Source organism: Mesorhizobium sp. M0207, assembly GCF_040321995.1.
Taxonomy (GTDB): Bacteria; Pseudomonadota; Alphaproteobacteria; order Rhizobiales; family Rhizobiaceae; genus Mesorhizobium.
This window is the reverse complement of record NZ_JAMYSQ010000018.1, coordinates 56,471-139,636: the sequence shown is the minus strand read 5'-3', so window position 1 is coordinate 139,636 and position 83,166 is coordinate 56,471. Positions and strand designations below refer to the sequence as shown.

Here is an 83,166-nt window from a genome sequence, read left to right as displayed (position 1 = left end):
GCGAATCGCCACGCCCCCGATGGCCTAAGGAATTCGCGCGCTGGTCGATACGCGGCGGGCCGAACCGGCCAAGGCCATGCAGGAACGCCAGCGCCGCAGCGATCAGGATCGTCAGTGTCAGCGCCAGGAACGGCGGCTCGACCAGAAGCTTGGCGAGGTCATATTTCCGCGCCCCGCCGTGCAGTGTCAGATCGAACATGACCAGACCCTTGCCAGGCCGCAGCCATTGGATCAGGTCGCGCGCCGCGGCCGCCTTGTCGGCATCTCCAATCGCGGAATTGTTGATTAGGTCGGGGTCGGTCAGGATGAAAAAGGGTTTGTCTTGGAATTCGACGAGGACGGCCTTGCCGCTGCCTGCCGCAATGATCGGGTGATCGTCGGCAACCCATTGCATGTCTTGCGGCGCGGCGACGAGATGGCCCCGGATCTCGAGTTGCTCGACCGTGCTCCTGCCGACACCGAGCTTGGCCTTGGCGATCCGGCCGAGCCAATTGTTGACTACGGTGTCGGGCAAACGCTCGATTTTCATCTTCCATCCCTCATGCTGCTGGAGGGGCAAGGTCTGCCATTTGGGCAGCACGAAGAGAGTCTCGCGGTCATCGCGAAGCTCAAGAATGCGGTCAAGCGCCTCCGGATCGCTGTCGGGCGAGATGGTGACGATCAGCAGTATATCTCTGGCAAGATCGTCTTCGGTCCGCGCCATCAAGGGCGCTTCGCCGGTGAGCCGCAGCCATTCCGCCAGGCCGGCGTAGCCGACGCCGCTTTTCGACAGCGGCGTGGCGCCGCCATTGCCGGGTTGCCGGAAATCGGGAGCATAGGTGGACAGCAGGAAGAAACCGGCTGCCGCAAGGAGGCTGGCGAAAATCCCCCAAAACAGTGTCTTTCGATTGAACGGCTCCTGTGCCTCGACCGCCGGTGCGCTCACGTCCAGGCATCCCGGAAGGCGAAACGTTCATAGGCGCCGCGCGCCTGCCGCCAGCCTTCCGCGCCGACCGGCCGGCGCGCGAACAGCGCCGCCTCGACAATGCGGGCGATCTCGGTAAACGCATGGCGCGCCCTTCCCGGCAGGGAAGGGGCATTGGCGATGTCGCGCGCGGTGAGCGACGGGCGCAGGAAGTCCGGCAGCCGGCCGGCAATATCGGCGACGCTGCGCCGAAGCAAAAGGTGAACCGCCTCGTCATAGTCGCCGCGTGCGGCCAGCGCATCCGCTTGCGACAGCAGGATCTGCGCGGCGCCGGCGTCGGGGCGCCAGGCTTCTTCGTCTTCGACTTCGGGTCGGGCGCGCTGCCACGGCAGCCGCCAGGCGATGCCTTTCACCTCAAGGAAGACCAGAAGCAGGATGATTGCGACGCCCGATATCACCGCCCCCCAGAACAGATAGATCATGTAGGGACCGAGCCACGACAAAAAATCCTGTAGCGGTTTCAGCCATTCGGCCGGCTTCGGCGGCACATAGGCCGGCAGGTCGAACTGGATCGACTCATCGGCGATCAGCTGCTTGTGCAGATTGGTCAGCCGTTCGGCTTCCGCTGTGCCTGGCTGTGCCACCGCCACCCTCTCCCCTGCAACCTGTGGTTCCCCAGCCGACACTGGCAATGCGGCAAGACAATTGCAAGTGGACTAGACGTCGACCTCCAATGTTGGCACATTTAATGCGGGGATCACCAGCCGATATGCGGTGATTAAGCGGGGGACGCATCATGGTTTCAACGACATTGGAACGGTCGGACAAGTTTCGCATCGGCAGGGTTTTCAGCAACAGTTTTGCGGTTATCGGCCGCAATCCGGGTCTGTTGGTCGGACTAGCGGCTCTTTTTTCCGCCCTTCCGGCACTGGTGCTTAACCTTTGGAATTACAGCAATTTTGCCAACATCAATATTGCTAGTCCCGAAACTCTGGCTGTTGCCGATCCCTCGGCGATTCTACGCAACTCGTTAATATCGGTGGCTTTTGGCTTGATATATCTTGTGCTGGCTTTGTTGTTTCAATCATCACTGGTGAGGGCGACGATAGAAGACTTGAACAGCAAGCGCCCGGCAATCGGTGACTGCATCCAAATAGCTTTACGCTGCATATTCCCGACGCTTGGGATCGGGCTGGTGGTCTTTTTCGTCATGGTCCTCGGGGTTGTTGCGATTGCCGTCGCAGGGCTGATTATCCCGATCTTCGGGACGATCATCGCGTTCGTGATGCTGCTTGTTCCCGGCATCATGTGGTTGCTTGGTATATCGGTTTCCGTACCCGTGCTGATCCAGGAGCGCCTTAGCGTGTTTGGCTCGATGTCGCGGAGCCGCGCCCTGACGAAGGGCAGCCGCTGGTCACTATTCGGCCTTTTGCTGATTCTGTTCTTGGTGGCGATTGCCTTCCAAATGGCATTCGCTTTGGTGTTTGGATTGGCTTTCGCCCTTACCGGCAGCCTCTCGACCGTTGGCCTGATTGTGGGCGCGATTGGAAGCGCCGTTGTGTCAACGGTCGTGTCGACGGTAATATCGGTTGCCATCGCCGTTAGCTATGTCGAGCTGAGACAAATCAAGGAAGGCACCAGCGTCGAAGACTTGGCGGAAATCTTCTCGTAGCGGCAAGGGATTTGCTGCCTTCATCGCGTCAGGATCGGTCTGGACTGGATAGGTAATATCGTGGCGTCAATAACGCTGGAACAGCCCGACAAATTTCGCATCGGCAGGGTTTTCAACGACAGCTTTGCCGTCATCGGACGCAATCCCGTTCTTTGCCTAGGGCTTGCCTTGATTTTCTCCGCCCTGCCGAGATTCGTATTTGCGCTCTGGTTCAGGAATACCGTTACGAATGTCGAGCATGGCGGCCCGGAATTCTCGGTTCAACGGGTCGCGCTCACGGTGGTTGGCGCGATCGGCTATATTGTCCTCATGTCCTTGCTGGAGGTGGCTTTGACGCGCGCTGCCATCGAGGATTTGAGCGGCAAGCGGCCGTCGATGCGTGATTGCATCGGGACGGCCGTGGCACTCCTGCTGCCGGCAATCGGCATTTCGCTGATTGTCAACATTGGCTTCACAGTCGGCCTCGTGCTGCTCGTCGTTCCGGGATTTTTGTTGTTGGTTCTCTGGGTTGTAGCGATACCGGTTCTGATTCAGGAAAAACTGGGGGTATTCGCGAGTTTGGGCCGCAGCCGCGATCTTTCCAAGGGCAGCCGTTGGTCTCTGCTCAGTCTCTGGTTCCCCCTGTTCGTAGCTTTGGTCGCAACAAATTTCACGTTGGGCCGCGTCCTATCCCACTTAGGCATTCCGCTCGTGTTCTTCCTGGACGCTCTGGCGCGCGCGGTCGAGCAAGTCGTGTTTTCCGTTGCCATCGCCGTCAGCTATGTCGAGCTGCGTCAAGTCAAGGAAGGCACCAGCGTCGAAGACTTGGCGGAAATCTTCTCCTGAGGACGGGTGGAGGCTTTTCATCGACGGCTCGGCTCTCGCGTTGCGCTCGAGCAGCCGAGCTTGTTCACAAACCCTGTGTCTGCGCCGGTAACGCTGCGGCCAGCCGCTTCGCCCATTCTTCGATGCCGGAGCGGCCCGCCAGCAGGTCCTGCCTGATCTCGATGAGGACGGCCTGAATGCCGCGATCGTCGCCATGGACCGGTATGGCGTAGTCGCCGTCGCGGCTGATCGCATAAGGCTCGTTTGCCGCGGCGTTGAGCGCACCGTCGGCGCGCAGGCCGGCAAGCACTGCCTGGCCGAAATCGACTGCCCGGTCGTAAAGCACGCCGGCGTGCCAGGGCCGCGCAATGCCGAGGAAGACCGGCGTGAAGGAGTGGACCGTCGCGATCCGCGTCGGTCTGCCCTGCTTCGCCCGGTCGTCGAGATGGGCGGCCACGCGGTCATGAAACGGCGCGAACATGATTTCGGCACGCCGGCTTCGCTCCTCCGGATCGAGGCCGACATTGCCGGGGATGCCGGTGTCCTCCGATAGCGCCGGAATGCTGCCGCTGGAACCAAGCGGCCGGTTGAGATCGATCAACAGCCGCGAATAGGAGCTGAGGAAAGCCGGAGCATCGAGCAGTTTCGACAGAGCGCGGGTCACTTCGGCGGCGCCGATATCCCAGGCGATATGGCGCTGCAAATGGCGGCTGTCGAGACCGAGCCGCGCATACTCGGCCGGAATATGATTGGACGCGTGCTCGCATATCAGAACGATATCGGAACGCCCCGTTTCGTTGATTGCGTCGACCGCGGGTGGCCAACCTTCCGGTAGGATGGCGTTGGCAACCGGCTCAGCCATCAATACAGCGTCCGGTAGAGATCGCAGACCGCCACTGGGTCGAGACCGGCGAGGCGCTCGGTCTCATGCCGCTTGAGGCCGACAAAGGTCTCGACGAACACCGGCGCGAACCATCCGGTGACGGTCTTGTCGGTGACGAGCGCGTCGAGTGCCGCCGGCAGCGTTTCCGGCAGCCGCACGAGGCCAAGCTTCTTGCGCTCGGAACCGCTCATCTGCGTCGGGTCGCCTGAGACAAGCGGCGGCGCCGGCAGCTTGGCCTTCAGCCCCTCCAGCCCGGCGCGCACGATCGCCGCCAGCGACAGATAGGGATTGCCGGTGGCGTCGGCTGCCCGGTATTCGATGTTGTACTGCCGCGCCGGATCGCGCCCGCCGATCGTCACCGTCGGGCAGATGCGCAGGCTCGCCTCGCGGTCGCGATCGGCAAGCCAGGTGTAGGACGAACTCCAGCTATGCGGCTTCAGCCGGTAGTAGGACGACACACTCGCCGCCGTCATGGCGGTGATCGCGGGCAGGTGGCGCAGCACACCGGCACAGAACGAAGCGGCCTGGCTGGAAAGGCCGCCCGGCTGGGCCGGGTCGTAGGTCGCCGGTTTGCCGGCGTCGTCGACGAAACTGAAATGGATGTGGACGCCGTTGCCGACGGCATCGGGAGCGGTTTTGGGCGCGAAGCTCGCCCGCCAGCCGGCACATCGCGCGACTTCGCGCGTGATCTCGCGGATGGCGACGGCGCGATCGGCCGCGGCAAGCGCATCGGCCGGCTCGCACGTCACCTCGAACTGGTCGGTGCCGAATTCGGCGATCACCACTTCGGGCGCGACGCCGGCTTCAGCCAGCGCCGCCATCAGATTGGCGGCGAACGGGTCGGCGCGGCGCAGTGCGGCCAACGACATCGAATGAGCCGGTGCGAAGTCTGCCTCGATATGGAATTCATGCTCGAAGGCGGCGATGACGGAAAGCCCGGCCGCTGTCTTCAACTCCGCCAGCGCATCCTTGAGCATGGTCCGCGTACAGCCGACCCACGGGCTGCCGTCGAGTTCGACGATGTTGCCGGCGACCATGTCGAAAGCCGTCGCCGATCCGGTCAGCGCCGTGCGGAACCGCGCGTTGAGATCGGGAATGAGCCGCACATCGCCGGACGAACCCCACGGATTGGGGTCGACGATGGAGTTGAACGGCGTCAGCGACAGATTGGCCTGCAGCCAGCCGAGCCCGGTCGCCGCGATCTTCGGCAGCTTGCTTTCGACGATCGAGCGGCCGCGCGTGATCGCCGACAGATCGGTGGTGACGACGGCAACCAGCGGTTCGACGGTCATGCAGCTTTTCCCAAGGCTTCGAAACGGCCTGTAACGGTGGCGGTATCAGTGACCCAGCAATAGCCACCGAAGGCTTTTAGCGCACCGTCATGACGCTCCTGCGAGGCGGCGGCGCAAGCGTCCGATACGCAGGTGACGAGATAGCCGCGATCGGCGGCATCGCGCACCGCCATGTCGACGCACTGGTCGGTCATGATGCCGGCGACGATCAGATAACGCACGCCGAGGTTCCTCAGGACATAGTCGATATTGGTTGAATTGAAGACACCCGACGAGGTCTTCGGCAGCATGATCTCGTCTCCGACTGGCGCCAGCGACGGCACCGGCAGGCCCTCCGGCCGGCTCGGCGCGATGTGGATCGGCGTCAGCTTGTGGTCGAGCGAGCGGTCGCGGCCGTCCTCGGTCAGGCTCTGGATGATGGTATGGATCACCTCGACGCCGTTGGCCCGCGCCGCCGCCAGCAGGCGCTCCTGGTTGGGGATCGTTTGCGACGCCGTCTGCCGGTAGAAATAGTGGTCGGGACCGCGCTCCGGATGCGCCGGATCAGCACCCGGCTCCAGCCAGACACGTTGCATGTCGACCAGCAGCAGCGCGGTTTCGCCGGCCCGGAACGGCTCGTTTCGTTTTGGCAATGCTGGCGTCATGCTTGGGGTCCCCGCTTCGCTGATCAAAGTCTGGCTGATTTAGCTGATTTTGGTCCAGGCGTCCTGCGTGGCGGGCGCACTCAGCGTCGCTGGTCGATGGAGGATAAGGCGCGGATCGTCGCAAAAACGCTGAAACCGACGCAATAATTTTCGAAGTCGTCCCGCGTTGAGGTCTCAGACCGCAGTGCGAGCCGTTATGGGATGTCCGCAAGGGGCACTCCGCTGCGCTCCGCGCAAAGGCTCCGTGTGCGTTGCCACGCTGGGCGTGCCAACGCCCTTGCGTAATATGCGCTCAGCCGCGGGTATGGATCGAGGAGATCGGTATGGCCGACTTGGCGCAGCACGGTGGTTAGCAGGATGTCGGCGACGGTGAATATCTCGCAGGCAATCCACTCGCGGCCTTCGAGCCGGCGCTCCAGTCCCGCAAACCAGCGGTGGGCATCCTCCACCAGTCCCGTCCGCCGCTCGGCGGCCCCCGCGCCGCCCATGCCGGCGTCGATCCCGTCGATCTGGGAAAGCGGCCGTTCGACGGTGGCCAGCGCGGCGAAGCACCATTGCACGACTTGCGTGCGTCCGATGAAATCGGCGGGAATAAGCTTACCCGCTTTTCAGCGAGGTAGAGCACCACCGCGCCGGACTCGGCAACGATGACGCCGTCGTCGTCGATCACTGGAACCTGATGGAAGGTGCTGACCCGGCCGTAGGCCGAACTATCGAGCTCGCCGGCAGTGAAGTCGAGGGCATGGAAGCGATAGGGCAACCCGGTCTCCTCGAGCGCCCATTGCGCACGCAGGTCGCGACCGTGGCCAAGCATCTCAGGATGAACGCGTCCGAAACCATAAAGCGTGAGCATGGATCCTCCCGCGCGCGTCGACGTTGCTTGAAAATGCGTCGAGCTGCACGATGTGTGGTACGGCTCAATATGGCCGCCACTTAACATGAAGCTTTCCATCTCCGTCAAACATCTAGCTGCCGCGTACCGATAGGTTAGACTCCTTCGAAATGCAGCCTTCGCATACCGAGGATATTGTCGAACACATAGTCTTCGGACGTGAAAACACTTTGGCTCGCCCGTACGACGCCGCGATGCGGCAGACCGGGAACGCGGGCAAGGTGCACCATGCGGCGGGAGCCACATGGTAAACAGTGCACTCACCGTAATTCTGATCTATACTCCGGACATCGGCCCGAACGCCTGTGGCAAGGCGAAGGGCGGATGAAGCGCTTGATAGAGTTCTCTTTGTAGTCATGTGGCGATGTTAAGATGTTAGCCTCCGACCTGACGAAATTTATCGAGCAGGATCATCTGGCTCTGGATGCCTTCGTAAAGGGCGATCCTGAGCCCTTGAAAAACCTCTACTCGCGACAGGACGACGTCATTATTGCCAATCCCTTTGGCCCGCCGGCGAAGGGATGGAGAAAGGCCGCTGAGATCATGGAACGGGCCGCCACCAATTACCGGCACGGCAAGGCCATCGGTTTTGAGCGCATCTCGGAGTATGCGACAGCCGATTTGGGATACATCATCGAGGTCGAGCGGTTCCAATCCAAGGTCGGTGGTGGCAACAAACTGGTGCCGATTGCGCTTCGGGCCACCACCATATTCCGGCGCGAGGAAGGCGCGTGGAGGATCGTCCTTCGTCATGCCGATCCGATAACCTCGGCACGCCCGCCGACGTCCATTGTCGGGGAGTAGAAGGGTTGCCGGAGAGGTTTTAGGAATTACGGTGACACCCATTAGCCGGCCTCCCGTCAAGGGCGCGCGGAATTTTTTGGCGGCGTCAGCCGCCAATTGCATTCTTTCTTTTCCTTGCTTTTAGCGGCAGGTTTTGAACCGTACCCGTTTCTTCACGCTTGGCTGCGAACGTATGAACGATCGCGCCAGACATCCATAGGGATCAAGCATTGGTCAGGCCTTGCGGCTTTCCCTTGTCCCGGCGGCTCAGCCGCCCCAGAAGAACGTTGGTTCGGCGCCGTGTCCAAAGGGGTCTTTCAGTTTCCATGGCTGTCGGGTTCTCGACGCCGATCTCCGCCTGGCTGCACCATTTTCTTTTCGCTGGCGACTGTGGCCTCGGAGACGCTGCAACTATTGCGGGTGCCTTAACTGCGACTGCCCAAAGTTGTAAACATAGTCATTTTTCAGTGTATGCTGAAGGCGATCAAGGCCGAGCGTTGCCTGATCACGGGGGCGAGTGCAATGCAGACAGTGATGAGCCAAAAATTGGCGAGCTACGGCCAATGGACCTACCGGGGCGCGTGGGCACTTGAGATCGCAGCCGCAACGATTGGCCTTACGACAGGCGTAGCTTTAGGCGTCCAAGCGTTTTCTGCGAGTGAATCGGTAACTGCAATGGATTTGACGCTCGCAAGTGCGCCCTTTCTCATGGTCGCAATTGCTGAGCTAACGAAAATACCGATAGCCACCCTGCTTTTTAGCGCATCGTGGTTATGGAAGCCCATAATCTTGGCGTTTCTACTCGTATTGGCAGGCATAACTTTCGAAACTGTATTCATGGGAATGGAGCGAGCGGGTGCGCTGCGCCAACTGCGCTATGAAGAATTGGTAAACAAAATCGACGCATTGGACCAGGAGGCCAAAAAGCTGGCTTCGGCTGACGAGCTTGGCCGAAAATCCGATCAGGTCGAGCAGGCGCGTTCCGAAATTGAGCAGCTTACACATCTTGCGGAAAAATCTCGCGCGACGTTTCAGTCGCAGATAGCCGAGGTCAACGCTGAGTTACAGGGAACGACAGCCATCACCCCCGAGGCCTCCCGCGTTCGGGATCAGGTGGACGAAAAAAGCGCGGTTCGACAGGCCCTGTTTCAGCAGCGAGATAGCGAAATAAGGGACGCAGTCGATCAGTTTGAGCGCCAGCGCGACAGCTTTGTCGAACGCATCAAGATGGCGCGCGATTCAGCCGACAGTGACTCGGCTCGAAAGCTAGAGTCGGAAGTGGCCAAACTGGCTAATCCACGCGCAAAAATCGTTGCCAAGTTCGACGTACAGATAGAACCGCTAGATGAGGAGATCGCGGCCCTACGGGGAGCTTTCGATCGTTTGCGGGCAAGCAGCCCTCCTATGACTGCCGATCAGAGACAGAAACTCACCGATAGACGTTCATCTTTGGAGCAGACACGCGACAGCGATGCGGGGGCTTGGCAGCGCAGATTGGATGAAGCCGGCAAACGGCTCGCGGAAGCCCAATCCGCCGAGGCCAACAAGGCAAATACGTCGGCGGAAAATCAGGTAAGACAAGACCAGATTGCCAAAGAGCTTAGTGATTTGGAGAAAGAGCGGATTCCCATGGCGCGGACCGATCAGGTCCGGCGTATCGCTTCACGATGGTATGGGAGTAAACCGGAACTGGTAACCGAACGCCAAGCCGGAACAATCTCGGTAATCTGGTTTAGCTCACTTGCGATCATTGCCGCGCTCGCGGGACCAATCACAGCAATGGTGGCACTTGCTCTGCAGCGGATTGCCGCCCGAGAAGAGGATATGTCTGAGAGCAAGTTTTCCAGGCTGCTTCGTAGAATGCTTTTGAGTTGGCGTTGGCGCCGAGTTCGAACAATGGAGGTACCGGTCGAGATTGCGGTCGAGAAGGAGGTCGAGAAACGGGTCGAGGTGCCGATCGAGAAGGTCATCAAAGAAATCCTTTACGTTCCTCTCTTCACCGACGATCCCGAAGTTCTTCGAAAAGCCCTGGATCAGGACTTGCCGGCTGAGGTGGCGGATCTCGTGACCGTATCCATGAAAGGTCGCAAAAGTGCTCGTCCGGCATAATACCTCGCTGCTTGAGCAAGCCGTCGATCTCGTCATACAGAGATCGGCAATTCCGACCTTGCAAGCTCAGGCGGCAGCTCAAGAGAAAACAGCGCGAGCGACTGCCTTTCGCCGGATGGCGACGGGCGGAGCCATTGCAGTAGCGGCTGTCGGGGTTGGGCTGGGTATAAAACTCGGTCTCTGGGATAAGAGCTTGCCAGAGCCAATGGTTTTATCGACGATAGAGCAATCGAGCGCGCGCACTGTCCCGAATGTTGATCACCCGCCTATTCCCATCCCGACACCAAAGCCTGCGCCGGAAGAAACGCCACGGGTTGACGTGCCTGCCAAGCCTGACGTGGTGACGGTCGATTTCAATAAATTCGCCACCAAAAGTGTGGAATTCCAAGGCATCAAGTGGGAGCTCATATCGGGTCATCACTTCAAGGATGAAAAGGACGAAACGTGGGACCGGGCATGGTGCTATTCTCGCCGAAGTGTCAACGGCGTTGACGTTAACGTAGCATTAGCGTCCCGATCTGCCCCGAACGCGCCTCCAGTCGGACCAGGCGCTGCCGTTCAGACCCTCCAACTGGTCGGTCTCAATGATTCATCCGCTGTTGATCTGGTAACAAAATGTGCGTGGCTGGACGGTCGCACATTTGCCTCATCGGACGTCATTCCAGACCAGTCTCGAGAGCAGGCAAACGCTGTACCAACACAAACTGCTGTGCCCGAAGTCGATCCGGACAGCGGATTTGTGGTCGTATCCGGGTGGGACGCGATCGGAAACGACCTGCCCGATATGCCGATTAGAAGCGTGAGCTCCGAACAGTGCCAAAGTGCCTGCGACAGAGACTTCAAATGTTTGGCGGTTACCTACAACACAAAATTCCAGGCTTGCTTTATGAAAGGTGATGCCTCGCTCTTGGTCAAAAGCGCTGAGTCCATCATGGCTGCCAAGAAGGTGGTGGAGGGAAACCTGCGCTATTCGAATTTGGTGTTCGCCACAAAAACAGAAATCTCCGGCAATGCATATTGGAACTCTCCGCTCCGATATCCAGACTGCATACTGCAGTGCGCGAACGACAACTCCTGCTTAGGTTTTAATTTCCGCAAAAAAGAAAGTGCGTGCGTTCTGTTCAACAGAATAACTCAATCCGCGGACAACGCAGCAGTTGTGTCTGGCATCAAGAGCGTGGCCAACTAAAGTTGCTTTAGAAGGTTCCCATTCGGACTTCCTCTACCCCTCGTGCCGATTTGGCGAATGACGTCTTGAAGAGAACATAATGGCTCAATCCTCGACCGCCTCTGCGCGGCATCGAGCGTGCCGCGCGCGGCCAGCATGCTGATCGCCGATTCGCGGACGTTGACGGCGGTCGGAATGGTGCGCGGATTGCTCACGTCCTTACAATGGGACTGAAAAAGGGTTCGGAATAGTGGCGAGGTGGAGCTTTGATGTCGCGATGACAGGGCGCGGATGATGCCGTAAAAAGCCGTCGATCGCCCGAGCTTCCTATTCTGACCTTCTTCCGCGATATTTCTATTTTGGGAAATGCCGAAAAAAGCCAAAGAAATCAACTGGCTGGGGAACCTGGATTCGAACCAGGACTAACGGAGTCAGAGTCCGTGGGTCTACCGTTAACCTATTCCCCAGCAGGCGCTTGTCGCGCAGGGTGGGCCGCCAGGCAGCCGCGCGGCCCTTGTAGCCGCCGCCGGAAAATAGTCAACCCTGTGTCTGGCTTCAATTGTAGGCTTCTGGCGCTTCAACTCTCGCTGCGGCTGTATTGCGAGTGCTCGAAGAACAGCACCACGCCGAGCGCGATCAGCAGCGGGATGATCAGGTAGAACAGCCGGAACACCAGCAGCGCCGCCAGCACGCCGACCTGGTCCATATGTGACAAGCCCGCGAGAAACACCACCTCGAACACGCCCAGCCCGCCCGGCGCATGCGAGATCTGCGCGATCGAGAACGACACCAGGAAAACGCCGAGCACGATGAAATAGCCGGGATTGCCGGTGGCGGGCAGGGCGAAGAAGATGATCGCCGCCGCCGCCAGCAGTTCGATCGGGCCGACCAGCAATTGCCGCGCCACGATCGGCAGCGCCGGATAATGCAGCTGAAAGCTGCCGATCCTGAGTGGTCTCAGATGCAGCCAACTGCCGAATATGTAGGCCGCCACCACGAGCAGCATGGCGAGCCCTGCTGCTTGCGACAGCCGGTGATGCGGCGTGCCGGAAAACCGGTCGATCACGTCGGGCTCGAGCAGCAGGACGATGCTTGAGACGAACAGCGTCGACAGCACGAAGGTGATCCAGCAGATCGCCACCAGAATGCCGACGTCCTGCCCGGTCAGGCCCCTGGTGCCGTAGGCGCGGTAGCGGATCACCGCACCGGAAAACACCGAGCCGCCGATATTGTGCGACAGCGCGTAGGTGGTGAACGAGCAGAAGGTGACGAACAGCCACGATACTTTCTTGCCGATGTGCAGCAACGCGATGTGGTCGTAGCCGGCGAGCGAGGCATAGGCGATGACCGAGCTCAGCGCCGCCAGCACCCAGCCGCGCGCCGGGATGGCGATTATGCCGGCCCAGACATCGTCAAGCGAGATGCCGCGCAATTCGTGCAGCAGCAGCCACAGCGAGAACACCACCGCGGCGATGCCGATGACGGGCCAGAAATAGCGCCTCCAGTTCATGGCATGACGATCATGCGTTGCAGCCCGTACCGTTTTCCGGTTCGCAGCAGGCAAACCGCCCGCGTTGCCGAATGATTTACCCTCCATTTCAGAAATGCCTCATTGAAGCCGGCTATTCAACCGGGAAGGCGCGTTGTGGCGCTCGCGCCTTCCCTTCTCCCAAGGGGACAAGGGCTCACCGACGTCGCCGCCTTCACGCCGCCGGCAAAATTCGCCGCGAGCGCTCTTGGTGATCCGGCCGTGCGCTGATAGTCTGGCGGCAACTTGAACATGTAAAAGCGCCTGCTGCGTCCGGTCTCCGGTTCGCGCGGCGCCGGAAGGAACGACAGTGGAAGACCACGACGCCGGCGCTGGCGCGCCGGAAGTGGGCGTGTCCAGGGGTTCGCCGACGCCGTCCGGCCAGGCAAGCCCATCCACCGGACGCTACGGCCGTCAGGTGCAACCCTGGTCCGGCAATGGACAGGCTGGCGACACGTCCCACGATCACAAGGGTCAGAACGGCCCGCATCAGAACGGCAAACCCAAGAAACGGCGCAAGCGTCGGCGCGGGCGCAAGGTTTTCGCACGCGACGAGACTCGTCCGCTGGCGGCCGGCGCTTCGGTGCCCGCCGCCAACGAGGCCCCGGCCGCGCGCCCGCCCCAGCCAGCGGCTTACGCGCCTCCGCCCTCAGCTCCGCCAAGGCCGGGGCAAGGTGCCCGCACACCGCCGCCGCTGCAGGAATTGCCGGTGTTTGCCGCGCTCGATCTCGGCACCAACAATTGCCGGCTGCTGGTCGCGGTGCCGACGCGCCATGGCCAGTTCCGCGTCATCGATGCCTTCTCGCGCATCGTCAGGCTGGGCGAGGGCCTTACCGCCAATGGCCGGCTCGGCGACGCCGCAATGGACCGCGCGGTCGAGGCGCTGAAGATCTGCGGTGACAAATTGCGCAACCGCAAGGTCAGGAAAGCCAGGCTGATCGCCACCGAGGCCTGCCGAACCGCCGCCAATGGCGTCGAGTTCCTCGAGCGCGTCGAGCGCGAGGCCGGCCTGAAGCTCGAGATCATCGACCGCCAGACCGAGGCGCGGCTGGCGGTGTCGGGCTGCGGTTCGCTGGTCGAGCGCGACACGCAAGGCGTCGTGCTGTTCGACATCGGCGGCGGCTCGTCCGAAATCGCGCTGATCGACCTCACCGGTCAGCGCTCGCCAAGGCTTGCCAACCATATCGTCTCGTGGACGTCGCTGCCGGTCGGCGTCGTCTCGCTGGCCGAGCGTTTTGGCGGCCGCACGGTGACACGCGAGATCTTTGGCGCCATGGTCGAGGATGTCGCAATGCGGCTGCGCGCCTTCGACGGGCGTGATCGGCTGAGCCACCTCCTGGCCAGCCCGAAATTCCATTTGCTCGGCACATCGGGCACGGTGACGACGCTGGCCGGCGTCCATCTCGATCTCGAACGCTATGACCGCCGCCGCGTCGACGGGCTGTGGATGGATCGCGACAGCGTCGACCGCATGGTCGAAAAACTGGTCGGCTGGGATTTCCAGCAACGCGTCGCCAACCCTTGCATCGGCGCCGACCGCGCCGACCTGGTTCTGGCCGGCTGCGCCATATTGGAGGCGATCCGCGCCGTCTGGCCGTCGGAGCGGCTGCGTGTCGCCGACCGCGGCCTGCGCGAGGGCATATTGAGCGAATTGATGGCCGATGACGGCGTCTGGCGGCGAGGCAGAGCATGATCCCGAAAAGTGGCTGCCGGTTTTCGGACAAGATCATGCTCAAACAAGCAATCAAGCAATGACCAAGAAACCGGAAAGACCGAGCTCCGCCGGCATTCGCGTGCTGAAGACAAAGATCAAGAAGAAAAGCGGCTTGAAGGAATCGTCGCGCCGCTGGTTGCAGCGCCACATCAACGATCCCTATGTCCAGCGCTCGAAGGCCGACGGCTATCGCTCGCGCGCCGCCTACAAGCTGATCGAGATCGACGACAAGCACCATTTGCTCAAGCCTGGCATGAAGGTGATAGACCTTGGCGCGGCACCCGGCGGCTGGTGCCAGGTCGCCGCCGCGCGTACCAAGTCGACCGCGGAACACCCGAACGTCGTCGGCATCGATTACCTCGAGATGGACGCCGTACCGGGCGCCCCGGTGCTGCTGATGGATTTCCTCGATCCGCAGGCACCCGAAAAGCTGGCCGAGACGCTGGGCGGCCAGCCCGACATCGTGCTCTCCGACATGGCCGCACCGACCACCGGCCACAAACGGACCGACCACATCCGCACCATGCATCTTTGCGAGGTGGCGGCCGATTTCGCGCTGTCGGTATTGAAGCCGGGCGGACATTTCCTCGCCAAGACGTTTCAGGGCGGCGCCGAGAACGAATTGCTGGCGAGACTCAAGCGGAATTTCCGCTCGGTCCACCACGTCAAGCCACCGGCCTCACGCGACGAATCGGTGGAGCTGTATTTGCTGGCGAAGGATTTCAAGGGGTAGCGCCCTTTCCTTCTCCCCTTGTGGGAGAAGGTGGCCTCGCGAAGCGAGGTCGGATGAGGGGTGTTCCAGCTTGGCAACACGCTTGCAGTTATCATCGCCTCATTTCTTCCAACACCCCTCAACCGTCTCGGCGCTGCGCGCCGATCCACCTTCTCCCACAAGGGGAGAAGGGAAGGGGTTCTCAACTTCCCGGCGGGCTCACCGGCTCCAGTGTCTTCGGCGGCGTCAACCGGCCATGTCCAGACACGGCATTGCCGGCGTCCGGCGCCAGCCGCATGAACGACAGCGAGGCTGCCGCCGACACCGCCGCTACGATGAAGAAGGCGGTGTGGAAGTCGCTCAGCGTCAGCGGGCCGCCATGGATCTTGGTCGACACTTCGAGGATGCCGCCGGCCAGCGCCACGCCGAGCGCGATCGCCAACTGCTGGAACACGGCCGTGATCGGCGTCGCCTTGCTGGTGTCGGCGGCCGAAATCTCGGCGTAGGCAAGCGCATTGATGCCGGTGAAGAACATCGAGCGGATGAAGCCCCCGGCGAGCAGCATGGCGAGGATCAGCCCGTAGGGCGTGTCGGGTGTGAACAGGCCGTTAATGGCGATGGACGCGGCAGCGATGAGCGAGCCTGAAATCAGCACACGGCGGAAGCCGGCGACCCTGAAGATCAGCGCGGTGACGAATTTCATGCCTATGGCGCCGATTGCCGAGACGAAGGTGATCATGCCGGACTGGAACGGCGTCAGCCCGAAACCAATCTGGAACATCAGCGGCAACAGGAAAGGTACGGCACCAATGCCGATGCGGAACAGTCCGCCGCCGAGCACCGAGGAGCGGAACACCCGATTGCGAAACAGCTCGAGCGCCAGCAGCGGGTTCTTGGCGCGGCGCGCGTGCAGCAGGTAAAGCACCGCCGATGCCAGTCCGACGGCAACGGTGATAAAGCCGGCAACTGGCGGCAGAGCCGGCAGGCTGACCACCGAAAGGCCGAACACAATGCCCGATGCCGCCAGCCCGCTCAGCACGAAACCGATGAGATCGAGCGGCGGCGTCTGCGCGGCGTCGGTCTTCGGCAGGAAACGCGTGGCCAGCCAGATGCCGATCAGCCCGATCGGCACATTGATCAGAAAAATCCAGTGCCAGGAAAAATAGGTCGTGATGAAGCCGCCGACCGGCGGGCCGACCAGGGGGCCGACCAGAGCCGGGACAGTCAGCCACGACATGGCGGCGACGAGTTCGCTTTTCGGCGTCGCGCGTACCAGTACCAGGCGTCCGACCGGTGTCATCATGGCGCCGCCAATGCCTTGCAGGAAGCGTGACACCACGAAAGCCGGCAACGAATTGGAAATGGCGCACGCGACCGAACCGACGATGAACACGGCGATCGCGGCACGGAAGACATTCTTGGCGCCGAAGCGGTCGGCCATCCAGCCGCTGATCGGAATGAAGATCGCCAGCGATACCAGATAGGCGGTCAGCGCCAGCTTGAGCGCGATCGGGCTGGTGTGGATGTCGATGGCGATCGCCGGCAACGATGTCGCAATGACGGTCGAATCCATGTTTTCCATGAATAGAGCGACCGCCAGGATAAGCGGAATGGTGCGGTTCACGATGGATCCGGCCTTGAAATGTGCGTCGCGATTGCTTGCCGGCCCTGGGGCCAAACCGACAGGTAGGGCGGTTATCATGGCTTGGCCCGGATGTCGCATTAATTTGCTGTCACGTTTGTGCGACCGCAAGTCCCGCAGCCCCTGGGGCAAAATGCAGCTTCGCCACTACACAACCATCGGCTTTTCAACGGCCACGGGACGTGTTACGAGCCAGCGCCAATCCTGAAAGGGAAGAAGACGAGTCGGCGCTGTCCATCCAGGGCGAGCGCCTTTCCTGCATTCCGAGGGCTGGCCATGGCAAAAATCATCGAGACGTCCACCGGCGCATTGGCGCTGACCTTTGACGACGTGCTGCTGCAGCCGGGTCATTCCGAGGTCATGCCCGGCGAGACCGACATCCGCACCCGCATCGCCGGCGACATCGACCTCAACGTGCCGATCCTGTCGGCCGCCATGGACACGGTTACCGAGGCGCGGCTCGCCATCGCCATGGCCCAGGCCGGCGGCATCGGCGTCATCCACCGCAATTTCGCGCCGGCCGAACAGGCCGAGCAGGTGCGGCAGGTGAAGAAATTCGAATCCGGCATGGTGGTCAACCCTGTCACCATCGGTCCCGAGGCGACGCTTGCCGATGCGCTGGGTCTGATGCGCACCTACAGCATTTCGGGCATTCCGGTGGTCGAGAACGGCGGCACCGGCGGCCACACGGTCGGCCGGCTCGTCGGCATCCTGACCAACCGCGACGTCCGCTTCGCCTCCGATCCGGCGCAAAAGGTCTATGAGCTGATGACCCGCGAGAACCTGATCACGGTCAAGGAGAACGTCGATCAGGACGAGGCCAAGCGGCTGCTCCATCAGCACCGCATCGAGAAGCTTGTTGTGGTCGATCGGGACGGCAATTGCGTCGGGCTGATCACGGTCAAGGACATCGAGAAGTCGCAGCTCAACCCGCACGCCACCAAGGATGCGCAGGGGCGCTTGCGCGCCGCCGCCGCCACCAGCGTCGGCGATGACGGTTTCGAACGCGCCGAGCGCCTCATCGACGCCGGCGTCGACCTTCTCGTGATCGACACCGCGCACGGTCATTCGCAGCGCGTTCTGGATGCGGTGACGCGGGCCAAGAAGCTGTCCAACTCGGTTCGTATCCTGGCCGGCAACGTCGCCACCGCGGAAGGCACCTTGGCGCTGATCGATGCCGGCGCCGACGCGGTCAAGGTCGGCATCGGACCAGGCTCCATCTGCACCACCCGCATCGTCGCCGGCGTCGGCGTGCCGCAGCTCTCGGCGATCATGTCGGCGGTCGAGACGGCGCAGAAATCCGGCGTCTCGGTCATTGCCGATGGCGGCATCAAATATTCGGGCGATCTCGCCAAGGCACTGGCCGCCGGCGCAAGTGCTGCGATGATCGGCTCGCTGCTGGCCGGCACGGACGAAAGCCCGGGCGAGGTCTATCTGCACCAGGGCCGCTCCTTCAAAGCCTATCGCGGCATGGGCTCGGTCGGCGCGATGGCGCGCGGCTCCGCCGATCGGTATTTCCAGGCCGAGGTGCGCGACACGCTGAAACTGGTCCCGGAAGGCATCGAAGGGCAGGTGCCGTACAAAGGACCTGTGTCTGGCGTGCTGCACCAGCTTGCAGGCGGCCTGAAAGCCGCTATGGGTTATGTCGGTGGCCGCGACCTTGCCGATTTCCGCGAGCGCGCCACTTTTGTGCGGATATCCAATGCCGGACTTCGTGAAAGCCACGCCCATGACGTCACGATTACCCGCGAAAGCCCGAATTATCCTGGCGGAGCCTGACCGTCATGCGTCTTGGCGCAATCTGGCGGCAATGATCCTGCGGCTGTCGCGCCACGCGGCCGCACTCTGTGTCGCCACCGTGGCGGTTTTCATCATCATGACGGCAATGGAGTTCCTCTATTTTCGCCAATTGAGCGGCGGTCTGCCGTCGCTCGACATGCGCTATGCCGGTTTCACCCCGGATGAGGGCATGGCCTGGCTGACGGCACTCGGCCGGCGCGGCAGCGAAATTATTCTCGTCTGGCATTACCTGACCTTCGACCTGCTTTTTCCGGCGCTGCTGTCGCTGACGATGGTCAGCCTGATCCTGGCCACGGGCCGGCGGCTGAAGAATTTCCGTGCACTGCCTGCGCAAACCCAGTCGATATTCGCGGTTGTGCTGGTGCTGCCCTACCTGCTTACCGACTATGCCCAGAATATCGCCGTGGCTCGTCTTTTGTCCGATTTTCTGTCGGCCAATCCGGATTCGCTATCCTTCGCCTCGGCGCTGATCGTCACCAAATTCGCCCTACTGGCGATACCAGTGACCGTCACTGCGGCTTTCACTCTGATGGCTCAGAAACGGTCTTGAAGGCTGGGTGACAAAGACAGGGGGCATCTTGAACCAGACCGCGATCTTCTGGCCGATGCTGGCGCAGGTGCTGCTGGTCTATATCGTCTACGTCGTTATGGGCCGGCGCCGCCATGGTGCGGTCAGATCGGGCGAAGCCAAGGCCGGCCAGTTCAAGACGCGCTCGACGGAGCCTGGTTCCAGTGTCACCGTCGCCGACAATCTGAGCAACCAGTTCGAACTGCCGGTGCTTTTCTACGTCTTATGCTTGACGCTGCACGTGACCAATGGCGTCAATTATCTGACCTTGGCACTGATGTGGATCTTTGTCGTCTCCCGCTATCTTCACGCATCGGTCCACTTGACCAGCAATCAGCTGATCCTGCGCAGCAGGGCATTCTACCTGGGCGCGGTGGTTCTTGCACTTGGATGGATATGGCTAGCGCTGCATCTGCTCGGCTTGGTCTGAGCAAGCTCAAGGCTACAAATCGAACACAGCGATCTTGCGCTTGTCGAACCTGATGGCGAGTTCACCGCGCACCAGCTTGAGCGCGGCCTCGCCGAAGACGGCACGCCGCCAGCCTTGCAATGCCGGCACGTCGGCTTCCTCGCCCTCGGCAGCGATGCGGTCGATGTCGTCACTGGAGGCGAGTACCTTGGATGCGACGCCTTCCTTTTCGGCAACGATCCGCAGCAGCACCTTCAGCAACTCCGCCGCGGCGCTTGACCCCTCCGGCGGCTGGAAGCTCTTCGGCAGCTTCGGCATCTCTTCCCTGGGCAGGGCAAGGGCAGCGTTTACCGCGCCAAGCAGTGCCGTCGCCGTCGACGAGCGCTCCCAGCCCTTCGGCGTGGTACGCAGCTTGCTCAGCGCCGCAGCGTCGCGCGGCGCCTGCTGCGCCACTTCGTAGATCGCATCGTCCTTGAGCACCCGGCCGCGCGGCACGTCGCGCTCGCGCGCTTCGCGTTCGCGCCAGGCGGCCACCGCCTGCACGATCGCCAGTTCCTGCGGCTTGCGCAGCCGCATCTTGAGCCTCTTCCAGGCATCCTCGGGATGCGGATCGTAGGTCTCGCGCGAGGTCAGCACGTCCATCTCCTCGTTCAGCCAGTGGGCGCGGTTTTCCCGCACCAGCTCGGCGCTGAGATGCTTGTAGACCTCGATCAGGTGGGTGACGTCGGCGAGCGCGTAGTCGAGCTGCTTTTCGGACAGCGGACGGTGGCGCCAGTCGGTGAAGCGCGAGGACTTGTCGAGCCGCGCTCCGGTGATGCGCTGCACCAGCTGGTCGTAGGAGACGCTGTCGCCGAAGCCGCAGACCATTGCCGCGACCTGGGTGTCGAACACCGGATGCGGCACCAGATCGCCGAGATGCACGATGATTTCGATGTCCTGCCGCGCCGCATGGAAGACTTTGACGATCGCCTCGTTGGCCATCAGCCTGAAGAACGGTTTCAGGTCGATGTCGGGCGACAGCGGATCGATCAGCGCGGTCACCCCGGGCGCTGCCATCTGGATCAGGCACAGGATCGGCCAGAAGGTCGTTTCGCGAATGAATTCGGTATCGACGGTGACGAATTCCGCCTTTTCGAAGGCGGCAATAGCGGTCTCGAGTTCTTTCTGGGTGGTGATGACGTGCATCAAATCGCTTTTGGCAAGGGATAGGGTCTCTTTCAATTTCAGCCGCGCGCGCTTTCGTCAAGCGCAAGCACCTCTATCCAGGCTTTGCGGGTTCATCGGGATCGGCATTCCGCTTCGCCAGCCGGGCAAAAACCGTCGAAGTGCGCAAAAGCGCCGTAAAACGGCTGCGATGGGTGGCCGGCACGGCGGAGCGCGCCTGCATCCGGTAAAGGATGACGGCCACGAAGATCGCATAGACGGTGGCGCTGAACACGAACAGCGCGCTCGGCCCGAAAAATTGCATCACCGTCGAGGCTGCGAACGGCCCGCCGATGGCGCCGAAGGAATAAAACAGCATCAAGGCAGCGTTGATCAGCACGAACTCGCCCTTGTCGGCGCGGTCGTTGGAATGCGCCGCTGACAACGAATAGAGCGGCATGGCGAAGCAGCCGAAGATGAAGACGAGCAGGAAGTTGAGAAACGGGCTGCCGCCTGCCACGAATGCCAGCGCCAGTGCCGCCACCATCGCACAGCACGTCGTCATCAGCAGCACCGAGCGCCGGTCCCAGCGGTCGGAGAGATAGCCAAGCGGGTATTGGATGATGGCGCCGCCGAAAATGCCGACGCTGACGAAGGTGACGACGTCGGCGACCGACATGCCGATCTGCTCGGCATAGACCGGCGACAGGGTGCGGAAGGCGCTGTTTGTGACGCCGACGGCGATACAGCCGAAGCAGCCGAGCGGCGAGATCCGCCAGACGCGCGCCAAATCGAGCTTGACGTCTTCCGGCGGCGTCGGATTGGAGCGGTCGCCGAGCGAAACCGGCACCAGCGAAACGGTGATCATCATCGACATGATGGCGAAGATGGCAAAGCCGCCGGCGCCGAAGATCGGGATCAGGAACTGGGCGCCCGTCACCGAGCCGATGTCGACCATCCGGTAGATGGCAAGCACCCGCGCCCGGTCGGTGTTGGTGACGCCGGAATTCAGCCAGGCTTCCATGATGGTGAACAGGCCGGCAAAGCAGAACCCGCCGGCAAAGCGCACGGCGCACCACATCACCGGATCGATGACCAGCACCAGAAGCAGCGTTCCCGCCGAGGCGATCGCCGCGAGTGCCGAAAAGGCGCGCACATGGCCGACGGACTTCATGATGCGGGTCACGGCAAGGCAGCCGAGCAGGAAGCCGGCGAAATAGAACGTGCCCATCAGGCCGATCGAGGAAGCGGGAAAACCTTCCTGCGCACCACGCAGCGCAATCAACGTGCTCTGCAGGCCGTTGCCGCCGAGCAGGATGCCGGCGGCGATCAGGAGGGGAATCAGCGGGCGGATGGAGGACATGAAGGAAAGCCTGTCGTTGATCCTTCTTGAACCATCGGCTTCGCCAATGCCAGCGGCAATTCCCGGTGGCGTTGGGGCCAGCCGGGGGCCTTAATGCATGTCGCGCAAAAGTGCAGCGGTTTTGCGATAACGACATGTATAAAAACAAGGACCTAAAGCGCGTCGCATGAGGCCGATCGAACGCGACACGTTTTAGGTGCATTACCGCGGGAGAACTTGCGCTACCGCGTGGCGCCGGACCCTCCGTGTTGGGAACCAAGGCGTATCTTTGTAGTTCAGTGCTGGTGGGCGAATACGCGTCTTGTGAGCCGCCGGTGTGCGGAGACGGTGTCAGCATCGACGTCGTTTCTGCTGCCCGGCCTGAAGCTCCAAAGGGAGGTCCGCCATCATGAAATTTCATTCCGCATTTGCGGCATTTGCCGTGGCCGCAGTTCTGGCGGCCGGGCCGGCGCGGGCTGTCGACCTCGCCATGGTGTCAGGAGATACCGGCAACGGCCAGAGAATCCTTCGCGAGATCCTCGATCAATACGAGAAGAAGACCGGCAACAAGGTTAGCGTCGTTCCGCTGCCCCCCTCGGCGACGGACCAGTTTGGCCAATACCGGCTCTGGCTTGCCGCCGGAAGCAGCGACGTCGACGTCTATCAAACGGACATCATCTGGGCCCCCCAGCTTGCAAGGCAGTTCATCGACCTGACCGAAGCGACCAAGGATGTCGTTGGCGCCCATTTCCCATCGATCATCAAATCGCAGACCGTGGACGGCAAGCTCGTCGCCTTGCCGATATTCACCGACGCTCCGGCGCTCTACTACCGCAAGGATCTCCTCGACAAATACGGCGCCAGGGTCCCGGCCAGCTGGGCTGAACTTGCCGATACCGCCAAGCTTGTCATGGATAAGGAGCGCGCGGCCGGCAACAAGGACATGTGGGGTTTCGCTTTCCAGGGCAACGCCTATGAGGGGCTGACCTGCGATGCACTCGAATGGGTGAAGTCGAACGGCGGCGGCCAGATTATCGAGCCGGACGGCACCATCTCCATCAACAATCCGCAAGCAGCTGCGGCGCTGGAAATGGCGAGGAGCTGGGTGGGAACCATCTCACCGCCCGGCGTTCTGGCCTACCAGGAAGAAGAGTCGCGCGGAGTCTGGCAGACCGGCAACGCCGTCTTCATGCGCAACTGGCCCTACGCCTACGCGCTTGGCAACAGCGAAAGCTCCCCCATCAAAGGCAAGTTCGAGGTGACGACGCTGCCGCCGGGGTCTGGTGAGGGCGCGCACCCGGCAGCAACGCTTGGCGGCTGGAATCTCGCGGTTTCCAAATATTCGAAGAACCCGGATGCAGCGATCGAGCTGGTCAAATGGATCGCCTCGCCTCAGATGCAGAAGTACCGCGCCTTGAAGGGGGCATATCTGCCGACCATCCAGGCACTCTATGACGATGCCGACATCGCCAGCGCCCAGCCGGTGATTCCGCGCTGGAAGGAAGTCGTCCTCAACGCGGTGCCGCGTCCCTCGGCCCAAGCCAAGAGCCGGTACAATGAGGCATCGAGCGAGTTCTGGACCGCCGTCCACAACACCATTTCCGGCGAGGGCACAGCCGCCGACAACCTTGCCGATCTGGAGTTCTCCTTGACCAGGCTCAAGGGCACCGCCTGGTGACCTCGCCGCGCTCAGGCTCGCTGCTGGCGCGTCAGCGTGTGCGCTCGGCATGGCTGCTGCTTGCTCCGATGCTCATCGTGCTCGCCGCCGTTGCCGGTTGGCCGTTGATGCGCACGATCTATTTCGGCTTCACCGACGCCTCGCTCGCCGACCTCGAAGCCCGCCGCTGGGTTGGCTTCGCCAACTATTTCTCCGTCGTGCAAATGCCGAGCGGCCGCGTCGTCTATGACGGGCTGCTCGCCGATCCGGTCTGGTGGCGCGCCGTCTGGAACACGGTGCGCTTCGCGGTGATTTCGGTGACCTGCGAGACGGTGCTCGGCATGATCGTCGCGCTGGTGCTCAACGCCAGGTTTCGCGGCCGCGGTATCGTGCGCGCCGCGATCCTCATCCCTTGGGCGATCCCGACGATCGTCTCGGCGAAAATGTGGCAGTGGATGCTCAACGACCAGTTCGGCATCATCAACGACGTCCTGCTCAAGCTCGGCCTGATCAGCACCAAGATCGCCTGGACGGCCAGCGCCGACACGGCGATGGTCGCCGTCCTTGTTGTCGACATCTGGAAGGCAACCCCCTTCATGGCGCTTCTCATTCTCGCCGGCCTCCAGATGCTTCCACAAGAAATCTACGAGGTCGCCAAGCTCGACGGCGTCGGCGCGTGGAGAATTTTCTGGAAGATCACTTTGCCGCTCATCCGACCGGCGTTGATGGTGGCCATGATCTTTCGCGGTCTCGATGCCCTGCGCATCTTCGATCTGATCTACGTGCTTACGCCAAACAACATACACACCAAGTCGATGTCGGTGTTTGCCCGCGAGAGCCTGTTTGAGTTCGACAAGTTCGCTTCCGGTTCCGCCGCCTCGATGCTTCTCTTCCTTATCCTCGCTCTGCTGACCATGCTCGTTCTTTGGCTCGGCCGGATACGACTGGACAAGGACTATTGACCATGGGGACTACTGACCATGGGGGACTATTGATCATGGGGGACTACTGACCATGTGGATCGTCAAGCGCACGGCTTTCTACCTCCTCGTCGCCGTTATCGTCGTCGTCGCGGTGTTCCCGTTCTACTACGCCATCATCACCAGCCTGAAATCGGGGACGGCGCTCTTCCAGATCGACTATTGGCCGAAGACGATTACCTTCAGCAACTACAGGACCGTGTTCACCGAGGGGACCTTCCTGCGCAACCTCGTGAACTCGCTTTTCATCTCGAGCGCCGTTGTCGTCATTTCGCTGTTCCTCGGCGTCACCGCCGCCTATGCGCTGGCGCGCATCCGCTTCCGCGGCCGCTCGGCTCTGCTCCTCATTATCCTGTCCGTTTCGATGTTCCCGCAATTGGCGGTGCTTGCCGGGCTTTTCGAGCTGATCCGCATCTTCGGCCTCTACAATTCGCCGTTCGCGCTGATCTTGTCCTACATGATCTTCACCTTGCCGTTCACCGTCTGGGTGCTCACCGCCTTCGTTCGCGACCTGCCGATCGAGCTGGAGGAAGCGGCGATCCTCGATGGCGCCACGCCCTGGATCATCATCAGCCGCGTCTTCCTGCCGCTCATGTGGCCGGCGCTGGCGACCACCGGGCTTCTCGCCTTCATCGGTGCTTGGAACGAGTTCCTGTTCGCCCTGACGTTTACCTCCAGCAACGAGCAGCGAACCGTGCCGGTGGCGATCGCGCTGCTCTCCGGCAGCTCGCAGTTCGAGATCCCGTGGGGCAACATCATGGCCGCATCGGTGATCGTCACCGTGCCGCTCGTCGTCCTCGTTCTCATCTTCCAGCGCAAGATCATTTCCGGTCTCACGGCGGGCGGGGTGAAGGGGTGAGTGCATAGTTGAACTGCGGGCACAGAGCAGCGAACTCAGATTGACGCCTCGAGCATAAATTGATGCCGGTGGGAAAGGGGCGGGAAGAACGCGAACTCGACCCGGCTGCCGCTTGCCTTGACAAATGCACCCTCTCATGTGCTTTTCGCGCAAATTTTCAGGCTGGGCCATCATGCCTTGGCCGCAACCCAACATCCGGACTTTAAGAATGACAATGCATCGTTACCGCAGCCATACCTGTGCCCAATTGAGGAAGCTCGACGTCGGCTCGACCGTTCGCTTGTCGGGCTGGGTGCATCGCGTGCGCGACCATGGCGGCCTGCTGTTCATCGATTTGCGCGACCATTACGGCCTGACCCAGATCGTCGCCGATCCGGATTCGCCCGCCTTCAAGATTGCCGAGACCCTGCGCGGCGAATGGGTCGTCCGCGTCGACGGCGAGGTCAAGGCGCGCCTCGCCGACACCGTGAACCCTAATTTGCCAACCGGCGAGATCGAAGTCTTCGCGCGCGAGATCGAGGTACTGTCGGCCGCCAGGGAATTGCCCCTGCCGGTCTTCGGCGAGCCGGATTACCCAGAGGACATCCGCCTCAAATACCGCTTCCTCGACCTGCGCCGCGATACCCTGCACAAGAACATCGTCGCGCGCACCAAAATCATCGCCGAGATGCGCAAGCTGATGGGCGAGGTCGGCTTCACCGAATTCTCGACGCCGATCCTGACCGCCTCGTCGCCGGAAGGGGCGCGCGACTTTCTGGTGCCGTCGCGCATCCACCCCGGCACTTTCTATGCGCTGCCGCAGGCACCGCAGATATATAAGCAGCTGATCATGGTGTCCGGCTTCGACCGCTACTTCCAGATTGCGCCCTGCTTCCGCGACGAGGACCCGCGCGCCGACCGTCTGCCGGGTGAATTCTACCAGCTCGACGTTGAGATGAGCTTCGTCGAGCAGGAGGATGTGTTCACCACCATGGAGCCGGTGATGCGGGGGGTGTTCGAGACCTTTGCCGCCGGCAAGCCGGTGACGGAGAAGTTTCCGCGCATCGCCTATGATGTCGCCATGCGCAAATACGGCACCGACAAGCCGGACCTGCGCAACCCGATCGAGATGCAGGCCGTCTCGGATCATTTTCGCGACTCTGGCTTCAAGGTATTTGCCAACATCCTTGCCAACGATCCGAAGGCCGAGGTCTGGGCCATTCCGGCCAAGACCGGCGGGTCTCGCGCCTTCTGCGACCGCATGAACTCATGGGCGCAAGGCGAGGGTCAGCCCGGCCTCGGCTACATCTTCTGGCGCAAGGAGGGCGAGAAGCTCGAAGGCGCCGGGCCGCTGGCCAAGAACATCGGCGAGGAGCGCACGGAGGCGATCCGACAACAACTCGGCCTCGCCGATGGCGATGCCGCCTTCTTCGTCGCCGGTGATCCGAAGAAGTTCGTCTCCTTCGCAGGAGCGGCGCGCACCCGCGCCGGCGAGGAGCTCAATCTTGTCGACCGCGACCGCTTCGAATTGTGCTGGATCGTCGACTTCCCGTTCTTCGAATGGAACGAGGAGGAGAAGAAGATCGACTTCGCGCACAATCCTTTCTCGATGCCACAAGGCGGCATCGATGTGCTTAACGGCGAGGATCTGCTCGGCATCAAGGCGTTCCAGTACGACATGGTCTGTAACGGTTTCGAGATCGCCTCCGGCGGCATCCGCAACCATCTGCCCGAAACCATGGTCAAGGCGTTCGAAACCGTCGGGCTGGACCGCGCGACGGTCGAAGAGCGCTTCGGCGGCCTTTATCGCGCCTTCCAGTATGGCGCGCCGCCGCATGGCGGCATGGCGGCCGGCATCGACCGCGTCGTCATGCTTCTGGTCGGCGCCAGGAACCTGCGCGAAGTGACTATGTTCCCGATGAACCAGCAGGCCTACGACCTGTTGATGAGCGCGCCGTCGGAAGCCAGCCCGCAGCAGCTTCGCGAATTGTCACTGCGCGTGGTGGCGACGAAGAAAGAGGTTTAGGAAACGCTCCGAACCGGTGCTGTTGATTCATAAAAAAGCCCGGCATCGCTGCCGGGCTTTTTGCTTGAAGCCTGTCTCGGTCAGTCTTCGTTTGCCGTAACCGTCACGCCGAGCGTTTTCGGCAGGTCGAGCGGGTTGGACATGGCGCCCGCCATGATCAGCGCGAACGGCACCGCTGCCGGCGGCTCGGCCGAGACCTCGATGCTTTGCGGATCGTCGAGGAACTTGTTGACCGCGGCCGAAACCTGCGCGGTCAGTTCCGGATTGTTGAGCTGCGCCATGCCGAAGGGCACGATCGCCTTGGCCTGGTTGGCGATGTCCTTGCCGGACATGCCTTGCTGCTTGCCGGCGTAATCGAGCACCTTTTTGGTCAGCGAATCGTCGTCGAAGCGGATCGAGGCGCTGTTGAACGAAAGCTGCTGCAGCAGCCCGAGCATGGCCATGCCTTGCGCCGAATTGTCCGCGCCTTCGGGCTGCGCTGCCATCTTCTTCTGCATGTCCTGCAGTGATTTGATGACGTCCAGCGTGTAGCCGCCGAGATCGAAGGTCATGCCGAGCGTGCCGGCATTGTCGACCGATATTTCGTATTTCGACAAGTCCATCCTGCCGTCGGTAGGCTGCCAGGTGCCTTCCATCTCAAGATTGCCTGTTATGTTCTGGTAGCCGAGCGCGTTGATGACTTCCTTGGACTTCGGATCTTCGACCAGGGTCAGGTCGGCAGCGAATTTTTCCGTAGTGCCGGAAAACGCCATGGCCTTGCCGTCGGCCGGCGGCGTGATTGCGATGGCAAGCCCGTCCATCGAGAAAGCAGTTTTGTCAGCCACTTTGACTGTCATGTTGTCGAGCTCGGCCGATTTGTACATCATCAGCGAGCCCAGCGGACCGGTTGCGCCTTCGGCCGGAACCGTCATGTCATGGATGACGAAGGGGCTGAGATTGAGCGTGACGCCATCTTCGCTGTGTTCGAACGGCGACGTCGATACGGTCGCGATTTGATAGCCGCCACTGGCTTCGGTCACACCTTCGAGCTTGACGTCGCCGATCTTGAGCGCCTCCTTTTCGGCCGCCGGTTTGACCGCTACGCCTTGCAGAACCATGCTGGAGGTGTCGCCGGTTACTCCGGTCCAGGAGAGGTCGACACCCTGCGCGGCGAGGGCAGCCTTCAGCCGGTCGGCGACCGCGGTATCCTGCGCGAACGCCGCATTCAGCGGCAGCGTCAGCAAAAAGGTCGAAAAAGCCAGTCTCTTAATAAGTGTCGAGTGTCTGATCGTCATCGAGAGCTCCCCTGAGAGTGTCCTGAAATTCTTTTCAAATCGTCGCGTCGTCACCATTCGGTGACGAACTGGACCGGAAAAAGGCGGGCCTCGGCACAATGGTCGAAAATCGCGGCCAAAGGCAAACCCGATCCATTAGCCTTGCGATAGAAGCAGGATGTAACGGATTGATGTTGGCCGGCGTCGCGACGCTTCCAATCCTGTTGCATAATGGATGTCGCGCAACGGTTTTGCGGTAACGACATGCATCAAAACAAGGGCCTAAAGCGTCGCATGGGCCGGTCGAACGCGATGCGCTTTAGGAGCACGCATACCGGTGTGCCTCTTGCCGCGAATCACCCGCTCGGCTAGTGCCAGCCCATGGGAAAAAGGCTTTTGCCGCCCGAGAGTGGCGGCGGCGACAATATCGAGCCGGTCGATCTGAAGAAGGCGCTGGAAGAGCGCTATCTCGCCTACGCGCTGTCGACCATCATGCACCGGGCGCTGCCGGACGTGCGCGACGGATTGAAGCCGGTGCATCGTCGCATCATGCATGCCATGCGCCTGTTGCGGCTCAACCCCGACCAGGGTTTTGCCAAATGCGCCCGCATCGTCGGCGAGGTGATGGGCAAATTCCATCCGCATGGCGACCAGTCGATCTACGACGCGTTGGTGCGGTTGGCGCAGGATTTTTCGATGCGCTACCCGCTGGTCGACGGGCAGGGCAATTTCGGCAATATCGACGGCGATAACGCCGCCGCCATGCGCTACACCGAAGCGCGCATGACCGAAGTGTCGACGCTGCTGCTGGAAGGCATCACCGAGGACGCGGTCGATTTCCGCCCGACCTACAACGAGGAAGACGAGGAGCCGGCCGTGCTGCCCGGCGCCTTCCCGAATCTGCTCGCCAACGGCTCGTCCGGCATCGCCGTCGGCATGGCGACCTCGATCCCGCCGCACAATGCGGCCGAGCTCTGCGACGCCGCGCTTCACCTGATCGATCATCCGGATGCGCCCGTCACCAAGCTGATGGATTTCGTGCAAGGTCCGGATTTCCCGACCGGCGGCATCATCGTCGACAGCCGAGCCTCGATCCTCGAAGCCTACGAAACGGGTCGCGGCGGCTTTCGCGTCAGGGCGAAGTGGAGCCAGGAGGACCAGGGCAGGGGCACCTGGAACATAGTCGTCACCGAAATCCCTTACGGCGTCCAGAAGGCCAGGCTGATCGAAAAGATCGCCGAGCTCTTGATGGCGCGCAAGCTTCCGTTGCTCGAGGATATCCGCGACGAGAGCGCCGAGGACATCCGCGTCGTGCTGGTGCCGAAGAGCCGCTCGGTCGATCCCGGCATCATGATGGAATCGCTGTTCAAGCTGACCGAGCTCGAAAGCCGCTTTCCGCTCAACATGAACGTGTTGTCGCGCGGCAAGGTGCCGAACGTGCTGTCGCTGAAAGGTGTGCTCAAGGAATGGCTGGAGCACCGCCGCGACGTCCTGATCCGCCGCTCCAAGCACCGCCTCGGCGAGATCGAGAGGCGGCTGGAGATCCTCGCCGGCTATTTGATCGCCTACCTCAACATCGACGAGGTGATCAGGATCATCCGCGAGGAGGACGAGCCCAAGCAGGTGATGATGGTGCGCTGGTCGCTGACCGACACCCAGGCTGAAGCCATCCTCAACATGCGGCTGAGAGCGCTGCGCAAGCTCGAGGAATTCGAAATCCGCGAGGAATTCAATGGCCTGACCGGCGAGAAGAAGCAGATCGAGGCACTGCTTGCGTCCGACGCCAAGCAGTGGGCGACGATCAAGTGGGAAGTCGCCAATGTTCGCCAGAAATACGGGCCCGACACCGAGATCGGCAAGCGCCGCACCGAGTTCGCCGACGCACCCGAGCATGACCTGACCGATATCGCCCACGCCATGATCGAGCGCGAGCCGGTCACCGTGGTCGTTTCGGAAAAGGGCTGGCTGAGGGCCATGAAAGGTCATCTGACCGACCATTCGGCCCTGACCTTCAAGGAAGGCGACAGCCTCAAGCTCGCCTTCCACGCCCAGACGACCGACAAGGTGCTGGTCTTCACCACCGGCGGCAAGTTCTACACGATCGGCGCCGACCGGCTGCCGGGTGGGCGTGGCCACGGCGAGCCGATCCGCATCATCGTCGACATGGACAACGACCAGGATATCGTCACCGCTTTCGTCCATGATCCCAAGCGCAAGCTGCTGCTGGTGTCGCATGACGGCAACGGTTTCATCGTGCCGGAAGAAGAAGTCGTCGCCAACACCCGCAAGGGCAAGCAGGTGATGAACGTCAAGGCGCCCGACGAAGCCCAGCGCTGTGTGAGCGTCGCCGGCGACCATCTCGCCATTGTCGGCGAGAACCGCAAGATGCTGGTGTTCCCGCTGGCCGAGATCCCCGAGATGGGACGCGGCAAGGGCGTGCGCCTGCAGAAATACAAGGATGGCGGTGTCCTCGACCTCAAGACCTTCACGCTGGCAAGCGGCCTGTCCTGGCAGGATTCGGCAGACCGCACCTTCACCAAATCGCGTGACGAGCTTGCCGAATGGATCGGCGCCCGCGCCTCGGCCGGCCGCATGGTGCCGAAGGGTTTCCCGAGGACTGGCAAGTTCGGGTGAAGCGGTAATCTCCCCCCTCGAGGGGGAGATGGCCGGCAGGCCAGAGGGGATCCCCGCGCATGAAGCGCCAGCCTGCTTTGTTCGTGGTAAGGTCGCGTCAGGACGTCCCGACCCCCTCTGTCGCCTTCGGCGACATCTCCCCCTCAAGGGGGGAGATTAGCAGCGCCACCCGAACATTTGGAATGTCGTCACGATTGCTGCACTATATCAGTGCATAAGCGATGCGATGGGCTAGGGAGAATTGGGCGCTTGAAGGAAATCAGGATCCAGAAGCCGGAGCGGCAACAGCGTCTGTTTGGCCTGTCGACGCCGCTCAGGGCCGCTGTCATTCCACCGCTGTCGGCGGCGCGCTGGCTCCTGGTGCTGATCGTCGCCGCCGGCGTATATTTTTTCCACGGCTTCCTGTTCCCGGTCCTTGCCGCCCTGGTTATCGCTTTCGCCAGTTGGCCGCTCTATCGGCGGCTGCTCGCAGGCGTCGGCGGCAACCGCACGATTGCCGCTACGCTTGCGATCCTGTTCATCCTGACCTTCCTGGTGGTGCCGATCGCGCTTGCCGGCACCTACGCCATCAACGAGGTGCGCGAATGGGTCGGCTGGGCTATCGAGACCAACCGCTACGGCGCGCCGACGCCGCACTGGATCGCCACGCTGCCTGTAGTAGGCGAATGGCTCAATGAACAGTGGACGGTCAACGTTGGCCATCCAGGCGGTATCGGCGAACTGATCCAGCTGATCAGCGGCGCCAATATCGGCAGCATCTATCGCGGCGCGCTTGCCGCCGGCGGCAGCGCCTTCGGACTTTTGCTGACGCTGCTGTTCATGATGATCGCATTGTTCTTTGCCTATCGCGACGGCGAGCATTTCGCCGGGCAGGTCGATCGCCTCGGCGAACGCATCCTGCCGGCCCGATGGGAACGGATCTCACGCGTGGTGCCGGCGACGATCTCGTCGACGGTTACCGGTATGACCGTTATCGCCATCGGCGAAGGACTGGTGCTGGGCATCGCTTACTGGTTGGCCGGCGTACCGTCGCCGGTGACGCTCGGCGCGCTGACCGGCATCATGGCGCTTATCCCCGGCGGCGCGCCGCTGTCGTTCACGCTGGTCTCGATCTATCTCGCCGCCAGCGGCTCGCCGATGGCGGGGCTGGCGCTGTTCGTCTGGGGCGCGGTCGAACTCTTCATCGTCGACAAGACATTGCGCCCGAAGCTGGTCGGCGGGCCGATAAAGCTGCCCTTCCTGCCAACCTTTTTCGGCCTGATCGGCGGCGTCAAGACAATGGGTTTTCTCGGCCTGTTCATCGGCCCGGTGCTGATGGCCCTGCTGGTCGCAATCTGGCGCGAATGGCTGCGCGAGGTGGAACTGACCGATGAACTCGCTGCCGCCGAACCGGCGGAGCAGGAAGATGCACCGCCGCAGATTGAAATTGTTGCCGAACGCGCCGCCGCGAAAAAGAATCAGGCCGGGTGACTGACGGCGAACGTGGCGCGGCGCTTGCGCCCGTCGTGCAACTGCCAGAGCGAATGGCCGATCAAGGTCATGATGAGGATCGCGCCGCCGATCAGGCTGTTGCGCGTCGGTGTTTCGGCGAAGATCATCCACACCCAGACCGGCGCCAGCACGGTTTCAAGCAGGTAGAACATCGCCACCTCCGGCCCGGAGATGTATTTCGGGCCGTTGGCGAGGCAGAAGAACGAGATCGGCATGATGACGGCACCGTTGAAGACGATCCACCATGGCGCGTTGACGTGAAAACCCACCTTGGAAACCATCAGGGTGGCGACGGCCAGCGGCAGGACCACTCCGATCAGCGCCGTGAAACCCATATCCTTGCCGCTGGCGCGCGAGATGGTGATGGCCGCGGCGATCATGAAAGCCGAGCATAGCGCCATCAGGTCGCCGAAGAGATGTCCGGTTCCAACGGAATCGCCGACAATGATCGTCACGCCGACGATCATAAGTGCCAGCGCTGCAAGCGTCAGGGGCCGTGGCCTCTCCTTCAGGAACAGCCATGACAAAAGGGCCGCGAACATGGTTGTGAACGCCAGGATGAAAACGAGGTTGGCTGTCGAGGTATTGTAGACACCGGTGATGAAGGCGATCGAGCCGAGCCCGTAGAGGCCGGCAACGATGAGCCCTGACCAGCCCGGTACAAGCTGCGGTGCCTTTGCGCTCAGCGATCGCCAGGCGGCCCAGATGATAAGCGTGGCGACGAAGGTCGTGCCGGTGCGCAACAGCAGGATCGTCCACGCCTCGCCGTCGGCGAGCCGGATCAGCGGAATGTCGACGGTCAGCGTCAGCCCGCCGATGGCGGTGATCAGAAGGCCTCTCTGGTGGTCGTTGTGGGAAGACATGCGGCAATTCTCGCGTAGGCTTGGAGGCGCAAAATTGACCCGCCCGGTTTCCCAGCCGATCGGCCGGAAGCCCAGCGGCATCCTCCTCGAAACAATTTAAGAGTGAATACCGAAAGCGAAGATCAGCGCGAAACCGCTTCGTGATTGTAGCGTTCCCAGCCTTTCGGGCCGAGATGCTCCTGCGGCTGGAAGCGCATCTTATAATTCATCTTGCGCGAGCCGTTGACCCAGTAACCCAGGTAGACATGGGGCAGACCCATCGCCCTGGCGCGGGCGATGTGATCGAGGATCATGAAGGTGCCGAGCGAACGGTCCTCGAAGTCCGGGTTGAAGTAGGAATAGACCATCGACAGGCCATCGGCCATCTTGTCGGTAAGCGCCACGGCGATCAGTTCGCCCTGGCCCTTGCCGGTAATGAAGCTGTCAGGTCCGCGGCGACGGTATTCGATGACCTTGGTGTCGACATGGGTATCCTCGACCATCATGGCGTAGTCGAGCACGGTCATGTCAGACATGCCGCCACGGCGGTGGCGGACGTCGAGATAGCTGCGGAACAGCGAATACTGTTCGGTGGAGGGTTCGGCGTCGTGCATGGCGCCGACCAGATCCGAATTATGCTGTATGACCCGTTTCATGTTGCGGCTGGCGGTGAATTCCTGCGCCAGGATGCGCACGGACACACAGGCGCGGCAGGTCTCGCAGGCCGGCCTGTAGGCGATGTTCTGCGAGCGCCTGAAACCGCCCTGCGTCAACAGATCGTTCATCTCGGGGGCCTTGTCGCCGACCAAGTGTGTGAACACCTTGCGCTCGAACTGGCCCTCGAGATAGGGACATGGCGAGGGCGCGGTCAGAAAGAACTGCGGCGACTGGGTCGGGTGCTGCGTCATCGAGCCTTGGAAATACTCCTGCGAATCGCTCTACCTTTGGCGCGGACGCCGAAAAATTCAACAGGATTGTGAAAGCCTGGTTGATTGGACGTCTTCACATTTGTGCGCAAAGGCTGCGGCCGCGCTTCAAAAGTCTGCTCAGCGGCCACTGCGGCTGACAACGGTGCCGAGCAGCAGGTCGTGCAGCGTGCGCTTGCGGTCGGAAAACAGGCTCACCAGCAGGACCAGCGGCGAAAGGATGACATTACCGGCCCAAAACAGCACCGAATGCACGACGGCGGTCAGCCCGTCGATGCGGCTGCCGTCGAGTCGGTCGAGCCGGATGCCCATCATCTTCATGCCGGTGGTGGCCTGGTCTTTACTGCCGAGCGTGTTCCAGATGTAGAGGATGGCGACGGTCGGCACGAGAATGGAAAACAGCATCCAGCCGAGGCCGAGCGTCAACAGCCCGAACAGGAACACCAGGATCGCGAATGGAATGGTGAGCAGCGCGACGATGAAATAGTCGATGACGAAAGCGAGAATGCGCCGCGTGCGCACGCCCTCATAAGAGCGGACATCTTCGAGCCTGCTGGTGATGATTTCGCCGTCGAGAACGCGAGCGTTCATGCCATTTCCTCGTAATCGAACCCGGGTTAATGCACGGGCCGCGTATTGATGAAATGGTGAAGGTTCGCGGCGGAATCAAGATCGAGCCTTTCGCCGCCGTGTAGATGGCGACAGAGCGCCTGGGGCCGTCTGACTTGTTGAATTCACGGCGCGGATAGCGTTAGTTTGCTGCGGCGCACAAAGCGCGCCGAGCCGAGGGGACGGGGCGACATGGACTACGACATGCTGGTCATCGGCAGCGGCCCATCCGGGCGCCGCGCCGCGGTGCAGTCGGCCAAGCTCGGCAAGTCGGTGCTGGTGGTCGACAGGGGCCGGCGTCTCGGCGGCGTTTCGGTGCATACCGGCACTATACCGTCGAAGACGTTGCGCGAGACGGTGCTCAACCTCTCCGGCTGGCGCGAGCGCGGCTTTTATGGACGCGGCTACCGCGTCAAGCAGGACATTTCGGTCGGCGATCTGGTCGAGCGCCTGCACAAGACGCTCGACCATGAGGTCGAGGTGCTGCAGCACCAGTTCATGCGCAACACGGTCAAGAGTGCGCGCGCCGCGGTAAAATTCCTGGGCCCCAACAAGGTCAGCCTGACCACCGACACCGGCGACTACAGCGAGGTTGGCTTCGCCCATGCGCTGATCGCGGTCGGCACCCGGCCGCACCGGCCGCGCGACGTGCCGTTCGACAAGACACGGATCTTCGACAGCGACGAGATGCTGGAGCTCGATCGGCTACCGCGCACGCTGACGGTGATCGGCGCCGGCGTCATCGGCGTCGAATATGCGACAATCTTTTCGGCACTCGACGTTCCGGTGACACTGGTCGAGCCGCGCAACACGATGTTGGATTTCGTCGACCGCGAGATCGTCGACGACTTCATCCATCAGATGCGCGACCGCGGCATGACCATCCGATTGGGCAGTGCCGTCAAGGAGATCGCCTCGAAACCCGACTATGCTGAGGTGACGCTGGCCGACGGCCGCACCATACGTTCCGAGATCGTGCTTTATGCCGCGGGACGCACCGGCAATGTCGGCAATTTAGGGCTCGACGCCGTCGGCATCGAGGCTGATTCGCGAGGCCGCATCAAGGTCGATCCGCAGACCTTCCAGACGAGCGCGCCCAACATCTATGCCGCCGGCGATGTCATCGGCTTTCCGAGCCTGGCATCGACCTCGATGGAGCAGGGCAGGGTGGCCGCCTGCCATGCCTTCGGCGTGCCCTTGCCGCCCCCGCCCGAAACCTTTCCCTACGGCATCTACGCCGTGCCGGAAATCTCCACCGTCGGGCAATCCGAGGAGCAGGTGCGCGAGAGTGGTGCCGCCTACGAGGTCGGCGTGGCGCGGTTCCGCGAGACATCGCGCGGCCACATAATGGGCGTCAACACCGGTTTCCTGAAGCTTCTGTTCTCGATCGAAACACGCCGTCTGCTCGGCGCCCATATTGTCGGCGAGGGCGCGACCGAACTCATCCACATCGGCCAGGCGGTCATCAATCTCGGCGGCACCGTCGACTTCTTCGTCAACAACACCTTCAACTATCCGACGCTGGCCGAAGCCTACAAGATCGCCGGGCTGGACGCCTGGAACCGCATGGGGCGAGGGTAGCTTCGGGGCTCATCGATCCGACGCTGCAACGGCGACCGCAGGATCCGCCAGCCATTGCCTGACGATGTCGGCGTCCGGATCGCCAATTTCATGGCCGGAGGCAATGGTGTGGGTTTCGACCTTGGCGCCATGCGAGCTCAGCAGAGCGGCCAACACCGGCGCGAATGGCGCGTAGGTCAGGTCGGCGGCGCCGGCGACGATCAGAGCCCGCGCCTTCGACAGGTCGGCCGGCGGCACCTCGTCGAGCACCGGCATCGGACGCAGCAATGCAGCGCGCTCGATCACGCCCGGATGCAGCAGCATGACGCTTGAAACCAAATTGGCGCCGTTCGAATAGCCGAGAAAGGTCGCGCGGCGGAGATCGAGGCTGTGGCGCTTCGCGACGCCGGCGACGAAGCCTGCAAACGCATCTGCCTCCGCGCGGACACTTGCCTGCTCGAATCGCGTGGGGTTGATTCGCGTGAACCAGCGGAAACCGTCCTCCTGAGGGATGCGGCCACGGACCGTAACCAGCGCCGCATGCGGCGCGATTTGCCGACCAAGCGGCAGCAAGGTCGTCTCGTCGACACCCGATCCATGCAACAGGAACAGCCAGTCACCGGGTAAATTGGCGGATCGATGGAGCCGGTAGAAAAAGCCTGAATTCTCCTGCAAAATACCGTCTTCGAGGCTTTGCTCGGCCATAGGCACATCCTTTTGATTCCGCGTTACTTTCGTTAATTTGCCGGCTTCAAAACGGAATATTTTCAAGCTCCGCGAAAGTTGATGAACCGGGCGCATTTCAGTCCGTTTCTTTGCCGATATAATCCCCGCGGGGGGATCGAAGCAGTGTGCGCCGGGTGGTCGCCCGAGGGATCGCATGCCGGGCATGAACAACCAGCTTTAAGGCCTTTTATCGATGACCATGCCAGTTTCGCCGGAACGCGATACGCGTATTGATGTGTTCCGGGCTCTCGCCCTCCTGACCATATTCGTCGATCACGTGCCGGGCACCGTGTTCGAAACCCTGACCTACAAGAATTTCGGGTTTTCCGATGCGGCCGAGGCCTTCGTGCTGATCTCCGGCATGTCCGTCGCTCTCGCCTACGGCACTAAGTTCCAGCCGGGAAACCGGCTGATTGCAACGCTGAAAATGTGGCGCCGCGCCGGCGTGCTCTACGTCACCCACATCGTCACGACGATGGTGGTCATGGCCATCTTCTGCGCGGCGGCGGTGTTTGCGAAACGGCCGGACCTTCTGACGCTGATCAACATCGAGCCGCTCGTCAGGAACCCGCCACAAGTCCTGGTCGGCATCGTCACGCTCGGCCATCAGCTCGGTTACAACAACATACTGCCGGTCTATGCGGCGCTGCTGTTGATGGCGCCGGTCTTCCTGCTGTTCATCAGCTACCGGCCACTGGCGGCGCTTGCTGTGTCCGCAGCCCTTTGGCTGATTGCCGGAATCTACCAGATCGCGCCGCCGAACTACCCGGAGCCCGGCTTCTGGTTCCTCAATCCGCTGTCATGGCAATTGCTGTTCAATATCGGCATGGCCAGCGTGTTGCATGTGCGGCGCGGCGGCACCATCCCGGTCAATCGCTGGCTGGTCGGCGCGGCCGCCGCCTATGTGCTGACGGCGCTCGTCTGGGTGCACAGCCCGCTGTGGGGGCATGTGTCGTGGCTCGACCTGCCGGTGGTGCTGACCGGTTTCGACAAGACGTTCCTGTCGTTGCCGCGACTGCTGCACATCCTGGCGATGAGCTACCTGGTTGTCGCCTTGCCTTTCGTCTCGAACCTGTTCCGCACCGGCCGCGACAATCCGCTCGCCATATTGGGCAAACGCTCGCTGCCGGTTTTCATTGCCGGCACGGTGATTGCCATGGCGGCGCAGGTGATGAAGCTGGTCAACCCGGGCGGCTTTGCCTATGACAGTCTGCTGCTCGCCGCCGGCATCGCCATGCAGTTCGCGCTCGCCTTCTATCTGGAATGGCTGTCCGCTATCGGCTGGTCCGGCAAGGGCAAGCCGGTCCGCAATGAGGCGCCGCCTGTCCGTCCATCCTTTGGCATCGGTCCCATGGCGGCCAACAGGTAAGATTTGGAGCCGATCTGCCCCAGTCAGCCTGTACTTGGCGGCGGTCCGGAAGATGCCCTGACGACAAGTTCGACGTCGAGCGTTTCTCGCCGCACGGTGCCGTCGAAGTCGAGGATTCTTCGCGCTGCCCGGCGGCCGATCTCGGCGATCGGCTGGGCGATGGTGGTGAGCGGAGGCTCGCAAGTTGCGGCTTCAGGCACGCCGTCGAAGCCGACGACGGAAATATCGCGGGGAACCGCGATGCCCCGTGCGTTGAGCCATTCCAATGCCACCATCGCGATCCGGTCCGACATCGCCAGGATGGCGGTCGGCGGTTCCGCCGAGGCGAAGATGGTTTCGAGACCGGCCCTTGTGCTCGCCTTATCGTTTTCCGTCTCGTAGACCGGCACCTTGGCGGTGTCGACACCAAACCGGGAAAGCTCTTCGAAATAGCCGAGGAGGCGGTCACGGGTTCCGGTATAGACTGCGGTCCGGACCTGCTCGGGCGAGACAAGACCGGTGCTGTCGTCGGCGAAGGCCAGCGACAGCACGGCGAAGCGGCGATGTCCAAGTTCCGCCAGATGGCGCGCCGCGAGCCGGCCGCCGGCAACATTGTCGATACTGATCGCCGAGACCGTCTCGTCCTGCGAGCCGAGCTCGAGCGCGACGAAGGGGAGCTTTCGTTCGCGCGTCAGCTCAACGAGACGCGGACCGCCCTCGATGCAGAAAAGGATGAAGCCGTCCACGAGGGCGCTCTGGATATTCCAGGCAAGTTTTTCCTCGTTGCCAGCCGACACGAGGGCTATCCCCGCGCCGGTGGCGTCGCAGGCTTCCGAGATGCCGGCCATCATCACGCGGGCAAACGGGTCGTCGAAGAAATAGGACAGCGGCTCGGTTGTGGCGACGCCGATTGCATTGACCTTGCCGGCGCGCAGCAGCCGGCCCTTGGGATCCGGGCCGGCGTAGCCCAGCGCCTCGGCCGCCGCCTTGACCCGCTCGCGGACTTCCTCGCGCACGATTTCGGGACGGCTGAAGGCATTGGAGGCAGTGCCGTGCGATACGCCCGCGGCTTTGGCGATGTCCGCCAGCCGGATGGGCCTCCTGCTGCCCTCGGTGGGTGATGTCATTTGTTCGTCTCCAGGACTCCTGTCCGACAGTAGTGCCGATTACTAACATCTTCCTTGGATCGATTCAAATTTTGCTTGACATTTGTGCTGTGACGCATATTCTTGAATCGATCCAAGAGCGGTTTTGCCCGCAGACTGGATCGATACAAGAGGAGAGTGCCATGCACCCCGTCGATTATCTGTTCGAGGACATTTACCGGAACGACTGGAGCATCCGCTCGAGCGCGGAGGCCCGCAAGGGGCGCGACAGGACCGGTCCGTGGATTCGCGACCTGCGTTTCCTCGTAGGACGCAAGCGGAGCTGATCGGCGGCCTATTTTTTGTGCCCGCTGATTGGATCGATTCAAAAAGGAGATTAAGCCATGCACCCGATCAAGCATCTGTTCGAAGACATCTATCGCAATTATTGGGGCATATCGCCGGCCACCGAACGGCCGGAGCGGCGGCGTGTGGTCAAAACGGCCAAACGCGGCGGCCAAGTCCGCCCCGAACGCCGCCAAGACTGACAGAACCGGCGAACCTGGCTGCCGCGTCAAGGGCGCGGCCGCACCAGCGCCGAGGCGGCCATCATCAGCCAGCCGCCGATGAGCAACGTGCCGCCGATCGGCGCCGACATCGGGAACAGCCGCGAGCCAAGGAAGTCGCGGGCCAAAAGATCTCCCGAGAACAGCAGAAGCCCGACGAGAAGGATGAGGCTTCCGGTTCGCAGGATGCTATTGCCACCGAGCAGCCCGACGGCAAGGAAGACCGGCGCATGCAAGAGCAGGAAGGATGCGGCCGTACCGACGAAAGCGCCGCCGAGATGCGCCGCCGCCGCCGAAAGCGCCACGCCAGCCGCGCCGCATAGGCCGCCGGCAAAAACCAGAATGCGGCCGCCTGCCGCGTGTTCATCCGTGCTCATGTCCGCGCCTCCGTGATTCCTGGCGACCGCCTGAGATAGTGCTGCGAACCGTGTCAGGATTTGCCGGCTTCCGCCAGCATGTCGCGCTCGCGGCGCGACTGGACCAGCCAGTTATAGGCCGCTCCGCCCGCCATCAGAATGGATGTGCCGAGAAACACCGAGCGCATACCGAAATGGCCGCCGGCAAAGCCGCCGAGCAACGGTCCGGCGACCTGCCCGACATATTGCGCCGAGATCGACAAGCCCAGCACATTGCCGCCGACCCCGTCGGGCACATTGTGGCGGATGACGCTGGTGATGCAGGGCAAAAGACCGCCAAGCGCCAGGCCCATCAGGAAACGCAGGACGACGAGTTGCCAGCCCTGGGTAACGAAGGCCTGCGGGATCAGCAGCAGCGCCGAGACGGCGAGTGCGGCAACGATGACGTTCCAGTGGCCGATACGGTCGGCGAGCTTGCCGAGCCGCGACGCCGACAGGATGGCGCCGAGCGCTGCCGCGGACATGACGATGCCGGAGACCAGCGTGACCTGGCTCTGGTCTTCGATGAGCTGCTGGACATAGACGGTGATGATCGGCTCGATCGACATGGTGGCGAAACTCAACAGCATGCCGGTCGCGAGCATGGCGACGACGGGGCGCTTGTCGGGAATCTGCGACCAGCTGTCTTTCACTTTTTCTTCTGACGCGGCCTTGGCGGCAACCGGGCGAGGCGCCTCCTTGATCAGCAAGGTGGTTGCCAGAAAAGCCAGGAAAATGACGCCGCCGGCGAGCAGGAATGTGGCGCGGATGCCAATCAGCGGCGGCAGCGCGCCGCCAAGCAGCGGACCGACCAGGGCACCGGCGGTGATACCGGCCGACAGCACGCCCAGCGCCCAGCCGGAGCGATCCTTCGGCGTCTGCATGGCAACCAGGATGGTCGAGCCCGAAGAATAGCCGCCGGCAAAGCCGATCAGCAGGCGCAAGAGCACCAATTGCCAGACAGTCTGCACCATGCCGGTCAGCGACATGCACAGCGCCATGCCGAAACTGGCGCGCACCAGCATCAGTTTGCGGCCGTAGCGGTCGCCTAGCCGCCCCCACAGGGGCGCGACCAGCGCGGCGGCAAGGAAGGTGGCGCCGTAGGCGACGCCCGACCACTGCACGATCGCCGCATGGCCCTCTCCGCCCAGCTGCTCGACGTAAAGCGGCAGGAAGGGCAACAGCAGCGTCATCGCTACAAGCGTGGTGAACGAGCCGGCAAAACACACGGCGAGATTGCGGCGCCAGTGGACGTTGTGCGTGGCGCGGTTGGCGTCTTGCGGCATGTCTGTCCTGTCCGGCCAGCTTGCATGAAACTTGCTGTGGATACCAATTTGGGATACCAAGCTGGTATCTGTCATGAACGCAAGCCCCGTCGCTGTCAATGCGGGCCTCTCAAACATGATCGACAAAGGCCGGCGTGATCGGCCAACGCCGGCCAGTGACCCGATTGCCGGAACGAATGACCTGAACGGAACGCCAATGTCGCAGATGCAGAACGTCGAAAAGCAGCTTCGCGAGATGATCCTCGGGCTCGAGATTGGTCCCGGCGAGCGGCTGACGGAGCGCTGGGTCGAAAGCCGCTTCGGCGCCTCGCGCACGCCGGTCAGGGCTGCGTTGCTGCGGCTCGAGACCGAAGGCCTGATCTGCCGCGACGGCCGCGGCTGGACGGTCTCGCCAATCAATCTTGCCGAGCTGGAGCAGATCGCCGTCTATCGCGAGGCGGTCGAGGTCGCGGCAGTCAGGCTGACTTGCACCTTGCAGGACAGAAGTGCCGTCGAAATCATCGAGGCGATGCTCGATTCCTGCGACGACAAGACGCCGCGCGAGGAATGGCATCGCGTCGGCAGGGATTTTCATATCGAGCTGGCACGCCTGTCAGGCAACGAGTTCCTGTTCAGAGCGGTTCGCGATGCGATGACGCGCCTGTCGCGCGCCCGCTGGCTCGAGGTTCGCGACGAGGCAGCGCTCGGCCGTGCCTGGGCCGAACACCATGCCATTCTGTCGGCGGTGCGGGCCGGCGATGCCGATACCGCCGCCCGCCTGCTTTCGGCCCATATCACCGGCAGCCGCGACCGGCTGGTGACCTCGCTGCGCAACGACCGGCGCGGCCTGCGCGCCCGGGGATTTGCCGTCGTCGCTTGAGTGAGGATCGGCTGCCATTGATCACGAAAAGAGCAGATGAGCGAAGAATGCTACTTTCGGTCTCGCTTCGCAAATGCCGATGGCGTAAGAGCGGCGATGGAAAACAACCGATTTGACACACCCGTGACCGTCAAGGGCGCGGCGGGAAGCAATCAGCTCTTGCGTACGGCCCGCGAGGCTTCCGACTACCTCCTCAACAATTGGCCCGGCAAGCGCAGCCCCAAGCACCGCGAAGCGTTGCAAGCCTGTCATGATGCGCTGGCCGGCGACAAGCCGGCCATGAACGCAAGACGGGCCTTCATTGCCGCCGCTCGTGAAGTGAACGTCTTCGTCAGCGACAAGGCGCCTGCCTGAGGCATAGCGGGATTTGACCGAGGCCCGGCCCGCCTGGCAGCCCGGATATCATCACTCTGCCGTTTCGGTTTTGGTTTGGGACTCGCTCTCGCCCTCGGGCTTCGATCGCTCCTTGGCTGCGACCTTGGCAGCCTGCTTTTCCGCCTTCTTGGCAGCCTTCTGCCGGTCGCGTTCCTTGCGTTCCTGACCGTAGTTCGGTGCTCGTGCCATATCGTTTCCTTTCGTTGTGCTTGGCCTTTGCCTAGGAGCATTGGACCGCAAACACAACACCGCAAGGCACGATCGGGCTCCATATCTCGGCGCAGTCCGGAGAGCCCGGCTTTTCAGGCGCCGTCGCGGTCGAGAACGAGATCGGCCGGCCCGAACCGGTCCTTTGCCGTGAATTGCTGGTGCCAGTAGGGATAGAGCACGGGCGGCCTGCTGACCACATCGAGCCGTGTGCGCTCCTCATCGGCAAGCACAAGGCTTGCAGCGGCGATATTGTCTTTGAAATGGGCTTCGGTTCGTCCGCCGATCACCAGCGAACTGACAGCGGGCCGGCCGAGCAGCCAGGCGAGCGCCACCTGCGCCGCCGACACGCCGTGATTATTGCCGATATCGATCAGCGTGTCGACGATCCGCCACAGCCGGTCCTCGTCGCGGATCGGCGGTTCCGACCAGCCGCTGAGCTGGCGGGCGGTCGGCTGGTCACGGTGGTATTTGCCGGACAGCAACCCGCCGGCAAGCGGGCTCCAGACCAGCACGCCGAGCCCCTGGTCGACCGAGATCGGTAACAATTCATACTCGGCCTCGCGCGCTTCCAACGTGTAATGGATCTGCTGGGTGACGAAGCGTGGCTGGTGATGACGGTCGCTGATCCCCAGCCCCTTCATCACTTGCCAGCCGGAATAATTGGAGCAGCCGACATAACGGACCTTGCCCTGCGCGACCAGCGTGTCGAGCGCGGCGATGGTTTCCTCAAGCGGTGTCAGGCCATCCCACTCGTGCAGGAAATAGATGTCGATGACATCCGTCCTGAGCCGCTTCAGGCTCCTCTCGCATTCGCGGATCAGATGGTAGCGCGACAGGCCTTCATCATTGGGGCCTTTGCCGATCCGCATGCGCGCCTTGGAGGCGATCAGCACGTCGCCCTTGCGCTTGCCGCCAAGCGCCTCGCCGATGATCTCTTCCGACACGCCGTTCGAATAGACATTGGCGGTGTCGATGACATTGACGCCGGCATCGATGCAAAGGTCGATCATCCGGCGCGCCTCGTCGAGGTCGGTCTTGCCGACCGCCGAAAACGCGCCGCCGCCGCCGAACGTCATGGTGCCCATGGTCAGCGTCGAAACCTTCAGCCCGGAACGGCCGAGAGTGCGGTATTCCATGTCGTGTCCTCACAATTTATCGGGAAAGGGCGTTGCAGACGACAGCCCTCAATGAACCGGCTATTTGTAGGATAATTCGTTCCGCTTGTCGCCCGTTCCGCAGGGCAAGCTCGATCACATCTTGCGGATTGAAACGCACAGCCAGCGCAGTAGTGGCTGCAATAAAACCGTCATTGCCGGCCTATACTAACATCGGTCCAGCGCTTCGATTTCCGGCCGCCGGGCCGGGCGGCAGAGCGCCTGACAGCGGCCGGCAAGGCCTGTAAGCGGAGCAGCGTAAATGACCGAGATAAAACAGAATTCCCCGGCCAGGGACTGGCTGGAAGCGGAACTCGCCGACACGCTGGATGAAGACTATGAGCTGGAAATCTCGGAGCCGGCGCTGTCGATGGAGATCGCCAAGATCTACAAGAATGCACATCCGCCATCGATCGACCGCCTGCAGTATTTTCGCGATCTCATCACGCTGCAATCCGAGTTGATCAAGCTGCAGTCCTGGGTCGCCTATCACAAGAAGAAGCTCGTCGTGGTTTTCGAGGGCCGCGACTCGGCGGGCAAGGGTGGTGTTATCAAGCGCATCACCCAGAGGCTTAATCCGCGCATCTGCCGCGTCGCAGCACTTCCGGCGCCGACCGAGCGCGAGAAGTCGCAATGGTATTTCCAGCGCTACGTTCCGCATCTGCCGGCCGGCGGCGAGATCGTGCTGTTCGACCGCTCCTGGTACAACCGCTCCGGCGTCGAGCGGGTAATGGGCTTTGCCCAGCCGGATCAGGTCGAGGAGTTCTTCCGCGACGTTCCGGATTTCGAACGCATGCTGGTCCGCTCAGGCATTACGCTTGTCAAATACTGGTTTTCGATCACCGACGAGGAGCAGCAGATGCGCTTTTTGATGCGCATCCATGACCCGATGAAGCAATGGAGACTGTCGCCGATGGACCTCCAGTCGCGCGTGCGCTGGGAGCAGTACACCAAGGCCAAGGAAGAAACGTTCGCCCGCACTAATATCCCGGAAGCCCCGTGGTTCATCGTCGAGGGCAACGACAAGAAACGGGCACGGCTGAACTGCATCGACCATCTCCTCAAGCAGATGCCCTATGAGGAGGTGCCGCACGAGGAGATCACACTGCCGGAGCGCGTCTTCAATCCCGAATACGAGCGCCAGGTACTGCCGCGCGAACTGTATGTGCCGGAGAAGTACTGACTAAAGCGGCGAGGAGGGCGCCGCTCCATGGCGGCACCCTGCAACAAGCTAGGTGCGCTCGATGATGACATGCGTGGCCTTCGGCGTCGCGACCTGCTCGCTGCAGCGATAGCCGAGCTTGGGCATGTCGATGCCGGCAAAAAGGCTCTCGCCGGCGCCTAGCAGGACCGGTGAGATCGCCAGATGCATTTCGTCGATGAGCTTTTCCTTGAGATATTGCCGGATCGTAGAAACGCCGCCGCCCAGCCGTACATCCTTACCGTCAGCCACTGCCTTCGCCTTCTCCAGCGCTGAGTGGATGCCGTCGGTCACGAAATAGAAGGTCGTGCCGCCCTCCATGACAATAGGATCACGCGCATGGTGCGTGAGCACGAAGACCGGCACGTGGTAGGGTGGGTTGTCACCCCACCAGCCTTTCCAGCTGTCATCCGGCCATTCGCCGCGGATCGGCCCAAACATGTTGCGGCCGAGGATCCATGCGCCGACATTTTCGAAGCTGCGTGCCGCGAACGCCTCGTCGGTGTCCGTGGTCCCGCCATCCTTGCCGAGGACCATCTTGCGGAAGGTGCGGGTGCCGAACATCCATTCGTGCAGGGCTTCTCCGCCAACACCCAGCGGGTTCTTCAGGTCTTGGTCGGGACCGGCGCCGAAGCCGTCGATCGACAGGGTGAAAGCGCTGACGCGAAGCTTGGACATGGGAGCCTCCTCGATAACCAATTGTGACATGCAAGCAGTTATCGGGCTAGCTTAACTGATTGCATTTTGCAAGCGGTATTTTTGCTGGCGGGGCAATCGCTTCCAAATCATGTTGGAATAACCAATCTCAATGTCGGCGCCGCCCGTCATCCGCCTGCCGGCAGCTTCTCCCTGTATAGTGACGGGGAGAAGGGGCCGGCCGCAACGTCGATGTTTTTGCAACGCTGGAGATTGGTAAAATCTTTTACGAACGCGTCTTTCTCCCTGCCACTTTACGGGGAGAAATACCGGGCAGGGCAACGAGGGGCAGCGTAAACTTGAAGCGATGTCCTGCGGCGTTCCATGTCGCGCTTTGGACGAACGAACACTACTCGATGTAGACGCTACAAAGGCGCATCACCCCTTGAGCATCGCCGCCACTTCCGGCGCGAAGTAGGTCAGGATGCCGTCGCAGCCGGCGCGCTTGAAGGCGAGCAGCGATTCCAGCATCGCCTTTTCGCCGTCGATCCAGCCATTGGCGGCGGCGGCCTTGATCATCGAATATTCGCCCGAGACCTGATAGGCAAAGGTCGGCATCTGCAACTCGACTTTCAGCCGGCGGATGATGTCGAGATAGGGCAGGCCGGGCTTGACCACCAGCATGTCGGCGCCCTCGGCCAGATCCTGCTCGGCCTCGCGCACCGCTTCGTCGGAATTGGCGTGATCGATATAATAGGTCTTCTTGTCGCCCTTGAGCAGGCCGGCGGTGCCGACCGCCTCACGGTAGGGGCCGTAAAAAGCGGATGCGAACTTGGTCGCATAGGACATGATCGCCACATCCTGAAATCCATTGGCGTCGAGCGCATCGCGGATGGCACCGATCCGGCCGTCCATCATGTCCGAGGGGGCAATGATGTCGGCCCCCGCCGCCGCCTGGATGACGGCCGCCGCCGTCACTTGCTCCACCGTTTCATCATTGACGATAATGCCCTCGCGCAAGATGCCGTCATGGCCATGCGAGGTGAACGGGTCAAGCGCCGCGTCGGTGATGATGCCGATCTCCGGCACCGCCCGCTTGATGGCGCGGGTGGCGCGGTTGATGATATTTTCCGGATCGAGGATGTGCGAACCGGTCTGATCGCGCAGGCCGAGCTCCACATTGGGGAAAGTGGCGATCGCCGGAATGCCAAGCTTGGCCGCGCGCTCAGCCTCCTTGACGGCGAGGTCGAGCGACAGGCGGAACACGCCGGGCATGGCGGCGATCGGTTCGCGCACTTGTCTGCCGTCGACGACGAAGATCGGCCATATCAGATCGTCGACCGACAGCCGGTTCTCCTGGACAAGGCGGCGCGACCAGTCGGCCTTGCGCATGCGCCGCAGCCGCCGGCTGCCGGTGATCTCGTCGACGCTGCGCGCGCCGGCAGGCTTTGCAGGGGTGAATCTGTTCATCGCAAAAACTCCGGATCGGGCGGCTTTTACCACGAGCCTCCGCTGCTGACCAATGCGACACGATTGTGCCAGCGGTCTTGTCGGGCGCTATTCTGGTTGGCCATTGCCCGACAGGATCTGCGCAGCACCCCGCATGGCGACGCGGAATGCCTCGTCGAAGCTGACGCCGCGCACTTGCCAATTGTAGCTCTTGCCATTCAAGGCAAGCCGCCAGTCGGCTATCCAGCCCAGTTCCTTGTCGCTCCAGACGATACTGCCGGCGAGCGCCTGGTCGGCTCCGGCCTTCCTGGCAAGCTGGTCCAGCGTCGTGATATCGGCATGGCGCAGGGCCTGGTCGTCAAGCTTCGAGGCCGACAGCAGTGACGCTTCGGGAAACACAATCGGCATGACCAGCGGACCGGTGGCATTGACGAAGGATTCGCGCATCGCCGCCCCCTCATCGTCGGCGGCCAGCACGAACTGCCTTGTGCCTTGCTCCGCCGCCAGGAAAATTGCCAGGCGTGGCCGCTCGCCAAGCCATGGTTTGCTGCCAAGCGCGGCAAGCACCGGATCGATAACGTCAGGCCTGTACAGACAAGTGAGATCATGCGGCCGGTCATGGGTGCCTTGTTCGTCATGGATTGGAATGCCTTCGAGACGGTCGCGATAGCGGAATTCGGCAACGAAGCTGCCGGCCTTGTCGCGCAGCGCCGCCATCTCAGTTCTCTTCGGCAGCCGCTGATCGCCGGACACACGAACCAGCACCGCATCGAGGCAGGCCTTGAAGCCGATCTGCCTGTTGACCTCGCCCTGGCCGGTGACGATGGTCTGCGATTGATAGAGCTCGTCGACGGTTTCGGCCGATACGGGAGGAGTGTTCGCAGCGATCAGGCCGACCACCATAACAGCAAGGCGCGGCAACCAAGGCATGGTTCAACCTTCCGGTTCAAAGCGCCAGCATTAGCACTGGGTGACGCCGACGACCATGCAGCGGATTGGCCGCCGCCATTGACGCGGCCATGCGCCACGCTTTAGCACTTCACTCCCGGCGGGCGCGGGGAGGGATTCTCTGGCGATGGATTTTGGCGGAGGCGACGAGATTCGCTTCGAAAGATTGGGCAGGGCTGGCGTCGTCACGCTGACGCGGCCGCAGGCGCTCAATGCCGTAACCCACCGCATGGTCAAGGCGCTGGACAAGGCGCTGCGCAGTTGGGAGCGCGACGACGGCGTCGACGTTGTCGTCGTCAAGGCCGAGGGCAGGGCATTTTCGGCGGGCGGCGACATCCTCCACATCTACGAAGCCGGCCGCGCAGGAAGGCCTCCGGTCGATTTCTTCGCCGATGAATACCGGCTGAACGCCCGCATCGCCCGCTTCAAGAAACCCTATGTCGCGGTGATCGACGGCATCGTCATGGGCGGCGGCGTAGGTATCTCCTTCCATGGTTCGCAGCGAGTGCTGACCGAGAACGCCCAGTTTGCCATGCCCGAGGTCGGCATCGGCTTTTTCCCGGATGTCGGCGCCAGCCATCTGTTGCCGGATCTCGGCGGCAGCTTCGGCATGTATCTGGCGCTGACCGGCAACCGCATCCGCTATGGCGATGCTTTGTGCTCAGGCCTCGCCACCCATACGATCAAGGCGGAGGACCAGGCCGGCTTCCTCGACCGTCTGGCGGAAAGCGGCGACCCGGAATCGGTGCTGCGCGGCTGCTTCATCCCGGCCAGGCGCGAGACCGACAGGCCGACGCTGGAAGCCATCGCCCGGCATTTCGCGCAGCCGTCGCTGGCCGATATCGTCGCCAGTCTGGAGCGGGCAGCCGCTGCCGACGAGTTCGCGGCAAAGACGCTGGCCACCATCCGCACACGTTCACCGACCAGCCTGCATGTTGCATGGCGCCAGATCAGCGCCGGGCAGACGTTGTCGATGGACGAGTGCATGAAAATGGAGTTCCGTATCCTCAACCGCATGCTTGCCGGGCACGACTTCTATGAAGGTATCCGCGCCGCCATCATCGATAAAGGCTCGACGCCGCAATGGCGGCCGGCAGGTATCGATGACGTCAGCGCCGCCAACGTCGACGCCTATTTCGCACCGCTCGGCGAACGGGAACTGAAGCTGTGAGCGAGGTCGCCTCGAGACGCGTGGTGCTGCAACCCTCGACGATCGAGGTCATCTTCGCCTGGTTCCAGCGCGTCATCGCCGGCTACTGTCTGCTGTTCGGCATCTTGTACTGGATCCGGCTGATCGGCTTTTACCCCGGCCCGTTGTGGCGCTTCGACCTGATGCCGGTACACTGGCAGGTGGCGGCGGTGGTGCTGGCGGTGTTTTTTCCGTTCGCTGCCGCCGGCCTGTGGATGCTGGCGTCCTGGGGGCCGGTGATCTGGTTCATCTGCGCGGTGACCGAGTGCGTCATGTATGCTGGCTTCCCCGAGTTGTTCGGCCACCGGCCGCTGATCGTCGCCTCGCATCTTGCGGTGGCGCTGCTCTACATAGTGTTCCGCGTGGTGATCTGGATCCAGAAGCGGCAACCCCGGCGATAGCCTTCCGGCCAGGATCGTTGGCTAAATCTTTAGGTTAATTATCCTTGCTCGGGTGACCGTCCGTTAAGCCTCTTTCGAAACCCCTTACCGGTAAGCTCTTGTTAGCCTTGGCGTTTAAGTCGAATTTTATGAGTATTCGATAGTGTCGCGATCAAGGTGAAGAACAAAAAATCACCGGGCGACAAACGAGAGGCAAAGACAATGATCAATTCGCGTCCGGCGGCGAAGACCGCCAACATATCCGATGACCGCCGCGAGGCGATCCGTTCGCTGTACATGGAATCGCTGCAGCTGGTCGAGCGGCTGCATCGCCGTCTGCTTGATGTGATCAAGGACGAATTCGACCGCAACGGTCGCTCCGACATCAACGCCATCCAGGCGCTGCTCCTGTTCAACATCGGCAATTCGGAGCTGACCGCCGGCGAACTGCGCTCGCGTGGCTACTATCTCGGCTCGAACGTCTCCTACAATCTGAAGAAGCTGGTCGATCTCGGCTTCATCAACCACCAGCGCTCGCGCATCGACCGCCGTTCGGTGCGGGTTTCGCTGACGCCGAAGGGCAATGAGGTGGCGGAAGTCGTCGCCGGCCTCTACGAACGCCATGTCGGTTCGATCGAGCAGGTTGGCGGCATCAACACGGAAGAGTTCAAGCAGATGAACCGCGCCCTGCAGCGCCTGGATCGGTTCTGGAACGATACCATCGCCTACCGGATGTAATCGCATCCGCCGCATCTAGATTTGAAGCTGGACTACGGAAGTGCTGCCGCGGAGTGGAGCAAAGGCCGGTGCCGAAAAGCACCGGTCTTGCCGTTTCGTCAGGCCGGCCGATCCAAATTCGAGCAACAGCCACGTTGCCGCCATATTCCAATGGAACCGAAGATGCGGGTGATGCTGGGGCCAAAGCCGTGCATTTGTCCTGTGCTCAAGTCACTTCCCATGTGGTTTTACACCGAAGTGATGCGGGCCATGGTTGGCTAATTGTTAAGAAGCCAACTCTAGAGTGCGGGCGAGACCGCCCGGTGGGTTGAATTGTAGCAAGAATGTCTGGAACGTCCATGAGAACCAGCCGCCGTTTCTTCCTTTCAGGAGCCTCCGCGCTCGCAGCTGCAATGGTCGCCGGCCGCGCCAGTGCGCAGGATGTGATCGGGGATATCCTGAAATCCTCGGCGCGCGGCAATTGGGACGACCAATTCGATGCGCGTGCCAGCGAAGGCGGCAAGGTTGCCTCGACGCTGCCGATCTTCAGCCTGCAGACGGTGTCCTTCACCGAGCAGGCGATCATGCAGTATCAGAATATCGTCGCGCAAGGCGGCTGGGAACAGGTTCCAGACACCAAGAAGCTGCAGCTTGGCGTCGAGGATCCCGATGTGGTGCCGCTGCGCAGGCGCTTGATGATATCGGGCGATCTGGCGCAGAGCGCCGGGCTCTCGGAAGCGTTCGATTCTTACGTCGACTCGGCGCTCAAGCGCTTCCAGTTGCGTCACGGCTTGCCGGCCGACGGAACCACGGGCAAATATACTTTCGCGGCAATGAACGTGTCGGCGCCGGTTCGGCTCGGTCAACTCCAGACCAATCTGCAACGGCTGCGTGAGCGGGCCGGCACGCTTGGCAACCGCTATGTTCTGGTCGACATCCCGGCGGCGCAGATCGAGGCTGTCGAGAACGACCGCGTTGTGCTGCGCCACACCGCAATCGTCGGCAAGATCGATCGCCAGACGCCGATCGTCAATTCCAAGATCAACGAAATCATCGTCAATCCGTACTGGAACGCGCCGGTCTCGATCGTGCGCAAGGACATCATTCCGCTGATGCGGAAGGACCCCAACTATCTCAAGGACAGCCATATCCGCCTGTTTGCGCCGGACGGCAGCGAGGTCGACCCAATGACGGTCGACTGGTCGACCGATGATGCCGCCAAATACCGCTTCCGCCAGGATCCCGGTTCCGGCAACGCGATGGCCTCAGTCAAGATCAATTTTCCCAGCCCGGACGGCGTCTACATGCACGACACGCCGCAGCAGAGCCTGTTCGGCAAGCTGATGCGCTTCGATTCCTCTGGCTGCGTGCGGGTTCAGAACGTGCGCGACCTCGTCACCTGGATTCTGCGCGACACACCGGGCTGGGATCGCCAGCATTTCGAGGCGGCGATCAAGACCGGGGAGAACACGCCGGTGCAGGTCACCAATCCGGTGCCGGTTTATTTTCTCTACGTCTCGGCCTGGTCGACAGGGCCGGGCGTGGTCCAGTTCCGTGACGACATTTACGGCCTCGACGGAGCCAACGAGCTGCAGATCACATCCGCGCTCTAAGCAGCTGAGTTCATTTGCAAAAGGCCGCCGGAAGGCGGCCTTTTTCGTTGCCGAGTCTTTCGCGGAAAGCTTTGCTGGGCCGATTGCCGGAAAAAGGACGCGGCGCTGTAGTCGGAAATCGCATCATGCATGTCGCAATGTTCATTCTGGTCGTGCTCATCTTCGTCGCCGTTTCGGGCGCGCTGGTCCGGCTGGTGCGGGTGCCGCTGCCGGTACTGCAGATCGCCATCGGTGCAGCGCTCGCCTGGCCGGTGCGCGGCATGCATGTCGAGATCGATCCCGAGCTGTTCCTGCTAGTGTTCATCCCACCGCTGCTGTTCAGCGACGCCTATGGTGCGCCCAAGCGCGAACTGATCGCGCTGCGCGGGCCGATCCTCGACCTCGCCATCGGGCTGGTCTTCTTCACCATTGTCGGCTTCGGCTACGCTTTGCACTGGCTTGTCCCGAGCATCCCGCTCGTCGTCGCTTTCGCACTTGCTGCGGTGCTGTCGCCCACCGATGCGGTGGCCGTCTCCTCGATCGTCGACAAGAGCCTGGTCCCGGCCCGGCTGATGCACATCCTGGAGGGCGAGGCGCTGCTCAACGATGCGTCGGGCCTCGTGATGTTCCGCTTTGCGGTGGCAGCTGCCTTGACCGGCAGCTTCTCCTTCGTCGCGGCATCCGTGACTTTCCTCTATGCCGTCGCTGCCGGCATCCTGGCCGGCGTGGCTGCCTTGTTCGTCGCCGCCAAGGTGCTGCAATTGCTGAACCGTATCGGCGGCGTGCCGTCCGAGGCGCAGGTGCTGGTCATGGTCCTGCTGCCGTTCATCGCCTATCTCGGCGCCGAGAATGTCGGCGCCTCGGGCATTCTGGGGGCGGTCACGGCCGGAGTGCTCACCGGCGGCTCCGGGATTTTCCGCTTTCTCGGCGTCTCGGCGCGCATACAGACCGTATCGCTGTGGACGACGCTATCCTTCGTCTTCAACGGCGCGCTGTTCATCCTGCTCGGGTTGCAGCTTCCCGAAATCATCGGCAACGTGCCGCCTGAGCTCGGCAGCCGCTATCCGGTCATCCAGCCAATCGCCACGGTGGTCGCGCTGACACTATGCCTGATCGGGCTGCGCTTCCTGTGGATCTGGGTCGGCGACATCGCGACGCGCGTCTCGGCGCGATTACGCGAGCAGAAGGCCGAGCCGTTCGGGCTGCGCGTCCGGATCGCCGGCTCTGTTGCCGGCGTGCGCGGCGCCATCACGCTGGCCGGCATCCTGTCGCTGCCGCTCACCATGCCGAATGGTTCGCCCTTTCCGGCGCGCGACGTGGTGATCTTCCTCGCCGCAGGCGTCATCATCTGCTCATTGCTCATAGCCAGCCTTGCCTTGCCCAAGGTGGCGCGGGGGCTGGTCGAGCCGGGCGAGGATCCTGGCGCTGCCGAGGAGCGTCTTGCGCGCGTGGGCGCGGCCAACGCCGCCATCGCCCGCATCGAGAGCATGGCCGGCGCGACCGACGGCGATGAAGGGGAAGTACCCGGCGCCCGGCTTGCCGCCGCCGATAGCATCGTCGCCGGCTACCGTCGCCGCATCGCTGCCTCCGACGAGGCCGACGAGGCGCGCGCCGAGGCCCGTGAGGCCGGACGGCTGGAGCTCGAATTGAGGCTGGCGGGCATTGAGGCCGAACGCGCAGCGGTTCGCGCAATGTTTCGCAGCGGCCAGATTAACGACCATACGATGCAGGCGCTGTTCACCGAGATCACGCTCACCGAGGCCCTGCTGAAGGGCCGGCAGGCAAGGAAATAGAGGCTGCCAGTCTCTCTGGCGCAATCCGGCCAGCAAATTTCGCGCTGCAAACGTGGCGGGCCGAAAGCAACTGTGTTAATGGCGCGACAGACCCCGAACCTTGAGGATTTCAGCCCATGGCAACAGCAGCGGCAGTGTCGAACAAATTCGAATCCTTTTTCGAAACCACGCTTGCCGATGCCGACCCCGAGATTTTCGGCGCAATCCGCAACGAACTCGGCCGCCAGCGCCACGAGATCGAGCTGATTGCCTCGGAAAATATCGTCTCGCGTGCCGTGCTCGAGGCACAGGGGTCGATCATGACCAACAAATATGCCGAGGGCTATCCGGGCAAGCGCTACTATGGCGGCTGCCAATTCGTCGATGTCGCCGAGGAACTGGCCATCGAACGCGCGAAAAAGCTGTTCGGCTGCAACTTCGCCAACGTCCAGCCGAATTCCGGTAGCCAAATGAACCAGGCGGTGTTCCTGGCGTTGCTGCAGCCCGGCGACACCTTCATGGGCCTCGACCTCAATTCCGGCGGACACCTGACACATGGCTCGCCGGTCAATATGAGCGGCAAATGGTTCAAGGTCGTCTCCTATGGCGTACGCCGGGACGATCATCTGCTCGACATGGATGCGATCGAGAAGACCGCCCATGAGACCAGGCCGAAATTGATCCTGGCCGGCGGCACAGCCTATTCACGTGTCTGGGACTGGAAGCGTTTTCGCGAGATCGCCGATTCGATCGGTGCCTATCTGATGGTCGACATGGCCCACATCGCCGGCCTGGTCGCCGGCGGCATGCATCCGTCGCCGCTGCCGCATGCCCATGTGGTCACCACCACGACGCACAAATCGCTGCGCGGGCCGCGCGGCGGCATGATCCTTTGCAACGACGAGGATATTGCCAAGAAGATGAATTCGGCCGTCTTCCCCGGCCTGCAGGGTGGACCGCTGATGCATGTGATCGCCGCCAAGGCGGTGGCTCTGGGCGAGGCGCTGAAGCCGAGCTTCAAGATCTATGCGGAGAGCGTCGTCGCCAATGCCAAGGCGCTGGCCTCCAGTCTGCAGGAAACCGGTCTCGACATCGTCTCCGGCGGCACCGACAACCATCTGATGTTGGTCGACCTGCGTCCCAAGAACGCAACCGGCAAGCGCGCCGAGGCTGCCCTTGGCCGCGCCAACATCACCTGCAACAAGAACGGCATCCCCTTCGATCCGGAAAAGCCTTTCGTGACATCGGGCGTTCGGCTCGGCACGCCGGCCGGCACCACGCGCGGCTTCGGTCAGGCCGAGTTCCGCGAGATCGGCAAGCTGATCGCCGAAGTGCTGGATGGACTGAAGGTCGCCAATTCCGACGAAGGCAACGCGGCCGTCGAGGCAACCGTGAAGGCCAAGGTGGCGGCATTGACGGATCGTTTTCCGCTTTACCCGTATCTTGGTTGACGCAGGGCGTCAGCCCCCAACTGTGACGGCGCCGATCAACTGGCCACGGCTGCATCTCGGAGACGTTTGATGATGATGCGAATTTTCCGTTTCACCAGTGTTGGCGCTGCCTTGCTCACCTTAGCGACCTCTCAGCTACTCGGCGCGGCCTTGGCGCAGACCGAGCCGACGCCGGCAGCACCCAAGACAGAGACTTTTGGCAGGTGGTCCACCACGGTGGACGAGGTCAACACCGGTGAGGACGTGCGCAAGACCTGCGCCGCCTCGACGGTCTTTTTCGACGCTAACGGCACCAGTGGCACCCTCACGCTGGCCATCTCGAATGGCGACGTACTGCCACCCGAGGGCTATCCGAGCCTCATCATCGCCGTGAGAAACAGTGACTTGCCCAAGGGGGACAACATCCCGGCGGTGTTCCGCGACGTCAACGACAAGATCAAGGCTGGCTTTCATATTATCGCCGACGGACAGTGGATGATGGACAACAAACCCGAGACCACGGTTGCCATACTGCGTGCCATGCGCCGTACCAGCGCCCTCGATGTCAGCTTCGCCGACAAGCCGGTCGCGACGATATCGATGGACGGCTTCACCAAGGCCTATCGCTATCTCGGCACGTCCTGCGGCTTCCCGACCGGCGACGTCGCTCCCTGATTGGCGTATTGCCGTCCAACTAATTGCCGCTCTCGCAATTTTCCTCGTGCCTCGCTATCTCTGAGACGCGATCGGTCATCGGCCATACTTTGCCATCGTGGCAAAAACCTCTAAGCCGTTCGCACTACGAGAATCGCGAACCGAAGGCTCTCCATGCGCTGTCCCTACTGTCAGTCCGAAGATACGCAGGTGAAGGATTCGCGCCCTGCCGAAGACGGTGCAGCGATCCGCAGGCGGCGCGTCTGCCCGGATTGCGGCGGCCGCTTCACCACTTTCGAGCGCGTCCAATTGCGCGATCTCGTCGTGGTGAAGAAGTCTGGACGCAAGGTGCCGTTCGACCGCGACAAGTTGCTGCGCTCTGTCGAGATCGCGGTACGCAAGCGCAATGTCGACCCGGAACGTATCGATCGGGCGGTGACCGGCATCGTGCGCCAGCTCGAAAGCTCGGGCGAGACCGAGGTGGCCTCGGGGGAAGTCGGCCGGCTGGTCATGGAGGCGCTTAAGTCGCTCGATGATGTCGCCTATGTGCGCTTTGCCTCCGTCTACCGCAATTTCCGCGAGGCCAAGGATTTCCACGACGTGTTGGGCGAACTCAAAGGCGACGAGCTCAAAGCCGACGAGCTCAGGGGCGAAGAGCTGAAGAGCGAAGAGGACGCCAGCTGAGCATGGCAGGGTCCGGACGCCGCACGGCTGAACAAGAGGTCCTCGATCGCCGCTATATGGCGGCAGCCCTCAGGCTGTCGCGCAAGAATGCCGGGCGGACCTCGACCAACCCTTCCGTCGGCACGCTGATCGTGCGCGATGACGGCGACGGGCCGATGATCGTCGGCAGCGGCGTCACCGCCGTCGGCGGCCGGCCGCATGCCGAGACCGAGGCTTTGGCAGAGGCCGGCGAACTGGCGCGCGGCGCCACCGCCTATGTAACGCTGGAGCCCTGCGCCCATCACGGCCGCACGCCGCCTTGCGCCAATGCGCTGGTCAGTGCCGGCGTGGCGCGTGTGGTCGGCGCTGCCAGCGATCCTGACCCGCGTGTTTCCGGCAAGGGCTATGCAATCTTGCGTGCCGCCGGCGTCGAAGTGGTGGAAAAAGTGTTGGCGGCCGAGGCTGCGGAGCAGATGGCCGGCTATTTAATTCGATCTCTGAAAAAACGCCCGGAAGTGATCCTGAAACTTGCGCTTTCGAGCGACAACAAGATCGGCGTGAAAGGCGAGGGACAGCTCTCCATCACCGGCGATATCGCCCGACGCGAAGTCTATCTGATGCGCGCCGAAGCCGATGGCATATTGATCGGCATCGGCACGGCACTGGAGGACGATCCGGCGCTGACGGTTCGGCTTCCGGGACTGGAGAGCCGTTCGCCGGCGCGCATCGTACTCGACCGTCAGATCAGGCTACCCGAGACTTCGAAACTGGTCGCCGGCGTCGACCGTGTGCCGCTCTATGTCGCTGCCTGCGCCGAGGCCGATCCGCACCGGCGCGCCGCGCTCGAACGTGCCGGCGTTCGCTTCATCGGTACTGAGACCTATGAAGGCGATATCGCGCTGCCGGAACTGTTCGAGGATCTGGCGGCGCTCGGCATGGCAAGCGTCCTGGTCGAGGGCGGCGCGAGGGTGGCCAAGGCGTTCCTCGACGAACAACTGGTCGATCGTATCGTGCTGTTTCAGGGGCCGGACGCGATCGGCGAGGGCGGCATTGTATCGCCGATCGATGCCAACAATATCCCGCCGGGATTTCGCAAATTGCGCAACATGCGTTTCGGCGAAGATACATATGCGGAATGGATAAGAGACATCTAGGACCGACCTGATGTTCACGGGGCCAAACTAATGTTCACTGGAATCGTCACCGATGTCGGCACCGTCGCTGCCGTGAAGCCGCTCAGGGAAGGCGTCGGTTTGCGTATCGACACCGCTTACGATCCGCAGACCATTGCCATCGGTGCCTCGATTTCCTGTGGCGGCGTCTGCCTGACGGTGACGGGATTGCCGGAAGACGGCGCCAACGCACGCTGGTTCGAGGTCGAGGCCTGGGAAGAAGCACTCAGGCTGACGACCGCGATGGGCTGGAAATCCGGCACGCGCATCAACCTGGAGCGGGCGCTGAAGATCGGCGACGAGCTTGGCGGCCATATCGTTTCAGGCCATGTAGACGGCATGGCCGAGATCGTAGGGCGCAAGGAGGAAGGCGACGCCGTTCGCTTCACCCTGGATGCACCGCGAGAGCTGGCCAAATTCATCGCGCCCAAGGGCTCCGTCGCACTCGACGGCACTTCGCTGACCGTCAACAAGGTCGAAGGCAGCCGCTTCGACGTGCTGTTGATCCACCACTCACTGACGGTCACCACCTGGGGCGAACGCCAGGTCGGCGATCGCGTCAATCTCGAGATCGACACCATGGCCCGCTATGCGGCGCGACTGGTGGAGGCGGCTAAAGAGGGGCTTTGAGGCGCTCGTCCATAAAGCCCATTCCCTGGTGCGACCGCCGCCGAGTTGGCCTTGAAAGTTCCTTCGGCAATCTTCCGCTTGCGATCAAACCGGCTTCGGCCTAAGTCACCGGCGATCCCCGGAGACATCTATGGCAGGCACATCCCAACACGGCAAAGCGTTCATCCGTCCGAAGAAGAAGGCCCACCTTCTTGTCATCGAGGCACGCTTTCACGACGACCTTGCCGACGCGTTGCTCGAAGGCGCGACAAAGGCCCTCGAGGAAGCGGGCGCGACATACGATGTCGTCACCGTTCCGGGCTCGCTCGAAATCCCGGCGGTGATTTCCTTCGCGCTCGACGGTGCCTCCGAAGGCGGGACGAACTATGACGGCTTCGTCGCCCTCGGCACGGTGGTCCGCGGCGACACCTATCATTTCGATATCGTCGCCAATGAATCCAGCCGTGCCCTGATGGACCTGTCCGTGCAGGATGCGGTCTGCATCGGCAACGGCATCCTGACCACCGAAAACGACGAACAGGCCTGGACACGCGCCAGGCGTTCGGAAGGCGACAAGGGCGGCTTTGCGGCGCGTGCGGCGCTGACCATGATCGCTCTAAAGGAACAGCTGGGAGCGCCCTCGTGAGCGAACCCGCTTCGCCCGGCCAGCCCACGGTGCGCCACGCCAACAAGCGCGGTGCTGCCCGTCTGGCCGCCGTGCAGGCGCTCTACCAGATGGATGTCGCCGGCAGCGGCGTCTTCGAGATCACCGCCGAGTACGAGGCGTTCAGGCTCGGCAAGGAAGTCGACGGCGCGCTCTATCGCGAGGCCGACGCGCAATGGTTTCGCGCCATTCTTGCCGGCGTTGTCGAGCACCAGAAGACCATCGATCCAGTCATCCGACAGGCGCTGACCGAGGACTGGCCTCTGTCGAGGCTCGATTCCACATTGCGCGCCATATTGCGCGCCGGCGTCTACGAGCTGATGCAGCGCGAGGACGTGCCGGTGGCGGTTATCGTCTCCGAATATGTCGACATCGCCAAGGCATTTTACGAGGAAGACGAGCCGAAACTGGTCAATGCGGTGCTTGATCGCGTGTCGCGCCGGGTGCGTGGCGAGGGCCGCGGCAAGGACGCCTCATGACTGCTATCGTCGCCGTTGGGGCGGGCAAGGAAGCGCGTCGCACCGCCTTCATCCTCGCAGCCTCGCAGGCGATCATCGGCTCGGCCGCACCCATCGCCATTTCCATGGGCGGATTGGCGGGGCAGTACCTGCTCGATGCTGACAAGTCGCTGGCAACCGCGCCGATCACCGGTTTCAATGTCGGCGTGGCGCTCGGTTCCTTGCCGGCCGCGGCGATCATCCGCCGGCTCGGCCAGCGCGACGGCTTCATGACCGGCACAGCGGTCACGGCGCTTGGCGGGCTGGTCGCCACGCTGGCGCTGTTTCATGCCAGCTTCTGGCTATTCGCTTTCGGCTTGGCCGTGATCGGCATCGGAGGCGCCTTCGTCCAGCAGTTCCGCTTTGCCGCCGCCGACAATGCGCCGCCTGAATTCAAGGCGCGCGCCATCTCCTTCGTGCTGGCCGGCGGCATCGTCACCGCCATCCTTGGACCGCAGATCGTCATCTTCACCGGCGACCTGTTCTCGCCGGTGAAGTTTGCCGGCTCGTTTGCGTCCATCCTGGTGCTGGCGGCGGTCGGCGCCGCCATTCTCTCTTTGTTGCGCATCCCGGCCAAGGCAACCGACAAGGTGGAAATCGCCGACAGCGACGCCCGGCCGCTCTCGGAAATCGTCACCAGGCCGCGCTTCGTCGCAGCGCTGTTTTGCGCCGTCGGCAGCTACGCGCTGATGAGCTTCGTCATGACGGGCGCGCCGCTGGCCATGGTCGGCTGCGGCCTTTCGACCGACGACGCCACGCTCGGCATTTCCTGGCATGTGATGGCGATGTTCGCGCCGAGCTTCTTCACGGGGTCGCTGATCTATCGCTTCGGCGCTGAGCGGATCGTGGCGATCGGCCTGGTGCTGCTGATTGGCTGCGCCACAGTGGCGCTGTCAGGGTTGGCACTGTGGCAGTTCTGGACGGCGCTGATCCTGCTCGGCCTTGGCTGGAACTTCAGCTTCATCGGTGCCACCGCCATGGTGGCCGACAGCTACCAGTCATCCGAAAAAGGCAAGGTCCAGGGGTTTCACGATTTCGTCCTGTTCGGCTCCGTCGCCTTCGCCTCGCTGATGTCGGGGGCGGTCTACAATGCCTGGGGCTGGGAGATGTTGAACTGGATGATTTTCCCGGTCGTCGTGCTGTGCTTCGTGGCACTGGGCGTGTTGAAGATGACGGGCTTGCGCGCGGCCAGCTGACGTCACGCTGTCGGGACGAGGCAACGGCGGAGTCACTCGCATCCGAACAAAATTATTGCGCCCATCCCCTTTCTTATGAAACCGTGTACCCCGACGGGGCATCGAAGCCATGCTCATATGCGGCAGCCGTATTCCGGTTCACAGCAAGGGATTTGTGAGATGTTTTCAATCAAGGTTCTGGCCGGCGCTGTACTGGCGCTCGGAGTTGCGTTGGCCTCGGCGAGTGCCCAGGTGGTGGTGTCGTCGAAGATCGACACCGAGGGCGGCGTGCTCGGCAATATCATCCAACTGGTGCTGAACGCCAACGATATCCAGACCACCGACCGCATCCAACTCGGCGGCACACCTGTGGTGCGCAAGGCGATTACAGCCGGCGAGATAGACATCTATCCGGAATACACCGGCAACGCCGCCTTCTTCTTCGAGAAGGCCGATGATCCGGTGTGGAAAGACGCCGCCAAGGCCTACGAGACTGCCAAGAAGCTCGACTACGACGCCAACAAGATCGTCTGGCTGTCACCGTCACCGGCGAACAATACCTGGGCGATCGCCCTGCGCAAGGAGGTCGCCGATACCAATAAGCTCGTCACCCTTTCCGACTTCGGCAAATATGTCTCGGGCGGCGGCAAGGTGGTGCTGGCGGCCTCCGCCGAGTTCGTCAATTCGGCGGCCGCGCTGCCCGCTTTCCAGAAGACCTATGGCTTCACGCTGAAGCCGGACCAGTTGATCACGCTGTCGGGCGGCGACACGGCGGCGACAATTGCCGCCGCAGCCAACCAGACCAACGGCGCCAACGCCGCCATGGTCTATGGCACCGACGGCGGCATCGCGCCCTCCGGCCTCGTCGTGCTTGAGGACGACAAGGGTGTGCAGCCGGTCTACCAGCCGGCGCCGATCATCCGCGAGGCGGTGCTGAAGGAGCATCCGGAGATCGAGACGCTGCTGAAGCCGGTGTTCGCCAAGCTCGATCTCGTCACGTTGCAGGAGTTGAATGGTCGCGTGCAGGTTGGCGGCGAGCCGGTCAAGGGCGTCGCCGAGGACTTTTTGAAAAAGAACGGCTTCCTGAAGTAAGGCGATTCCGGCGCTCCGCTTTCGAGGTGCGCCGGATCGGCCGATGGGGGAGGGCGTGCGCATCCGGTTCGACAAGCTCGGCGTGGTCATCGCGGCGATATCGGCCTATGCGGCTTTTGCGGCGCCATTCGCCACCTTCCGCGCCAATCGCATCGTACCCGGCGAGGCGCGCTCGATCCTCGAATCTTTGCCTGCGACGGTCGGTCCGCTGTTGATGGCGATTGTCGTCGCAGCGGCGCTCATTGCGCTGCTGAAAACGCCGCTTGCTCTGCGCCTCGCCGCCAGTGTGGTTGCGCTTGCAGCGCTGGCGCTGCTGATCGGCGTCGCCGGCAGTTTCCTGACACCCGCCGGCAACACCTTCGCCCGTATCTCGCCGGCTTCGGGCTTTTGGCTGCTTATCTTCGCCTTCACGCTTCTGCTCGCCGACGTGCTTACGCGGCTGAACCTGTCGCCGCAGGCACGCATCGGCGTGCTTGTTGTCGCCGCCGCGGCGATCGGGCTGCTGCTCGTCTCGGGAAGCTGGAACAGCCTGTCGATCCTCAAGGAATATTTCAATCGCGCCGATAGTTTTTGGGCGGAAGGCTCCAAGCACGTGACGCTGGCGCTGGGTTCGCTGGCGGCTGCGGTAATTATCGGCCTGCCGCTCGGCATCCTCTGCCACCGCGTCGAGAAATTGCGGGCCGGCGTGCTCAACGTGCTGAACATCATCCAGACCATTCCTTCGATCGCGCTGTTCGGCCTCTTGATCGCACCACTCGGCTGGGTCGCTTCGCATGTTCCGGGTGCTGCCGCGCTCGGCATTCGCGGCATCGGTACAGCGCCGGCTTTCGTCGCTTTGTTCCTCTATTCACTGCTGCCGGTAGTGGCCAACACCGTGGTCGGCCTTGCCGGTGTGCCGCGTGCCGCCAACGACGCAGCGCGCGGCATGGGCATGACCGACCGCCAGCGGCTGTTCGGCGTCGAGTTTCCGCTGGCCTTCCCGGTGATCCTCACCGGCATCCGCATCGTGCTGGTGCAGAATATCGGCCTCGCCACGATTGCCGCGTTGATCGGCGGCGGCGGCTTTGGCGTGTTCGTATTCCAAGGGGTCGGCCAGACGGCGATGGACCTGGTGCTGCTCGGTGCTGTTCCGACGGTGGTGCTGGCCTTCGCCGCTGCCATCATCCTCGATGCAGTGATCGAAATGAGCGCCAGCAAGCGCAGGGTTGAAACGGCATGATCGAGATCGAAGGCGTCACCAAGCGCTTCGGCGAGACGACAGTCGTCGACGACGTGTCGATAGTAATCGAGCCGCGCAGCATCGCCGTCATCGTCGGCACCTCCGGCTCCGGCAAGACGACGCTGCTTCGCATGATAAACCGGCTGGTCGAGCCGACATCGGGCGTGATCAAGCTCGACGGCGTCGACAACCGCTCGGTCCCGGATTATGAGCTGCGCCGCAGCATCGGCTATGCCATCCAGGGCCACGGGCTGTTTCCGCATCGCACGGTGGCGCAGAACATCGCCACTGTGCCGGTATTGCTCGGCTGGGACGCCAACCGCATCAAGGCCCGCGTCGACGAGCTGATGACGCTATACCAGCTCGACCCGCAAGCCTACGGGCCACGCTATCCGCATGAGCTTTCCGGCGGTCAGCAGCAGCGCGTCGGCGTCGCCCGGGCGCTTGCCGCGGAACCCAACGTGCTGTTGATGGATGAGCCGTTCGGCGCGCTCGATCCGATCATCCGCAACAAGGCGCAGGAGGATCTGCTGGCGATCCAGAAACGCTTCGGCACCACCATCATCCTCGTCACCCATGACATGGAAGAGGCCGTTCACATGGGCGACAAGATCGCGGTGATGGATGGCGGCAAAGTAGTGCAATATGCCGCGCCGGCCGAGATACTGGCGAAACCGGCCAGCGCGTTTGTCGAGACCCTGGTTGGCGCCAGTGAAAAACCGTTCCGGCTGTTGTCGCTTGGCCGGGTGCGCGACGCGGTGGAAAAAGGCACGGCCGAAGGCGAGGCGATCCCCGGTGACGCCAGCCAACGCGACGCGCTCGCCGAACTCCTGTGGTCGGGCCGCCCGGCACTTCCGGTGAAAGATACCGACGGCAAGCCACTTGGCCGCGTCACTGTGGACGGGCTGGTTAAGCGCGCGGCGAGGCCGGCATGAAAGCCTGGCTTCCCTTGCTGCTCAGGCTTGCCCTGGTGGTGGTGCTTATTGCCTTCGTCACCAATCCCGGCTGGTTCGAACCGCTGCTGAAGCCGCTGACAGAGAACAACGCGCCGGTAATCTACAATCAGGGCAGCCTTTTGACGTTGACGCTGCTGCATCTGCGGACCGTGCTGATCGCGACCGTTGCCGCGACGGTCGTTGCGGTCGCGCTGGCCATTCTGGTCACCAGGCCAGCCGGCGCCGAATTCCTGCCGCTGTCGCGCAGCCTGGTCAATATCGGCCAGACCTTTCCGCCGGTGGCGGTGCTGGCGCTTGCCGTGCCGGCCGTCGGCTTCGGCGAAAAGCCGACGCTGATTGCGCTGTTTCTCTACGGACTGCTGCCGATCTTCGAGAATGCGCTGACCGGCCTGACGACGCTGCCGGCCAACGTAGTCGAGGCGGCGCGTGGCGCCGGCATGACCGGCTGGCAAAGACTGGTCAAGGTCGAGCTGCCGCTCAGCGCGCCGATCATTCTCGGTGGTATCCGGCTGTCGGTGGTGATCAGCCTCGCCACCGCGACCATCGGCTCGACGGTAGCGGCGAGGACACTGGGCGAGGTGATCATCGCAGGCCTGCTGTCGAACAACCTCGCCTTCATCCTGCAGGGTGGCCTGATCGTCGCCGCCCTTGCCGTGCTGATCTATGACGGGCTGTCGGCGGTCGAGCGCTACACCGCCCGGCGCACGGGACGCGAGCCCGAGTAGCGTCTCGGGGCGAAGTTCGCTCTTTTTTCAGTGGCCGGTCGACCGCGTCGGATGATCGAGCGTCAGTTCCAGCGTTGTGCCCGTCTCGCCGGTGATCCAGCGGCGGCGGATGATGGCGAAATCGTGCTGTGTGTCGGCTCTAACCACAGAGACCAAGTCGCCCACCGCGCAATCACTGTCGAGATCGAGGGCTTCGACAGTCTCGGCAATGTCTTGCTTGCCGACATAATGTCTCGCAATGGCTGTGAGCACGATGATCACTGGCCCACCCGTTGCGCGATCTTCGGGATTCGGCGATTGATGAGTGCGATGCCCCGATCTTTCAGCAGGAGTTCTTGCCATGACCGCGCGTTTCTCCAAGATCGTCATGTGTTTGTGTCTGGCGGCTTTCGCCTTCCTCGTCGCCTTCGGCAACATCACCGATTACGGCTCAAACTTCGCCTTTGTCCAGCATGTGCTGAGCATGGATACGACCTTTCCCGGCAATGCACTGATGTACCGCTCGATCACCAACCCGTCGCTGTGGACGGCTGGCTACTGGCTGATCATCATTGGCGAGGCGCTGACCTGCCTGCTTTACCTAATCGCCGCCTGGCAACTCTGGCAGGCGCGCAACGCCAGCGGACAGGCTTTCAACGATGCCAAGAAGTTCGCCATCATTGCCGCCACAATGGGCTTCCTCGTTTGGTATTTCGGCTTCATGGTCGTTGGCGGCGAGTGGTTCGCCATGTGGCAGTCTTCGACTTGGAATGGTCAGGAGGCGGCGTTCAAATTCTACATCACCATGCTGCTGGTGCTGGTCTTCGTCGTCCAGCCGGACGGCGACCCGCGTAAAGCCTGACCACTGTTCGCCGATTTCAACCGATCTAACCGGATGGCAGTGTCGACAGGCGCTGCCGTCCAGCCTTTTGGGCGAAACCCGGGATCTTTTGGGCGAAAGCCGGACAGGAACGGAACAATATCTTGACGTTCCGAGCCCTGTTTCGCATAAGCCGCTGCGAAGGGACGGATTCCGGTTGCGGAAAATTCGTCCCCTGTCTCAACGGCCCGGGGAGGGGTTCTTTTGGGCCACCAATCGAGGAAAATTCGGCAATGACCATAATTTCAGCTGTCATCGCCTGCGGTCTGCTTTCAGTCCTTTACGCCATCTGGGCGACACGTTCGGTCCTCGCGGCCGATCAGGGCAATGCACGCATGCAGGAAATTTCCGCGGCCATCCGCGAAGGCGCTCAGGCTTATCTGGCGCGCCAGTACACCACCATCGCCATCGTCGGCGTCGTGGTCCTGCTGCTTGCCTGGTGGCTGCTTTCGATCACCGCCGCCATCGGCTTCCTGATCGGCGCCGTTCTATCGGGTGCCGCTGGCTTCATCGGCATGCACGTCTCGGTGCGCGCTAATGTGCGTACCGCGCAGGCGGCTTCCAACAGCCTCGCTGCCGGCCTCGAGATCGCCTTCAAGTCGGGCGCCATCACTGGCATGCTGGTTGCTGGCCTGGCCCTGCTCGGCGTCTCGATCTACTACCTGATCCTGACCCAGTTCATGGGTCTGCAGCCAAACGATCGCGTCGTCATCGACTCGCTTGTTTCGCTCGGCTTCGGCGCCTCGCTGATCTCGATCTTCGCCCGTCTCGGCGGCGGCATCTTCACAAAAGGCGCCGACGTCGGCGGCGACCTTGTCGGCAAGGTTGAAGCCGGCATTCCCGAGGACGATCCACGCAATCCGGCCACCATTGCCGACAACGTCGGCGACAATGTCGGCGATTGCGCCGGCATGGCCGCCGACCTGTTCGAGACCTATGCGGTGACCGTGGTCGCCACCATGGTCCTCGCCGCCATCTTCTTCGGTGGCACCGACGTTCTCGGCGCGGCCATGCTCTATCCGCTGGCCATCTGCGGCGCCTGCATTCTCACCTCGATCGTCGGCACTTTCTTCGTCAAGCTCGGTTCCAGCGGCTCGATCATGGGCGCGCTCTACAAGGGCCTGATCGTCACCGGCCTGCTGTCAATTGTCGGCCTTGCCGTGGCCACCTCGGCATGCATCGGCTGGGGTGAGATCGGCACCGTCGCCGGCATGACCATCACCGGCACGAACCTGTTCATCTGCGGCCTTGTCGGCCTTGCGGTGACCGGACTCATCGTGGTGATCACCGAATATTATACCGGCACCAACAAGCGTCCGGTGAACTCCATCGCCCAGGCCTCGGTCACCGGTCACGGCACCAATGTCATCCAGGGCCTCGCGGTCTCGCTGGAAGCGACGGCGTTACCGGCGATCGTCATCGTCGGCGGCATCATCTCGACATACCAGCTCGCCGGCCTCTACGGCACGGCGATCGCGGTGACGACGATGCTTGGCCTCGCCGGCATGATCGTCGCGCTCGATGCCTTCGGCCCGGTCACCGACAATGCCGGCGGCATTGCCGAAATGGCCGGCCTGCCCAAGGAAGTGCGCCAGTCAACCGACGCGCTCGACGCTGTCGGCAACACCACCAAGGCGGTAACCAAGGGCTACGCCATCGGTTCGGCCGGCCTCGGCGCGCTGGTGCTGTTCGCGGCCTACTCTAACGACCTGAAGTTCTTTGCCGCCAATGGCGACAAATACCCCTACTTCCAGGGTATGGGCGACGTCTCCTTCGACCTCTCCAATCCTTACGTCGTCGCCGGCCTGATCTTCGGTGGCCTGATCCCGTATCTGTTCGGCGGCATCGCCATGACCGCCGTCGGCCGCGCCGCGGGTGCTATCGTTCAGGAGGTGCGCAAGCAGTTCCGGGAGGATCCGGGCATCATGGCAGGCACCTCGAAGCCGAACTATGCGCGCGCCGTCGACCTTCTGACCAAGGCAGCGATCCGGGAGATGATCGTTCCGTCATTGCTGCCGGTGCTGGCGCCGCTGGTGGTCTATTTCGGCGTCCTCCTGATCTCCGGTTCGAAGGCATCCGCCTTTGCCGCGCTTGGCGCCTCGCTGCTCGGCGTCATCGTCAACGGCCTGTTCGTCGCCATCTCGATGACCTCCGGCGGCGGCGCCTGGGACAACGCCAAGAAGTCGTTCGAAGATGGTTTCGTCGACAAGGACGGCCTCAAGCACATCAAGGGCTCCGAAGCGCACAAGGCTTCGGTGACCGGCGACACGGTCGGCGATCCCTACAAGGATACTGCCGGCCCAGCGGTCAACCCGGCGATCAAGATCACCAACATCGTCGCGCTGCTGTTGCTGGCCGTTCTCGCGCACGGCTAAGCTCGGTCGCTATGGCCTTAAAACAAAACCCGCGGGATCGCTCCCGCGGGTTCTTCATTGCCTGAGATATGCCGCTTACAGGGAAGCGAAAGGAACGGAAGGAAGCCGACACCCTCGGGTGGATCAGCTGCCGCCGAGCGTGCTGCCGCCGCTGGCGCCGGGAATACCAGGCGCCAGCTTGCTGGCGCCACTGATGATCTGGCTGAGGAAGTTCTGGTCCTTGCCGCCGGTCGGCGTGGTGCGCGAGATGAAGTCGAACACCTTGCCGTCTTTCAAGCCGTAATTGGCGATCTGGGTGACGCGCCCGTCATCGCCAAAATAGACCGCCAGCACATGCTGGTCGACCAGCCGCGGCTTGTCGAAGGCGACATAGCGCTTGCGCGTCTGCGAAATGTAATAAAAGGCCTCGTTATCGAAGGTCGCCTTCGTCGAGGGAGTGCCGAGCGCCAGCAGCACCTGTTCGCGGCTTGAGCCGACCGGCACCAGGTCGATCGCCTGCTGGTCTATGACGTAGCCTTGCGTCAGCGTCTCGCTCGGATTGAGATCGCCGATCATCTTGGACGAATTGCAGGCGGAAAGTGCCGCAGCGATCACCAGCAGCGAAACCGCACCGCCGGGCTTGGGCAGGAAAGTCGACTTGAATTTCAGCGCGCGCAACTACAACTCCATAAGCTGGCCGCAACTTGCGCTGGGCCGCAAAACCGGTAAACCAGCTTGCTTGCCGATGCAACAAGGCCACTTCAACAAACGGTCCCGGGAGACCACCCTCAAATGTTCCAGCGCCTCTTTGGCCGCGAACGACATGCCAACCGCGCCATCACCGAGGCGCTTTACGCACAAATCGTGGCGGCGGCGCGGCAAACGGTGTTTTATTCCGCCTGGAACGTACCGGACACGCCGCTCGGCCGCTTCGAGATGCTGTCGTTGCACATGTTCCTGTTTCAGCACCGGTTGCGAGGCGAGGGCGGTGCTGCGGCAGAGGTTGCGCAGGTGCTGATCGACGAGTTCTTCATGGATGTCGAACATTCGTTGCGTGAATTGGGCATTGGCGACGTCGGCGTGCCGAAGCGAATGCGGAAACTGGCGAAAATGTTCTATGGCCGTACCGCCGCCTATGATGATGCGCTGCAAAGAAATGACCATGATGCACTCGCCGTCGCCCTTGCCCGCAATGTCAGGCCGGATGCCGGCGCCTGGCCGCAAGCGTCGCAACTGGCACTCTATGCCGCCGATGCATCAAGGCAACTCGCGGAACAGCCGACCGAATCGATCGTTTCCGGAACGGTGTCATTTCCCGTGGCCAACGCTTGAGCGACGGCAGGCCGATGAAGGTGGCGAAGTGGAGGCGAAGATGAAATACCCTGATACCCACAGCCCAGTGTCATTCCTGGCAAATGTCGCCCGGCTGCCGCAAAAGGGGCTGCCGGTGGTGATCGATGCCGACGCTGGCCAGCGCGCCCTGCTGGCCGTCGAGCACGAGCTGCTTTCGGTCGAGAATTATCGCGCCGAACTCCTGGTCGAGCCCTGGAAACGCAACGGGGTGAAAGTCAGCGGCCATGTCGAGGCCGATATAACGCAGGCCTGCATCGTCACCCTCGACCCGGTCGAGGCGCATATCGACGAGCCGGTCGAAGCGCTGTTCCTGCCGGAGCAATCCAAGCTCGGGCGGCAAGGTTTCGACGGCGGCGGTGAGATCCTGCTCGACGCCGAAGGCCCCGACAGCCCGGAAACCTTTTCCGGCGATGCGATCGACGTCGGGGCGCTTGCCGAGCAGTTCTTTGGCTTGGCGATCGATCCATATCCGCGCAAGCCGGGTGTATCGCTGGAGGCCGCCGGCGATACCGAGCCTGTGGAGAATGAATTCCAGCAAAAGCTCAGATCACTGTTGGGAAAATCCTGATGGCTGACCCAATTTGAGAAAAGTTGGTTGTGCGGCAGCCCAAAACCGTTATTTTCGCCGAACCTTCGCGAGCCCCGCACCTTGGCAAGCCCGCTGGCCAATCAACCGTGAGATGAACACCGCGTGATCAGGATTTCCATCGATGCCATGGGCGGCGATCACGGGCCAAGCGTGGTCATCCCGGCGCTCATGACTGTCGCCACCCGCCGTCCGGATATACGCTTCGTCATTTATGGGCGCGAAGAAGTGGTACGGCCCGAACTCGCCAAATTCCCTAAGCTGGCGGAAGTGAGTGAGTTCGTGCACTGCGAGATCGCAGTGCGGATGGACGACAAGCCGAGCCAGGCGCTGCGCCATGGCCGCTGGAAGTCATCGATGTGGAAGGCCGTCGAGGCGGTCAAGGCAGGCACTGCCGACGCCTGCATCTCGGCCGGCAATACCGGCGCGCTGATGGCAATGTCCAGATTCTGCCTGCGCACCATGGCGACCATCGATCGCCCGGCAATCGCGGCGCTCTGGCCGACATTGCGCGGCGAGAGCGTGGTGCTGGACGTCGGCGCCACCATTGGCGCGGATGCGCATCAACTGGTTGACTTTGCCATTCTGGGCACCGGCATGGCGCGCTCGGTTTTCGGCATCGAACGGCCGAGCGTCGGGCTGCTCAATGTCGGCGTCGAGGAGATCAAGGGTCAGGAAGAGGTCAAGGAGGCGGGTCGTATGTTGCGCGAGGCCAACATGGCCTCGATGAACTACCATGGCTTTGTCGAGGGTGACGACATCGGCAAGGGCAGTGTCGACGTCGTCGTTACCGAGGGATTTGCCGGCAACATCGCGCTGAAGACGGCGGAAGGCACCGTCAGGCAGATCGCCGGCTATCTGCGCGCGGCGATGAACCGGACGCTGATGGCCAGGATCGGCTATATCTTCGCCAAGACCGCCTTCGATCGCCTGCGCGAGAAGATGGATGTCGGCCGCTCCAATGGCGGCGTCTTCCTCGGATTGAACGGCATCGTGGTGAAGAGCCATGGCGGGGCTGATTCGGATGGCTTCGCGGCGGCGATCGAGCTTGGCTACGACATGGTGCGCAACAATCTGCTTGACCGCATCGAAGCCGATCTCGACCTGTTCCATGCCCGCAATCCGAATGCCCAGACAATCCGGAAATCCGACGTCGTCATCGACGCAAAGGAATAGGAAAGAGCATTGATCAGATCCGTCGTGCGCGGCACGGGCGCCGCGCTGCCCCGCCGCATTATGAAGAATGCCGATTTCGAAGGCATGGTCGAGACGTCGGACGAGTGGATCGTCCAGCGCACCGGCATTCGCCAGCGCCACATTGCGGCCGACGACGAGACGACGGCCTCGCTGGGCGAGGCGGCAGCGCGCGCGGCCCTCGACAGCGCCGGCCTGACGGCTGACGATATCGACCTGATCGTGCTGGCGACCTCGACGCCCAACAACACCTTTCCCGCGACCGCGGTCGAGATCCAGAACCGGCTCGGCATGCACCACGGTTTTGCCTTCGACCTGCAGGCGGTCTGCTCCGGCTTCGTCTATGCAGTGACGACCGCCGACCTCTATATCCGCGGCGGCTTGGCCAGACGGGTACTGGTGATCGGCTCGGAAACATTTTCGCGTATTCTCGACTGGAACGACCGCTCGACCTGCGTTTTGTTCGGCGACGGCGCCGGCGCGATGGTGCTGGAAGCAGGCACGGGGGCAGGCGGCATCGCCGACCGAGGCGTTCTGGCGGCCAGCCTGCGCTCCGACGGCATCCACAAGGACAAGCTTTTTGTCGACGGTGGGCCGTCGACCACCGGAACGGTCGGGCACCTCAGGATGGAAGGCCGCGAAGTGTTCAAGCATGCGGTCGGCATGATCACCGACGTCATCGAGGCGACGTTCGCACAGGCCGGCATCGGCGCCGCCGATCTCGACTGGTTCGTGCCGCATCAAGCCAATAAACGAATTATTGACGCTTCGGCCAAAAAGCTTGGGATAGAGGAGCGGAAGGTGGTGGTGACCGTCGATTTGCACGGTAATACCTCGGCGGCTTCCGTGCCGCTGGCACTGTCCGCAGCCGTCGCCGACGGTCGCATCAGAAAGGGTGACCTGGTACTGCTCGAGGCGATGGGCGGCGGCTTCACCTGGGGTGCCGTCCTGCTCCGCTGGTAAGTGCCGAACTATCGGGTTCGGGTCCTTGACCTTGACGGATCAATTACTTAGGTTCTGCCGTTGCTTGTATCGATTTATGTTTTTGAGCTGATGGGACGGTTCGTATGGGGGGAAAGACACTTACGCGCGCCGACCTCGCCGAAGCCGTTTACCGCAAGGTTGGGCTGTCACGTACTGAATCGGCCGAGCTTGTCGAGGCGGTGCTGAATGAGATCTGCGAGGCGATCGTTCGCGGCGAGACGGTGAAGCTGTCGTCCTTCGCGACCTTCCACGTCCGCTCCAAGAACGAGCGCATCGGGCGCAATCCCAAGACCGGTGAGGAAGTGCCGATCCTGCCGCGCCGGGTGATGACCTTCAAGTCGTCGAACGTACTGAAGAACCGTATCCTGCGCTCCCATCAAAACAGCAAAGCCAAGGGTAGCAAGTAGCCGCCCAATCCCCCTTTGCCAAGAATCATGCTCCAGGCTTCGGTTGAAAAATGAACCCTGCTTTTGCGCCAGGCTTGAATATTGTTTCATAAACCGCTGAAATAAGATGCGATTCGGTAGGCCGGATCGGTATTTGGGTGTGATCCGTTCCGCCGGGACGGAAAGCTGCTCTCTTTGTTAAGCGTGATGTCGCCCGAACCCGGTTCCCGCCTTTCGCGATCATGCTCTAGCGTGAGGATTCGTCCATGGACAAGAGCCCTGATGCTTTCCGCACCATCAGCGAGGTCGCGGAGGATCTGGATTTGCCGCAGCACGTGCTGCGTTTCTGGGAGACGCGTTTCAACCAGATCAAGCCGATGAAGCGCGGCGGCGGCCGCCGCTACTACCGTCCGCAGGACGTCGAACTGATCAAGGGTATTCGTCATATGCTCTACGACCAGGGCTATACGATCAAGGGCGTGCAGAAGCTGTTGCGCGAGAACGGCAACCAGTTTCTGATCGCCGTCGGCAGTGGCGACATGGCGGCGGTCGAGGCGATCTCGCAGCGCCGACAGGCCGACACGGTACCGCTGACGCAAGCGGCGCAGCCGCGCGGCCCGGACGACGAAATGCTGGTTGGCCAGCCGAGGGTGAAACCCAGCCGTCGTTTTTTCGGTATGGGCAAGACCGACGAGGAAGGTCCGGTTCCGCCGGACACGTCAAAACTTTCCCGTGACAATCGCGCGTTGCTGCAGGAGGCGCTGTTCGACCTCCTGGAATGCAAGCGCCTGCTCGATCAGGTTCGCTAGAGCCCGCCGGGTTGACCGGAACGGTCTTCAGGGTCATGCGTTAGGCTTCCTTCTGCAGATGAAGGAAGCACGTCATGGCATCGCTTTCGAGCATCTCCGACACCGATCTCAACAAGCAGGTCGCGGCCTTGGCCAGGGAACTGGCCACCTTGAAGAAAGCCGTGTTGAAGCAGGGCGGCGCCTTTTACGAAGACGGGCGCGATACCGCGTCGGATTACTATTCGGATATCACTGAGCGGCTCGGCAACGCCTTGCCGGCAATCAGAAGGCAAGGCCGGGCGATCGAGAAGACCGCCCGAGATCACCCGGCGACGGTGGCCGCTGTCGGGCTGGTTCTGGTCGGGCTCGTCGCCAGTCTGTTCCTCGGCGGCCGGCAGCAAAACGCGCCGCGAGCGCGTTCAAGGTCGGCACGTTAAGAAAAGCAAATGGCGGTGGTCAGCGGACCGCCGCCATTTTTCGCCGACACGGCAAACCCGGCAAGCGCGCCGCCCTTGATCCAGGACCAGAACGGCTGACTGCGGGTTGTTCGCCCGAGGGTGTTTTCAGTACTTCTTCGCGACAACCTTCTTGTGATGGTGGCGGTAGTGGTGGACGCGGTGATGGTAGTGATGGCGGTGATGCTTCTTGACGGTGGTGTGCATCGTCGTCGCATTCGCGCTGCTTGCGCCGATGATCGGCATCGAGAGTGCAAGTGCGATTGCAAGTCCAAGAGCGGAGAGAAGAGGCTTCTTCATGACATCGTTTCCTTTTTGCGCAGGCGGAATTTGAGCGTCACTGATTCAGGTCGGTGACTCGAGCGCTGCGGTTGGGACTATCGCCTTGGAGTTTTTCGGCAGTTTCTCCGGCCTGTAGAATTTTGTTTCCGAACTGTGTCTGCTGAGGATCCGGCCAGATGTCAGCTCGCCGGCATCCGCCATCCATTCCGGCGTCGGTTCACGATGCCGTGACGCTATCTTTGATGCTTGGCAAATCACCGGCGAGCGGGCATTCTCCCGATCGTCTCAGGCAACAACATGATTTGATCTAACTCTTTCATCCCACGGAGTTGCCAATGCCCCAAATAGCAAAACGCGAACCTTACTCCGAACTGGCGGCGAGCGCGGTTACGCCTGAACGCAGTGCCGTCCGAACCGCCCGGGAAGCCCGTGGATACAGCATCGAAGAGCTGTCCCTGGCGTGCGGGCTGGCAGCCTATGAGATTGCCGACGTTGAAAGCGGCAAGGATGCCGATCCCTCGAAACGTCGGCGTATTGCCTCCGCGCTTCAACTTCCGGAAAGCGCTCTGTTTGACGAAGCCGTGTTGCCTGCCAAAAGGCGATCCGTGTCGTAGCGACGTGTCATGCTTTTATTCCACGAGCTCGCCATGGGTCGCCCTGGCGGGCTTCGTTTTTTCGGCTACGTAGTGGACTTGACGGCCGCCACGGCGACGCCAGACGGAAATTGCTGGAGATGAGCCTCGAATCCGTTCGCGCCTTCTTCGCCGCACACGCGGCCGACATTGACGTCATCGTCACGGAGGCAAGCTCGGCGACGGTGGCTCTGGCCGCCGAAGCGCATGGCGTGGTGCCGGCGCAGATTGCCAAGACGATCTGCTTGCGCGCCGGCGACCAGACGATGCTGATCGTGGCCAGCGGGATCTCCAGGCTGGACAATCGCAAATTCAAGGACCGGTTTGGTGGCAAGGCGCGAATGCTGGACGCCGACCAGGTGCTCGCCGCGACCAACCATCCCGTCGGTGGGGTGTGCCCGTTCGGCCTACCGGCGCCGCTCCCGGTCTACTGCGACATCTCGCTGCGCGCCTTTGACGAGGTCGTCCCGGCGGCAGGCGCGACGAATGCCGCCGTGCGGCTCAGCCCGCAACGCCTGGCCGAACTCGTCGACGCCGAGTGGGTGGATGTGTGCCAGTAGCGATTTATCCGGGTCGTGGAATCCGCTGAGCGTTACCGCTACTCGGTCTTCTGTGGCTCTTCTTTCTTGATCGTCTGAGCGTCCGTGACAGTCGACATATCGGCCTTCTCGACGCTTGCTGTCTTCGTCTGCGTGTCGACCGATGCCTGAACCTTGGAATGCGCGGGGCAATCCGCAGAGGCAGCTGATATGGACATGGTCAGTGCCGCGGCTATTGCGAGGAATGTCTTCATGATCATTCTCCTCTTTCGTTCGATGGGTAAAGTTAGCCCGTCTGGCACCGACCGCAAAATCACATTTGTTCACACGCGCTCCTGCGCACACGGAAGCCGACGCTGGGCCAGTGATTCAAATGGCTGCGCGGATAGCCGCTTGCCGTATCAAGGCCCACTGGCTCCGGCCGGAGGATTTTTGGCGTTAGAGATCTCGCCGCTCAGAGCCAGTCTCAAATCTTCGGCGCTGAGCTGACCACTTTCAAATAAATCCATCACTCTGCGGCCGAGCACTTCTCTGCCTGGATCTCCATCAGCGAGGCCTAGTTCACGGCATCGGGCATCAAGTGCCTTGGTCAACATGGTCAGCTCGGCAGGACAGGCAACTCCTTGAAGCGACATTGCATCTCTCCCGAAAAGGGCGAAAGCGCGTGGCATCTTCGTAGCGTCCGCTCGCCCTTACAACTGCGGACGACGGCAATTCAACTAGAGCCAACCTTTTTCGAACTCAACATTCAAACGTACCAAAACGCCGCGCGCTCCAATGCGAGGATCCTGCTACAATACGGTATGGCCGTCCGAATAGCGGTTGTCCTCGCGCTTCTTTTCGCCTTCGCCTACGGTTTCGCAAAACTCGCGGAACATTATCGCAGCGTTGGCGACAGGCCCTCTCCGTGTGAAGAATTGCCCTATCCTGATTGTCCTGACCAAAAAGCTCCTCCCCGGGAAGAAACTGAGCCTTGAGCGCGCGCCTGTTCAGGCCAGGCCAGCCGTCGGGATTGAATTAGTTCTTTCCAACCGATGGTTGGTGGACGCATTGCAGCTGATGCGCCTAGGATTCAGTACGATCCGCGCGCACCGGGCATGCCCAACCCCCGAGTCACCCCTGCCTGATGCAAGGCGCCTGATCGAGTCCCGCCGTTCTGGCATGTGCGGCGGGACCTTTTCTCACGATAAAGGTTGGCGTACGCAGCAAAGCTTACCTAGCCATTACCGCGCGGTTTCTCGGTGGGCTTCTGGCTAGACGCCAGCCTCCGTGCCTCGCGCACGAGTGATGCGTGATCGATTCCTCGATGAGATCACGCGCCTGCGTATGTTGCGCTGGCTGCAGTGCGGCTATTGTCTGTACAGCCAGTTTGGGGGAAAACTGGCTAAGCCTTTGGATTTTAATGGTCGGAGTGGCCGGATTCGAACCGACGACCCCTTGACCCCCAGTCAAGTGCGCTACCGGGCTGCGCTACACTCCGGACCGGTCGCGATGTATCGTGATAGACCGGGTCCGGTCAACCGAATTCGGTTGCTGTCCTGCCTGAGGCAACCGCGACGGGGATTGCCGGTCGCTGCGTCGCCCGCAACTGCCACTGGTGGCGGTATTCGAGCGCGATGGCACCCCAGATCAAGCCGAGCAGCAGGTAGACATGGCGCCAGTGGTCGATGTCGATGAAGGTGCCGAGCCCGATATTGCCGATGAAGGCGACGTAGGCGCATAGAAGATAAGGCTGCCACGGCCGGTCGCGCAGCAGAATGCGGAAGCCGGCGGCGATCGTCCAGCACGTCAGCGTCAGGAACGACACGAAGCCGAGCCAGCCGTAATCCATCAGCATCTTCAGCCAGATGTCGTGCGTGTCCTCGCCGAAGATCTTGCCGAAGACGAGCGGGCCGATGCCGAACGGATGCTCCAGTGCCATCTGAAAGCCGATCGTATAGCGGGCGAAGCGGCCGAGCCGGGCGGTGTCGTAGCTTTGTTCGAGCTGTGCGCGGTTCGAGAACATTTCGGCGACTCCTGGCAGTTGCAGGATGACGATCATTGCGATGACCAGCAGTCCGACGGCGGCGATGGTCATGACGACGACGCGCAGCCTGAACTTGCCGCTGGCGCTCTGCAGGAACAAGGCACCGGTCAAAAGGATCGCCGAAACGGCGAACATGCCCCAGGCGCCGCGCGAAAAGGAAAAGAAGATGCCGGCGGTGATGATCAGCAACGGCACCGCCAATAGCGGCATGCGTGCGACCGAGCCGGTAAGCAGCAGGTAGAGCAGGTAGATGCCGGGCAGCACCAGGAACGGACCGAACACGTTCGGGTCCTGGAAGGCGCCGGCGGCACGGTCGTATTTGGTGAAGATCTCGGCTCCTGGAAAGGCATGGAAATAGCCGGCTATGCCGACCAGCGAAGTCAGCACCGCCGACACCACATAGGCGACGAAGATCACCCGGTAGAGACTGGGCCGGACCGCCGTTACCGAAGCGAAAAAAACCGCGGTTAAGGCCAGGAACAGCGAGACGGCGAGATAGAGCGGCGTGCCGGCGAGGTCCGACATCTGCGTCATCGAGATCATGCCGCCGATGTTCATGATCACCAGCAGCACCAGCAGCGGCACCGCCGCGCGTTGTATGCGCAGGCCGAACAAGGGCCACACCACGATCAGCCCGACCATATAGAGGTCGTATGGCGCCGGTTCATCGATGACGAAGCCCGACAGGAAAACGCCGAGGAAAACCGCCCCCGACGCAATCAGTGCAATCAGCTTGGCGTTGACCGCCGCCGCCGGCAATACATAGGCCGTCGCGCTCAATATGCGTTTTCCGTGTTGAGCAGTCGGATCGGCGTCAGGAACAGGATTTTGAGGTCGAACAAGAGCGACCAGTTCTCGATATAATAGAGGTCGTATTCCGTCCGCATGCGAATCTTCTCGTTGGTGTCCATCTCGCCGCGCCAGCCATTGATCTGCGCCCAGCCGGTCACACCGGGTTTGACCTTGTGGCGAGCGAAATAGCCGTCGACCACTTCATTGTAGAGGAGGTTGTGCGACTGCGCGGCAATGGCGTGCGGGCGCGGCCCGACCAGCGACAGCGAACCGAACAGCGAATTGAAGAACTGCGGCAGTTCGTCGACCGAGGTCTTGCGGATGAAGCGGCCGACGCGGGTGACGCGCGGATCGTTCTTGGTCACGGTCTGTTTGGCCGTCGGGTCCGCCTTGTCGGTATACATCGAACGGAACTTGTAGACGTCGATGATCTCGTTGTTGAATCCGTGCCGCTTCTGATGGAACAGCACCGGCCCCTTGCTGTCGAGTTTGATCGCGATTGCGGTCGCCAGCATCACCGGCGAGAACACGATGATGCCGATGATCGAAAAGACAATGTCGAAGGCGCGCTTGGCGACCGAATCCCAGTCGTTGATCGGCTTGTCGAAAATATCGAGCATCGGCACCGAGCCGATGTAGGAATAGGCGCGCGGCCTGAACTGCAGCGCGTTCGAATGCGCCGATAGCCGGATGTCGACCGGCAGCACCCACAGCTTCTTCAATAACTGCAGCACGCGCGATTCGGCGGTCAGCGGCAGCGATACGATCAGCATGTCGATGCGCGCGATGCGGGCAAATTCGATGAGTTCGGAAATTGTACCGAGCTTGGGATAACCGGCGACAACCGGCGGCGACCGCTTGTCGCCGCGGTCGTCGAAGATGCCGCAGATGCGGATGTCGTTGTAGGGCTGCCTTTCGACCGAGCGGATCAATACCTCCGCCGCCTTGCCGCCGCCGACGATGACGGCGCGGCGCTCCATCCGCCCGTCGCGCGCCCAGCGCCGGATCAGCTTCGACATCACCAGTCGGAGACCCAGGATCAGCACGAAACCGACGACGAACCATGTGCCGAAGAGCAGGCGCGAATAGTCTTCCGACATTTTCATGGTGAAGGCGGTGAGCGCCATCAAGGCGAATGTTCCGGCCCAGACCAGCAGGAGACGGCCGAAATTGGCGATCGGCCGCATCAGCGCGACGATCTGGTAGCGGTCGGTGACGTCGAACAGAACGACCGCGAGGAACGAAGTGGCGGCGATCGTCAGTGAGTATTGCCAGGCAAGATAGTTGAAAAAGCCGACATAATAGAAATAGACGGCAAGACCTGACACCAACAGCAGCGCGAATTCCACCATGCGCAGGACGCCGCTCACCATGATCGGCGACATCGTATCGCGCCGGTATTGCGAGGCGACCTGGCGGGCAACATCGTTCATGCCGCCGGCCGTATTGTTCTCGGCAGGGGCGTCGAATTTGCGCACCGCGTCTAGCGAAAAACGGCGCGCTGGGTCGATTTCGTTCATGGGGCGTCCGCAGGTTTCCCTCAGGTGAATAGCAAAAGAGAGCTAAGAAACCCTTGAAACAACGGATGGCTTTGGAGACGCTTTCACCAGGAGCAGCCCGGTGGAAACCCGTTGTTCTATTTTTTGAGCGCGGCGAAATAGGCCTTTTCGATTTCGGCGGCCATTACATCGGCGCCGAAGCGTGCCTTGAGGTCGGCGAGGCCGGGCATCAGGCCTTTGTAGGTGTCGAGATCGGCCAATGCGGCGCTTATCTTGTCGCCAAGTTCGCGCGGGTCGGGCCGGATCAGGACAGGCGAGCCGGTGTCGAAGATTTCCGGTATGCCGCCGACCGCCGTCGCGATGATCGGCTTGCCGGCGGCGAGCGCTTCCAGAACTATATAGGGCATGGCTTCCGCGCGCGAGGGAACGACGACCAGTTCGGCCAGCCTGAAGGCGAGCCTGGCCGGCATCGGCGCCAGGAAGCTGACCTCGAGGCCGAGTTGATCTACCTGGGCGCGATAGCGCGGCAGGTCGTCGCCGTCGCCGACCATCAGCGCTTTCAATGGGCGGCCGAGCCGTGTCGCGGCTCGCCCCAGCGCATCGATGAAGATGTCCGGGCCTTTGAGGTCGCGCATCATGCCGATATAGAGGAGGTCAACCGCATTGTGCTCGGTCCGCACCGGCTCGAACTCGGCGGCGCGCAGGCCGTTGTGGACGAGAGCGTTCGGAATGGGCGGCTCGCCGACCTTCCTGCGATAAGTCCGCCGCTCATAATCGGAAACAAACAGCAGGCAATCGGTGAAGCGAGCCATGAAGCGCTCGAGCGCGAAGAACAGCTTCCCCATGGCGGTGGTCTCGTCATAGTGAAGCGAGCCGCCATGCGGCGAATAAAGGCGGGCTACGCGAGACCTGGATACCCGCAACAATGAGCCAAACAGACGGGCATAGGCGCCACCTTTGGCGCCATGCCCGTGCAGCACGTCCGGCCGCAATTCTTTTATGATCCTGTAGGTGCGCCGGGCCGAGGCGAGATCGCCTGGCCCGACATGACGCTGCATCGGGGTGCGGTGAATGCCGAGCGCCAGGCTGCCTTTCATCTGTTCGAACAGCCGTTCCTCGAAATCGCCGCCCGTCGTCGAATCGCAAACGATGCCGACGGCATGGCCGGCGGCGACCTGAGCCTCGGTCAGGTCGCGCACATGCCGGAAGATGCCTCCGACCGGTGAGCGAAAGCAGTGGACGATCCTGAGTGTGTCCGCCACTTTGTCAGCACATCAAAACAGGCGTTCGCGAACATAGACTGTATCGCCGGGCAGCAGCGGGTCGGAGGTCACCACGCGTCCGGTTATCACCTTGCCGTTGATGTCGCGGGTAATGTCGACGCTTGCCTGGTTGGCGCGTGGCGTGAACCCGCCGGCGATGGCGACGGCTTTCTGCACGGTCAGGCCTGGAACGTAGGAATACTGCCCCGCCGCACCCACTTCACCCATGACGAAGATCGGCCGGTAGCGATCGATTTCTACCGAAACATCGGGATCCCGCAAATAACCCTGGCGCAGTTTCTCGGCGATCTCGCTTTCAAGCTGTTGGGCGGTGTGGCCGCGCGCCGGCACGTTGCCAACGAGCGGCAGCGAGAGATAGCCGGACTGATCGACGCTGTAGGTATTGGTCAGTCCTTCCTGCTCGAACACGGTTACGCGGACGCGGTCGCCGGCGCCGAGGCGATAGGGCTGGTCGAGAACTTCATGGAATGCGGCCGGCGTCGGCCGGTAGCTGGAGCAGCCCGAAAGCATCGATACGGCAAGCAGCGCGCGGAAAAGGGGAGCAGTGCTTTTCATGAGCGGACACGTACCTTTGAATAGCCGGCGACTCTGCGGCAAACCTTAACGATCGAGCTCGGTTATCATCCTGTTAGGGTTAATGGCCGGTAAAGGCGCGCGGCCGATGCGGGCCGGATCGACGAATGCAGATGGTTTTCAGCCTCTTGTTTGCGGCTTGTTAATAGAGCCTGACAGGTTCTTACCGCGATATTAACGGCTGAGTTACCATAGTTGTTTACGGTGCATGCTGACTCAGTACCGGAGCAGGGATGCATGTCCGTTCAATCCGCGGCCGCAGATGTCGACGTCGATCTCAGGCAGCTTTTCGCCGGCCTGGCGCGAAACTGGCTGCGCATCCTTGTCGTCGCACTGGTTGTAACCGGTCTGGCCTTTGCGCTCGCCTGGCTTGCAACGCCCGAATACAAGGCGGCAGCCAAGCTGGAGATCGGGCCTCGAGAATCGGAGTTCACGCGGCCAGCCGGGGCCAACGGCAACGAGCGGTCGATTCCCGACGAAGAGGCTGTGGCCACCGAGGTCCAGATCATCTCGTCCCCCGACATCCTCAAGCAGGTGGCGGCGAAGCTCAACCTGGCGAAATTGCCCGAATTCGACGAGGCGCTGAAGATGTCGGCGCTGAGCCGCGCCCTTGTCCTTGTTGGCTTGAAAAGCGATCCGTTCGAGATTCCGCTGGAAGAGCGCGTGCTGGACGCAATGCATGAGAAGCTCAACGTCTATGGCGTTGAAAAAACCCGCGCGATCGCAATCGAGTTCTCGTCAGAGGATCCAAAGCTTGCCGCCGCGATCCCGAACGCCATTGCAAACGCCTATATCGCCTCCAAGGGCAATGCCAAGCTCGAATCGAATTCCGCCGCCACCGACTTTCTGGCGCCGGAAATCGCGGATCTGCAGAACCGGGTGAAGGAGGCGGAAGCCAAGGTTGCCGCATTCCGTGCGCAGTCCGATCTTTTGATGGGCGGCAACAATTCGGTGCTTGCCACCCAGCAGCTGTCCGAATTGTCGAGCGAACTGTCACGCGTGCGCGCCAATC

General features: G+C 62.1%; 85 protein-coding genes and 2 tRNA genes (1 of these 87 running past the window's edge). 52 read left to right on the top strand and 35 right to left on the bottom strand.

The features are described 5' to 3' along the window. On the bottom strand, positions 1 to 925 hold a 925-nt coding region (locus NKJ15_RS22840), incomplete at its 3' end, for a DUF4350 domain-containing protein (RefSeq protein ID WP_352817711.1). Next, the gene (locus NKJ15_RS22835; RefSeq protein ID WP_352770139.1) at positions 922 to 1,548 is read right to left on the bottom strand and encodes a DUF4129 domain-containing protein; all 627 of its coding nucleotides are present in this window, start codon (positions 1,546 to 1,548) and stop codon (positions 922 to 924) included. The genes NKJ15_RS22840 and NKJ15_RS22835, both read right to left, overlap by 4 nt. Positions 1,549 to 1,700: 152 nt before the next feature. Here NKJ15_RS22835 and NKJ15_RS22830 point away from each other — a divergent pair, with 152 nt between their 5' ends. Both NKJ15_RS22830 and NKJ15_RS22825 read left to right on the top strand, forming a co-directional pair. Then, a complete protein-coding gene (locus NKJ15_RS22830) occupies positions 1,701 to 2,576 on the top strand; it encodes a hypothetical protein (protein WP_352770136.1) in 876 nt (291 codons plus the stop codon). 60 nt (positions 2,577 to 2,636) lie between these two features. After that, positions 2,637 to 3,401, top strand: a complete 765-nt coding sequence (locus NKJ15_RS22825) for a hypothetical protein (RefSeq protein WP_352770133.1) — start codon at positions 2,637 to 2,639, stop codon at positions 3,399 to 3,401. A gap of 64 nt (positions 3,402 to 3,465) precedes the next feature. On the opposite strand, the gene NKJ15_RS22820 is transcribed toward NKJ15_RS22825, so the two are convergent. From NKJ15_RS22820 to NKJ15_RS22800, 5 genes are all read right to left on the bottom strand, one after another. Continuing rightward, a complete protein-coding gene (locus NKJ15_RS22820; protein ID WP_352770131.1) occupies positions 3,466 to 4,242 on the bottom strand; it encodes an N-formylglutamate amidohydrolase in 777 nt (258 codons plus the stop codon). Continuing rightward, positions 4,242 to 5,555, bottom strand: a complete 1,314-nt coding sequence (locus NKJ15_RS22815; protein ID WP_352817706.1) for a type I glutamate--ammonia ligase — start codon at positions 5,553 to 5,555, stop codon at positions 4,242 to 4,244. The genes NKJ15_RS22820 and NKJ15_RS22815 overlap by 1 nt, the downstream gene beginning before the upstream one ends. After that, positions 5,552 to 6,199 (bottom strand): cysteine hydrolase family protein, encoded by a 648-nt coding sequence (locus NKJ15_RS22810; RefSeq protein WP_352770125.1) that lies wholly within the window; start codon positions 6,197 to 6,199, stop codon positions 5,552 to 5,554. Before NKJ15_RS22810 ends, NKJ15_RS22815 begins: the two co-directional genes overlap by 4 nt. Positions 6,200 to 6,393: 194 nt before the next feature. Then, positions 6,394 to 6,648, bottom strand: coding sequence for a glutathione S-transferase family protein (locus NKJ15_RS22805; protein WP_352770123.1), 255 nt, complete (start codon positions 6,646 to 6,648; stop codon positions 6,394 to 6,396). Then, on the bottom strand, positions 6,549 to 7,052 hold the full coding sequence (locus NKJ15_RS22800; protein ID WP_352817703.1) for a glutathione S-transferase N-terminal domain-containing protein: 504 nt from the start codon (positions 7,050 to 7,052) through the stop codon (positions 6,549 to 6,551). Before NKJ15_RS22800 ends, NKJ15_RS22805 begins: the two co-directional genes overlap by 100 nt. 411 nt (positions 7,053 to 7,463) lie before the next feature. Here NKJ15_RS22800 and NKJ15_RS22795 point away from each other — a divergent pair, with 411 nt between their 5' ends. The 3 genes from NKJ15_RS22795 (at position 7,464) to NKJ15_RS22785 (ending at position 11,172) form a co-directional block, all read left to right on the top strand. Further along, positions 7,464 to 7,895: a YybH family protein gene (locus tag NKJ15_RS22795; RefSeq protein WP_352770118.1), complete on the top strand. Its 432-nt coding sequence runs from the start codon at positions 7,464 to 7,466 to the stop codon at positions 7,893 to 7,895. Between the two features lie 450 nt (positions 7,896 to 8,345). Further along, positions 8,346 to 9,983 carry a hypothetical protein gene (locus NKJ15_RS22790; protein ID WP_352770115.1) on the top strand — a complete coding sequence of 546 codons (1,638 nt, stop codon included), beginning with the start codon at positions 8,346 to 8,348 and terminating at the stop codon, positions 9,981 to 9,983. Then, entirely contained in the window at positions 9,967 to 11,172 is a 1,206-nt protein-coding gene (locus NKJ15_RS22785; protein WP_352770112.1) for a PAN domain-containing protein, read from the top strand. The genes NKJ15_RS22790 and NKJ15_RS22785 overlap by 17 nt, the downstream gene beginning before the upstream one ends. A gap of 372 nt (positions 11,173 to 11,544) precedes the next feature. Here NKJ15_RS22785 and NKJ15_RS22780 read toward each other — a convergent pair. Together NKJ15_RS22780 and NKJ15_RS22775 are read right to left on the bottom strand one after the other, a co-directional pair. Next, positions 11,545 to 11,618, bottom strand: a tRNA-Gln gene (locus tag NKJ15_RS22780). 110 nt (positions 11,619 to 11,728) lie between these two features. Next, positions 11,729 to 12,661, bottom strand: a complete 933-nt coding sequence (locus NKJ15_RS22775) for a lysylphosphatidylglycerol synthase domain-containing protein (protein ID WP_352501488.1) — start codon at positions 12,659 to 12,661, stop codon at positions 11,729 to 11,731. A gap of 328 nt (positions 12,662 to 12,989) precedes the next feature. Here NKJ15_RS22775 and NKJ15_RS22770 point away from each other — a divergent pair, with 328 nt between their 5' ends. Next, a complete protein-coding gene (locus NKJ15_RS22770) occupies positions 12,990 to 14,372 on the top strand; it encodes a Ppx/GppA phosphatase family protein (RefSeq protein WP_352501489.1) in 1,383 nt (460 codons plus the stop codon). Positions 14,373 to 14,430: 58 nt separating this feature from the next. After that, positions 14,431 to 15,126, top strand: a complete 696-nt coding sequence (locus tag NKJ15_RS22765; RefSeq protein ID WP_023674449.1) for an RlmE family RNA methyltransferase — start codon at positions 14,431 to 14,433, stop codon at positions 15,124 to 15,126. 181 nt (positions 15,127 to 15,307) lie between these two features. On the opposite strand, the gene NKJ15_RS22760 is transcribed toward NKJ15_RS22765, so the two are convergent. After that, positions 15,308 to 16,729 carry an MFS transporter gene (locus NKJ15_RS22760; RefSeq protein WP_352501491.1) on the bottom strand — a complete coding sequence of 474 codons (1,422 nt, stop codon included), beginning with the start codon at positions 16,727 to 16,729 and terminating at the stop codon, positions 15,308 to 15,310. A 294-nt stretch (positions 16,730 to 17,023) separates the two neighbouring features. On the opposite strand from NKJ15_RS22760, the gene guaB reads away from it, so the two are divergent. The 3 genes from guaB to NKJ15_RS22745 are packed head-to-tail and all read left to right on the top strand — an operon-like array spanning position 17,024 to position 19,545. Next, a complete protein-coding gene (gene guaB, locus NKJ15_RS22755) occupies positions 17,024 to 18,526 on the top strand; it encodes an IMP dehydrogenase (RefSeq protein ID WP_352817699.1) in 1,503 nt (500 codons plus the stop codon). 31 nt (positions 18,527 to 18,557) lie between these two features. Then, positions 18,558 to 19,097 carry a hypothetical protein gene (locus NKJ15_RS22750; protein WP_352542392.1) on the top strand — a complete coding sequence of 180 codons (540 nt, stop codon included), beginning with the start codon at positions 18,558 to 18,560 and terminating at the stop codon, positions 19,095 to 19,097. A 28-nt stretch (positions 19,098 to 19,125) separates the two neighbouring features. Then, positions 19,126 to 19,545, top strand: a complete 420-nt coding sequence (locus NKJ15_RS22745; RefSeq protein ID WP_352472046.1) for an MAPEG family protein — start codon at positions 19,126 to 19,128, stop codon at positions 19,543 to 19,545. Between the two features lie 12 nt (positions 19,546 to 19,557). On the opposite strand, the gene rnd is transcribed toward NKJ15_RS22745, so the two are convergent. Next, positions 19,558 to 20,709, bottom strand: coding sequence for a ribonuclease D (gene rnd / locus NKJ15_RS22740; protein ID WP_023674454.1), 1,152 nt, complete (start codon positions 20,707 to 20,709; stop codon positions 19,558 to 19,560). 73 nt (positions 20,710 to 20,782) lie between these two features. Then, the gene (locus tag NKJ15_RS22735) at positions 20,783 to 22,030 is read right to left on the bottom strand and encodes an MFS transporter (RefSeq protein WP_023674455.1); all 1,248 of its coding nucleotides are present in this window, start codon (positions 22,028 to 22,030) and stop codon (positions 20,783 to 20,785) included. 388 nt (positions 22,031 to 22,418) lie between these two features. Here NKJ15_RS22735 and NKJ15_RS22730 point away from each other — a divergent pair, with 388 nt between their 5' ends. The 4 genes from NKJ15_RS22730 to aspS all read left to right on the top strand — a co-directional run bounded on the left by NKJ15_RS22730 (position 22,419) and on the right by aspS (position 27,510). Next, entirely contained in the window at positions 22,419 to 23,687 is a 1,269-nt protein-coding gene (locus NKJ15_RS22730) for an ABC transporter substrate-binding protein (RefSeq protein WP_352817696.1), read from the top strand. 68 nt (positions 23,688 to 23,755) lie between these two features. After that, positions 23,756 to 24,628, top strand: a complete 873-nt coding sequence (locus NKJ15_RS22725; protein ID WP_352817714.1) for a carbohydrate ABC transporter permease — start codon at positions 23,756 to 23,758, stop codon at positions 24,626 to 24,628. A gap of 52 nt (positions 24,629 to 24,680) precedes the next feature. Further along, on the top strand, positions 24,681 to 25,505 hold the full coding sequence (locus NKJ15_RS22720; protein WP_352682074.1) for a carbohydrate ABC transporter permease: 825 nt from the start codon (positions 24,681 to 24,683) through the stop codon (positions 25,503 to 25,505). 214 nt (positions 25,506 to 25,719) lie between these two features. Further along, the gene (gene aspS / locus NKJ15_RS22715; RefSeq protein WP_352682160.1) at positions 25,720 to 27,510 is read left to right on the top strand and encodes an aspartate--tRNA ligase; all 1,791 of its coding nucleotides are present in this window, start codon (positions 25,720 to 25,722) and stop codon (positions 27,508 to 27,510) included. Between the two features lie 80 nt (positions 27,511 to 27,590). On the opposite strand, the gene NKJ15_RS22710 is transcribed toward aspS, so the two are convergent. Next, positions 27,591 to 28,784 (bottom strand): aq_1923 C-terminal domain, encoded by a 1,194-nt coding sequence (locus NKJ15_RS22710; protein WP_352817693.1) that lies wholly within the window; start codon positions 28,782 to 28,784, stop codon positions 27,591 to 27,593. A 360-nt stretch (positions 28,785 to 29,144) separates the two neighbouring features. Here NKJ15_RS22710 and parC point away from each other — a divergent pair, with 360 nt between their 5' ends. Both parC and NKJ15_RS22700 read left to right on the top strand, forming a co-directional pair. Beyond that, positions 29,145 to 31,397 carry a DNA topoisomerase IV subunit A gene (gene parC, locus NKJ15_RS22705; protein ID WP_352682070.1) on the top strand — a complete coding sequence of 751 codons (2,253 nt, stop codon included), beginning with the start codon at positions 29,145 to 29,147 and terminating at the stop codon, positions 31,395 to 31,397. Positions 31,398 to 31,646: 249 nt separating this feature from the next. After that, positions 31,647 to 32,867 (top strand): AI-2E family transporter, encoded by a 1,221-nt coding sequence (locus NKJ15_RS22700; protein WP_352542394.1) that lies wholly within the window; start codon positions 31,647 to 31,649, stop codon positions 32,865 to 32,867. Here NKJ15_RS22700 and NKJ15_RS22695 read toward each other — a convergent pair. The 3 genes from NKJ15_RS22695 to NKJ15_RS22685 form a co-directional block, all read right to left on the bottom strand. Continuing rightward, the gene (locus NKJ15_RS22695) at positions 32,855 to 33,751 is read right to left on the bottom strand and encodes a DMT family transporter (protein ID WP_352472036.1); all 897 of its coding nucleotides are present in this window, start codon (positions 33,749 to 33,751) and stop codon (positions 32,855 to 32,857) included. The genes NKJ15_RS22700 and NKJ15_RS22695 overlap by 13 nt on opposite strands. A 122-nt stretch (positions 33,752 to 33,873) precedes the next feature. After that, on the bottom strand, positions 33,874 to 34,638 hold the full coding sequence (locus NKJ15_RS22690) for an arginyltransferase (protein ID WP_352472035.1): 765 nt from the start codon (positions 34,636 to 34,638) through the stop codon (positions 33,874 to 33,876). A 138-nt stretch (positions 34,639 to 34,776) separates the two neighbouring features. After that, positions 34,777 to 35,247: an RDD family protein gene (locus NKJ15_RS22685; RefSeq protein WP_352472034.1), complete on the bottom strand. Its 471-nt coding sequence runs from the start codon at positions 35,245 to 35,247 to the stop codon at positions 34,777 to 34,779. A gap of 210 nt (positions 35,248 to 35,457) precedes the next feature. On the opposite strand from NKJ15_RS22685, the gene sthA reads away from it, so the two are divergent. Beyond that, a complete protein-coding gene (gene sthA, locus NKJ15_RS22680) occupies positions 35,458 to 36,846 on the top strand; it encodes a Si-specific NAD(P)(+) transhydrogenase (protein WP_352472033.1) in 1,389 nt (462 codons plus the stop codon). Between the two features lie 9 nt (positions 36,847 to 36,855). Here the strand turns inward: sthA and NKJ15_RS22675 are convergent, their stop codons facing one another. After that, the gene (locus NKJ15_RS22675) at positions 36,856 to 37,716 is read right to left on the bottom strand and encodes an alpha/beta hydrolase (RefSeq protein WP_352817689.1); all 861 of its coding nucleotides are present in this window, start codon (positions 37,714 to 37,716) and stop codon (positions 36,856 to 36,858) included. A 28-nt stretch (positions 37,717 to 37,744) separates the two neighbouring features. On the opposite strand from NKJ15_RS22675, the gene NKJ15_RS22670 reads away from it, so the two are divergent. Beyond that, positions 37,745 to 38,920, top strand: a complete 1,176-nt coding sequence (locus NKJ15_RS22670; RefSeq protein WP_023674470.1) for an OpgC family protein — start codon at positions 37,745 to 37,747, stop codon at positions 38,918 to 38,920. A gap of 23 nt (positions 38,921 to 38,943) precedes the next feature. Here NKJ15_RS22670 and NKJ15_RS22665 read toward each other — a convergent pair whose 3' ends face one another. Continuing rightward, a complete protein-coding gene (locus NKJ15_RS22665; RefSeq protein ID WP_352682066.1) occupies positions 38,944 to 40,026 on the bottom strand; it encodes a LacI family DNA-binding transcriptional regulator in 1,083 nt (360 codons plus the stop codon). Between the two features lie 161 nt (positions 40,027 to 40,187). On the opposite strand from NKJ15_RS22665, the gene NKJ15_RS22660 reads away from it, so the two are divergent. Both NKJ15_RS22660 and NKJ15_RS22655 read left to right on the top strand, forming a co-directional pair. After that, positions 40,188 to 40,331 (top strand): hypothetical protein, encoded by a 144-nt coding sequence (locus NKJ15_RS22660; protein ID WP_352817686.1) that lies wholly within the window; start codon positions 40,188 to 40,190, stop codon positions 40,329 to 40,331. Positions 40,332 to 40,388: 57 nt separating this feature from the next. Then, entirely contained in the window at positions 40,389 to 40,532 is a 144-nt protein-coding gene (locus tag NKJ15_RS22655; RefSeq protein WP_352817683.1) for a hypothetical protein, read from the top strand. Between the two features lie 26 nt (positions 40,533 to 40,558). On the opposite strand, the gene NKJ15_RS22650 is transcribed toward NKJ15_RS22655, so the two are convergent. Together NKJ15_RS22650 and NKJ15_RS22645 are read right to left on the bottom strand one after the other, a co-directional pair. Continuing rightward, entirely contained in the window at positions 40,559 to 40,927 is a 369-nt protein-coding gene (locus tag NKJ15_RS22650; RefSeq protein WP_352472028.1) for a DUF423 domain-containing protein, read from the bottom strand. 53 nt (positions 40,928 to 40,980) lie between these two features. Continuing rightward, a complete protein-coding gene (locus NKJ15_RS22645; protein WP_352817680.1) occupies positions 40,981 to 42,231 on the bottom strand; it encodes a multidrug efflux MFS transporter in 1,251 nt (416 codons plus the stop codon). Between the two features lie 196 nt (positions 42,232 to 42,427). Between NKJ15_RS22645 and NKJ15_RS22640 the strand changes: the two genes are divergently transcribed. Together NKJ15_RS22640 and NKJ15_RS22635 are read left to right on the top strand one after the other, a co-directional pair. Beyond that, a complete protein-coding gene (locus NKJ15_RS22640; protein WP_352817677.1) occupies positions 42,428 to 43,090 on the top strand; it encodes a GntR family transcriptional regulator in 663 nt (220 codons plus the stop codon). A 96-nt stretch (positions 43,091 to 43,186) separates the two neighbouring features. Beyond that, positions 43,187 to 43,444 (top strand): DUF982 domain-containing protein, encoded by a 258-nt coding sequence (locus NKJ15_RS22635; protein WP_023674477.1) that lies wholly within the window; start codon positions 43,187 to 43,189, stop codon positions 43,442 to 43,444. A gap of 51 nt (positions 43,445 to 43,495) precedes the next feature. Here NKJ15_RS22635 and NKJ15_RS22630 read toward each other — a convergent pair whose 3' ends face one another. Beyond that, positions 43,496 to 43,654: a hypothetical protein gene (locus tag NKJ15_RS22630; protein WP_254817539.1), complete on the bottom strand. Its 159-nt coding sequence runs from the start codon at positions 43,652 to 43,654 to the stop codon at positions 43,496 to 43,498. Positions 43,655 to 43,767: 113 nt separating this feature from the next. Then, the gene (locus NKJ15_RS22625) at positions 43,768 to 44,811 is read right to left on the bottom strand and encodes an aldo/keto reductase (protein ID WP_352472022.1); all 1,044 of its coding nucleotides are present in this window, start codon (positions 44,809 to 44,811) and stop codon (positions 43,768 to 43,770) included. A gap of 280 nt (positions 44,812 to 45,091) precedes the next feature. Between NKJ15_RS22625 and ppk2 the strand changes: the two genes are divergently transcribed. Continuing rightward, positions 45,092 to 46,012, top strand: coding sequence for a polyphosphate kinase 2 (gene ppk2 / locus NKJ15_RS22620; RefSeq protein WP_352817674.1), 921 nt, complete (start codon positions 45,092 to 45,094; stop codon positions 46,010 to 46,012). Between the two features lie 48 nt (positions 46,013 to 46,060). On the opposite strand, the gene NKJ15_RS22615 is transcribed toward ppk2, so the two are convergent. The 3 genes from NKJ15_RS22615 to NKJ15_RS22605 form a co-directional block, all read right to left on the bottom strand. Next, positions 46,061 to 46,708, bottom strand: a complete 648-nt coding sequence (locus NKJ15_RS22615) for a dihydrofolate reductase family protein (protein WP_352472020.1) — start codon at positions 46,706 to 46,708, stop codon at positions 46,061 to 46,063. 396 nt (positions 46,709 to 47,104) lie between these two features. Then, positions 47,105 to 48,136 carry a porphobilinogen synthase gene (gene hemB, locus NKJ15_RS22610; protein ID WP_352817670.1) on the bottom strand — a complete coding sequence of 344 codons (1,032 nt, stop codon included), beginning with the start codon at positions 48,134 to 48,136 and terminating at the stop codon, positions 47,105 to 47,107. 87 nt (positions 48,137 to 48,223) lie between these two features. After that, entirely contained in the window at positions 48,224 to 49,045 is an 822-nt protein-coding gene (locus NKJ15_RS22605) for a DUF8605 domain-containing protein (RefSeq protein ID WP_352817668.1), read from the bottom strand. A gap of 145 nt (positions 49,046 to 49,190) precedes the next feature. Between NKJ15_RS22605 and NKJ15_RS22600 the strand changes: the two genes are divergently transcribed. The 17 genes from NKJ15_RS22600 to NKJ15_RS22520 all read left to right on the top strand — a co-directional run bounded on the left by NKJ15_RS22600 (position 49,191) and on the right by NKJ15_RS22520 (position 65,569). Then, on the top strand, positions 49,191 to 50,234 hold the full coding sequence (locus tag NKJ15_RS22600) for an enoyl-CoA hydratase/isomerase family protein (RefSeq protein ID WP_352817666.1): 1,044 nt from the start codon (positions 49,191 to 49,193) through the stop codon (positions 50,232 to 50,234). Beyond that, positions 50,231 to 50,653, top strand: a complete 423-nt coding sequence (locus NKJ15_RS22595) for a DUF6163 family protein (protein ID WP_023674485.1) — start codon at positions 50,231 to 50,233, stop codon at positions 50,651 to 50,653. Before NKJ15_RS22600 ends, NKJ15_RS22595 begins: the two co-directional genes overlap by 4 nt. Positions 50,654 to 50,854: 201 nt before the next feature. Continuing rightward, positions 50,855 to 51,370 (top strand): transcriptional regulator LdtR, encoded by a 516-nt coding sequence (ldtR, locus tag NKJ15_RS22590; protein WP_352472015.1) that lies wholly within the window; start codon positions 50,855 to 50,857, stop codon positions 51,368 to 51,370. A gap of 338 nt (positions 51,371 to 51,708) precedes the next feature. Beyond that, positions 51,709 to 52,962 carry a L,D-transpeptidase family protein gene (locus NKJ15_RS22585; protein ID WP_023674488.1) on the top strand — a complete coding sequence of 418 codons (1,254 nt, stop codon included), beginning with the start codon at positions 51,709 to 51,711 and terminating at the stop codon, positions 52,960 to 52,962. Positions 52,963 to 53,087: 125 nt separating this feature from the next. Then, entirely contained in the window at positions 53,088 to 54,734 is a 1,647-nt protein-coding gene (locus tag NKJ15_RS22580; RefSeq protein WP_352817663.1) for a Na+/H+ antiporter, read from the top strand. Between the two features lie 116 nt (positions 54,735 to 54,850). Further along, positions 54,851 to 56,164, top strand: a complete 1,314-nt coding sequence (gene glyA, locus NKJ15_RS22575) for a serine hydroxymethyltransferase (RefSeq protein ID WP_352449301.1) — start codon at positions 54,851 to 54,853, stop codon at positions 56,162 to 56,164. A gap of 69 nt (positions 56,165 to 56,233) precedes the next feature. Further along, the gene (locus NKJ15_RS22570) at positions 56,234 to 56,818 is read left to right on the top strand and encodes an invasion associated locus B family protein (RefSeq protein ID WP_352472055.1); all 585 of its coding nucleotides are present in this window, start codon (positions 56,234 to 56,236) and stop codon (positions 56,816 to 56,818) included. Between the two features lie 153 nt (positions 56,819 to 56,971). Further along, a complete protein-coding gene (gene nrdR / locus NKJ15_RS22565) occupies positions 56,972 to 57,481 on the top strand; it encodes a transcriptional regulator NrdR (RefSeq protein ID WP_352501513.1) in 510 nt (169 codons plus the stop codon). A 2-nt stretch (positions 57,482 to 57,483) separates the two neighbouring features. Continuing rightward, positions 57,484 to 58,614: a bifunctional diaminohydroxyphosphoribosylaminopyrimidine deaminase/5-amino-6-(5-phosphoribosylamino)uracil reductase RibD gene (gene ribD / locus NKJ15_RS22560; RefSeq protein WP_352501514.1), complete on the top strand. Its 1,131-nt coding sequence runs from the start codon at positions 57,484 to 57,486 to the stop codon at positions 58,612 to 58,614. Between the two features lie 30 nt (positions 58,615 to 58,644). Next, the gene (locus NKJ15_RS22555) at positions 58,645 to 59,262 is read left to right on the top strand and encodes a riboflavin synthase (protein WP_352501515.1); all 618 of its coding nucleotides are present in this window, start codon (positions 58,645 to 58,647) and stop codon (positions 59,260 to 59,262) included. A gap of 130 nt (positions 59,263 to 59,392) precedes the next feature. Next, entirely contained in the window at positions 59,393 to 59,887 is a 495-nt protein-coding gene (gene ribH, locus NKJ15_RS22550; RefSeq protein WP_023674495.1) for a 6,7-dimethyl-8-ribityllumazine synthase, read from the top strand. Further along, complete coding sequence (gene nusB, locus NKJ15_RS22545) at positions 59,884 to 60,384, top strand: transcription antitermination factor NusB (RefSeq protein WP_023674496.1); 501 nt, start codon at positions 59,884 to 59,886, stop codon at positions 60,382 to 60,384. The genes ribH and nusB overlap by 4 nt, the downstream gene beginning before the upstream one ends. Further along, positions 60,381 to 61,598, top strand: coding sequence for an MFS transporter (locus NKJ15_RS22540; RefSeq protein ID WP_352501517.1), 1,218 nt, complete (start codon positions 60,381 to 60,383; stop codon positions 61,596 to 61,598). Before nusB ends, NKJ15_RS22540 begins: the two co-directional genes overlap by 4 nt. Positions 61,599 to 61,757: 159 nt before the next feature. Next, entirely contained in the window at positions 61,758 to 62,669 is a 912-nt protein-coding gene (gene osmF / locus NKJ15_RS22535; RefSeq protein ID WP_352682048.1) for a glycine betaine ABC transporter substrate-binding protein OsmF, read from the top strand. Between the two features lie 43 nt (positions 62,670 to 62,712). Continuing rightward, a complete protein-coding gene (locus NKJ15_RS22530) occupies positions 62,713 to 63,888 on the top strand; it encodes an ABC transporter permease (RefSeq protein WP_352501519.1) in 1,176 nt (391 codons plus the stop codon). Next, positions 63,885 to 64,823, top strand: a complete 939-nt coding sequence (locus NKJ15_RS22525; protein ID WP_352542408.1) for an ABC transporter ATP-binding protein — start codon at positions 63,885 to 63,887, stop codon at positions 64,821 to 64,823. Before NKJ15_RS22530 ends, NKJ15_RS22525 begins: the two co-directional genes overlap by 4 nt. Continuing rightward, positions 64,820 to 65,569, top strand: a complete 750-nt coding sequence (locus NKJ15_RS22520) for an ABC transporter permease (RefSeq protein WP_352542409.1) — start codon at positions 64,820 to 64,822, stop codon at positions 65,567 to 65,569. The genes NKJ15_RS22525 and NKJ15_RS22520 overlap by 4 nt, the downstream gene beginning before the upstream one ends. 27 nt (positions 65,570 to 65,596) lie before the next feature. Here the strand turns inward: NKJ15_RS22520 and NKJ15_RS22515 are convergent, their stop codons facing one another. Next, complete coding sequence (locus tag NKJ15_RS22515; protein ID WP_352542410.1) at positions 65,597 to 65,830, bottom strand: hypothetical protein; 234 nt, start codon at positions 65,828 to 65,830, stop codon at positions 65,597 to 65,599. 79 nt (positions 65,831 to 65,909) lie between these two features. Here NKJ15_RS22515 and NKJ15_RS22510 point away from each other — a divergent pair, with 79 nt between their 5' ends. Continuing rightward, complete coding sequence (locus NKJ15_RS22510) at positions 65,910 to 66,410, top strand: DUF2165 family protein (RefSeq protein WP_352472005.1); 501 nt, start codon at positions 65,910 to 65,912, stop codon at positions 66,408 to 66,410. A gap of 251 nt (positions 66,411 to 66,661) precedes the next feature. After that, the gene (locus tag NKJ15_RS22505; RefSeq protein WP_352501522.1) at positions 66,662 to 68,803 is read left to right on the top strand and encodes a sodium-translocating pyrophosphatase; all 2,142 of its coding nucleotides are present in this window, start codon (positions 66,662 to 66,664) and stop codon (positions 68,801 to 68,803) included. A gap of 123 nt (positions 68,804 to 68,926) precedes the next feature. Here the strand turns inward: NKJ15_RS22505 and NKJ15_RS22500 are convergent, their stop codons facing one another. Then, positions 68,927 to 69,460 carry an outer membrane protein assembly factor BamE gene (locus tag NKJ15_RS22500; protein ID WP_352472003.1) on the bottom strand — a complete coding sequence of 178 codons (534 nt, stop codon included), beginning with the start codon at positions 69,458 to 69,460 and terminating at the stop codon, positions 68,927 to 68,929. A gap of 114 nt (positions 69,461 to 69,574) precedes the next feature. Between NKJ15_RS22500 and NKJ15_RS22495 the strand changes: the two genes are divergently transcribed. The 7 genes from NKJ15_RS22495 to NKJ15_RS22465 all read left to right on the top strand — a co-directional run bounded on the left by NKJ15_RS22495 (position 69,575) and on the right by NKJ15_RS22465 (position 74,510). Beyond that, positions 69,575 to 70,114: a ubiquinol-cytochrome C chaperone family protein gene (locus tag NKJ15_RS22495; protein ID WP_352501523.1), complete on the top strand. Its 540-nt coding sequence runs from the start codon at positions 69,575 to 69,577 to the stop codon at positions 70,112 to 70,114. A gap of 40 nt (positions 70,115 to 70,154) precedes the next feature. After that, on the top strand, positions 70,155 to 70,703 hold the full coding sequence (locus NKJ15_RS22490; RefSeq protein ID WP_352817655.1) for a YceD family protein: 549 nt from the start codon (positions 70,155 to 70,157) through the stop codon (positions 70,701 to 70,703). 123 nt (positions 70,704 to 70,826) lie between these two features. After that, positions 70,827 to 71,897, top strand: coding sequence for a phosphate acyltransferase PlsX (plsX, locus tag NKJ15_RS22485; protein ID WP_352472001.1), 1,071 nt, complete (start codon positions 70,827 to 70,829; stop codon positions 71,895 to 71,897). Positions 71,898 to 71,906: 9 nt separating this feature from the next. Then, positions 71,907 to 72,878 (top strand): beta-ketoacyl-ACP synthase III, encoded by a 972-nt coding sequence (locus NKJ15_RS22480; RefSeq protein ID WP_352682037.1) that lies wholly within the window; start codon positions 71,907 to 71,909, stop codon positions 72,876 to 72,878. Positions 72,879 to 72,982: 104 nt separating this feature from the next. Beyond that, positions 72,983 to 73,306, top strand: a complete 324-nt coding sequence (locus tag NKJ15_RS22475) for an integration host factor subunit alpha (RefSeq protein WP_023717292.1) — start codon at positions 72,983 to 72,985, stop codon at positions 73,304 to 73,306. A gap of 245 nt (positions 73,307 to 73,551) precedes the next feature. Continuing rightward, the gene (locus tag NKJ15_RS22470) at positions 73,552 to 74,094 is read left to right on the top strand and encodes a MerR family transcriptional regulator (RefSeq protein WP_352682035.1); all 543 of its coding nucleotides are present in this window, start codon (positions 73,552 to 73,554) and stop codon (positions 74,092 to 74,094) included. A 74-nt stretch (positions 74,095 to 74,168) separates the two neighbouring features. Further along, entirely contained in the window at positions 74,169 to 74,510 is a 342-nt protein-coding gene (locus NKJ15_RS22465; RefSeq protein WP_352472000.1) for a hypothetical protein, read from the top strand. Between the two features lie 126 nt (positions 74,511 to 74,636). On the opposite strand, the gene NKJ15_RS22460 is transcribed toward NKJ15_RS22465, so the two are convergent. Next, positions 74,637 to 74,828: a hypothetical protein gene (locus NKJ15_RS22460; RefSeq protein ID WP_023674514.1), complete on the bottom strand. Its 192-nt coding sequence runs from the start codon at positions 74,826 to 74,828 to the stop codon at positions 74,637 to 74,639. A gap of 317 nt (positions 74,829 to 75,145) precedes the next feature. On the opposite strand from NKJ15_RS22460, the gene NKJ15_RS22455 reads away from it, so the two are divergent. Continuing rightward, a complete protein-coding gene (locus NKJ15_RS22455; protein ID WP_352471998.1) occupies positions 75,146 to 75,424 on the top strand; it encodes a helix-turn-helix domain-containing protein in 279 nt (92 codons plus the stop codon). Between the two features lie 119 nt (positions 75,425 to 75,543). After that, positions 75,544 to 76,002 (top strand): YbaK/EbsC family protein, encoded by a 459-nt coding sequence (locus tag NKJ15_RS22450; protein WP_352817650.1) that lies wholly within the window; start codon positions 75,544 to 75,546, stop codon positions 76,000 to 76,002. A gap of 38 nt (positions 76,003 to 76,040) precedes the next feature. Here the strand turns inward: NKJ15_RS22450 and NKJ15_RS22445 are convergent, their stop codons facing one another. The 7 genes from NKJ15_RS22445 to NKJ15_RS22415 form a co-directional block, all read right to left on the bottom strand. Beyond that, positions 76,041 to 76,235, bottom strand: a complete 195-nt coding sequence (locus NKJ15_RS22445) for a hypothetical protein (protein WP_023674517.1) — start codon at positions 76,233 to 76,235, stop codon at positions 76,041 to 76,043. A gap of 147 nt (positions 76,236 to 76,382) precedes the next feature. Continuing rightward, positions 76,383 to 76,616 carry a hypothetical protein gene (locus NKJ15_RS22440; RefSeq protein WP_352817647.1) on the bottom strand — a complete coding sequence of 78 codons (234 nt, stop codon included), beginning with the start codon at positions 76,614 to 76,616 and terminating at the stop codon, positions 76,383 to 76,385. Positions 76,617 to 77,384: 768 nt separating this feature from the next. Beyond that, positions 77,385 to 77,461: transfer RNA gene (locus tag NKJ15_RS22435), tRNA-Pro, on the bottom strand. Between the two features lie 36 nt (positions 77,462 to 77,497). Next, positions 77,498 to 78,787, bottom strand: coding sequence for an O-antigen ligase family protein (locus NKJ15_RS22430; RefSeq protein ID WP_352817644.1), 1,290 nt, complete (start codon positions 78,785 to 78,787; stop codon positions 77,498 to 77,500). Then, a complete protein-coding gene (locus NKJ15_RS22425) occupies positions 78,784 to 80,319 on the bottom strand; it encodes an undecaprenyl-phosphate glucose phosphotransferase (protein WP_352542416.1) in 1,536 nt (511 codons plus the stop codon). The genes NKJ15_RS22430 and NKJ15_RS22425 overlap by 4 nt, the downstream gene beginning before the upstream one ends. Before the next feature lie 116 nt (positions 80,320 to 80,435). After that, on the bottom strand, positions 80,436 to 81,560 hold the full coding sequence (locus NKJ15_RS22420) for a glycosyltransferase family 4 protein (protein ID WP_352817641.1): 1,125 nt from the start codon (positions 81,558 to 81,560) through the stop codon (positions 80,436 to 80,438). Positions 81,561 to 81,572: 12 nt separating this feature from the next. Next, complete coding sequence (locus NKJ15_RS22415; protein WP_352817638.1) at positions 81,573 to 82,136, bottom strand: polysaccharide biosynthesis/export family protein; 564 nt, start codon at positions 82,134 to 82,136, stop codon at positions 81,573 to 81,575. 255 nt (positions 82,137 to 82,391) lie between these two features. On the opposite strand from NKJ15_RS22415, the gene NKJ15_RS22410 reads away from it, so the two are divergent. After that, positions 82,392 to 83,166, top strand: the beginning of a protein-coding gene (locus NKJ15_RS22410) for a GumC family protein (RefSeq protein ID WP_352817636.1). It continues 1,475 nt past the right edge of the window; the window shows 775 of its 2,250 coding nt (coding positions 1–775); it begins with the start codon at positions 82,392 to 82,394; its stop codon lies off the right edge, out of view.

What these genes read in the sequence shown, in the direction of transcription:
- NKJ15_RS22830 (WP_352770136.1), top strand. Translation starts at nt 1,701, where the DNA reads ATGGTTTCAACGACATTGGAACGGTCGGACAAGTTTCGCATCGGCAGG.
- NKJ15_RS22820 (WP_352770131.1), bottom strand. Translation starts at nt 4,242, where the DNA reads ATGGCTGAGCCGGTTGCCAACGCCATCCTACCGGAAGGTTGGCCACCC.
- NKJ15_RS22815 (WP_352817706.1), bottom strand. Translation starts at nt 5,555, where the DNA reads ATGACCGTCGAACCGCTGGTTGCCGTCGTCACCACCGATCTGTCGGCG.
- NKJ15_RS22810 (WP_352770125.1), bottom strand. Translation starts at nt 6,199, where the DNA reads ATGACGCCAGCATTGCCAAAACGAAACGAGCCGTTCCGGGCCGGCGAA.
- NKJ15_RS22800 (WP_352817703.1), bottom strand. Translation starts at nt 7,052, where the DNA reads ATGCTCACGCTTTATGGTTTCGGACGCGTTCATCCTGAGATGCTTGGC.
- NKJ15_RS22795 (WP_352770118.1), top strand. Translation starts at nt 7,464, where the DNA reads ATGTTAGCCTCCGACCTGACGAAATTTATCGAGCAGGATCATCTGGCT.
- NKJ15_RS22790 (WP_352770115.1), top strand. Translation starts at nt 8,346, where the DNA reads ATGCTGAAGGCGATCAAGGCCGAGCGTTGCCTGATCACGGGGGCGAGT.
- NKJ15_RS22775 (WP_352501488.1), bottom strand. Translation starts at nt 12,661, where the DNA reads ATGAACTGGAGGCGCTATTTCTGGCCCGTCATCGGCATCGCCGCGGTG.
- NKJ15_RS22765 (WP_023674449.1), top strand. Translation starts at nt 14,431, where the DNA reads ATGACCAAGAAACCGGAAAGACCGAGCTCCGCCGGCATTCGCGTGCTG.
- guaB (WP_352817699.1), top strand. Translation starts at nt 17,024, where the DNA reads ATGGCAAAAATCATCGAGACGTCCACCGGCGCATTGGCGCTGACCTTT.
- NKJ15_RS22750 (WP_352542392.1), top strand. Translation starts at nt 18,558, where the DNA reads ATGATCCTGCGGCTGTCGCGCCACGCGGCCGCACTCTGTGTCGCCACC.
- rnd (WP_023674454.1), bottom strand. Translation starts at nt 20,709, where the DNA reads ATGCACGTCATCACCACCCAGAAAGAACTCGAGACCGCTATTGCCGCC.
- NKJ15_RS22735 (WP_023674455.1), bottom strand. Translation starts at nt 22,030, where the DNA reads ATGTCCTCCATCCGCCCGCTGATTCCCCTCCTGATCGCCGCCGGCATC.
- NKJ15_RS22730 (WP_352817696.1), top strand. Translation starts at nt 22,419, where the DNA reads ATGAAATTTCATTCCGCATTTGCGGCATTTGCCGTGGCCGCAGTTCTG.
- NKJ15_RS22725 (WP_352817714.1), top strand. Translation starts at nt 23,756, where the DNA reads ATGCTCATCGTGCTCGCCGCCGTTGCCGGTTGGCCGTTGATGCGCACG.
- NKJ15_RS22720 (WP_352682074.1), top strand. Translation starts at nt 24,681, where the DNA reads ATGTGGATCGTCAAGCGCACGGCTTTCTACCTCCTCGTCGCCGTTATC.
- aspS (WP_352682160.1), top strand. Translation starts at nt 25,720, where the DNA reads ATGCATCGTTACCGCAGCCATACCTGTGCCCAATTGAGGAAGCTCGAC.
- NKJ15_RS22710 (WP_352817693.1), bottom strand. Translation starts at nt 28,784, where the DNA reads ATGACGATCAGACACTCGACACTTATTAAGAGACTGGCTTTTTCGACC.
- parC (WP_352682070.1), top strand. Translation starts at nt 29,145, where the DNA reads ATGGGAAAAAGGCTTTTGCCGCCCGAGAGTGGCGGCGGCGACAATATC.
- NKJ15_RS22695 (WP_352472036.1), bottom strand. Translation starts at nt 33,751, where the DNA reads ATGTCTTCCCACAACGACCACCAGAGAGGCCTTCTGATCACCGCCATC.
- NKJ15_RS22690 (WP_352472035.1), bottom strand. Translation starts at nt 34,638, where the DNA reads ATGACGCAGCACCCGACCCAGTCGCCGCAGTTCTTTCTGACCGCGCCC.
- NKJ15_RS22685 (WP_352472034.1), bottom strand. Translation starts at nt 35,247, where the DNA reads ATGAACGCTCGCGTTCTCGACGGCGAAATCATCACCAGCAGGCTCGAA.
- sthA (WP_352472033.1), top strand. Translation starts at nt 35,458, where the DNA reads ATGGACTACGACATGCTGGTCATCGGCAGCGGCCCATCCGGGCGCCGC.
- NKJ15_RS22675 (WP_352817689.1), bottom strand. Translation starts at nt 37,716, where the DNA reads ATGCCCGGCATGCGATCCCTCGGGCGACCACCCGGCGCACACTGCTTC.
- NKJ15_RS22670 (WP_023674470.1), top strand. Translation starts at nt 37,745, where the DNA reads ATGACCATGCCAGTTTCGCCGGAACGCGATACGCGTATTGATGTGTTC.
- NKJ15_RS22665 (WP_352682066.1), bottom strand. Translation starts at nt 40,026, where the DNA reads ATGACATCACCCACCGAGGGCAGCAGGAGGCCCATCCGGCTGGCGGAC.
- NKJ15_RS22660 (WP_352817686.1), top strand. Translation starts at nt 40,188, where the DNA reads ATGCACCCCGTCGATTATCTGTTCGAGGACATTTACCGGAACGACTGG.
- NKJ15_RS22655 (WP_352817683.1), top strand. Translation starts at nt 40,389, where the DNA reads ATGCACCCGATCAAGCATCTGTTCGAAGACATCTATCGCAATTATTGG.
- NKJ15_RS22650 (WP_352472028.1), bottom strand. Translation starts at nt 40,927, where the DNA reads ATGAGCACGGATGAACACGCGGCAGGCGGCCGCATTCTGGTTTTTGCC.
- NKJ15_RS22645 (WP_352817680.1), bottom strand. Translation starts at nt 42,231, where the DNA reads ATGCCGCAAGACGCCAACCGCGCCACGCACAACGTCCACTGGCGCCGC.
- NKJ15_RS22640 (WP_352817677.1), top strand. Translation starts at nt 42,428, where the DNA reads ATGTCGCAGATGCAGAACGTCGAAAAGCAGCTTCGCGAGATGATCCTC.
- NKJ15_RS22635 (WP_023674477.1), top strand. Translation starts at nt 43,187, where the DNA reads ATGGAAAACAACCGATTTGACACACCCGTGACCGTCAAGGGCGCGGCG.
- NKJ15_RS22630 (WP_254817539.1), bottom strand. Translation starts at nt 43,654, where the DNA reads ATGGCACGAGCACCGAACTACGGTCAGGAACGCAAGGAACGCGACCGG.
- NKJ15_RS22625 (WP_352472022.1), bottom strand. Translation starts at nt 44,811, where the DNA reads ATGGAATACCGCACTCTCGGCCGTTCCGGGCTGAAGGTTTCGACGCTG.
- ppk2 (WP_352817674.1), top strand. Translation starts at nt 45,092, where the DNA reads ATGACCGAGATAAAACAGAATTCCCCGGCCAGGGACTGGCTGGAAGCG.
- NKJ15_RS22615 (WP_352472020.1), bottom strand. Translation starts at nt 46,708, where the DNA reads ATGTCCAAGCTTCGCGTCAGCGCTTTCACCCTGTCGATCGACGGCTTC.
- hemB (WP_352817670.1), bottom strand. Translation starts at nt 48,136, where the DNA reads ATGAACAGATTCACCCCTGCAAAGCCTGCCGGCGCGCGCAGCGTCGAC.
- NKJ15_RS22605 (WP_352817668.1), bottom strand. Translation starts at nt 49,045, where the DNA reads ATGCCTTGGTTGCCGCGCCTTGCTGTTATGGTGGTCGGCCTGATCGCT.
- NKJ15_RS22600 (WP_352817666.1), top strand. Translation starts at nt 49,191, where the DNA reads ATGGATTTTGGCGGAGGCGACGAGATTCGCTTCGAAAGATTGGGCAGG.
- ldtR (WP_352472015.1), top strand. Translation starts at nt 50,855, where the DNA reads ATGATCAATTCGCGTCCGGCGGCGAAGACCGCCAACATATCCGATGAC.
- NKJ15_RS22585 (WP_023674488.1), top strand. Translation starts at nt 51,709, where the DNA reads ATGAGAACCAGCCGCCGTTTCTTCCTTTCAGGAGCCTCCGCGCTCGCA.
- NKJ15_RS22580 (WP_352817663.1), top strand. Translation starts at nt 53,088, where the DNA reads ATGCATGTCGCAATGTTCATTCTGGTCGTGCTCATCTTCGTCGCCGTT.
- glyA (WP_352449301.1), top strand. Translation starts at nt 54,851, where the DNA reads ATGGCAACAGCAGCGGCAGTGTCGAACAAATTCGAATCCTTTTTCGAA.
- NKJ15_RS22570 (WP_352472055.1), top strand. Translation starts at nt 56,234, where the DNA reads ATGATGATGCGAATTTTCCGTTTCACCAGTGTTGGCGCTGCCTTGCTC.
- nrdR (WP_352501513.1), top strand. Translation starts at nt 56,972, where the DNA reads ATGCGCTGTCCCTACTGTCAGTCCGAAGATACGCAGGTGAAGGATTCG.
- ribD (WP_352501514.1), top strand. Translation starts at nt 57,484, where the DNA reads ATGGCAGGGTCCGGACGCCGCACGGCTGAACAAGAGGTCCTCGATCGC.
- NKJ15_RS22555 (WP_352501515.1), top strand. Translation starts at nt 58,645, where the DNA reads ATGTTCACTGGAATCGTCACCGATGTCGGCACCGTCGCTGCCGTGAAG.
- ribH (WP_023674495.1), top strand. Translation starts at nt 59,393, where the DNA reads ATGGCAGGCACATCCCAACACGGCAAAGCGTTCATCCGTCCGAAGAAG.
- NKJ15_RS22540 (WP_352501517.1), top strand. Translation starts at nt 60,381, where the DNA reads ATGACTGCTATCGTCGCCGTTGGGGCGGGCAAGGAAGCGCGTCGCACC.
- osmF (WP_352682048.1), top strand. Translation starts at nt 61,758, where the DNA reads ATGTTTTCAATCAAGGTTCTGGCCGGCGCTGTACTGGCGCTCGGAGTT.
- NKJ15_RS22530 (WP_352501519.1), top strand. Translation starts at nt 62,713, where the DNA reads ATGGGGGAGGGCGTGCGCATCCGGTTCGACAAGCTCGGCGTGGTCATC.
- NKJ15_RS22525 (WP_352542408.1), top strand. Translation starts at nt 63,885, where the DNA reads ATGATCGAGATCGAAGGCGTCACCAAGCGCTTCGGCGAGACGACAGTC.
- NKJ15_RS22520 (WP_352542409.1), top strand. Translation starts at nt 64,820, where the DNA reads ATGAAAGCCTGGCTTCCCTTGCTGCTCAGGCTTGCCCTGGTGGTGGTG.
- NKJ15_RS22510 (WP_352472005.1), top strand. Translation starts at nt 65,910, where the DNA reads ATGACCGCGCGTTTCTCCAAGATCGTCATGTGTTTGTGTCTGGCGGCT.
- NKJ15_RS22505 (WP_352501522.1), top strand. Translation starts at nt 66,662, where the DNA reads ATGACCATAATTTCAGCTGTCATCGCCTGCGGTCTGCTTTCAGTCCTT.
- NKJ15_RS22495 (WP_352501523.1), top strand. Translation starts at nt 69,575, where the DNA reads ATGTTCCAGCGCCTCTTTGGCCGCGAACGACATGCCAACCGCGCCATC.
- NKJ15_RS22490 (WP_352817655.1), top strand. Translation starts at nt 70,155, where the DNA reads ATGAAATACCCTGATACCCACAGCCCAGTGTCATTCCTGGCAAATGTC.
- NKJ15_RS22475 (WP_023717292.1), top strand. Translation starts at nt 72,983, where the DNA reads ATGGGGGGAAAGACACTTACGCGCGCCGACCTCGCCGAAGCCGTTTAC.
- NKJ15_RS22470 (WP_352682035.1), top strand. Translation starts at nt 73,552, where the DNA reads ATGGACAAGAGCCCTGATGCTTTCCGCACCATCAGCGAGGTCGCGGAG.
- NKJ15_RS22465 (WP_352472000.1), top strand. Translation starts at nt 74,169, where the DNA reads ATGGCATCGCTTTCGAGCATCTCCGACACCGATCTCAACAAGCAGGTC.
- NKJ15_RS22460 (WP_023674514.1), bottom strand. Translation starts at nt 74,828, where the DNA reads ATGAAGAAGCCTCTTCTCTCCGCTCTTGGACTTGCAATCGCACTTGCA.
- NKJ15_RS22455 (WP_352471998.1), top strand. Translation starts at nt 75,146, where the DNA reads ATGCCCCAAATAGCAAAACGCGAACCTTACTCCGAACTGGCGGCGAGC.
- NKJ15_RS22450 (WP_352817650.1), top strand. Translation starts at nt 75,544, where the DNA reads ATGAGCCTCGAATCCGTTCGCGCCTTCTTCGCCGCACACGCGGCCGAC.
- NKJ15_RS22445 (WP_023674517.1), bottom strand. Translation starts at nt 76,235, where the DNA reads ATGAAGACATTCCTCGCAATAGCCGCGGCACTGACCATGTCCATATCA.
- NKJ15_RS22440 (WP_352817647.1), bottom strand. Translation starts at nt 76,616, where the DNA reads ATGTCGCTTCAAGGAGTTGCCTGTCCTGCCGAGCTGACCATGTTGACC.
- NKJ15_RS22425 (WP_352542416.1), bottom strand. Translation starts at nt 80,319, where the DNA reads ATGAACGAAATCGACCCAGCGCGCCGTTTTTCGCTAGACGCGGTGCGC.
- NKJ15_RS22415 (WP_352817638.1), bottom strand. Translation starts at nt 82,136, where the DNA reads ATGAAAAGCACTGCTCCCCTTTTCCGCGCGCTGCTTGCCGTATCGATG.